The organism is Paraburkholderia ribeironis (assembly GCF_900019265.1).
Classification (GTDB): Bacteria; Pseudomonadota; Gammaproteobacteria; order Burkholderiales; family Burkholderiaceae; genus Paraburkholderia; species Paraburkholderia ribeironis.
Map to the genome: position 1 here is coordinate 1 of NZ_CYGX02000048.1, position 87,251 is coordinate 87,251.

An 87,251-nucleotide genomic window follows, 5' to 3' on the forward strand; every position below is an offset into this window, starting at 1 on the left:
CCGACTATCTCACCGAAAGAATCGAATAACCAGAATCAAATCCCGAAGCGGTTTTCACGAAGCAATGTTCGCTATCACGCAACCGACCGTTCTTTTCGTGTGTTCATTCGCACATAAGCGAATAACTGCGGCAGCGGAGTGAGGGCAACCCCACAGTCAGGCCACGCGCGAAGCACCTCTGCACGCCACCCTGATCTCGACTCGACGCGACTCGACGCGCGAGCCAGTCAGCAATCAACTGCGACCACGAGCTTCACTCGAAGCCCTCTCACGCATGCTTGCGCGCTTCGTGCGTTCGCCCACAGAGTGAGCAAAACGCCGGATCGGGCGACCATCGAAACATCGCAACGTCATCGACAACGGCAAAGCCCCAGCCCGGAGCGGAACCCGCACGCACGCTCGCAGGCAACGTGCAAAGTGTCGCTGCGCAACCACCAGTGCCGCGCGCAACCAACACTTCGCCGCACGCTCTTTTCCCGAAGCATTTCCACCATCCTCGGCGCCGGCACGGTTTATCGCCGCCGATGCGCCCACGGACGCCTGTCGGGCGAGCATTTGCGCGGCATCGACCGCGAGCGCGGGTTTACCTGTGTTTGACTTGCGGAAACAGCTCCGTTTACTGGACGCAACCCAACCTCTCAATACGCTTTCGATTTACTTCGGTTAGCTGATTAGCGTTCCGGGAGGACCCTCCACTTCCCCATGAGGTAAGCCATGGCAACTGTGTCCAGCAGCGCAATCGACGAATTGAAATCCGGTATCCGAGGCCAGCTCCTGCTACCTGGCGAGACGGGCTTCGATCAGGCGCGCAGTATCTGGAACGCGATGATCGACCGCCATCCGGCGATGATCCTGCGTTGCGCCGGCGTGGCCGACGTGCGCCGCGGCGTCACGTTCGCACGCGACCACGATCTGCCTCTGGCGGTGCGTGGCGGCGGTCACAACATCGGCGGCAGCGCGCTATGCGACGACGGTCTCGTGCTCGACCTGTCGTCGATGAAATCGGTGCGGATCGACCCGGCTGCGCGGCGCGCGTACGTCGAACCTGGCGCGACGCTGCGCGACTTCGACCACGAGGCGCAGGCGTTCGGACTCGCCACGCCGCTCGGCATCAATTCGACCACGGGCGTCGCGGGCCTGACGCTCGGCGGCGGCTTCGGCTGGATCAGCCGCAAATTCGGCATGACGGTGGACAGCCTGATTTCGGCCGACGTCGTCACCGCCGAAGGCGAATTGCTGCACGCCAGCGCCAATTCGCACGACGATCTGTTCTGGGCAATTCGCGGCGGCGGCGGCAACTTCGGCGTCGTCACCTGCTTCGAGTTCCAACTGCATCCGCTCGGCCCGCTCGTGTACGGCGGCCTCGTCGTGCTGCCGATCGAGCAGGCGAAGGACGCGCTCGTCAAGTACCGCGCCGCGACTGCCGGCATGCCGGACGAGCTCAGCGTCTGGGCGGTCCTGCGGCTCGCGCCGCCGCTGCCGTTCCTGCCGCCCGAAGTGCACGGCACACCAGTGGTCGTATTCGCGATGTGTTATTGCGGAGCGCCCGAAAGCGGGCCGTCCGCGGTGGAGGCCGTGCGCGGTTTCGGCACGCCGGTCGGCGAACATCTCGGCCCGATGCCGTTCGCAATGTGGCAACAGGCATTCGATCCGCTGCTCACGCCGGGCGCGCGCAACTACTGGAAGTCGCACAATCTCGCCGGCATCGAGGACGGCCTGATCGACGCGCTGCTCGCCGCGATCGGCAACCTGCCGTCCCCGCAATGCGAGATCTTCCTCGGGCAGATCGGCGCGCAGACGCAGCGCGTGCCGGTCGCGGCCACGGCCTATCCGAGCCGCGACACGCAGTACGCGATGAACGTGCATGGCCGCTGGGATGATGCGGCCGACGACGAACGCTGCATCGCCTGGTCGCGTGCGTTCTTCGACGCAGCCGCGCCGTTTGCGCTCGGCAGCGTGTACGTCAACTTCATGACGCAAGAGGAAGGCGGCCGCATCGCCGATGCTTATGGGCCGAACTATGAACGGCTCGTCGCGGTAAAAGGCCGCTACGATCCGCACAATCTTTTCCGGCACAACCAGAACATTCGTCCGGCAGTCTAGATGGCAATCGCGAGGGAATCAGCCGACACCCCCGCTGATTCCCCGCCCATGCGGGACACCGCGCCGTCCATGCGCAGGCGGCGTGCCCGGGTACGTTATCTGCTATTTTGAAGATCGAGTTCGGGGCAATGTCGGTGTCATGGCACACTGCCCGCTACAGATCAGAAGCAGACGAGCAACCCCTTCCGCAATTTTCATCACGCAAAAGGAAAATCAACATGCGCAGACGACAATTCATCCTGACCGGCAGCGCTGCTTTGGCCGCAACGGGCCTCAGCCTCGCCGGTTGCACGACGACTTCGCCGTCCTCGGGTGCATCGGCTTCAGCCAACGCCGGCAAGCGCGATACGATCAACGCAGGGGTCGACTCGACGCTCGCGCGCCTCTACGAAAACGTGGGTGGCTCGCGCGATCTGGTCGCCAAGGCGCGCGGCGTTCTGGTGTTCCCGTCCGTGATCTCGGCGGGCTTCTGGTTCGGCGGACAATACGGCGAAGGCGCAATGCGCGTGGACGGCCGCACCACGGGTTACTACAGCACGGTCGCGGGCTCGTTCGGTTTGCAGATCGGCGCGCAATCCAAGGCACTTATCTTCCTGTTCATGACGCAGGAAGCGTTCGACGGATTCCTGCACAGCCAGGGCTGGGCGGCCGGCGCGGATGCCACGGTGGCTGTGCTGAAGGTCGGCGCGAACGGCACGGTCGATACGTCCACCGCCACCAGCCCGGTCGAAGCCTTCGTGCTGACGAACGGCGGCCTGATGGCCGGCATCTCGCTCGAAGGCACCAAGGTGTCGCGTCTGATCATCTGAGTCCCCCGCTCATCGTCACGCGGCCGCGAGGCCTCGCAGACTGCCCTTGCCCCGCCTGAGCAGCGCGTGCTTCAGCGCTGCGACGCGACGGTTCATGTCGATTCAGGGCTAACGGCGCAATGGCGGAAAACTTCAGGTGCTGGCGTTCAGTGCGTTGAGGTGGAGCGGTCGCGGCGGCGGCGTGAACCCTCACTCGACCGGCAACGTCAGCGCGGCGACTTCGCATCGCGGCCACTGCCGCAGCACGTCAGGCGCGAGCAGCAGCTTGGCGGCACGCACCCCGGCGCCCATCACGATCTGCACGCGCTCCATCACCGCGGCATCGACCAGGATGCGCCAGTCGGCCGGCAAGCCGAACGCGGTAATCCCGCCGAACTCCATCGCGCTGTGCTCCACCGCCGCCTCGCGTTTGGCGAACGAGAGCCGTTGCGCGCCCAGCGCCGCCTTCACCGCGCCGTTGATGTCGAGCCGCCGTGAACCGAGCGAGACCAGCGCCGCGTAATGCTCGGCGCCCTCTCGCTTGTAGCGGACCACGATCGTGTTCGCGCAGTCTTCGAGACCGAAGCCATAACGCGCGCTGAATTCGGCGGTGTCCGATGCGTCGTCGCTGACTGCAAAAACCGTCACGCCATGAGCCGGCAACTGCTCGACGACATGCGCGGGCAAGTGCGCGCCCAACTGTTCCGCTGCAATGACGTCCAACTGCTTTACGAGTTCGTGCGAGTGCATAGTGAGCAAGGTGTGGAAGGATCAGTGCGCATTCTAACGGCACACCTGGCTCGCGGCGTGCCGCGCAACAACCGCGGGCATGCGCCGCGAGTTCGGCACGCATTGGCCGCACCCGTTAGCTTGTATAGTGACAGGCACAAGATCTGCGCAAGACATCGATGCGCAGACCGCGCCGGCATCATCTCGAGGGTTCGCACACGGCGGTATCGCGCGTCAGCAACCGATGGAGATACACGACCATGGACACCGACACCCTGTCCGCCGAGAACCTCCAGCGTGCGGCCCGCAAGCAGGCCAACTGGGCGATCGGCGCATTCAGGCAGTTCGCGGACGACCGTTGCACCGAGATGGCCGCCAGCATCGCGTTCTATGCGGCCTTCTCGCTCGCGCCCACGCTGGTCATGGTGATCGCCGTGGCCGGCTGGGTCTTCGGTGCCGCAGCCGCACGCGGCGAGCTGTATTACCACATTCGCGGACTGCTCGGCGACCAGGCCGCCGCGGGTGTCCAGACCATTGTCGAGAACGCGCATCACCACGGCGGCGCCGGCGGCATCGCGGCGATCATTTCGTTTTCGGCGCTGGCAATCGGCGCATCGGCCACGTTCTCTTCACTCAATAGCGCGCTCAATCAGGTGTGGCCTTATACCGGACCGCGCACGTCGAGCGTGATCGCGCTGGTGCGGGTGCGCCTGATCTCGTTTGGCCTCGTGCTGGGCGTCGCGTTCCTGTTGATCGTCTCGCTGGTGCTCGATACGGTCATCACCTTCATCGGCAAATGGCTGTGGGCTGAGTCGCCGTATGTGGTGATCGGCAATCTGCTGCAACTCGGCGTCGGCCTGGTGGTGCTGGCGTTCGCGTTCGCCGGCCTGCTCAAGTTTCTGCCGGACGCCAGGGTGCGCTGGCGCGACGCGCTGGTCGGCGGAATCGTCGCGGCCGTGCTGTTTTCAGCCGGCCGGAAACTGTTCGCGCTTTATCTGGCTCACGCCGGGATGGTCACGTCGTTCGGCGCGGCGGGTTCGCTCGCCGTCCTGTTGATGTGGCTGTACTTCTCGGCCGCCGTGCTGCTGCTCGGCGCGGAGTTTTCGGCGGCGCGCGGACGCATGCACGATCCGCGTGGCGGCTGGGGCATCCAGCAAGGCGCGCCGCCGGGCAGCCGCGCGAAGCTCGCTTCTGTGCTGGCGGCATCGACGGTCGCGGCGAACCCGCTGCCGCGCACCGACGACCGCGTGATCCGCGATGCCGGGTGCGCGGCGGGCGACGGGCTGTCTGCCGCGGCGCCGGCGGTGGCATTGCCGGGGCAAGCGCACAGCAAGGCCGCTACCGCGCACTCGACCGCGGTCAACGTGGCGCGCAGCGTCGTATCGGCCGAAGCGCAGGTCACCCGTATCGCGGCCGACGCGCTGATCGAGGCCGGCCGTCAGGCCGTGGCGGCGGATCGTTATGTGAAGCGCAATCCGTGGACTTCGGTAGCGCTCGCCGCCGTGGCTGGGCTAGCCACGGCAACCGTGGCGCGCCGGATCATCGGTGAGCGTTGATCGCCGGTGTCTGCTCTCTGCTGATAGCGTCGGCTGCCGCCGCGATGGTCGACCAAACGCCTCGGGCCACGGTTGCACTCCTGCGCCCCGCGTGGTTGCGCCTGCACACACCACGTCGATTCTGTCTAGCCAGCCGGTTGGGCTGGACGTCTCATCGCCTTGACGCGTCCTTGGCGCAATAGTCCAGACGATCAGACGACCAGATTACAGATACCCTGCAAATCAGTGTTGAAACTGCTGATGCTCAAACGGTCAATATCAACGAAACAACAATAATGCACGTCGACGAATCAATATTGCCAAAACAGAAACAATCCATAACCAGCTTTAAATACAAGGCTTTGCGCCGATTGTCGGTTTTTAGAGACACTCTTTTTTTTCCTGTTCTAACGGATAGACACGGTGAGCTATTCTGCTTTCCGCAACAACGAAACCAATCATCGCGTGGAGAAATGATGAAACGAATCGCACTGTCTACCCTCTCGCTGGCGCTGCTCGGCGCGACCGGCGTGGCCCATGCTCAAAGCAGCGTCACCCTGTATGGCCTGGTCGATGAATCGATCCAGTACGTGAACAATGCAACCCCCCATGGCGGTAGCCTTGTGCAGATGTTCGGCGGCAACCTCCAGGGTAACCGTTTCGGCCTGAAGGGCACGGAAGACCTGGGTGGCGGCCTGAAGGCAATCTTCCAGTTGGAAAACGGCTTTGACATCAACACCGGCAAGCTGCAGCAAGGTGGTTCGATGTTCGGTCGCCAGGCTTACGTCGGTATGACCGGCGATGCCTGGGGTACGCTGACGGCTGGCCGCCAGTACGACCCGCTGGTCGACATGATCCAGCCGCTGACGGGCGACAACTACTTCGGCAGCACGTTCGCTACGCCGGGCGACGTCGACAACAACGACAACAGCTTCCGCGTCATCAACTCCATCAAGTATGTCTCGCCGGTGTGGAGCGGCTTCCAGTTCGAAGGTCTGTACGCACTGGGCGGCGTCGCAGGCGCGGCGGGTTCGGGCCAGACGTGGGCGGGCGCGGCAACGTATGCAACGGGTCCGTTCAGCGTCGCTGCTGGCTACCTGCACGCAAGCAACGCCAATTCGGTGGCTACGCGTACGACCGCAGGCGGCTGGGCTGGTACCGCAGCGCCGTTCGGCACGTTTGACACCAACTTCCCGACGTTCGCCGGCATCAACTCCGCTTACGTCGCGTCGAAGTCGATCGGCATCGCTTCGGTGGCGGCCCAGTACGTGACGGGTCCGTTCACGGGTAACCTGAGCTACAGCAACGCGCAATACCGGCCGGACGCAAATTCGGGCTTCGCGACGACGCAGAAGTACAACGTCGGCCGTGCATACCTCGGCTACCAGGTCACGCCGGCAGCGCTGGTGGGTATCGGCTACGCATACACGCACGGCTCGGGCGACGCAACGGCGACGTACAACCAGGTGTCGCTGGGTGCGGATTACTCGCTGTCCAAGCGCACGGATTTCTACGCAGTTAGCGCATGGCAGCACGCCAGCGGCAGCCAGCGTACTCCGGGCGGTGGCCTCGTGCCCTCTACGGCTTCGATCGGTTCGTACGGCAACCAGTCGGGCACCAACAACCAGGTCATGGTCAGCGTTGGTATCCGTCACAAGTTCTGATCAGGACTTGATACGTAGCTGAAGCAGACGTAGTAGAAAGCCAGCCAGAGGCGATGCCGATGGCTGGCTTTTTTTCGTCTCGAGGTTTTTGCCGTGTGGTGGGGGGTCGCTGCGGGTCGCCGCCGTGCTTACTGCTGCGCAGAACCCTTGGGTAGTCGGCGGCTACGCCAAAAAACAAGGGCCGCCGACGAGCCCGTTGTCGGACTCGCGACGACCCTGGTTTTGAGATCCGCGGATTAGCGCCAATACTGCGACCCACTACGGCCCGCTACAGCGCATAGGCACGCGCGTCGCGTTACCACCAGCGGCGTTGAACCGCCGGCACGCTGATCTAACGCCGCTGCGTCTTGCCCTTATCCGCCTGCGCGAGCGTCTGCGCGGGCTTCGCATCGAGTTCGTGCTCGATGCCGTCGGCACCCACCGGCGCACGATGCAGCACCAGCGCGCACTCGCGCTGCAACAGCGGCACGTCCGCCGAATCCTGCCAGTCCGGATCGGGAATCGCGCCGAACACCCGACGCAGCTGCTCGCCCCAGGTCCGGTGAATCATCCCGAAGTACGCGTTGTCATGGTCGATCGACACGAAGCGCGTGACGCGCAGCGCATCCTTCTCGTACACCAGCAAATCGAGCGGCAGACCCACCGACAGGTTCGAGCGCAGCGTGGAATCCATCGAGATCAGCGCGCACTTGGCAGCCTCGTCGAGCGGCGTGGATGGCGTCAGCACGCGATCGATGATGGGCTTGCCATACTTCGCCTCGCCGATCTGGAAATACGGATTCACCGCCGACGCTTCGATAAAGTTGCCCGCCGCGTAGATCATGAACAGGCGCGGCCGGTTGCCCGCGATCTGACCGCCGAGAATGAAGCTGCAATTGAAGTCGACACCGAATTCCTGCAACGCGTGCGCCTCGCGCTGATGCACGCTGCGCACCGCGTGGCCGACCACGCGAGCCGCATCGGCCAAGGTCGGCGCGCTCCACAGCGTGGGCAGCGTGGGATCAGCGGGCTCGGACAACTCGTGCAGCACCGCTTGCGTGAGCGACAGATTGCCGGCGCCCAGCAGCACGAGCAAGCGTTCGCCCGGCTGCTCGAACACCGACATCTTGCGCGCGGTGCTGATGTGATCGACGCCCGCATTGGTGCGCGTATCCGACAGGAACACGAGTCCGTCGTCGACGGACATCGCTACGCAGTAGGTCATAGGGTTCCCGCAAAAAACATCTGAACGGCGCTATTGTAATGCGGCCAGCATGCGCCTCTGTTCCGTATGACGGCCTTTGCGGGCTCGATCTGAAGATAAATGACGGTTGGCGCTCGCTGAAATCCGGCAATCCGCTCGACCAGCCGTTCGCGAAGCGCGCTTGGCCGCCTTTAACGGCCCTTGGCGGCCCCTTGGCGGCCCCTACTGCGACAGCTGCGCGCTGACCGTCACGGACACTTTCAACTGCTCCTCCAGCCCGCCGATGCGCCGGCCGCGCACCGGCGCGGCGGCTTCATAGTCGCGGGCGACCGCGAGCCGGCAGTAGATCTCGCTGGCGAACGCCGCATGCGTGACGTCGATCGAAATCCAGCCCTTGCCGTCGAGCCACACGTCGACCCAGGCATGGCTCGCGCCGTGCGGCGCCTCGCTGGAAGTCTGCGTGGGGGGCACGTCGCCTGGTTCGATATAGCCGCTCACGTAGCGCGCCGGAATGCCCCGCGCACGGCAGCACGCCAGCATCAGATGCGCATGGTCCTGGCACACGCCGTTGCCGAGCGCGAGCGCGTGCGCGGCCGTGCTGGTGACTTCGGTGACGCCGGGGTTGTACTTCACGCGCTGCACGATCTGTTCGGACAGCGCGATCAGACTCGCCGAGCTCGCAAGACTCGGCACCGACTCGGCCAGCTCGCGGATCGCCGCGTCGGCCTCGGTCAGCCGCGTCGCGCAGGTGAAATGTTCGAGCGGAATCGGCCCGGCCGCGTCGCGCAGCAGACCATCGGCCAGCGGTATCGTGTCCACCTCGCCGGACACATGCAAACGGATCTCGCTATGCGGCTTGTTGATGACCAGCGTATGCAGGATGTTGCCGTACGCGTCGAAGGTCACATCGAGCTTGCCCGGCGCATCGATGCTCCAGCGGCGTACCACCTGCGCGGCGCCGCTCGCCGGCGTCAGACGCAACTGCTGGATCGAATAGTGGACCGTCGCTTCGTAGCGATAGGACGTGTCGTGGCGGATCGTCAGGTACATAAAAACTCCGTCAGGCGACTGGCAGCATCAGATAGGTGCGCGCAATCAGATTGCCCAGCTCGAACACGCGGGCGAGGAACTGGGTCAGATAGGCGTGCAGGCCGGCTTCGAAAATCTGCCGGATGTCGGAATAGACCAGCTCGGCGCGCAGCTTGCCGGCGAAGCGTTCGCACTGATTCGAGCCCGGCGTGCGCAGCATCGCGAGATTCGTGCAGACGCCGTCGAGCGATGCGAGCAGCGAACGCGGCATCTGCTGGTTCAGGATCATCAATTCAACCACGCGCGCCGGCGTGACAACGTCGCGATAGACCTTGCGATAGATTTCGAGCGCCGACACCGAACTCAGAATCGACGTCCAGTAATAGAAATCTTCGAGCTGACGCGCGGCGTCGCGTGAATTCGGTTCGACGTCCGCGAAGCGCACGTCGAGAATCCGCGCGGTGTTGTCGGCCCGTTCGAGGTACGTGCCGAGCTGCGTGAAGAAGAACGCGTCGTCCTGCAGCGCGGTGCCGATCGTCACGCCACGCGACAGATGCGAGCGGAACTTCACCCATTCGAACAGCGCGCCCGGGTTGTTGGCCGCCTGGCCGGACGAGCTGCGCTCGTTGAATTCGAGCCAGGTGTCGTTGATGGTTTCCCACCACTCGGTCGTCAATGTGCCGCGCACGGCGCGGGCGTTTTCGCGGGCGGCCTGCAGGCACGAATGAATGCTCGACGGATTGGTCGCGTCCGCGACCATGAAATCGAGCACGTGTTCGCGGGTCGGTTCGTCGTAGCGCTGCGCGAAGGCGCTCTCGAGCTCGGAGATACGCAACACCGAACGTTGTGCGCGCGCCTCCTGGTCGGGCGTCTGCGGCAACAGCAGCGCCTTCAGGTTGATGTCGAGCATGCGGGCGGTATTCTCCGCGCGCTCCATGTAGCGGGCCATCCAGAAAAGGTGATCGGCGGTGCGGCTTAGCATGACGGCGTTCCGTATCTGATGACGCGAGGCTCTGATCGACGTAGCAGGCCCGCGCTGGTTATCCGTATGCGCCGGCGGCGTGCAGCGTGCCGCCCCGGCGCGGTGGGTTACGCACGCGCTGGCCGGGTGACGCGATGAGCGGCATCGGCGAGCGCATTGGCAACCGCGTCAGTCGACCATCCACGTATCCTTGGTCCCGCCTCCCTGCGATGAATTGACGACTAGCGAACCTTCCTGCAATGCCACGCGCGTGAGGCCGCCCGCCACCATCGTGACGGTCTTGCCGGACAGCACGAACGGGCGCAGGTCGATATGGCGCGGCGCGATGCCCGACTCGACGAAAGTCGGACACGCGGAGAGCGCCAGCGTGGGCTGCGCGATATAACCGGCCGGACGCGCGATCAGGCGTGCGCGGAACGCTTCGATTTCGGCTTGCGTCGAAGCCGGCCCCACCAGCATCCCGTAGCCGCCCGCGCCATGCACTTCCTTGACCACCAGCTCCGGCAGATGCGCGAGCGTGTAGGCCAGATCGTCGGGCTTGCGGCACTGGAACGTGGGCACGTTGTTGAGGATCGGCTTTTCGCCCAGGTAGAACTCGATCATCTCCGGCACGTACGGATAGATCGATTTGTCGTCGGCGATGCCGGTGCCCATCGCGTTCGCGAGTGCCACGCGCCCGGCGCGATACGCGGTCAGCAAACCCGGCACGCCGAGCGCCGAGTCGTTGCGAAACGCCAGCGGATCGAGAAAGTCGTCGTCGACGCGGCGGTAGATCACGTCGACCCGTTTCGGTCCCTGCGTGGTGCGCATGAACACATAGTTGTCGTCGACGAACAGGTCCTTGCCTTCCACCAGTTCCACGCCCATCTGCTGCGCGAGGAAGGTGTGCTCGAAATACGCGGAGTTGTACATGCCCGGCGTGAGCACCACCACGACCGGATCGTCGACGCCTTCGGGCGCGACCGAGCGCAGCGTATCGAGCAGCAGATCGGGATAGTGCGCGACCGGCGCGATGCGGTTCTGCACGAACAACTCGGGAAAGAGCCGCATCATCATCTTGCGGTTTTCCAGCATATAGGACACGCCCGACGGCACACGCAGATTGTCTTCGAGCACGTAGAACTCGCCCTCGTCGCCCGCGCGAACCACATCGACTCCGGCGATATGCGCGTAAACACCGAGCGGCACATCCACGCCCTGCATCTCCGGCCGGTATTGCGCATTGGTATAGACCTGCTCGGCCGGCACGATGCCGGCGCGCACGATGTTGCGATCGTGATAGACGTCATGGATGAACAGATTGAGCGCCTGCACGCGCTGACGCAAACCGGCTTCGAGCGTCTGCCATTCACTGCGCGGAATGATGCGCGGGATCAGATCGAAAGGGATCAGCCGTTCGGTGCCGGACAGATCGCCGTTCACCGCGAACGTGATGCCGACCCGGCGAAACAGCAGGTCGGCTTCCGCACGCTTGCGTGCGATCGCCTCGTTGCCCTGCTTGACCAACCATCGCTCGAAGCGCGCGTAGTGTGGCCGCACGGCATCGTCATGATGACGCATCTCGTCATAGCATCGCATGTCACGCCCCGCTCTTGTTGTCGGATAGAAGGCGAATGCGCTGCGCATTCGGTGTTCGACAATCGATCAAGCAAGCGCTATGCCATTGAAGCCCGCACGCGCGAACCACGTTGCATGCACGCTAGCAGCGCATCCCGACTGGCATGCGTCGCTGTCATCGTACTGCTGCGGCCCATGATGCGCTAGTACGGTGCATCGCGGCACCGTGGTGCACGTTACGCATGTGCAAAAAAATCCCCGTGGATTCACACCCACGGGGATTCGGACTACTCGCACAACGAATCAACTCAAACGTCAACCATGGTTAGCCGCATTCGCGGCCCACCACAGCGACGCATGCCTGGTCGATCAGCTTGCTGCAGCGTCTTTCAGCTTCTTCAGCGCACGTGCCTTGATGCGCACGCTAGCCGGCTTGGCCGGGAACCAACGCTCTTCACCCGAGAACGGGTCCTTGCCGAAGCGCTTCTTCTTCGCCGGCACAGCTTGCACGACGATCTTCAGAAGACCCGACAGCGTGAATTCGCCAGCGCCCTTCTTGTGCACGGCGCCGAGGATCGTGTCTTCGAGCGCGGCCAGCACGGCCTTGGCGGTTTTCGGTTCCACAGCGGCGCGCTCAGCAACGTGAGCAGCCAACGAGGCCTTCGTGAAGGTGTCCTTGATCGGCGACGGTGCGCCGGACGCCTTCACGGCGACCTTCTTGGCTGCGACGGCCTTCTTCGCAGGAACTTTCTTTGCAGCAACCTTCTTGGTCGGTACCGGGGCAGCAGCCTTCTTGGCCACCTTTTTTGCGGAAGTCGGCATGTTTCTCCTACCTGTTGTGGTCAGTGAATTGCACGAAGCACACACGCCATGTGCATGCTTCAACGCCGGATTCTACAAGCGCTCATGTGATTTGCGCGACTCTTTTATCGCTAACAACCCAGGTTTGTTGCGCGGCGCAGACTGCGCCAACCATTTTGATGCTTGTTTTAGCGGGTAAACCTGTGTTCCGATGCCGGCAACACGAACACGTAACGAAGGTTTCAGTTCGTTTCGATGCCTGAATACAGGCACTTTTCGTTCGCGTCAGCGCCCGACACGCGGCAGGATGCCAGCGAGTTTCGTGAGCGCCGCGTCGATATGTTCGACCGCGATGCTGCCGTAGCCGAAAATCAGCCCGGGCTGAGGCCGCGCACGCCGGTGGAACGGCGCGAGTCCATACAAGCCGATCGAGGCTGCGCGCGCCGCGCCGACCAGCGCCTGTTCCGTCAGTGGCGCGCGCAGACGCGCCGCCAAGTGGATGCCCGCGGTCGGCACGATCGGCTCGAACCAGCGCGCGAGCTCGCCATGCAGATGGTCGAGCAGCATCGCGCGGCGCGCCGCGTAGATCCCGTGCATGCGTCGCAGATGCTTGGCGAAATCGCCGTTGAGCATGAACGCCGCGAGCGCGCTTTGCGTGAGCGTGCAGCCGTGGCAGTCGGTAATCCGGCGCGCCTTGAGGAGCGGACCATGAAGCGATGCCGGCGGCACCACGTAGCCGACCCGCAGCTCCGGGAAGATCGTCTTCGAAAACGTGCCCACGTAGGCGACGAGGCCGGCACGATCGAGGCTTTTCAGCGGCTCCATCGGCCGGCCTTCGAAGCGGTACTCGCAGTCGTAGTCGTCCTCGATGATCACCGCGCCGCGCTTTTGCGCCCATTCGAGCAATTCGACGCGACGCTCGAGACTCATCGGCATGCCGAGCGGAAACTGATGCGACGGCGTCACGTAGACGAGCCGAGCCTTGTCCGGCAGCTTGCTGACGATCAAGCCTTGCCCGTCCACCGGCACCGGCACGACGCGCGCCCCGGTCGCAGTGAAGCAGGCATGCGCCGGTGGATAGCCGGGATCTTCGAGCGCGGCGACTTCGCCTGGCCGCAACGTAATGCGCGCCATCAGATCCAGCGCGTGCTGCGCGCCTTGCGTGACGATCACGTCGTCCCAGTTGCTCGACACCGCACGGTTGAAGGCAAGGTAGCGCGAGATCGCGAGGCGCAGCTCCTGTTCGCCGGCGACATCGCGATACATGCCCGGACTGCGCGCTTGCGCACGCAGCGCGTGATTCACGCAGCGGCGCCAGACGTCGAACGGGAACAGCGACTTGTCGGTCGCGCCGCCCATGAAGTCGAGCGGCGGCGGCACCGAAGGCCGCGACAGCGGCAAGCTGTCGGGCATCTGCTCCCACAGCGGCTGGGGCGCGTGCGGCGGCTAGCGGCGAAAGCACCAGCGGGCCCGGCACATGTGCAAGCCGGCATGAGTCTGCTGCCGCGCGCTGGAATCGGCAGATGGCGCGATAACGCGTGCGGCGTGTCAGAAGATCACCGAAATCGCCACCGCGAACCAGATCGCGAAAACGCCGGCGAGAAACAGATGGCGCGCAACGCGAATGCGGGCGTCGCTGGTTTCCGGCTCGACGGGGCTCGTCGCCATCCACGGCACGAGCCCGAGACAGGCGAAGCCGCTCAGCGCGGACACGAAAACCACGACGTCGACGGCGCGCCATCTGGTCGGCTCATACAAGCCCCAGTAGCCGAGAAAGACGATCCCGATCGAGAAGATCGTTGCCGAAGCAGCACTGAGCGCGGGCACCGATCCGGTTGGACTCGGCATGCTTCACCTCCGATCGACAGGTTGCGATGGTGGTCCTTCCCGATACCTTGCGTTTCCCGGAGCGGCCCCGGCAACCATTCACGAGGTGTGGGCCTGCCTCGCTTCATACGTCTTCAGATGACTATAGGCGATACGCAGCAGCGATAAGCCATGCTCGCCATGTTGCGCGTCACCGCCACGCGCGATCAGATCGCCGAGAATATGATCCGCCTCGGTATGCGAGTGGTTTTCCACGTCGCGCAGCATCGACGCGGTCAGCGGTGTCGGCGTCAACAGCGTCTGGGTGGCGCGGGCGTCGAAGTCCGGGCCCATCGTAAAGCCGTTGTGCTCGGCCACCGCCCGGCACTCGCCCAACAGATTCTCGACCACGCGCTTGCCGTCAGGCGCAGCCAGAATATCGCCGACCGACCCACGCATCAAGCACGTGCTGCCCGCCAGGGTGGCGAGGAACACCCACTTCTCCCACATGCGCAGCAGAATGCTCTCGCTGACCGCCACGTCGAAATTCGCGCCGGCCATCGCGTCCGCGATTTGCTGGACGCGCTCCGACGTACCGCCGCCCGCCAGTTCACCAAACGTGATTGCGTGCAAGTCGTTCAGATGCACGACGTGCTGCGCGGCGTCGAGCGTTGCCGCGATCACGCATTGACCGCCCAGTACGCGGGCCGCGCCGAATTTCTCGACCAGCACGTCGATATGGCGCATGCCGTTGAGCATCGGCAGAATCAGCGTCGACTCGCCGACCAGCGGTGCGAACGAATCGATCGCGTCGTCGAGGCTATAGGCTTTGCAACTGAGCAGCACCAGATCGAATGGTTCGGCGCTGACGCCCGCGAGTATCGTCTTGACGTCGCGCAGCGTGAGATCGCCGCGCGGGCTGCTGATGACGAGTCCGTCACGCTGCAGCTTTTCCGCCCGACCCGCACGCACGAGGAAGGTCACGTCCTGGCCCGCCGCCGCGAGACGGCCGCCGAAGTAACCGCCCACCGCGCCCGCCCCTACTACTAGAATTCGCATCGTTGGCCTCTCGATAGATTTCGGTCATGCACGCCGCGTCCGTCGGCGAAGCGTTGCGGGCCGCGTACGCAGTGCGTGCAGAAATGTAGCAAAGATTGATATTCTGCACCGGCCTCGATTGGCTGGCCCGCCTGTGCTGCAATGCACCGTGGGCTGGCTCAATTCTGGTCAGCCCGGCTCACCTCACCTCTGCTCATCCCGGTTCGTCTCGTTCAGATTACGCGCTGCGGCCCGTGCAATGCAACCTGGCTCCGCCAGTTCGCGCGACGCCCTTCGCACATGCAAGCATGCGCCGGCCCCTTGCTGAAACGTTCGCTAGAGCGTGCCGCAAATGGTGCGCTCATAAAGCGCCAGCATGCCGGGCACATCCACGTCGATACAGACCTCGCATGCGGGCCGGCTATCCCAATCAGGCGCGAGCACCGGCATCGTCGAAGGCTTCTGGATGGTCTGGCCCACCGCGATGCCGTCGGTGACGACCCGCACGGGACCGCTGCGGGTGGTGTAAAGATGCGGCGCCAGCACGTACGCGACCGCCGACGGATCGTGCACGTAGACGCCCTGCAGTTGCGCGCTTTGCCAATGAAACGCCTCGTAGTGCCGCGACACGTCCCACAGGAACTGTCCCGCTGCGCCGCCGCGATCACGCAGCGACGCCAGGTAGTCGCGGCTCATGATGGTCGGCTGCGTCACGTCGAGTCCGACGATCGTCACCGGCCACGCCGCACCGAGCACGCTGTCGGCCGCCTCGGGGTCGCCCAGGATGTTGGCTTCCGCCGCCGGCGTCACGTTGCCGAGCACGCCGTGCGTACCGAACGCGCCGCCCATGATCACTAGCTGTTTGACGAGCGACGCGATCCGCGGATCGTCGGCGAGCGCCAACGCGAGGTTCGTGAGCGGCCCCACCGCGAGCAGCGTGACTTCGCCGGGATGCGCGCGCACCGTGTCGATGATGAAGCGGTGTGCGGGACGCGCGTCGAGCGCAGCCAGGCCGGTCGTGTCGAACGCAATGTTGCCGAGCCCGTTGTCGCCGTGAATCGACGCCAGCGGCTCGGGCGCGGCGCGCCTGAGCGGCGCCGCCGCGCCCCGCGCGACCGGCACGCCGGGGGTGAAGCGCCCGGCCAGGAAGCGCGCATTGCAGGTAGTCGTCTCGATCGACGCGTTGCCGAATACGCTCGTCAAACCGAGCAGCTCGATGTCTGGATGCAGCGCCTGAAACACGAGCGCCATCGCGTCGTCGACACCCGGGTCGGTGTCGTAGATGATCTTGTGGCGGCTCATAGGTAGAACGCGTCCGGCAATTGCTCGCGAGCGGTGGTGTCGCGCGTCGCGCCGCGCAGGTTGCCGAGGCGAATCGGCAATTCGGGGCCGCCCAGTTCGATGATCACCTGGCGGCATGCGCCGCATGGCGCGATCGGGCCGTCCGTATCGCCGATCACTGCAAGCGCCGCGAACTGGCCGCGCCGATAGCCCGCCGCGATCGCGCTGAAAAACGCGGTGCGTTCCGCGCAATTGCATAGGCCATACGCTGAATTCTCGACGTTGCAGCCGTCGAACACCTGGCCGTCTCTGGTCAGCAGCGCGGCGCCGACCTTGAACTTCGAATAAGGCGCATAGGCCTTTTCTCGCGCGACAGCCGCGCGTTCCAGCAGTTGTTGCATATCCATGCGGCGATCCTCGATTCAATTCAGCGTGACGCAGCGCGCGCCATCGTGGCGCTCATCGGGTTCGTGCGCGGCGTTCAGGCGTAACGGCGCTAGAGCCGCACGACGCGCACGACACGCACGACACGCGCGACACGCACGACACGCACGACACGCACGTCAGGATAGCAATGGTACGCGGATCGGGCGCTTGCCGGCCGGCGGCGCTCATGCTCGCGGTGTCCGCGGTGTCCGCGGTGTCCGCGGTGTCCGCGGTGTCCCGCGGTGTCCTTCAGGAAGCGATGGGCAGCACAGCAGCGATCGGCATGCGGTTACATACGATCCCCCCTCATCGGTCACCGATCCGCCGCTACCGCTGCCACCGCGTCCTGCACATCCCACCCGCCGCCAAGCGACCGATACAACGCGACCGCTGAGAGCGCATGCTCGCGCCTCGCCTGGTTCAGCGATTCCGAATCGCGCAGATACGCCTCCTGTGCAGTGAGCACATCGAGAAAACTCGACGCGCCGCCCTTGTACAGTTCGGTCGACAGCCGCAGCGCGTGACTGGATGCATCGAGCGCCCCGCCGAGCCGTTGCACCTGTGCCGCACCACTCACCAGATCGCTGCGGTTGTCCTCGATTTCCTTGAGCGCCTGCAGCATGGTCTGCTGCAAGCCGAGTTGCGATTCGCGCATGCGGCTCTCGCTCGCGTCGATATTCGCGGTGATACGGCCCGCGTTGAAGATCGGGCTCGTCGCGTTCAACGCGGCGCTAAAGAGGTTGTCGGTCAGCGTCGGCAAACCGAGGTACGACGAAGCGAGCAGACCGTCCGCGAGATTGATTTTGAATTGCGGATAGCGCTGCGCCTTCGACACCCCCACTTCCGCCGCGCGCTGTTCGACGGTCGCATACGCGGTGCGCACGTCGGGTCGTTGCAGGAGCGCGTCCGACGGCAGCATGCGCGGCGCGCTTTGCGCGGGCACCGGAATCTCGCGGGCATCGCCGAGCAGCAAACCATCGACACTCTCCGGCGTGCGGCCCGAATACACCGCAATCAGACTCAATTGATGCTGCACGGTGGACTGCACGCGCGGAATCTGCGCCTGCAAATCCTCCAGCTGGTTCTGCGCCCGCGCGACGTCGAGTTGCGTCGACAGTCCGTAACGCAAACGCTCCTGCGTAAGCTTCAGTGCGCGAGCGCGAATCTGTTCGTTGTCGCTGAGAATTTGCAGTTGCGCCTGCGCCCAACGCAGATCGATATACGCCGCTGCCGTGTTCGCGGCGAGCGCGAGCCGCAGCTCGTTCAATGCCGCCGTGCGCCCCGACACCTGCGCCTGCGCCGCCAGCACCGCGAGACGTTCACCGCCGAACACATCGGGCGTCCAGCTCGCCGACAGGCCGAACCCGGCTTGACGCACGTAGCCGAGCGGGGGCGGCGTGTTCTGGCGCTCGGTGGAAGCGGTCGCGTTGGCGCTCAACTCGGGCAGCAACGCCGCGCGATTTTGCGTCACCAGATCCTGCGCCTGCTTGATGCGCTCCACTGCGGCCTGCAGGTCGAGATTGCCGGTCAGCACCGACTCGACGAGTCGATGCATCACCGGGTCGCCGAATTGCGCCCACCACGCGCCGGCGCTCACGCTGTCTTGCGGGGCGTCGACACTCCATGCGTCCGGAGCGACGGTCTTGACCGTCTGCGGCAGATCCGCGTGCGTGGCCGGTTGCACCGCGCATGCCGCGAGTGCGAGCACTGCCGCGCTCGTCAATACCTTGATAACGAAAGCCTTCATGTTGGATTCCTCAATGGGCGTCAGGCGGCGGCGCGGCGTTGCCGAATGGGTGCGAAAACAGCACGCTCAGCAACCCGACCACGAAACAGAGCGACACGGCGAAAAACGTGTCGGAGAAAGTGAGCACGAGTGCTTCGCGCATCAGCAACGCGTGCAACTCGGCGAGCCCCGCATTAGCCGCATTCAACAGATCTCCGCCGACCGCCGCGAAATAGTCGGCCTGCTTTTGCAGGATCGCTTCGACGACCGGCCTGCCCGCGTTGAGATGCTCGTCGAGCCGCTCGAAGTGGAGGTTCAAACGGTCGTTGAGCATCGTGCTGCTCACCGCGATGCCGATCGCGCCGCCGAGGTTGCGCATCAGGTTGAAGAGTCCGCTCGCGGAGCGCAGCCTCGATGGCGGCAACGCCCCGAGCGCCATCGTGACGATAGGCGGAATGCAGAACTGCTGGCCGATGCCGCGCAGCGCCTGCGGGATCAGCAATTGCTGCCAGCCCCATTGACTCGTGAGCGGCACATACAGGTAGCAGCCGATGCCGAACAGCGCGAGCCCGAACACCATCAACAAGCGCATATCGACAAAGCGCGCCAGCGTCGAATACGCGCCCAGTGCGAGCAATTGAAAACAGCCGACCGACAGCAATGCCAGACCGATCTGCAATGAGTCGAAGCCACGCACGCGTGATAAAAACACCGGTGTCAGAAACACCGTGCAGAAGATCCCGATCCCGGTGATAAACGACAGCAAGCTGCCGATCCCGAAGTTGCGCACCGCAAGCGCGCGCAGATCGACGATCGGCTCTTTCGCCGTGAACGCATGCACGAGAAAAAGAAACCCGCAGATCGCCGCTACCCACGTGCATAGCACGATCACGTCGTCCCCGAACCAGTTCTTGCGCGGGCCTTCTTCGAGCACGTATTCGAGGCAGCCGAGAAAGCCCGACACCAGCACAATGCCGACGTAGTCGCCTTTTTTCAGCAACGACAGATCGACCTTGTCGATGTGCACGAACCTCGGCACCATCAGCGTGACGATGACGCCCGGCACCAGGTTCAGGTAGAACAGCCAGTGCCACGACCATTGGGATGTGATCCAGCCGCCGATCACGGGGCCGATGGTCGGCGCGAGCGACGCCAATGCGCCGATCGTGGTGGAGGCGATCAGCCGCTGCTTGCCGGGAAACAGGACGAACGCGGTGGTGAACACGGTCGGAATCATCGCCGCGCCGAGCGCGCCCTGCAAACCGCGAAACAGGATCATCGAGTTGATGTCCCATGCGAGTCCGCACAGCATGCTGGTGACGGTAAAGCCGAGCGCGGAGAACGTGAAGAGCCAGCGCGTCGAGAACACGCGGGTGAGCCAGCCGGACATCGGGATCACGATGATTTCGGCAATCAGATACGAGGTCTGCACCCACGAGAGTTCATCCTGGCTCGCGGATAGTCCGCCGCCAATGTCTCTGAGCGAAGACGCCACGATCTGGATATCGAGCGTCGCCATGAAGAAGCCAACGCACATCAGCGTGAACGCGAAAACCTTGGTGCGGGTCGGCTGGTCGGCGGGATTGTCGAGGACTTGAGTCATGATCGGCTTATCCGCGCACCGGTTCGCCGCCGGCATTCACATGTACCTTCACGGTGGCCGACAGGCCGGGCCGCAGCACACCCTGCATGTCCTTCGGCACGTCGAGGCGCACGCGCACCGGTACGCGCTGCACGATCTTCGTGAAGTTGCCGGTGGCATTTTCAGCGGGCAGCACGCTGAAGGTCGCACCGGTAGCCGGCGCGAGGCTCTCCACCACGCCGTGAAGCCGCTTGCTCGACGCGTCGAGATCGACGTCGACGCCGTCGCCGACGTGCATCTTCTTCAACTGGTCTTCCTTGAAGTTCGCGTCGACCCACAGGCCGCTCGACGGCACCACGGTCAGCAGCGAAACGCCCGTGTTGGCCAGCAGCCCCACGCGCGCCGTGCGATTGCCGACATAGCCGTCGATCGGCGCGCGAATCGTGGTGTATTCCACGTTTAGCGCCGCGACGCGCTGCGCCGCTTGCGCCGTCGCGATGCGTGCCTCGGCATCGCCGATCTGCGCATCGAGCACGGCGATCTGACGCTGCGCCGCAATCAGCGCCGCACTGCTGCGATCGACGGCGGCGTGCGCTTTGGTCAGATCGGCATCGGCCCGCTCGACCACCTGGTTCGATACCGCGTCGTCCTTCACCAGTTCCCGATAGCGCGTCTGATCGGCGGCGCTGCGCGTCAGCTCGGCGCCCGAAGCGCGGACCTCGGCGGCCTGCTCGTTGATGGTGGCGAGCTGCAAGGACTTCTTCGCCTGCAACTCGATGACCGCGGCCTGCGCGCTGCGCACTTCGGCGTCGGCCTGCGCGAGACGGGCGTCGTAGTCGCGCGCATCGAGCCGCACCAGCACCTGATCGGCGTGGACGAACTGGTTGTCATGCACCAGTACATCGGTGACGAAACCGTTCACCTTCGGCGCCATCACGGTCACGTCGCCGCCCACGTAGGCATCGTCAGTCGCTTCGACGAAGCGGCCGGCAAAGAACCAGTAGGTCGCCGCGACCGCCAGCGCGACGAGCACCGACAGGATGGCGAGCAGCATCCACGGTATGCGGCGCGCCGGCTTGGCGATGTGCGCCGCACTCGGCGGGGCGATGGTCGAAGGTGTAGTGGACATGGTGTCGATATGTGCGTATGCACTCGTTGCGTTGAAAAAAACGGCGCAATGCGCCGGCCCTCATTACCGCTGCAAGCGGTCTCAGATTGAATCCTGTGTGATGGCAAACAGTTCGCCGCGCAACGCAGCCGCGCGCTGTTCGCCGAAGCGGTGCTCGAATTCAGCTTGCGCGGCATACCAGTGCTTGCGGCCCGCCGTCAGTCGCTCGTCGCCTGCCGCCGTGAGCGCAATCGTCAACGCACGCGCATCCGCGCCGAGCGCCTCGCTCGACACCAGCCCGTCGCGGCGCAGCGGCTGAAGCGTGCGGACCAGTGTGGTGCGCTGCATGCGCATGACCTCGGCGATCTGCTTCATCGTCATCGGACCGGTGCGTTTTAGCCGGCACAGCAACGAAAACTGCGTGATAGTCAGGCCGACATTCGCCAGATGCCGGTCGTAGATCTGCGACACATAGCGCGCGGCCTGGCGGATCGCAAAGCAGTCGTCGTCGAATAGGGCTTCCATCACTACGTTTCCTCGTAGGTCAGAGTGCGTGAGTGCGTATGCACATATTGGGGCGTGCCGATGGCCGCTGGAACAAGCTCGTGCGCCCTGTTTAACCGGTAATACTGAACAACTCCGCGCGCAGCGTTTTGGCGCGCGCACGGCCGAACTGCTTTTCAAACTCGTCCTGCGCGGCACGCCATGCAATCGCGGCCTGATCGAACATGGTTTCGCCCTGCTCCGTCAGACTGAACAGAAAAGTACGGCCGTCATGCTCCGCCGGTTCCGCAACCACCAGACCGTCGCGCTGCAATGGCTTCATCGCGCGAACCAGCGTGGTGCGCTCCATCACCATCGCGTCCGCCAGATCGGCCATCGGCAGATTAGGCGTGCGCGCGAGCTTGGCGAGGATCGTGAACTGCGCAGCCGTCAGCCCCACGTCGCCGAGATGGCGTTCGTAGATTTGCGTGACGTGCCGCGCGGCCTGACGCAGCGCGAAGCAGTTGCATTCTTCGTAAGTAAGAGGACGGGTCATGTTGGGCAGTGTATATGTGCATACGCACAGAGTCAAGTTTTTTCGGGTATCCGTGTTCCGCGGTTGATTTGTCATTGTGCGGCGCAGTGAAAGCGGCGGGATGCCAGTGGCTACAGAGGTGTCGCCGAACGGGCCATGAGCGGCCAGTCGACAGCGTGGCACAGATCGTTGACAATCCGCTCGCAGTATCACCCGCCTGGTAATGGCCACTCGCAGATGATCTAAATGGCCGGGCCTTCGGCCCATGCTGCCGGCGGCGAAAGCAGGCCAAGAAGCGGGGTCCGAGTGCCCGATACAATTTGGTACTCCCATCAAGCCCGTGACAGTGAGCCCAAATGGCAAATCGCAGAATAATTGAGTTGGTACAGGAGGCGCTCGCGGTTCGTGCAAGAGCTTACGGCCCGAACAGTGATTCCACGTGGGTAGAGGTTAAAAAGCGAATGCACGAACTTAGGACGCTCGCAGCGACAGTCGAGAGCAACGAAGTTCGTCGGCACGTGATTGTCGCGTCGATCGCAACGCTTCAGACGTTCGTTCGCTTTTCAATCTCCGAAATCGTCAATTCCGGAGCGCAATATCGCCTACGCGCGGCGGAAAGGATTCCGGAGAAGTATTCGGTGAAGGACGTCCTCATGCTCTTGGACGATCAGACCATCAGCTTTGGCGAACTAGTGGCGCATATCGCTTCGTACAATTCGGTTACGGATGTGACCTCTTGGCTCGGTGCGATACTTGGACTTGATCTGAAGAGTGCGCTATCTGACGCCCGTAGTCATTACATGCTGCGCAGAGGTTCAAAGGGGGCACCTCTTCTGGTTGCCGACGTGGATCAGTTGTTAGCTGATGTAGAAAACACCTTCCGGCTCCGGCATATATTGGCCCACGAGATGGCCTATGGACTTTCTATCGAATCCGAAGAGTGCCGACGCTTGGTAGGAGCGGTGGACCGATTTATCGCGGCTCTCAACGCAGTTATCTGGAACACCGCTTACACGGAAGCGCCATTATCGCCGGAGGAATTCTACGCGCGGGTAAGCGAAGCGCGACGCGCTGCTAGAAGCGAGCTTGCTATGAGCCTATTTCGAGCAAGGGAGGTGGCTCGGATACTGGGATCTTCAGCGTGGCTCCGCAAAAGTCACCTTCACTGGGTGCGGTTCGGGCGAGCGTGGGTGGGAGGAGGACTAAAAGACGAGCTCGTGGGACCCATGCCAGAAGTTCTTCGATTTGGAGAGACAGACATGATACTTCGACGAGCTGCGCAGGTAGCAGAATGGCTCGCCTTTTGGGGAGACCCACTTACCCTTAAGGATCGCTGGCGAAAATAGCATCACAGGAACTAGGGCGCGCTCTGCAACCGTGCGTTTACGCGACAAGCCACTGTACTGGGGATGAGAGCATCCATCCCGATGCATGTCGGGGTTAGATATCCGCCGCTCGTGCGAGTGCGTCACACTGAAAGGAAAGCCTTGAATACTTCAAAAACGTATTCGCGGGAAATTGGTCTGTTACGCACCCTCGCGATCCACCTTGAGAGACGGCCCCTGCCATTTGAACGGCTCACGCAGGCGGCGCTACGACGAGAAGGTCTTGGGCATGTACGTGAGACTGCGGCTGGTGTCATTGCCATTCGCATGCCTGGACATCACGCGCTCACCGAACTCACTGACTGCGTTTTAGACCAAATCCCCGGTCTGGAGCGGGGCGCAATATATGCAGATATCGAGGCGGAGCTGTTCAACTTCATCGAGAGCTACGTCGATCGTGAACCATCGAGCATTGGAACCGTCGACGCAGAGGCCCTCTTGGCGCGCTTAACGAACTGGTTTACTGCGAGAGCGACGCCGCGACGTGTTTTTGTGCCTTGTCTAATCAGTCGCACGCCTGCGCCGCGCTTCGAAATCGGCCCAGTTACGTTTGAATTTTCCGACCGCATCACTACGAGTGACTTTTATCCGCAGGGTCGCGGGGATGGGATATTCGATCGGCGTGGATTTGACGATCTCGTGCGATGGATGCGCGACGAAAAAGCTGATTGGCTGGCGCGCGTTGACGTCGCTGGTTGTGAGCAAAAGCGCGCTGAAGAAATAGCGGAACTTGCGGTCGATCTTGTAATCGTTGGATTGCAGCTCGCGGCGCCTTATCTCGACACGCGCACTATGGCACGGCTCGGTGCGAGGCGAGGAACATCGCAAAAGCGCACTCTGTCGGAAGCAAATGGCTACTTTAGTAGTGGCTGGGCGCGCAAAGAGCCGGGAATGACAATTGGCCAAGGAACTCTACCTGAGATCATGAGACAGGCCGCGCCCATTTTTACTGCAGTCGGGAACGTAGTACGTTCGTTCGCTACTGGGTCCCTTCGTCTGGCGGTGCTTGAGCAGGCCTGGTGCGACGCTGCATATTGGTTTCATCAAGGATTGACAGAGTCGATAGACTCCATCGCGATAACAAAGCTCGAGACGGCGTTGGAGGTGTTGGTGCGCGCAGAAAGCAGTAAGGGAAGCGAGCGGCGTATGTTTGAGATATTAGGCGCGTTTTTTGGTTTGGAGCCGGATGATCCGATTGCGCCCGGGTCCACGCTAACCGCAAGGCAATTTGCGCGGAATGTGGTTCGTGACCGTTCTCGTATTCTGCATGGGACATGGTCCACTTTGAACATGCGCGGCATAGACAGAGCAGGCATGGAAGGCTTCGTAAGTACAGTCCTCCGAACGGCCGTCATTGAGCTTGAGGCTTACACGCATCTCGCACAGCGGCCTGATGACATCGACCATTTTCTCGACTGGGTTGGGCGCCGGAGAGCGACATCTTTGTGATTGTAAGTTCGTGAGGCCATCATCGAAGGCTGGCGATCCAGGAGCGGTGGGGGGGCCGGAGAGAGCGTATGTCTGCTGGGCCTTAGAAGCAGTCGCTGAGGTTTCGAAGTCCCCAACGGCTGCAACGGGTCCGAAATGCGTCCGCCGTCCGCCGGACGGTTGGCGCCCCCGATTTTTGCGATGCAGCAGAGAACGCCTGTATCAACCCCAAAATACGGATACCCGTTTTTTCGCTGACCAGAAGATTTGCCGAAAGGATTTGCCGAAAGCGCTAAAGCGCCAGCACCGTCACACCCACTTCCACACGATGCGCGCCGCCGCCGAGAATCATGCCGCGCAGCAACGACACATCGCTGTAGTCGCGGCCGATCGCGAGCGTCACGTGATCCACGTCGGCCAGCATGTCATTGGTCGGATCGAGGTCGATCCAGCCGCTGCCCGGACAATGCACCGACACCCACGCATGCGACGCGTCCGCACCGATCAAACGCGGCTGCCCCGGCGGTGGATCGTTGCGCAGATAACCGCTGACATAACGCGCCGGCAAACCCAGCGAGCGCAAGCAGCCGATCATCACCTGCGCGAAATCCTGGCACACGCCGCTCTTCAATTCGAACGCGCGTTCGGCGGGCGTATCGAACATCGTCGCCGACGCCTTGTACGCGAAATCCGCGTGAATCCGGTGCATCAGATCGATCGCTCCGGCCGCGATGGGCCGATGACTTGGAAAGCTCGGCAACGCATACTCGCGCAGCGCCGGCCACAGCACGATATTCGGCGACGCGAAACAGAATTCGACTTCGGCCCGGAACTGGCCGCCGACCCGAAACTGCAACGCATCGGCCACGTCATCCCATGCGGGCGTCGTGTCGGGATCGAGGTCGGTCCAGCGCGGCGTCAGCGACACCATGGTTTCGCTGACGAGTTGCAGGCGCTCGTGCGGCGCATCCAGCGCGAAGTACAGTACATCGTTGCCGAACGCATCGATACGGCTGTTCAGATACGACGGCGCCGGCTCGATCCGCTCTTCGTGCGAGATCACCCGCTGCCACGAGCAGGCGATCGGCCGTATCGTCGCGAGATGCTGCGCGGTCTCCACGTAGGTTGAATAATGGTAAGTGGTCCGATGCGATACGGACAACACGGTCGGCGCGTGCTTCATGACCACACCTGCGAGGCCACGGTGCTCGCGTGACTGAAATAGCGCGCGCTGATTTCGTGCGCCGCCGCGCCGACAAACCCGCCAATCTGATCGCAGACCGTGATCAGCTGAGCGTACGCGCCCTGCTCATCGACTTCGCAGAGCAATTCCAGCATCGGCAGCGATGCGGCGGGCGGCATCAACTCCGCGAACGGACGATGCCGGCGGCTGCCCGCGGCCACGGCAATCTCGTCGAGCTTGTTGCACAAACGCTCGTACACGCCGTAAATGCCGCGCGGGTTGGTCGGCTCGATCACCAGCAGGTCGAGCAGGGCCGGCACTTCGAAGCGCCCCGGATAGAGCGAACGGTACGTCAGCGTACAGTCGAACAGTTGCAGCAGCAGATCGAAACCGGCGGGCCTCGCGAGCTGGCCGTTATTGGCGACCACGCGCACGAATGACGTCATCGCCTGCACGCGTTCGATATGACGCCCCGCGAACAGCAAACGCCACGCTTCGTCACGCGTCATGCGGTCGCCTTGCGCACCGCTGATCGCCGACAGTTGCACCGACAGCCGTTCGAGTGCGCTCATCAAGGTCACGCGGTCGTAACGGTCGTGGTGGTCCTGGTATTCGCCACGGCCGTTCGCACTGCCGTTGCCGTTGCCATTACCGCTTCCCTGCAATGAACCACCGCCCGAACCCGCGCCCGGCATCAGCGTTTGCAACGCATCGCGGAAGTCGTTGCGCGCCGCGAGAATCGTGCGCCAGTGATCGTTCGACAGCCGGCCACGCACTTCGCCATTTGAGCTCGCCTGGCAACTGAGGTTCTGACCGATGCCCGTGATCCCCGTGCTCTCGCTCAGGTTGGCAACCAGCGCGCGTTCGAACGCTTGCGGCGAATACGGCGCGAACAGGTCGCCGGATTGCACCAGACCGCAGTACATCGCGAGGTCGACCAGGGTCGGAAACATCGCGTCGGCGTCATTGCCTTCGAGCGAGTCGAGGATCAGCCGCAACAGCCGCACGTTGTTTTCGGCGCGCTCACCATAACGGCCAGCCCAGAAGAGATTTTCCGCCGCGCGGCTCGATACCATGCGACGCTTGCGCGCGAGGTCGGCGGGTTGCATCGGCGAAGGCAGCAGCGTGAACGTCGAACTCGGCTGGCTCGACAGCACCCAGGTGTCGACGCTGCTGCCGCCGTATTGCATCGACACCGTCGCCTTGCGTTCGGCTGCCATTCGCGTGAAGCCGCCCGGCATCACATGCCAGCCGCCGTTGACATCGGCGATCGCATAGACGCGCAGCACCGACGGACGCCCGCCGATGGTGCCGTCCTCGTAGCGCGGCGTGCAGGAAAAGCGCGGCACCTGCTGGATCGTATACGTATCGGGCATCGCTTCGATGCGTTCGCGCCACGCCAGCAGCTTCTGCGTGCCCTGCTCGGCGCCGGGCGGCGCGTCGCGCCCGGTCACCGGCCACGTCGGCACGATGAAGGCCTCGTCAAGCCGCGTGAACGCCTGCTCGCGCGCCGCCTGTTCACCGCACCACCAGCTCGCGACCCCCGGCAATACGAGCTCTTCTTCGAGCAGCGCCTGGGCGATGCGCGGCAGAAAACCATGCAAAGCCGGCGACTCGACAAAGCCCGAGCCCGGCACGTTCGACACGATCACATTGCCCGCGCGCATCACCTGCAACAGGCCCGGCACGCCGATGCTCGAATCGGCGCGCAACTCGACCGGATCGCAGAACGCATCGTCGAGACGGCGCAGCACGACGTGCACGCGTTCGAGGCCGGCGAGCGTCTTCAGATAGAGCATGTCGTCGCGCACGGTCAGGTCTTTGCCTTCGACCAGCGTGACGCCGAGATAGCGCGCGAGGAACACGTGCTCGAAGTAGGTTTCGCTGAACGGTCCCGGCGTGAGCAGCGCGATGTGCGGCGATGTTTCGGCGCTCGCGTCGTGCCGCATGGTCGCCTGACCTGCCCGCACGAGCGTCGCGATCAGTTGCGAATAGGTCGGCGCGAGACGACTCACGCGCATCGAACGGAATGGATCGGCGAACAGCGTCGACACGATCAGGCGGTTTTCCAGCGCGTAACCGAGACCCGACGGCGCCTCGGTGCGATGTGCGATCACGGTCCAGTCGCCGCCCGGGGCGCGTGCGAGGTCGACCGCGACCACTTGCAGAAACTGGCCGCCGGGCGGCGCGTAGCCCTTCACCGAACGCAGATAGCCGGGATGCCCGAACACCAGCGCGGGCGGCAGTTGGCCGCGCTCGAGCAAGGCCTGCGGCCCGTAGATATCGGCGACGATCGCATTGAGCAGATGCGCGCGCTGCATCACGCCGCGCTCGATGTGCGCCCACTCGTGCTCGCTGATCAGGAACGGCAGCAGATCGAGCGCCCACGGCCGGGACTCGCCTTTGTCCGCGTAGACGTTGTAGCTGATGTCGTTATCGCGGATCTGCTGGGCGACCGACGCGCAGTGATCCTCCAGCCGCGCGACGCCGTCCTCGCCGAGCCGCTCGAAGAATTGCCGCCACGGCTCGCGCAGCGCGCCCGCTGCGTCGCGCAACTCGTCCCAATGCCCCTCGTGACCCGGCAATAGCCGCAACAGAGACGAAGCGTCCGCGTGGACCGCGGACGCTTCGAACGGAAAAGTCGATTGAAAGGCCAAGATCGTGTCGTTTCAGGAGTGAGCGGGCTTCACCAGTAACGCAGATCGAGCGTGAACGGAAACTCGAGACCGCGCTGCGGCACATCGACCGTGAGCGGCCCCGGCGTATGACCCGACGCGAAGAAGCGTGCGCGCCGCCGGCTTTCCGCCTCGTAGGCGTTGACCGGGAAGGTCTGGTAGTTGCGCCCGCCCGGATGAGCGACATGATACTGGCATCCGCCCAGCGAGCGGCCAGTCCATGTATCGACCAGGTCGAACGTGAGCGGCGCGTCGACGCCGATGGTGGGATGCAGCGCCGACGGTTGCGACCATGCGCGAAAGCGCACGCCGGCCACGTATTCGCTGACCCGGCCGGTCGGCTGCAACGGCACCGGCACGCCGTTGACGGTCAGCACATGGCGGTTGTCGTTCAGGCCCAGCGCGAGCACTTCGAGCCGCTCCACCGATGAATCCACGTAACGCACCGTGCCGCCCGCCGAGCCCTCCTCGCCCATCACGTGCCAAGGTTCGAGCGCGTTGCGGATCGTCAGCGAGACGCCGTTCACCGTGGTCTCGCCGACCAGCGGGAAGCGGAACTCGAAGTGCGGCGCGAACCAGCTGCTGTCGAACGCGAAGCCGGCGCGGTTCAGTTCGCCGAGCACGTCGTCGAAATCCATCTTCACGAAGGTGCCGAGCAGGAAGCGGTCATGCAGTTCGGTGCCCCAGCGCGTCAGGCGCTGCGTGTACGGCGTGTGCCAGAAGCGCGCCACCAGCGCGCGCAGCAACAACTGCTGCACGAGACTCATGCGCGCGTGCGGCGGCATTTCGAAGCCGCGCAATTCGAGCAGGCCGAGGCGTCCGGTGGGGCCATCGGGCGAATAGAGTTTGTCGATGCAGAACTCGGCGCGGTGCGTATTGCCCGTCACGTCGATCAGGATATTGCGCAGCGAGCGGTCGATCATCCACGCCGGCAGATTCGCGCTGTCGCGAGCGCCGAGCAGATCGATCTGCCGCTGCAACTCGCGCAACGCAATCTCGAGTTCATAGACCTGGTCGTTGCGCGCTTCGTCGACCCGCGGCGCCTGGCTGGTCGGTCCGATGAAGAGCCCCGAGAACAGATACGACAGCGACGGATGGTTATGCCAGTACGCCAGCAGACTCGCGAGCAGATCGGGGCGGCGCAGGAACGGACTGTCGGCGGCTGTCGCGCCGCCGAGCACGAAGTGATTGCCGCCGCCCGTGCCCGTGTGGCGGCCGTCGGTCATGAACTTCTCGCTGCTGAGATAGCTCTCGGCCGCCGACTGATACAGGTATTCGGTGTGATCGACCAGTTGGTCCCAGTTGGCGGCCGGATGAATGTTCACCTCGATCACGCCCGGGTCCGGCGTCACCTGCAGCATTTTCAGGCGTGCATCGCGCGGCGGCGGATAGCCTTCGAGCATCACCTGCATCTTCAGCTCGCCCGCCGTCGCTTCGACAGCGGCGAGCAGCTCGAGATAATCGTCGAGTTCGGTGAGCGGCGGCATGAACACATGCAGCAGCGTGCGGCCGCTGCCGAAAGTCTCCGTCTCGGCTTTCGGACCCGCCGCGCGTTTCGGGTCGCGTGCCTCGACGCAGATCGCCGTGCGCAGCGTGTCCTTCGACGACTGGCCGCGCGCCGGTGGCGACTCGCCAGGCTGACTCGCATAGGCCAGCACGCCGCGGTCCGCCGCGCCACTCAACAAGTCCGCCGCCGACAGCGACCGCGCGGCCGCCTGCCGCGCATCGGCCGGGGTCGGCGCGCGCCGTGCGGCGTCGCTGGTCTGGCCGCCGCGCAACGGCTCATCATATTGCCGGCGCAACTGCGCGGCGGTGCGCAACGGCACCGGCGGTGCGAACGGATCGTGCGCGTGCTGATACGGATAGTCGGTTCTCGACACCCAAGGCAACGAGTCGAGCGGCAGCCGGTAACCCATCGGCGAGTCACCCGGAATCAGGTACATGCGCTCGTCGCGGAAGAACCAGCGGCCGCTCACCCACTTCGGCGCCGCGTTCGGCACGTCGCGTTCGCGCGCTAGCGGCAACACGTAGCCGCTAGCGCCACCGAGACCCGCATCGAACACGCGACGCAGGCGCACGCGCTCCAGCTCATCGTCCAGACGCGCGTCGAATGGATCGACGTTGACCGGCAAGCGCCGCTCGCGCCACAGGTAGTACCAGACGTCTTCGTAGCCGGGCTGGATGCAATCCGTGTCGAGCGACAGCCTGGTCGCGAGATGCGTGATGAACCTTTGCGCATCTCCCGCGCTGTAATTGCCCGGCTCCCGTTCGTCGGCGAACAGCGCCGGGTTCTGCCAGCATGGCTCGCCGTCGGCGCGCCAGTAAAGCGACATCGCCCAGCGCGGCAACTGCTCGCCCGGATACCACTTGCCCTGGCCGATATGCAGGAAGCCGTTCGCGCCATAGCGCGTGCGCAGCTTGTCCATCAGCGCGACCGCGTAGCCGCGTTTGGTCGGGCCGAGCGCATCGGTGTTCCACTCGGCGGCGTCGCGATCGCGCACCGACACGAAAGTCGGCTCGCCGCCCATGGTCAGGCGCACGTCCATCGCGGCGAGACGTTCGTCGACCTGCGCGCCCATCTTCAGCACGTCGCCCCACACCGCTTCACTGTACGGCTTGGTGACACGCGGCGTCTCCAGCACCCGCGCGATCGACATCGTGTGGTCGAACTCGACTTCGGATTCATCGACCGCGCCGGAAATCGGCGCGGCGCTACCCGGCTCGGGCGTGCAGGCGACCGGGATATGACCTTCGCCCGCGAGCAGACCGGAAGTCGGGTCGAGACCGATCCACCCGGCGCCCGGAAGGTACACCTCGCACCATGCATGCAGATCGGTGAAGTCGACTTCGGTGCCGCTTGGGCCGTCGATGGATTTGACGTCGGGCGCGAGTTGCAGCAGGTAGCCGGACACGAAGCGCGCGGCCAGCCCCAGTTGCCGCAAGGTTTCCACCAGCAGCCAGCCCGAGTCACGGCACGAGCCCGCAGCGCGCTCGAGCGTTTCATCAGGCATCTGCACGCCCGGCTCCATGCGGATGAGGTAGCGGATCTCGTGTTGCAGCCGTTGGTTCAGCGCGACGAGGAAGTCGGCGGTGCCGGTCGGCGTGCGGTCGATGCTCGCGACGAACTCGGCGAAGCGCGGCGTCATCGGCCGCCTGGTCCGATACGGCGCGAGTTCGAGCGCGAGGCCCGGTGCGTAGTCGAACGGGAACTGCTCGGCCGACGGTTCGAGAAAGAAGTCGAATGGGTTATAGACGGCCATCTCGGCGACCAGATCCACGGTCACCTTGAATTCTTGCGTCTTCTCGGGAAACACGAGGCGCGCCTGATAGTTGGCGAACGCGTCCTGCTGCCAGTTGATGAAGTGTTCGGCCGGCTCGACCCGCATCGAATACGACAGGATCGGGGTCCGGCAATGCGGCGCGGGCCTGAGCCGCACGACCTGGGGCGACAGCGCGACCAGCCTGTCGTAGCGGTAATGTGTGACGTGATGCAACGCGACGCGTATGGACACACCGGACTCCTGGACGAAGGATGGCAGCCCGCCAAAAAGCAAGCTTCATGCCGTTGCTGGAAAAACCGCGTGTACTGCCTGTTGCGGACCCGGATCGCTACGTGCCGCGAAGTGTGCCGCGCTCACGCCGATCATCCGGACCATCGAATCGCGCGCCGTTCGCCTCGCACCAAAGCGGCGCAGCGCCGATCCACGATCATGCATGTAATGTGCGTTAAGCCAGTGACGACTGGCAAATGCGGCATGAAGATTGCGGCGGGTTGTCGCTCACGCATGCCACCTCGACATCAGGTTCGACCGATGAAAACCTTCCACTGCAATCGTTGCTCGCAGCTCGTGTTCTTTGAAAACGTCCGCTGCGAACGGTGCGAATCGCTGCTCGGCTACGTGCCCGAACTCGCGGAAATCAGCGCCTTCGAAGACGCCGGCGAAGGACGCTGGCGCAGCCTGCATCCCGGCGCAAACAGCGCGCTGTTTCGGCAGTGCCACAACTATGCGGTCGAAAATGTCTGCAACTGGATGATTGCCGCCGACTCACCTGACACATTGTGCCGCGCCTGCCAGCTGACCCGCACGATTCCGAATCTGGCCACGCCGGACAATCGGTTTTACTGGTATCGGCTGGAAACGGCCAAGCGGCGCCTGCTCTACACACTGGCCGCACTCGGCCTCGACGTGCCGTCGCGTCAGGCGGACCCCGAACATGGCCTCGCGTTCGAATTCCTCGAGGACGGCGGCGACGGTTCGCGCGTGGTGACAGGCCACGACAACGGACTGATCACGCTGAACATCGCGGAAGCCGACGACGCGCATCGCGAGAAGGTCCGCACCGCGATGGGCGAACCCTATCGCACGCTGCTCGGCCACTTCCGCCACGAGACCGGCCACTACTACTTCAGCCAGCTGGTGGAGAATAACCCGCGCTGGCTCGAGCCGTACCGCGAGCTGTTCGGCGACGAACGCGCCGACTACGGCGAGGCGCTCGATGCGTACTATCGCGACGGCGCGCCGGCCGACTGGCAGGCGTCATCCATCAGCGCGTATGCAACGACCCATCCGTGGGAGGACTGGGCGGAGACATGGGCGCACTACATGCTGATCGTCGACGTGCTGGATACGGCGACGTCGTACGGCCTCGCGCTGCTGCCTGACGATCCGACCGAGCCGACGCTCACCGACCGTACGCCGGTCGAAGACGCCAGCTTCGAGAATCTGATGAAGCGCTGGTTTCCGCTCACCTATGCGTTGAACAGCCTGAACCGCAGTCTCGGGATCGCGGACGGCTATCCGTTCACGCTGGCCCCACGGGTGGTGGACAAGTTGCGCTTCGTGCATCGGGTGATCGCGGCGGCGAGCGACAGGTCGCAGCCGCTTCAGGGGTCGGCGGCGGTGGCCCCGCCGCCGGCTGACGCGCACACCGCGCGCCTTCGCTAGCCGGGCGGCTGCGCGACGACGGTCCACGACGCGGATATCAACGCAAAAAAATGCCGCGGCAGGCTCGACGACCAACCGCGGCATACAGCGCTTGAACGAGACGCGTCGCAAGCGGATCGAGTGATTCGACGCGTTCGCGCCCGCTACTTCTTCTGCTGCAAGAGCGACTTCAGCTCCTGCACATTTTCTTCCACGCGCTTCGCGATCACCGCATAAGACTCGGCTTGCGTCTGATACGCGGCTTGCGCGAGTTGCTGCATATCGGCGAGCGCCTTGTGCAAACTCTGCTGGATCAGCTCGGCGGTTTTCGCCGAAGGCGCGACCCCGCTGGCCGACAACTGGCCCGTGAGCGACTGCAATTCGCCCAACGTCGTGCGCAGCATCTCGGTCTGCTTCTGCGCAAGAGACTGCATTCCCTGGAAGGCAGTCTGATTCGCCTGAACCAGTGCTTCCATGTCCTTGCGTCGCGCTTCCATGATGGCGGGCACGTCGAAGCCTGGGAGCTTGAACTGCTCCAGCATTTTTGTGAATTCGCCAAACGGATTGGTGGCGTCAGGTTGGGCCATGCGAAATCCTCCTTAACGGTTGACTACTCGCCGACGCTGCATCGCCGCGACCTGTTGCTCGCAACGTCTGCACCGGCGGCGCCGTGTGCCGCATATCCCGCCAGGTCATGCCGGTTCTGGGGTCGGACGGCACATTAGAACAATCATGCGCCATCCGCCGACATTGCGCCAGCGGGCTCACCCTGGCTCGCGGCGCGCGCCTGCGGCTCGCTCGGGTGGCGTCGGCCGGTGGCATGCAAGGCTTGGTAAGTTACACAACGGCTTCAGTAACGCTTCAGTAACCCTACGAAGCGGCAGCTCGACTATCGTTGTTGATGTGCCGGCGCATGGTGGCGCCGGCGTTGTCTCAATGGGAGCGAGCTCATGAAAAAAACAATCTTCAGCGCGGCCGTGACCGCGATTCTGACCGTAGCCGCGACGGCTGCGGTAGCCCAGGAAGTGTCGGCGCCGCCGTCGCCAGGTGCGATGCATGGCGAGTCGCAGCGCTTTGACGGTCCGCCCCCGCCGCATGGGGCGATGGGGCCGATGATGGGTGCGCGGGGCCCGAGCTTTGCGGTGATCAACGATCTCGAACAGTTGCGTCGTCTGTACGCGATGAGCGGACATCCGGGCGAGATCATCGCCGTGTATCACGACGTGCTGAACAAGACCCAGGACCCGATGCTGAGGCACTACATCTACGATTCGCTGGCGCGCGAGCAATTGAAGCCTGCCAATCCCGAGCAGGCGATCGCGACGCTGCGCACGAGTCTGACGGAGGACCTGGCCGCGGCGAACAAAGCATCGCAGGTTGGCGCGGCTGGGACGCCGGCGCCGGGGCAAGCGCAATGAGTTACGCCGGTCTGTCGGGGGCGCGAAAGCACGCATCACGCTAACGAGTGCCGCTAACTGCAAACCATTCGCGCCGCTGGAAGCGCTCCCTGCAAGATGCGGCGCGCAGGTTCTGATCGCTACGTGGGCTTGCCCACATTGCCGCTTCACTGTCACTTTCTATCTTCCATCAGGTGATTAGGATAGGAGCACTGAATCGCTAGTGCAGGGTGAAGCATGCGCTATCCGCTGAATCTGGCCGTCGCCGCTGTTCTGCTGGTTTTCGTCCTGTGCTGCATCGTCAGGCTCGCCCTGAGCTGAGGACCGATTCACAAGGCGCACTTCGCGCCGTTTCACGACTTCACGCCTTCACGACTTCACCACTTCACGACACGCGCAAATGAAGTCCGTGCTGGCCAGCACACCGACTCTTCACTGACATCCGCTCAGTTATCCGCCCATTTCTGAAGCCACGCGGTAACCGCCCGCCAACATGGCGCGCGTCGCAGCGTTTTGCCGTGACTTTTCGCCGTGATGTTTTGCCGTGATGTTTTGCCGTGATGTTTTGCCGTGATGTTTTGCCGTGACTTTTCGCCGTGACTTTTCGCCGTGATGTTTCGTCGTGATGTTTCGCCGTGATGTTTTGCCGTGACATCGGGCGAAATAATTGTTGAATGGAGTTCGACGGGCGACTCGCCCATACTTCGTCTCGCTGCCGGTGCGTACGAAACAAAGACGCATGAGATCAAGGGTGCTCCACGTGCGAATACACGTGCGAATACGTTCGCCGATGATCGACGATCCCACGGTTGCACGATCATCGGCTGAGACGTTTGAACTCACCGGCACCGCGTGCCGACGACAGGATGAAGATGTTGAACTCCGTGAATTTCCTCCGCAAGAATGCCGGCCGTTTCCTCTGCGCGGCGATGGTCTGTTGCAGCGCGTTGCTGACCGGTTGCGCCGGCAGCAGCATCAGAAACGCCAGCGAAGCTAGCGCGCAACCGCAGGTGCGACCAGACACCATCTATGTGTACACGTTTGACGCCAATCCGCAGCAAGTCAAAGTCGACGGCGGCATGCTGCAGAAATTGAAAACGCAACTCAGCGGTTCGTCCGACGCACAAAAACAGGTCGCCGATGCGGACCAGGTACGCGAGCAGGTGGCCAATGAAATCGGCCGTCAACTGCAATCGATGGGACTCCACGCGATTCGCTCGGACGTCCCCGCGCCCGCCGATCAGAACGCGCTACTGGTGCAGGGCAGCTTCAATACGATCGACTCGGGTAACCGCCGCCGCCGCATGCTGATCGGCCTCGGCGCGGGCGAGAGCGAGGTGGGAAGCTCGGTGCAGATTCTGTATAAGCCTGCAGGCGGCACGCCGCGTCTGGTGCAAAGCTTCAACGCCGACGCGGACAGCGGCAAGGCGCCTGGCATGGTCGAGACCGCCGGCGTAGGCGCGGCGGCCGGCAGCATTGCGACGGCGGCGGCAGTGGGCGGCGGCGTGCACGTCGTATCCGAAACCAAACGAGCCGGTGTGTCTGAAGACGCGAAGCGCCTCGCCGACTCGGTGGCGAAACAGATCGCGCAGATCGGCGTGGAAGGCGGATGGTTGTCGACGCAGCATACGAAGGGATAATCGCATCGCTCGTGATTGGATGGCACGGGTGAAGGCTCTTGCAGATTACGAACACCCAACATCAGCACGTCAATCAAAGCGCGCAATCACGAACGACATGTTCTCGGTCAGGCAGCCAGTCAAACAGGAATAAACGTCCCTGCCAGTCGTTTACTGGCCACGCTTCGCCCGCATTCGCGTTTGTCATCGGACGATCCACTTCCCGTTGTGCATGAAGCGCAACTCGCTCGCCGCGCATCCGCCGGCAACAGGTCTGCTTTTGCGCGGTTTACATGATTCGCCCCACCGCTGCCGACGCTGCGCGACCCGCGCTGGAGTCGCAGGACTGCGGTGCTGGTGTCCGTTGCGCGGACACGGGCGAAGTTCGCTAGCGGCGGCCGGCACGCGATGCGTGCAGCGAGAACAGACGCGCCCGCCCCGCAACTTTCATGGAGGGCTCTGTCATGAATCTCGTCATACCTGGCCTCACTCCGACAATCAGCCGACAACCGCACCAGCGTGTTACCCATGGCAAAGGCCGCCGGCTAAAGCGCTTGCTGTTCGCAATGCTCTACGGCACCGGTCTCGCGCTGTGCGCAACGGGCGCCGCCGTTGCCGGCGAGCTCACGCCGCTGCTTCCGCCCGCATTCGTCACATCGCCGACGGTGCCCACCAACGGCGACGTCAATCCGTACGGCGTGGCCTTCGTGCCTGATGGCTTTCCTCGCTTTGGCACCATCGCCCCGGGCGATCTGCTCGTGTCCAATTTCAACAACGCGAAGAATCTGCAAGGTACCGGCACGACCGTCGTCAAGATCGTACCGAACGACAATCCGGTCACGTTCTTTCAGGGCGGACCCGGACTCGGCCTAAGCACCGCGCTCGGGGTGCTCAGGGGCGGTTTCGTGGTGGTCGGCAGCGTACCCACCACCGACGGCAGCTTCGGCACGATCAAGCCCGGTTCGCTGCTGGTGCTCAACCGAACCGGCGGCCTCGTTGCGCAATGGACGCCTGCGATGGCAAAGATCGACGGTCCATGGGATCTGACGATCTTCGATCAGGGCGGCCAAGCGAAGATCTTTGTGTCGAACGTGCTGAACGGGACGGTCGTGCGTCTGGACGTGAGCATCGACGACGACGGCGTGCATCTGAATCGCAGCACGCAGATCGCCTCCGGCTATCCGTTCCGCGGCGATCAGGCAGCGCTGGTCGTCGGACCGACCGGACTCGCTTACGATCCGCAACTCGACATACTCTATGTCGCGTCGACCGTGGATAACGCGATCTTCGCCGTCTCCGGTGCGGGCAGCTCGCAGCACGATGGCGGCAAAGGCGTGGTGATCTACGCGGACAACGCGCATCTGCACGGCCCGATTGCAATGACCTTGGGACCGAATGGCCATCTGTTCGTCTCGAACGGCGACGCGATCAACGCCGATCCGAACCAGCCGAGCACAATCGTCGAATTCACGCCGCAAGGCCGCTTCGTCGCGCAGTTCTCCGTCGACCCAACGCCAGCCAGTGCATTCGGACTTGCGTTCGCAAATCCGAGCCAGCAGTTCGTGCGCTTTGCCGCAGTCGACGACGCCACCAACACCATAACCGTCTGGAAGTTGCCTTTCGAGAATAATGGGCAATAACGCCTGAATCTGCACGCCGGCCGCTCAGTCTCATGCGTTGTGCGCCGGATGCCACCTACGCTACGGGAATCCCGGCGTCGCATCCGGTGTATGGGTGAATCGACATGCACCGGATGCGACGCCGGCTATGGTGCCATCGCGGATATCGTCGCGCGGTGGCCCGCTCAATGCCGCTCCCGCCGATGAGCGGTCCGCAGTGTGCCCCTCTGTCTATCTACGGCTGGCTACAGCGAGTCGAAACGCCAGTCCGGCGAACACCGATCCAAGCACATACTGTGGAAGCCGCGATGGTCGACGACGTGCCATCAGTCGGCGGCTAAGCTGACTCGCGCACAGGATCACCACGCCATTGACGACCAAACCGATCAGGTTAAGGACGCTTGCCAGAATCAGTATCTGGAGAGCGACGGCCCCGTCTTGCGGGCGCACGAACTGCGGAAAGAGCGCGAGCACGAACAAGGCCATCTTTGGATTGAGAAGGTTAGTGAGTAGCCCCTGGCGAAAAATCCTTCCGATCGGATGACGAGCTTGAAACTCTACCCCTGCCACGACTGTTGAATCTGCACGAAAGGTCTTCCAGGCAAGGTACAGCAGGTACGCGGCGCCAGCGAAGCGGACCACGTCGTAGGCCACCGGAACGGCCAGAAACAGCCGGGACAGACCAAACGCCGCCGCCATGGCGTGGCAGTAGGTTCCCATCTGAATCCCGGCAAGCGATGCAAAGCCGGCGGACCGTCCCTGGCTGACGCTTCTCGACGCTATCAGCAACATGTCCGGACCGGGGGTCATCGTAAGAGCCAGACAGGCTCCAGAAAAAAGAGCGAGTGTGGAGAGGCTGACCATGGAGATTCCTTTTGTCGACAGGACCACAAAAGGGATCTCAGTCTATTCGACAGACCGGAGAAGATCAAATCGCCAGACGGGCGCACCACTTGCGCACGCCATCGCCAATTTCTGCATCCGGCAGGAATACGGCTCCATCATCATTCGTGGCATCGGCTGCGAACAAAAGCGATAGAATGCCCGCTACAAAAGACAATCTTGACGGGGTAGTCGGCATGAGGCGGCCTGGCGCGCGGCGTTGGCATGAGCAAACGTTTCTAGGGGTCTTTCGCGGACAACCCGAGAAGGAGCAGGCGCTCCTCCGGATAGGCCTGGGCACTGTCGTGTTGCTCGGCTATCTCGCCGTCGCCGCGCTCCAACGCACGGCTGCCGCGTACGCCACTCTCGGCGTGGTTTTCGCATATGTCATATTCGGCGTGGCCACCTATGTCGCCGCGACCGCCGCGACCGTCTGGCCGCGCCTTCGGTTGACACTCGCCACCATTGCCGATCAGACATTCGTCATGCTGGCTCTCGCGCTCGGCGGGCGCGTGGCGCTGCCGTTGCTGTGGGTCGTGTTCTGGTTCCTTGTCGGGGCCGGTTGTCGCTACGGCAAGCGGCCGTTGCTGCTTTCATGCATGGTTGCGCTTGCAGGCGTCGTGATTTTGATGCACGTGGAACCGTGGTGGAAAGAAAACTTCGCGGTGGGATTGGGCGTCATGCTGAGCATCGCGGCGACTTCCGTGTACTTGATGGCTCTCGTGCATCGGCTCGAACAACAAGCGGCAACCGACCCTCTCACAGGGCTCAGCAACCGCACCCGCCTCGAGCAGGCGATCGCCAAAGCGAAGACGGCGCGAGACGACGATAAAGGACAGTCGGTCTTGCTGTTCATCGATCTCGATGGCTTCAAATACGTCAATGACGCTTACGGGCATGCGGTGGGTGATGAACTGTTGCAGCACTTCGCCAACGGACTGCAGACACGCATTCGCCGCGGCGATACGGTCGCCCGCCTCGGAGGCGACGAGTTCGTAGTGCTCGCCCGCCATGTGCATGGCAAGGCCGGCGCACGCGCGATTGCCGACGGTATTCACGACATACTTCATGGGCTTCGGGAGATCAGCGGTCATCCCATCGCCGTATCGGCCAGCATTGGCGTGCGCATGCTCGATACCCATCGCGCGGGCGACCACATCGATGTGCACGCATTGATGCGTGAAGCCGATAGCGCGATGTATCGCGCCAAAGCGAACGGGACGGACAAAACCTCATTCTTCGATGAGGCGCGTGCCGGCGCGTAAGCGGACGGCTGTCCGTAACAAAACGACCGTTCACCCTCCTCTTCATTGCATGGCCGGGCCGCTGCTGATTGGCTCTGCAACCATCGCGTCACTCGCGACGTTCATCGCCGTCATCTCCTCAGCTCGCCGGCCACGCAGTGACATGCCCCGCGCATCGATCGCCGAAGCATCGCAAATGCGCTACACATTGCAGTAGCGGGACGCGAATGACTGACTACAATAGGTGAGTGCAAGCGAAGCAGCAAAGGCAATCTCTTCAGACGCGATCAGTCTGGACATAACGATAATAGTGTGACGTTTCAATTCCTTCATTGGAGGCATGGTCATGACGTGCCTGAAAGAAAGGATTGTCGGCGCAATATTTTTTATGCTGAGCGGATTTGCATTCGCAGGCGGCCTTGACAACGATTTGCCCGAAGCGATGACGGTTGCGAACGTCGCGCCTCCGCCCATGGTGGTTGCTGCGCCCATTCCGGAACCGAAACGCTATGTGTACCGCTATGCAATGGAATATCAGTCGAATCAGGGTGGACAGTCTCATACGCAAATCGAGAACATCTATAGCGCGCAGGTAACCCATGAGTTCCTGGGTGGCACCGGCAAAGCCACTCCACCGCCCGCGGCGGCGCCTCAGCCCGCATCGCACTCTCTGCATCTGGGTCCGTCGACGGCACCGCAGCTCGCGCTCATCGACGTGGCGAATACGACTTTGACGCTCGGTGCGCAACCGCAGAGAAGGCTGTCGTTGACCGTCGACAATTGGGTCTTTTCTGCGACGGCACGCATTGCGATTCTGCATTCACACAGTACCGGGGCGACGCTGAATGTCCGGCACCGCTTTTGATCGAAGCATGCGGGATACGTGGATAACGCTCGATAGCCAACCTCGGGATGCGCGAAGTCCTGCCGCGTCGGGATGAGACCGACGCGGTATCGCCTACGTCGAAGTCATAAAAGCAACGTCGCGCTATCCGATCGATGTCGCGAACCGTGGCTCAATGGTAGTTACATCCTTCTTTCGCACTTTCAATCTGTTCGTCACCGCCCTGACTCCGAGCACTGATCTCGCTGCGTTGCCAGCGCGCGAGATCTGCCAGGTCTCCGGTACCCACCCGGTGAGTGTGACGACGCCGTGGCTCGCCCGGATGTGAATCTCTGAATCATCCATCTCCGGTACGCGCCTCAACGCACGGCGAACGTCGCGAATGATCGAAGTATCCGGCTTGGTTCCTGGCGGCGACGTCGAGACCGCCTCCATTTGCCCGGCTGCATCGGCCGGCGCACTCACACCTGTTTGCGCGTTCGCATAGGTCGCACAACTCGCGATGGCCGCGACTAACATTGCGTCGATTATTCTGTTCGCACTGTTTTTGTTCATGCTGCCTCCTTTGAGTTCTGTCAACCTGGCAGTGTAAAGACGGACGAGTTGGGCGTGGCTCTATCGTTCATAACGCAGTTGACAGATTGTGTGTCACTTTCGTGAACTTGTCCCACACAGCATGGTTGTTGACGCACAGCCGCCTTGACGATCAATTGATTTGCGCCGTCCAGCTTCGAGATGTGTGATTTCATCGCGAGATGGAAGCGAGTCCGTCCTCCTTATCCCCGCGTCTTATACAACTCCGTCAACGTGATAATACGCGGCGGCACAAGCGACGAATTATTTTTCACGCCTGATCCTTAACGAACGCACGTTCGACACCCCGACCACAATCGTGGCCGGCCGCAGTCATCAGTTCGCATTCGGCGCGAGCAGCCTCGACGTTGTTTCATCGCAGAGCACTACAACTGCTTACAAATCTCACAGTAAACCGGTGCACCGGTTGGTCGGATGCGACGTTCTTGGTGACACACATCAACGGAGCACGACATGAGCACCAATCTGACTTCAAGTTCGCCGCAGCGTGGTCGTATTCATCCCCTGCTTGCGGGTGCGGCCGTGGCCGTCATAGTGGCCAGCGCCACGGGTATCGCGGCGATGACCGGCATTCTGCCAACGTCCCGAGCTGTCACAGCGCCTCCAACGCAAGTTGTACCTGCCGCCGCTCAGGTTGCGAGCGCGCCTGCAACGTCGTTGCAACCGAACGCCGAGCAACGCGTTGCACGGGACGAAGCGCCAGCCCAGCCGCGCGTCCATCATCACCGTAGCGCTCCTGTCGAGCAGGCTCCGAGGTACGGGAGCAACGGCGCATATCAGGACCCGGCGCAACCTGCGCCGAGACAGGTCGCCGCTGACCCGAACGCGGGCGAAGTGGTCGCAGTCAACACGGTCCAGGCACCCGAGCCGACGACGGGTCTCGGCGCGGTCGGCGGGGCGGTCGCAGGCGGGTTGCTGGGCAATCAGGTCGGTGGCGGACGGGGTCGCGTTCTGGCGACGATTGCTGGCGCGGTCGGCGGCGGCATTGCGGGCAACGGCATCGAACACGCGGTGCGTAAGGCAACGACGTACGAGGTGCAGGTCAAAATGCAGGATGGCAGCTACCGCAATTTCAACTACTCGACGCAGCCGCAAGTCCAGGTCGGTCAGCGCGTCCATGTCTCCGGCGACTCATTGAGCGCGTCGTAATCCTGGTCGGAACCGGCAGTACCCACAGCGAGTGCTGCCGGTTACGGAATAGATGGGGAGTCGCTTGACGAGATGCCCTCTCTGGTGCGCGCCGCGCTCTGTGGTCTAGTCGGGCCAGAAAAGGCGAACACCTGGCGTAGCGCCGCTACCCGCTCGACGACCTGGTACTGCCTGAAACAAATGGACATGTCGTTTCAATGGCTTGCCACCTGAACAGGCGCTCTCGCGAGCCCGTTGCAAAAGGCTGCCCCATGATCTTCTTTCAAGCTTCCCGATAGTTAAGCCAGACTTTCATGGGCCCACTTTCCCGGTTGTGCCATGCGAAGTACGGAATGGCGATCAGGGACACCGGCTGCGTCTGCGCCGCGCGAGCGCCATGCATGAGCCCGAACGGCCGATACGACGCGCCGGACCATGACGAATCGATTGCGAGCCGTTGAGCCGGGCCCGTCAGGACCACCACGCCGTTCAGCAACGTCGGATCCCACGAGGCTTGCACGTTCGACGGATCAATAAAAACTTCGTCCAGGTCAACGCCCTGTATATCGGCTTGCTCCGCGCAGTACAACACCGGACCTCGGCTCAGCGCAACCCGGCCACGGTTGTCCGGCACCTTCGGATGGCTTTGCCACACGCGAACATACATCGGAAGATCGAGACGTAGCGTGTCGCCGCGCCGCCAGTTCCGGCGAATCTCGACATAGCCGTCGGAGCTGATCGCCGCCTCGACGCGCTCTCCATTAACGGCAACATCGAAAGATGGGTCTTTCGTCGTTCCGGAAGACAGGTCTGCGGCCGCGTTAACCCACCCGGGAATCCGCAACTTCAGCGTGAACGCTGCATCCGTGTCCAGGTGGATCGTGATCACGCCGTCCCAGGGGTAACGCGTACGTTGGCTAACCCGGACAGTTTTTCCGGCCACGTCGATCGTCGCATCGCTGTCGATGTACAAATTGACGTATAGAGACTGCTCGTCTGTTCCATAAACGTAACCTGGCAATGAGGCAATCGTACGCGCGACGTTCGGTGGGCAACACGAGCATTCGTACCATGACTTGCGCCGATGCGCACCGTCGTTTTCAAGAGGATTGACGTAATAGTAGGATTGTCCATCCAGCGACCAGCCAGGAAGCATGCCGTTGTACAGCGTCCACTCGAACAGGTCGACATAGCGCGCGTTGCCGGTTGCGGCAAACAACCGATGGCACCACATCATATTGCCGATTGCCGCGCAGGTTTCCGTGTATGCCTGGCCGTTGGGAAGCTCGTAATCGTTACCAATGGACTCGCCGTCATGACGCGAACCCACACCACCGGTGATGTACATGCGGTGGGCAGTCAGCCTGTCCCAGAGCATCTCCAGGCGCCGCAGCAGACTTGTATCGCCGGTTTCCAGATACAGGTCGGTAATGCCGCAGGCCATATACAGCGCCCGCACTGCGTGCCCCGAAAGCGATTCCAGGCGCTCGAATGGAACATCGTCCTGGAAATACGCGTCTCCGAAACGCCCGCCCTTCAGCAAGCCATGGCCGCGAGCTTCGATGAAGTACCGTGCCAGATCGAGGTAGCGTGACCGGCCTGTCGTGCGGGCCAGCTCGATCAACGCCATTTCGACCTCTTCGTGACCGTCGATCCCTTCCACCTTGTTTTCGGACGCCGGCCCGAAGCGCTGGCAGAGCATATCGGCGAATCGCGTAGCGACGTGCAGCAGGCGCGCGTTGCCTGTCGCGCGGTGGTGTGCAATTGCCGCCTGAATGAGATGTCCGCCGACATACATTTCGTGCAAATCGCGCAGGTTCGTCCACTTTTCCCGCGGTCGATCAACTGTGAAGTACGTGTCGATGTAGCCGTCATCCTCCTGGGCGCGCTCTATCAGACTGATACCTTCATCGATGCGCCTTTCGAGCTCGGCGTCGGGCCCCTTCGCAATGGCCCATGAAGCGGCTTCAATCCATTTGTACAGATCGGAGTCGTTGAAGAACAGACCGGAGAACGTCCCTTCGTACTCCCCAAAAACCCGGCGGAAATTGTTCAATCGCCCAGTGGACTCCAGCAAATCCCATTGACCTAACAAGGTGTGCTTACTATTCAGTTCGCAACGATGCCCCCAGAAGGGTCCGCGCAAATCGACAGAAGCGACAGGAACCGGCCTGACTCTCGCGAAAGTGGACACGGAAAGGTCTACGACTACCGGACGGAGGGTAGGAGATTCGTTCATGGTTTTCCGATGATTTACGCCTTGATCGCTCCCGCGATCATGCCATGGATGTAAAAGCGCTGAAGCAGCAGGAACAGCACCGCGCAGGGAAGAATCGAAATCGTTATGCCGGCTTGCATGAGCCCCCAGTCGATGGCGCCCAACTGTCCACTCTGCGCATTGAGCAGCATGACCGGCAGCGTATAGTTTGTGGAATCGTTGATGAGGATAAGGGCTGCGAGCAGCTCGTTCCATGATCCAAAGAATGCGAACAATCCCGCTGTGACGAGCCCCGGCAATACGAGTGGCAGCATGACCATGCGCAGCGACTGGAGCGAGTTGCATCCGTCGATGCGCGCCGCCTCTTCGATTTCACGCGGAACGGCATCAAACGAGTTTCGCATCATAAAAACGGCAAACGGCAACTGGAACGTCGTATACACCAGCGAAAGGCCGAACAGCGTGCCCTGGATATGCATCCAGCGCAGCAACACAAACAGCGGGTTCAGGATCGACTGAAAGGGAATCATCAATGTCGCAAGGATGATGACAAAGATCAGGTTGCGCCCTCGAAACCGGAAGCGGGAAAAGCCGTAACCACCAAGCGTCGACAAGACCAGCGTCATCGTGACCGTCATACCACTGACAGACGCACTATTGCCCAGGTATCGCCAGATCCCTACGCCATAAGCGGCGAGGTTAAGGTAGTTTTCAAAGGACAGGTGTGACGGCAGATATTTCGGCGGAGATGCATTGGCGTCCGCCGATGGGTAAAGCGACGTGAAAGCCGCCCATGCGATCGGAAACAGAAACACAAACATCAGTACGCTGCACGCCAGGTAATGAAGTGACGTCGCCACGCGCTTCCTGTGCTTCGCATAGACTTCGTTCTTATGCGCTTGCCGTTGCCCGATCACGACAGACGCCGGGTCGCCTGTTCCCAGATCCGTGCCACTGGAATTCAGCACGTCATTCATTGTCGTCTCGCAAGAGGAACATCTGAACCACGCTGAGGACCAACAGCACGATCAACAGCACGACAGACATGGCCGACCCGTACCCCAGCTTGAAGTAGGTGAATGACGCACGGTAGATCCAGTGAACTACCGTGATCGTGCTGTTCATCGGACCGCCATGCGTCATTACGTAGAACTGCTCGAACGCGAGGTACGAGCCGATGACGCTCATGATGAGGGCCAGCGCAAAGGTACGCCGCATCAAGGGCACGGTGATGTACCGGTGCTGGGCGAACCATCCGGCGCCATCGATGCAGGCGGCGTCGTACAGATCTTCAGGAATGGCCTGCATTCCTACCAGCAGGATCACCATCGTGAAGCCCGATGCCTTCCAGAGCACCATGACGGTGATCGACGCCAGCGCGGAGTTCGCATCTCCCAACCATTGAACCGGCTGGTCAACAATCCCCAGCTGGATGAGTACTGCACTGAGGATGCCGACCTGGTCGTTGAACATCCACAGCCACAGCAAGCTGGCCGTGGTCATTCCGATTACGACGGGCAGGAAGTACGCGGTGCGAAATATACCGACCAGGCGACCGGCTCGATTCACAAGCAACGCAAGAAAAAAAGCGAGGGCGAAAATCGACGGCGTGACGATCAGCGTGTATTTGGTGGTGAACCACAACGCGCTCCAGAACGATTCGTCTCGCAGGAGATCGACATAATTCGTCATCCCGGCGAATGTCGCCTTGCCCATCAGTGGCCATCGGTAAAGCGACATTCCCAGCGTCATCGCCAGAGGGACAATGAAGAACACAGTCGTGAAGATCACGCACGGCAACACGTACCAATAGCCCTGCCACGCGCGATCGGAGCCGCCACGTTGCATGCGTGCCCGGCGTGGCGGCAGCTCAGGTTGGCCGTGCGCTGGTGACTGAGTCAGGACCCTCATTGCGAATTGCCCCTCGGTAGCGTTACTGACCAGAGAGAATCTGCGTGAAGCGCTGCTGAGCCGTGGCCACCGCCGCGTCAACCCCCTTGCCTTGCACCGCCTCCTGGATCATTGCCAGCCACGGGCCGTTTGGATCGTTGATCAACTGATTGAAATTCGCGCTGTATGGCGTGCGCCCTTTGGCCATCGCCGTGGAGGCGATTTCGTAGCGGGCGTCGAGCTTGCTGTAGTCGTTCGATGCAAGATCGGTGCGTACCGGAATGCTTCCGTTCCTAGCAAACTGGTCGATCTGCACCTGCTCGCTGAGGCACCATTTGATGAATTCCATCGCCTCTTTCTTGTGCTGCGAGCTGACGGGAATCGCAATCACGTCGCCGCCAGCGAAGCTGGACCAGTTGCCATCCTTGCCGGGCAGGTACGCGAGGCCAAAATCGAGCTCCGGATGTTGCTTCTTCAGAAGGCCAATCGAAAACGCCCCGGACCCGACCATGCCGATCTTTCCTCCCATAAAGGCGCTAATGAAGTTCTCGCCGCCGTCCGTCTTTGCCCCGGTGGGCATGTAACCCGCTTGCCACATCCTCCGGTACATCGCCAGCGTCTCTTTCAGGGCTGCGTTGTCCAACGTTGCGCGCTTGCCGTCTTCAGACAGGACATCGCCTCCAGAAGCCCAGACGTACGGCATCAGCGTAAATATGTTGCAGCCGCCACAACTTCCGGAAAAATAAAAGCCTTTTACGCCGCCACCGAGAGCCGTGATTTTCCGCGCGTCTTCCTCGAGTTGAGCCCAGTTTTTCGGCGGCTGATCAGGATTCAGTCCAGCCTTTCGGAAAAGGTTTTTGTTGTAGAGCAGCACAGAACTTTCCGCGCTGAAAGGCAGCGCGTAAATCTTGTTCTGGTATGTAGCCAGACGCATGTGCGACGGACTCAGGCTTTGGTAAAACGGAAGCTTCTTTGCCTCGTCGGTAATGTCGGTGAGTTGACCAGCCTGTGAAAATGCCGGTGTGAAGATCAGGTCGATGGCAACGACGTCTGGCGCTGCGCCGGCGGCAGATGCCGTGCCGAACTTCGTCACGAAATCGTCGGCCGGTATGATCGTCAAGTTCACCTTGGTCTGGTGATTGGCGTTCCAGGCCTTGACGACGGGCGTAACAAATCCGCTGTCGGGCGCGCGCACCCAGAACGAGATATCGTCCGCGTGCGCCTGATTTGCCACGAGTGCTGCCGCGCTCCCCAATGCAACGAACCAGCGCTTGTATCGAACCATGTTGTCTCCTCTGATCCAAAGCACGTTGCCAGGCGTCCGCACCGCTTCGTGAAGACGGTTCCGCGTCGTGGCACATGTAGATGTTCGTTAAGCAACATTGCTTCTTCTCTTTGTCCGTGAAGAGCATTCGAACAACGCGCTCAATGCACGGCAGCCAAAGATTGACATGTGGCGACGCCTGCCACAAGATGAAGAAACCCCATCAATACGTGCTAATTCCGACTTTTCATGGACCCTTCTACATTTGAATGGTCGAGCCGGCTCGGACTCGAGGCAAGCAACGGCGGGCTCTTCGTCTCGCGTGGGGCGGGTGGCCATCCGTCACGGATCATCCCCTCGTATGAGCTGATTTACGTGAAGCACGGCACACTCCATCTTCATGAACGCGGCGTCCCTTTCGAAGTGTCAGCGGGCGAAACACTGCTGCTTTGGCCCGGGCGCCAGCACGGAGGAACGGCTCCCTTCGCCCCTGGCCTTCAGTTCTATTGGGTACATTTCACGACGACCGAGCCTGAACGTCGTTTCGGTTCCGTTACGCAACGGCAACAAGAAGCGCCGCTGGAACCCGTGCTACGCGTTTCCCAACACGCGCGGATCGAACGGCCGGATCACCTCACGGGCCTTTTCCAGAGGCTACTGAACGACCAGGAAATATATGGCATTCAGCCGTGTCCGGACGCACTCACGATCCTTTTGATGCTGTGGGAAATTACCCGCTCTCATGATGCTAACGCCGGGGCGGACGGCGCGCCGCAACGTCTGGCAGCCAGTGCGGATCGCCTGATTCGCACGCATTTTCATCAAGCCGTTAGCGCCTCGTCCATTGCCCATCAACTTGGCTGCAATGCTGACTACCTGGGCCGGATTTTCCGGTCGGTTTACGGCAAAACCTTGACTGATGCCGTTCACGAACGGCGGATACTGTACGCCGCCACATTGATGGCGGACGGACATCTCACCATCGATCAGGTCGCGCGACAATCCGGCTTCGAAGACAGCGGCTATTTCCGACGCATCTTCAAGCGCAGCAAAGGCATGACGCCAAACGCTTTTCGGCGTCTGCATCTGCGCTTACATGTGAATACGGCGTGATGTCTGCTACGCAGTCAACGCCAATTGCTATGGACGTCGCACGCCATAGTTAAGGAGTCGGGCAGCTGGGCTGTGGCGAAATATTGTGGTCAGCCGCCTGCCCGTCGCGTGCGAATGCGCGCGACGGGCAACCACTCCCGCGCCGTCAGAGCGGCGCCGCGTCGTTCAGATAGACGCCCTCCGACAGCCCCGCCTTCACCTGCCGCGTGAACTCGTCGGTGGACACTTCCTCCGCGCCGGCCTCGATCGCGTCGTACGCCTCGCGCACGACGTCGGCCGGCGTCGCCTTCGGTACTTCCAGTCCGCGCGTCAGATCCGTGTCGATAAAGCCGGCATGTAGCCCGACGACCTGCGTGCGCTGCTCGCGCAGCGAATGGCGCAGGCCGTTGGTCAGCGCCCACGCGGCCGACTTCGACACGCCATAGGCCGACAGGATCGGCCGGTTCACCCAGCTCGCGACGGACAGCACGTTCAGGATCGCACCGCCCCCGTTGCCGGCGAGACTCCCCGCGAACGCCCGCGACATCGCCAGCATGCCGAACACGTTGGTTTCGAAGTGATCGCGCAACGCGTCGAGCGCGCCGTCGTCCGTCAGGCTGCCGAGCCGCGCGATGCCCGCGTTGTTGATCAGCAGCGTGACGTCGCGCGCCGCGTCGGCGGCTGCGGCGACGGCCGCCGGATCGGTCACGTCGAGCTTCACGGGCACGACGCCCGGCAGCGTCACGCTGGCCGGATCACGTGCGCCCGCATAAACTTTCCGCGCCCCTCTTGCTAGCGCCTGCTTCGCGAACTCGAGGCCAAGCCCGCGGTTCGCGCCCGTCACAAAAACGACAGCACCTTCAATCTTCATGATCCTTCCTTTCGCAAATTGAATCGCATGCGCGCGGCTCGCCGCACGCGTGAGATCCGGTGGAAACAAGGCTGCAATTGCGTATCGAACCGTTGCGCCGCCGAACGGCCGGCAACGGCCGGCAACATCGGGCGCCCGCCGGCGCCAAGAGCGCGGCGGACTGCCATCCGTGCCGCGCCGACGTTGCTTCGCGTTGTGCGCAAAGTCGGCTACACTCGATGTCAATGTCGGTCACCATTGTCTTTCGACGCATTGTGTCAGCGCGATTCAGGCACGTCAATGGTGATGGCCATTATGTTTTTTAATCGACGCGATCGTCAGAATCAAGGAGGAATCGATGGGCGTCTCGAGACAGCAGGCCGCCGAGAACCGGAACGCGATCGTCGCTGCCGCCGAGCGGCTGTTCCGGCTGCGCGGCGTCGACGCCGTGGGGCTAACGGAACTGATGAAGGAAGCCGGCTTCACGCAAGGCGGCTTCTACAACCACTTCAAGTCGAAGGACGCGCTGGTCGCCGCGGTGATGGAAAAGGCGATGCAGGACCGCGCGGATTCGCCGAACGCCGGCAGCATGGCGAAGCAGGCGGCGCTCTACCTGTCGGCCGCGCACCGCGACAACGTCGAGGCGGGGTGCCCGCTGTCCGGCTTCGCGGGCGACGCGCCGCGGATGACCGATGCGGCACGCGCGTCCTATGCGCGCGGCGTTGCCGCGTATCTCGACCGGCTGGAAAGCATGATCGCCACGCAAGGCGCGACGGCGAAACAAACCCGTCGCGACGCGATCGCGGTGTTCAGTCAGATGGTCGGAACGCTCGTGCTGTCGCGTGCGATCGCCGGCGTCGATCCAGCCTTCGCCGATGAAATCCTCACCGCGGGGCGGCGCACGCTCGTCGACGCGCTCGACGACCCGGCTGCGTAGGTGTAACGTCCCGCCCGGCGCTCGGCGCGCGCTACGCCACCGCACGCGCAGAGCGCCGCATGTTTTGCTCGCACATCAGTTCGCGGTTCTACATACAGCAAGGGGTTCTGGGAACGATCGAGCCGATCATTGGTTCCGCGTGCTGGACTGCGCACTTACGATCGTCGCGAACCGTACCCACGTAGAATCATCGAAGGTTTCAACCTGTTTCAAACGGGATGCAGCCCCAGCCTTGCGTCACTGGGGTCACCAGATGCGTTCGGGGCGGCGACCCGACCGGCTTGCCTCGCCTTGACTGGCTGCGGATGCAGCAACACGGCGCAATGGGTGAGGCGCCAACTCGATGACGGAGCAACCCACTATGCGAAAAATCAAGTGGACTCTGTGGTTAACGCTGGCCGTCGTCACGCTGGCATGGCTCGCGTCGGACCATCCCTTCCCGCGTCCGGTCACGGTGTTCTCGCTGCGACCGGTCTGGACGCAATACACCGGACTGATGGCGATCGCGGCAATGAGCGTCGCGCTAGTGCTCGCGAACCGTCCGCGCTGGCTGGAGAAACCGCTCGGCGGCCTCGACAAGATGTACCGTCTGCACAAGTGGCTCGGCATCGCCGGGCTGACGTTCGCGGTGCTGCACTGGCTGCTCATCAAGGGCGTCGAGTGGGCGGTCGGCTGGGGCTGGCTTGCGCGCCCGCAGCGCGGACCGAGGCCTCCAGTCACTTCGGCCGTGCAGCAGTTCCTGCGCGAATATCGGGGGCTCGCCGAAACCGTCGGCGAATATGCGTTCTATGCAGCGGTCGTGCTGATCGTGCTCGCGCTGATCCGGCAGTTCCCGTATCGGTGGTTCGCGAAGACCCACAACTGGCTCGCCGTGCTGTATCTAGCCCTTGCGTTCCACACGGTCGTGCTGCTGCGCTTCGGCTACTGGCGCGCGCCAATCGGCGTCGTGGTCGTGGTGCTGCTCGCGGCCGGTATCGTGTCGGCCGTGCGTGTGCTAGTCGGGCATGTCGGTAGCCAGCGTAAGGTCGAAGGGCGGATCGCGTCGCTCACCTGGTATCCGGAGCTGCGCGTGCTCCAGACGGCAATCGATCTGCGGTCCGGCTGGCCGGGGCATGCGTCGGGGCAGTTCGCGTTCGTCACGTCGGACCGCAACGAAGGCGCACATCCTTATACGATCGCGTCCGCGTGGAACCCTCGCGCACCGCAGGTGGTGTTCTTCACGAAGGAGCTCGGCGACCACACGAGCAGGCTAAAGGATCGCCTGAAGGGCGGCATGCCGGTGATGGTGGAAGGGCCTTATGGCTGTTTCACGTTCGCAGACCAGCGCACGCACCAGATCTGGATCGGCGCGGGCATCGGCATTACGCCTTTCATTGCGCGGATGAAGGAGCTGGCGCAGCATCCGGACCGGCGTCATCGGATCGATCTGTTCCATACGACCGCCGACTTCTCGCAGAAGGCGATCGATCAGCTCGTAGCTGACGCGAAGGCAGCTGAAGTGCAGCTACACCTGCTGGTGGATGCGAAGCACGGCAGGCTGAACGGCGCGCGCATCCGCACGGCGATTCCCGACTGGGCGAGTGCAAGCGTGTGGTTTTGCGGGCCGCCGGCATTCGGCGAAGCCGTGCGCAACGATCTCGTCGCACACGGTCTCGATAGGGCCGACTTTCATCAGGAGCTGTTCCAGATGCGCTAGGTCGTCGTGGCGCCTTATTGACCGACGGGCCTCACGATCAGCAGATTCCTTACCGAGGTCACACCCGCCACGCCACTCGTCACCTGTTCCGCAAGCGTACTCTGCGATTGCTCCGGCACCCAACCTTGCAGCGTCACCGCGCCGTTCATTGCGCGAACGGAAATGCCGGAGGCGTTGAGCCCCTTCGTATGCGCCAACGCGTAGCGGACCTTCTTTTGCAGGGCACGGTTTGCCGCGCGCATTTCCTTCGCGCTGGAAGCGGTCGTGGCGCCCGCTGGCGCCGAAGTCTCGCTGCCGCCTTGTGCCAACGCGCCGCACGCAGCGATTGCCAGCGCAATGCCACTGATCCAGCGTACTGCTTTCGATGATTTCATGAGTTCGTCTCCTGCCGTTGTGTGTTCTGTTGTGCGTTCTGCTGCGTGTTCTGCTGCGTGTACTGGTACGGCCCATCGGCTACGCGCGGCTCACGCAGTCATGCCGCCATCGACCGACAAGGCCGCGCCGGTGACATAGGCTGCCTGACCGGAAAGCAGCCACACCACTGCGTCCGCCACTTCGTTTGGCTGGCCGATCCGGCGCATTGGAATCATTTCGTCGAGCAAATGAATGTCGCCATTCGTCGAGCGCATGTAATTCGGCGTCTGCGTAGCACCCGGACACACGGCGTTAATGCGGATATTTTTAGCCGCATACTCCTTCGCGACCGCGCGTGTCAAACCCACGACCGCATGCTTGCTTGCCACGTAGTGCGCAATGCCTTCCATGCCGCGCAGCCCGAAGATCGACGCATTGTTGACGATCGCCCCGCCGCCGCTGCGCAACATGGCTTCGATCTGATACTTGACGCCGTAATAGACGCCCTTGAAGTTCAGGTCGATCACCCATTCCGATTCCTCGACCGGCGTCGCGTCGATCGGCTTGAAGTCCGCATGGCCTCCTGCGTTATTGAACGCAAAGTCGAGGCGCCCGAAGCGCGATTCCGTGAACGCCACGAGTGCTTCGTTATCCTGACGACGCGATACGTCCGCGACGTGAAGCTCCGCTCGCCCGCCTGCGCTCACGATTTCGTCGCGCACGCCGCTCAGCTTCGCCTCGTCACGACCCGCGAGCACGACACACGCGCCCTCGCGCGCCAGCGCGAGCGCAGCCGCGCGGCCCATGCCGGAGCCGCCACCGGTTACGAGTCCCACTTTGTCTTTCATTTGCATTGGTTGTTCCATCGAAATATGGCCCGCGATGTGTTGCCCGCCATCCGTTGCCCGCTAAACCGCCTGCGCCTCTTCCGGCACGCGGCTCTCGTGGATCGCCAGATCGCGCCGCAGCACGACGGGCGCGCCGCCGTGCGTCTTCTTGTTGATCCACGCCGAAAGCGCCGAATCCATATAGTCGGCGTGGCCTGGAAACCAGTCGCTCAAGGCCTTCGCGAGACGCTTCACATCGCTCAATCCCACGGCGGCGCTCGCGGCGAGCGTCGTCACCTTCTGCACAGCGTCCAGTACGCGCTGATGTTCGTCGAGGTGACAGTCGGCAGCCGGAAAGTCCGTTTTCTCCATCCACTGCCGCTCGACCTCGAAGTGAGAAAGCAGATGCTTTTCCACCGCCCGCAGGCAATCCAGCGCGGTATGCTGGGTGGAGTGCGCGAGAGCGGTCACGACCTCCACGAACTCTTCGTGCGCGGCGTCGATCGGCCCGTGGCCGAGCAGCATCGCGTCGGACCACGTCAACCCGCCGTCGTCGCCGGCCATCTTCGCCGGAGCGCCGTCCGGACTACCCTGTCGATCAGTCATCTGCTTCCTCTCCTGCATCAAGTCTTCAGCCAGCGCGACTTACTTCGCCGCCGCGCCGATCAGCACCGCCATCATCACCGCCGGCGCGTCGCTGCGGTTGCGCCAGGCGTGACGGGTTCCGTTCTGCACCACGATGTCGCCCGCCTTCAGGTGGCGAATCTCGCCATCGTCGAGTTCGAGCCACAGTTCGCCCGACACGATGATGTCGTAATCGACCGTCTGCGTGCGATGCATGCCCGAGCCGTCTGGCTCGAACGCCTCTGCAAGGCCCGGCAGATGCGCGGCGTATTCCTGCGCCGCCGCGGCTCCGTCGAATTGCGGCGAAGTCATCACGCTGTCGGGCGGGAACTGCACGACGATCAGGCGCGTTCCGTGCGGAGCGGGCACCACCGACTCGATCGACACGACCGGATCGCGGCCATCGTCGGGCAGCGGCGGGACCGCCTGCGAAGTCGCCCACGCGAGCGTGGTCTGAAAACCGGGCACCGCAGCGTAATCGTGCGTATTGGCCACCGGCCCATCGGACAAAATCACTGCCCGGCCATCGCGCTCGCCGGTCACGACACGTCTAACCATGATCATTTCCTCCTGTGATTGAGTTTGTTTTTCACACGCCGCCGGTCACTGCAAGATGACGACGTTGACGAAGCCGCCCGCGCGCTTCTCCGCGTCGGCGAGCGCCTCGTTTGCCTGCTCGAGCGTGTAGTGGTGATGTTCGAATACGCTCAGGTCAAGCGTGCCGCCCGCGGCCATCTCCGCGAGATCCTGGCCCTCGGCGACCGAGAACCAGAGCGAGCCCAACACGCTCACCTGCGCGCACATCAGCTCATGGAGATTCAGCGGCAGCGGATCCGACATCGCTCCCACCTCCACGAGCTTGCCGCCGCGCCGCAGCGACGAGATGCAATCGAGCGTGACCTGATGCGAGGCGCCGGGCCCGATCGCATCGATGACCGCGTCCACGCCAAGCCCATCGGTCTGGGCATGCGCCCAGTCGGCAAGCGACCCGCTTCCGTAGGAGAACGTACGAATGCGCTGCGGGTCGAGCGCGCGCACGCGGGCGAGCAGCGCCTCGTTGCGGGCGACGCAAAGAATGCGCGTGGCGCCCATTGCCCGTGCGATCTGCACCGCGCCGAGTCCGAGCGTGCCGGTCGCGCCGCTGATCAGCACCGTGCGCCCAGCGCCCACGCCCGCCTTGCGCAGGCCCGAATAGGCAGTGCCGAGGTAGCCGAAACGCGCGGCCTGCTCGAAGCTGACGGCGTCGGGCAGCTTGACGAGACCATCCGCGGGCGCGCTGGCGAATTCGCTGAAGCCGCCATACGGGTACTGCTCGTAGATCCGTTTCGATTTTGGGCCGAAGCCGAAGTAGCCCTGGAAGGTGAACGCCTCACAGTTGATCGGCTCGCCGATACGACATGCCTGGCACGAGCCGCACGATCGGCCGGGATTGATATAGACGCGATCGCCGACGGCCACGCCGGTCACCGCGCTGCCCACTTCGGCCACGACGCCTGCCGCATCGAGCCCATAAATCGCGGGCAGGTCGGGCACCGTGAGATAGGCGCGGTCGCCATAGTTGCTCATGACGTTCCGCAGGTTCGGCACGACGCCGGAAGCTTTGACATCGACGAGCACGTCCGTCGGTCGAAGCAGCGTCGGGCGCGCGATCTCGTCCAGCACGAAGCGTCCGGCGGGTTCATGAACGCGCATGACGCGCATGGTGTTCGGTACAGTCATGTTGTCTCTCCAGTTTGCGTTTTTTGATTGACAGTGACGAAGCGTGCGCTCGGGCACGCGTCAAAACACATGCAGCAGGCCGATGTTGCCGGTGACCTGACTGCCGCCCGATGCCGGACCGGGCACGAGCGAGATCCACGCGGGACCGCCCGATGCCTGCTGCAACGCGATACCGCTGTAAATGCTGGTGCGCTTCGACAGCGAATACATCACCGACAGCGTTTCCTGATGGGCTTTCTGGTTCTTCAGCGTCTCATTGCCCTTCATGAATTGATACGCAAGATTCGCGTGGACGAAGGGCGAGAAAGTCCACGTGACGTCGGCTTCGTACACGGCCACGCGTGCGCCGTTCTCCGTGTTCTCCGTGTTGGTGTACAGGGCCGCCAGTTCCGCCGGTCCCACGACCCACGATGCGCCAGCCCCCATGTTGCGGATGCCGTCGTTACCGTGGTTCAACTCGGGATACTTCACATAGGTGTAGGCACCGTTGAGCGCAACCGTGCCGATGTGATAGTTGACGCCGAAGCTCTGCCCGCTGTTCTGGCCGAACGATCCCGCCTGGCCGCCGAAGCTGTATTGCGCGCCCACCTGCAGTCCGGCGATCGTCGGGCTCAGGTACTTGACCGAGTTCGGGATCGGCGCGCCCAGCGTGCGGTCGAAGTCGAATGAGCCGTTGCCGGGCGGGCCGTTCGGGATATTCAGCCCCGCAAACGAGCCTTGCCGCAGGCTCAGCGAACTCACGAAGGGAAATGCCGGACCCCAGCGATCGACCACCAGCGAATAGAACATGAAGTCGATCTGGTTGCCCGCTGTCAGCGTGCCCCAGCGGTCGTCGCGCAACCCCACGTAGGTCTCGTGGCCAAACAGGCCGTTGACCGACGCGCCGTTGTTCAGGCTGAACATGCCTTCCAGCTTGAAGACGGCCTTCAGTCCGCCGCCCAGATCCTCGGTGCCGCGCAAGCCGAACAGGTTCGGCGCTGCGGTGCCCGGATCGGCGAGCCAGTTGCTGTGACCGCCGACGTTCGAAACGTACATCACGCCCGTATCGATGATGCCGTACAGCTCGACGCTACTCTGGGCATGCGCTGCGCCCGACAGCATCAAAGCGCCGAGCACTGCCAGTTTTTGCATTCTTCTCACCACACTCTCCTCCGTTTAACTGCCTTTGATTCACTCGCCAGCGCTTGCCCGCACGGCTTTGAAAGGCCCTGCGCCCGGGTTGCTGAAAGCATGTACAAACGCCTGATTTATTTAGTATTTCTAATTTTTTGACGATGCTGGGTCGCTTGCCGCTGCACTTGCCCAGGGAAACCCCTGGAGCCGGTACACGCGCCGTATGCGGTGGCAATCGTCACTCGCTGCGCAGCGGCTCCAGACGGGCTCCAATCGTCTTTGTCGTGACAATGATCAAGAGATGTCACGTTGATAACTGAGCGAAGATTGATTGAAAATAAATTGACTGTCAATTTAAGTTTTCGTAGTCTTCGCTCACAGCGTCGGATCCGATGGTCCCGGTGAGCGGGCCGGGCCGGGTCAACCTGTGGAGCAAAAGCGCTCGCGAAGCCTCGCGCAGCGCACGCGAGACCATCAAAAACCAGGAGATACCCTATGAGCGATACGCCCATCGTCCGCCGGCGAAGCAGCGGCGCCCGACTGAACAACATCAGCGATGCACGCGTCAACGACGCGAAGGTTCAAAGCCAGTACCAGCCGTACAAGGATGCGGCGTGGGGTTTCATCAACCACTGGTATCCGGCGCTGTTCAGCAACGAGCTGCCGGAAGATGCCGTCGAGGGCATCCAGATCTGCGGGATTCCGATCGTGCTGCGCCGCGTGGACGGCAAGATCTATGCGCTGAAGGACCAGTGCATTCACCGCGGCGTGCGCATGTCGGCCAAGCCGATGTGCCTGACGAAGGACACCATCAGCTGCTGGTATCACGGCTTCACGTTCGAGCTGGAGACCGGCAAGCTCGCCACCATCGCCGGCAACCCTGACGACAAGCTGGTCGGCACAACCGGCGTGACGACCTATCCGGTCGAGGAAGTCGCGGGCATGATCTTCGTGTTCGTGCGCGAGGACGATTTCCCGGACGAAGACGTGCCGCCGCTCGCCCACGATCTGCCGATCCGCTTTCCGGAGAACGACGAGCGCTTCCCGCATCCGCTGTGGCCCTCGGCGCCGAGCCTGCTCGACAAGGACGTCGTCGCCTACGGCATGCATCGCACGGGCTACGCGAACTGGCGCATCGCCTGCGAAAACGGCTTCGACAACGCGCACATCCTCGTGCACAAGGACAACGCGATCATTCACGCGAAGGACTGGGTGCTGCCGCTCGGCATCGTGCCGACCTCGGACGATTGCATTGCGGCCGTGGAGGACGAAAACGGCCCGAAGGGTCTCGTGCAATGGCTCTTCACCGAGAAGTGGAATCCGGTTCTCGAGAACCCGAAGGTCGATCTCAAGGTCGAGAACCTGAACGCTCGCCCCTACCGGACTTCGGTGTTCATGCCCGGTGTGCTCATGGTGGAAAACTGGCCTGAAGAGCACGTCGTCCAGTTCGAGTGGTACGTGCCGATCACCGACGACACCTACGAGTACTGGGAAGTGCTCGCCAAGGTCTGCAAGACCGACAAGGAACGCAAGGACTATCGCTACCGCTACGAATACATGTTCAAGCCGCTGTGCCTGCACGGCTTCAACAACTGTGACCTGTACGCACGCGAAGCGATGCAGGACTTCTACGCCGACGGCACCGGCTGGGACAACGAGCAACTCGTGTCAACCGACGTTTCGCCCATCACGTGGCGCAAGATCGCCTCGCGCTGGAACCGCGGCATTGCGAAGCCCGGCCGCGGCGTGGACGGCGCGATCAAGGCTTCGAGCATCCGCATGAAGAAGACCGCGGAAGGCAAGCAGCCCGCCTACTTCGTCGACAAGATCGAAGCAGAGAATTGATCAACGCAGCACAAGGGTATCCGTATGTCTTCCGTTAGAAACGTCACTTTCAATTTCCGCGACGGGAAAGCGACATCGGTTGCCGTGCAGCAGGGCGAGAGCGTGCTCGATGCCGCGCTCGCCGCCGGCATTCCGGTCCTTCACCAGTGCCGCTCCGGCTCGTGTTCGAGCTGCATGGGCCGGCTGGTGGAGGGCCGGGCCGGCATGCGCGCCGGCGCGAGCTCGACGCTGCTGCGCAGCGAGTTCGACGCCGGCGACCGCCTGCTGTGCCTGACCGAACCCGAAACCGACTGCACCTTCACGCTCAACTACGAAAGCGACGCGGGCGCGGCGGGCGCCGTGAAGGCGCATGCCTTCGTCGACAGCGTCGAGAAGGTCGCGTCGAACGTCGTGCGCGTGACGCTCGAACTCGCCGAGGGGTCGTGGTTCGATTTCCGTCCCGGCCAGTTCATCCAGGTGCGCGTGCCCGGCACGGACATCACGCGCAGCTACTCGCCCTCGAGCACCGCCGCCGACCTGCCGAAGATCGAGCTGCTCGTGCGCCTGCTCGAGGATGGCGTCATGTCGTCGTGGCTGGAGCACGCCGCCAAACCCGACGACGTGCTCGAAATCGAGGGGCCGTTCGGCAACTTCTTCCTGCGCGAGAAAGTGCCGGCGCCGCACATCATGATCGCGGGCGGCACCGGTCTCGCACCGATTCTCTCGATGATCGACACGATCCGCCGCAAGCCGGGCCGCAAGCCGCCCGTGCTGCTCAGCTTTGGCTGCGCGACGCCCGAGCAGTTGTTCTGTCTCGGCGACATCGCGTTGCGCCAGCACTGGCTGCCAGGCCTCGCCACCCGCATTTCGGTGGATCAGGGCGCGAGCGGCGACCTGCTGAGCGGCAACCCCGTCGACGCGATCCGTCACGACGACGTGGGGCACGCCGACGCCGTTGCCTACCTGTGCGGCCCGCCGCGCATGATCGAAGCGGCCACGCAACGGCTCGCCAATTTCGGGCTGCGCCCGGAGAACATTTACGCCGAACAGTTCACACCGTCGAACTGAGCCGTACGGCAAACATCCGGAGAGAGCCCCGTGATTTCAACGACACCTTTACCGTTTTCCACCGAGCAGCAGGCGTGGTACGAGCGCGCCTGCGCGAAACTCGACACGCGGCGCCTGCAAAAACTGCTGTTCGAACTGACGGGCATCCACAGTCCGACTGGCGCCGCACGCGAGGCGAGCCAGTTCATGGCGGATTACCTGGCGCGCGCCGGCCTCACCGCCAGCTATCGGCGGATGAACGATCAGACCGGCAACGTCGTGGCCGAACGGCGCGGCAGCGGCGGCGGCGCGTCGCTGATGCTGTACTCGCCGATCGACACGCACCTCGAAGGCGACGAAACCGATCAGCCGTGGATCGGCGAGCCCGATTATGTCGACCTGAAGCCCAAGCCCCGCATGGACGGCGACTGGGTCTTCGGGCTCGGCGCATCGAACCCGAAAGGCATGATCGCCACGCTGACCGAAGTCGCCACGGCGCTGATCGAAGCGGGCGTGCCGCTCAAGGGCGACCTGATCGTCGCGATGGCCGACGGCGGTATGCCGGTGGACCTCGCGGCGCGCGACCAGGCGGGCATGTCCGCGGGCGTCACGCATCTGCTGAGCCGCGGCGTGGCGCCCGACTTTGCCATCGTCATGAAGCCGTGGAACTGGGTCTATCACGAAGAGCCGGGCATGGGCTGGTTCAAGCTCAAGGTCAAGGGCTCGCTCGGTTACGCGGGCGTGCCGCGCGGCACGCCGGGCTTTCGCAGTTCCGTGGTTCCCGCCGCGCACGTGATCCTCGAACTCGAACAATGGCTGGTCGACTATGCCGAGCGCAACACGTCGGGCGTCGTCAAGCCGCACGGCTGGATTTCGGGCGTTCGCGCCGGATGGCCCGAGCGCCCCGCGTTTCCTTCCGCGGTCACCGAAATATTCTTCGATGTCCGAATCAATCCACGGACCACTCCCGGCGAGGTGAAAGCGCAGTTCGCGCAATTCGTGGCGGACCTGCGCGCACGGCATCCCGACTTCGATCTAGATTGGGAAATGTACGGCTCCGTTCCGGGCGGCACGACGTCGCCCGAGAACTGGATCGTGCAATCGGCGCGCCGCGGCTGGGAGCACATCGAGCAGCGCGCCCACCCGACGCCCGACTATCTCGGCGGACAGACCGACGGCGCCGCGCTGCGCCGCTTTGGCATCCCGACCGCGCGCATCGGCTGGCCGTGGCCCGCCGCGGGCTCGCCGGAGCCGCTCGCGGAAGGTCTGGGCGGCATGGGCGCCACCTATATCCCCGACCTCATGCCGTGCGCGCACAAGATCATGTATGCGGTGATCGACACGCTCACGCGCACGCGCGAAGAAGTCGGCCTGTGACCGCGCAATCTCACCAACCACGAAAGCCACGATGACACACTCAGACCTGCATTATCTGGACGCCGGTGCGATTGCGCATCGGATCCGCACGCGCGAAGTCTCGCCGGTCGAGCTCACGCGCATGATCCTCGAGCGGATCGATCGACTCGACACCACGCTGCACAGCTACGCACGCGTCATGCGCGAAGAAGCGCTGGCACAGGCCGCCGCAGCTGAGCGGCAAGTGCTGTCCGGCGAGCCGCTTGGGGCCCTGCATGGCGTGCCGATTGCGATCAAGGACCTCTATTGGGTGGAAGGCGCGCCAACGGCGGCCGGCACGACCGTCCACCGCGACTTCGTGCCCCGCGAAGATGCCACGGCGGTCAAGCGGCTGCGCGAAGCCGGCGCGATCGTGCTCGGCAAGCTCCAGCTCACCGAAGGTGCGTTCGCGACGCATCATCCGTCGGTAACGCCGCCCGTCAATCCGTGGCACGCGAACCATTGGGCGGGCGCCTCGTCGAGCGGCTCCGGCGTGGCGACCGCCGCGGGCTTGTGCTACGCCTCGCTCGGCACCGACACCGGCGGCTCCATCCGCTTCCCTTGCGCCGCGAACGGGCTCACGGGCATCAAGCCAACATGGGGACGCGTGAGCCGCCACGGCGTTTTCCAACTTGGCGCGAGTCTCGATCACGCGGGCCCGATGGCACGCAGCGCCGCCGACGCGACGCTGCTTCTCGGCATCATCGCGGGCCACGATCCGCTGGATCCGACTTCGCTGCCCGAAGCGCAACTGTCGTTGCCCGATACGGCGCACGACCTGCGCGGACTCACGATCGGCATCGACTACGCGTGGAGCACCACCGGCGCCGACGCGGTCATCGTCGAAGCGCTCGATCGCGCGCTCAGGACGCTTACCGACCTCGGCGCCACGCTACGCGAAGTCAAGTTTCCCCATGTGCGCACGGTCGTCGACGAATGGGAGACCAACTGCGGCGTCGAGGTTGCCGTCGCGCACGCACAAACGTACCCGCGACTTGCAGCTGAATACGGTCCCGCGCTCACGCGCCTGATTGAAATCGGCCGGGAAACCAGTGCGATGCGCTATCAGGAGGTCCTGCTCAACCGCGCGGCGTTCCGCGGACAAGTGAACAAGCTGATGAGCGGCATCGATCTTCTGATCGCGCCCGTTCAGCCGTTCGCCGCGCCGACGCACGAACAGCTCGGCGCACTCGCGCAAGACCCCGAGCTCAACGCACAGCTGATCCAGTTCACCGCGCCGTTCAACTCGAGCGGGCACCCGAGTATCGCGCTGCCCGGCGGATTCACGGCGGGCGGAATGCCGATCGGCTTGCAGTTCGTGGCGGCGCACGGCGCAGAGGCAGTATTGTGCCGCGCCGGCATGGCCTACCAGCACGCGACGGACTGGCACCGCGCACGGCCGCTGGACTGACGTCCGCTCGCGCTCAGGGCCGCAGGAGGCGACGCCGCAGAAGACGGGCGTCAGCTCTCCTCTGCCTTGCGTGGCGTCTTGCGAGCCGGCTTGGGCTTGGGTTTGGGCTCCACCTCTACGGTCTGCGGCGTGATGGTCGCGGAATCGCGCGCCGCCTCTTCGTAGATGCCCGTGAGGAGCGACATGAAGCGCGCGCCCTTTTCGAACTTGTCCTGGACGTCGGTGATTTCCTCGAGGCGCTTGACGAGGATCTCCTGCCGGACCTTGTAATACTCGTCGGTGAGCTTCACGCCCAGCTCGCTCGCCACGTAGGAGTAGGTCTTGCTGTTCTTGTCCTTGCACTTCTCGATCAAGCCGGCCGATTCGAGCTTTCTGAGGCTGTATTGAATGTTGGGAATGTCGTCCCGGTTCATCAACCGCGCGATCGTCGCGCTGTTCTTGGGCCGGTCCTGCATGCGAATCACATGCAGGATGACGTGCTCCTGATACTTGATATCGACGCCCGCCGCGATGGTGATCATGCCGGTGGTCAGCACGAAGCGCGAAAACGCCTCGTAAAAGCGTATCAGCGACCATTCGAATTCGGTTGCCTGGTACTCCATGTCCGACTTTGCGAGGTGCCACCCGCGATAGAATTTTGCTTCCATTCCTCGACCCGAATAACTGTACGTTCCACCTGCCGGTCCCCTTCCGTTTGTCGGATATGGCGTTCGCGCACCTCGACAAGGTTTGTGCAAACGGGAACCGCCCGGCAATATAAATCGATCGTCCACTGATTAACGATCGATAGTTTAACAATCATTTCAGGCGCGGGCGCGGTTTCAGGAACCGTCGCGTGTCACGCTCCGGCTCGCATTGTTCCGGGCTCGTCCACTTGCATGGCGTAGCTAGAGCTCACTGCGCCTGAGCAGATAATCGAGGCCGCCAACCCGATACCATCGGTATCCGTAGGGTTCGAGCACCACCGCATGATGACCGTCAGCGCCCGCCTGGCTGTGGTGGTCGGACAGTAGATTGATCAGCCGCTCTGCGCCGGTTCGTTGCAGCCCGAGCGGAAAGGCCAATTTGAGACATTCGACATGGATGCCTGATTCGTCCACAATCCGACGAAACCGCGTCTCACTTCTATCGAATTTAAGGAGCTGGTCGGTGACTTACGTCCTCTACTATTCACCGGGTGCCGCAAGCATGGCAGTCCATTGGATGCTGATTGAGACAGGGCTTCCGTTTGAGGCTCGGCTAGTCGACATCGACAAAGGCGCACAGCACACCGCTGAATACCGACGTTTGAGTCCCACCGGGCGGGTTCCGACGCTTGTGGTCGACGGTGTGCCTCGCAGCGAATCAGCTTCCTTACTCATGTTGCTGGCTGAGCGCCATCCCGCCACTGCCTTGGCGCCATCCCCTGGCTGCGCCGATCGTCCAGAGTGGATGGAGTTGATGATCTATCTTGCTAACACGCTGCTACCCGCGATGCGCGACTGGTTCTACGCTGGAATCGACGGTGACCCAGTCGGGGCCGATGCAGTCAAAGCTCTTGCCCAGAAACGGATCGAACAAGCATGGGACAGGCTGGAGGCACTTCTCAGCGACGGCCGAGCTTACTTTGTGGGGAACGCGCTCAGCACGGTCGACTTTTTGGCCTTGGTGCTCATGCGCTGGTCCCGTAATATGCCGCGCCCGGCGACAACCTGGGAACATCTTTCGATGTACATCCAGCGACTTCGTGCTCTACCGTCGTTTATCGAGGTAAATGCACGCGAAGGCCTCACGGACTGGTCCAATTCGACTGCATAACGCAACCATGAATTGCCTCGTGCAAGTCATCCGGCAACGTTCGTTGCGGTATCCCGTGGGGGAAGTCGAATGGCAGTTATCGCGAACACCGATCGTCTGGAGGATCGCCTCATGCCTTTTGCATGGAATGCGCCCCCGAGACGATCGTGGCGTTCGGTCGTGAGACGAAGTGCGCCATCAAGATCAGTGGTTAGCCCACCACTCAGTCGCTTTTTGCTTGTCCCAAGCGGGAAGGACGTCACGCTCGATCGACGCATTACTCAGCGCGGGGAAGTCTTTTTTGAACGCCGTAACGTCGTTGTCGAACCGGTCTGACACACTGATGTCCCACGTCCCGCCGCTAAAGCCAGTCGCCGCCTGATCAATCAGCGGAATGACCGGCCCTGCACGCAACTCACCGTCTTTGCGTTCGACGACCGTGGCGTCGATATGTCCAAGATATACGATCGAATTCGGCTTGACTTCGACGACCTCGTGAAGCGGTGCGAAGAACATGCCGTGGAACGGGAATATACCGCTTTGACCCGTGATTCCGCGCATCACATATTTTCCTGGGGCCAGCGGAAGTCGAATGAAATAGTGGTTGCCGGAGTCGCCTGCAGTTGCTGCCTGGTCGTCAAACTTGAAATTCAATCGGTCTGCGCGACTGTCTGCTGCTCCGCGTTCCAGGTTCACCACGATAGGGCTCGGCTGATAGCTGGTGTGATACGCGTTCTTTAATGTCACCGTCATCAAGGCGTACGAGTTTTTCGTCGTATCAACGGAACTCGTTGTCGTCGTCGGTGACATTGTAGAAACGGTCGCGCAGCCGGAAGTCAAAAGCGTGCCTACGGTGGCGAAAATCGCGATGTACTTTTTCATTACAGATCGGATGGAGAGTAGTGGTTAAGGTTTTGTTCTAGTCAAAATTTCGATTTGCCTGGCACGGGAATCGTCCGTGTCGATTATGCTGCGTGAATGATGTGGCACACGACGCATGCCAGGTAAACGACAGAAAGGCAAAAAACTTGAGTGTTTCGTTGATTTAGGTATCTGAAGATACGGATGACTAATCCAATATGGAGTGCTCAGCACAGTGGTGTTCATCTCGGCTTTCTTATTCGACTAGTAGGTTGAACGACCGCTTTTCGCAAACCTGAAGGTCCGCTGCGGATCGAGACTTCCCATCCACATGCAGCGGCACCCGACGTTCGCACTGGCGAGTGTCAACACCAGGAAAACGACCTGCAACGACCTCACGGGAACCAACGTCTGAGTATCGGCAAAGCGGCAAAGGGGCAAAGGCCGAATTCAAGTCATCCGCCACCCGTACCGGACACCATCTCACAAACCGTACAGGTACTGTACTGGCCAGCGTCGCTAGAATGTGCTCCACTGCCCTTTCGCCGACACCGGAGCCGACCATGTCTTTCCTCAGTCTCAGCGCGCTGCCCGCCGGCATGCTGTTCGCGCTCGTCACCACCATCACGCCCGGTCCGAACAACACGATGTTGCTGGCCTCCGGCGTCAACTTCGGTTTTCGCCGCACGCTGCCGCATGTTTCCGGCATCAGCGCCGGCGTCGTGCTGTTGATGCTGTCGGTCGGCATCGGTCTCGGCGAAGCGTTCGTCCATTTCCCCGCGCTATACACGGTGCTCGAAGTCGCGAGCGTCGCCTACCTGCTGTATCTCGCGTGGAAAATCGGCACGTCGGGCGAGTTGAAGGTGAAGAACGGCGAGCGCCGGCCCATGCGGTTTCATGAGGCGATCGCGTTCCAGTGGGTCAATCCGAAGGCATGGATGATGGTGTTGACCGCCGCCACCACGATCCATCTGAGCGAAAGCTACAGCATGAACGCCGTCGCGATGGCGGTGATCTTCTACGTGATCGGCTTTCCGTGCATCTGTTTGTGGGCGGGCTTCGGCACGGCGATGCGCGAGGTGCTGTCGGACCCGAAGCGGCTGCGCATCTTCAACGTGGCGATGGCATTACTGCTGGTGTTTTCGCTCTATCCGATCGTGCTGAAGCTGCTCGGCCACCCGGGCTGAGCGAGCCTGCAACGTCTCCTAAAGCTTGCCCTGCCCGACTCGCTCGATGAAGCGCCACAGCGCGTCATCGGTCGAGTACGGTACGTTGAAGCGGAACCACGCGCTCGGCGCATCGTCCGGGCGGAAGTACGAGCCCGGAGCGAGCCAGATGCCGTGCTCGAGCGCGGCCGTCGCCACTTCGCTGGCCCGCTGTGCGTCGATCGGCAGACGCACCCATAGAAAGAGACCTGCCCGCGGCCGGTAAAACACGTCGAGGCCGAGCGCGTCGAGCCGCTCCTCGACCGTCGCGTGCGCGAGCTTGAGCCGCTCATTGACCGCCTCGACATGACGCGCGTAGCGCCCCTCGACCAACACCTTGTCGACGATCCGCTCGATCGCTTCCGACGACGTCAAGCCCACCGCCATTTTCGTGCGCGCCAGTTCGCGCAGCACCGCCCGCTCGGCGACCACGTAGCCGCAGCGTAGCGCCGGCGTCACCGTCTTCGAAAAACCGCCGACGTAGAGCACGCGCTGCAAACCTTCCATCGCGGCGAAAAGCGGCGCGCCCGCCGGTGCAAGTTCGCGGCTGACATCGTCTTCGATCACCCACGTGCGCTGACGCTCGGCGATCTGCAGCAACCTGAACGCCGCCGACATGCCGAAGGTCGCGCCGGTCGGATTCTGCAGCGTGGTGTTGACGAAGATGGCCTTCGGCTTGTGCTGTTCGACCAGTGCTTCGAGCATGTCCGTATCGACCCCCGCCGTCGTGCGCGGCACGCCATGCACGACGAGTCCCGCCAGCTTGAGGATCTGCAGCAGATTGCAATAGCCGGGGTCCTCGACGATCACGGCATCGCCCGGGCGCAGCAGCGTGCGCACGATCAGATCCAGTCCCTGGGTCGCGCCCTGCGTGAGCAGCACATTCGAGACGTCGACCGGCAGGCCGCGCCGGTCGAGCTGCTCGGCGATCCGCTCGCGCAGCGGCGCGAACCCGTACGGATGGCCGTAGTCGCCGAGCCGCGCCGCCGGCACCCGGCTCGTGGCGCGCAACGCGTGTTGCAGGCCGGTCTCGTTGATCCACTCGTTCGGCAGCCAGCCGCCGCCCGCCTTGATCGGCACCGAATGGTCGGCGAACACGTCGGACAGCAGCCAGGTCGCGGTGAGGCTCGGCGGCTGCCAGTCGGTGGCGGCGACGCGCGTGGCCGGCGAGCGTGCGGCGACGCGGTAGCCGGAGCCGCGCCGCGCAACCACGAGGCCCATCGACACCAGCCGGTTGTACGCCTCGGTGACGGTGAAGGTGCTCAGCTCATGGCTCTGCGCGAGCTGCCGTACCGACGGCAACAGCGCGCCCGCGCGCAGCGATTGCGCCTCGATGGCGCGCGCAAAGCCTTGCACCACCTGCTCGACGAGCGTCGGGGCGGCGCGGCGGTCGCGTTCGAGTTCCAGTTCGATCATGGTCGTGACGAAGAAGCAATCCGCTGCGCGCGGCCGGGTTGTAAATACGTACGGCACTGCGTAATGCCGCAGTGCGGCAGCACGTGGGCAGCACTGCGGCAGCACCGCAGCAGCACTGCGCGGTCCAGCACTGCGCGGTCCAGCACAGCGCAGAACGCACCGCCGCGCCGGTCAGCACGCCGATCAGACAGCGCGTTCATCGACACAGTTGGCGCGAATCCACCATTACAGTTAGCACCACACTACGTCAACTGTTTATGCCGCCATTAAACCGCGAACGCTACAGTTTCGCTACGCCACTTCGAGGAGATACCCATGACTTCGCGCCCCGTCATCGACGACCTGTCGTCTTTCTGGATGCCCTTCACGGCCAACCGACAATTCAAGGCCGCGCCACGCCTGCTCGAATCGGCCAAGGGCATGTACTACCGCAGCACGGACGGGCGCGAGGTGCTCGACGGCTGCGCGGGTCTGTGGTGCGTGAACGCGGGCCACGGCCGTGACGAGATCGTCGCGGCGATCACCCAGCAACTGTCTACGCTCGACTTCGCGCCGACCTTCCAGATGGGCCACCCGCTCGCCTTCGAAGCGGCCACCAAAGTCGCCGGGCTGATGCCGGCCGGCCTCGACCGGATCTTCTTCACGAACTCAGGGTCCGAATCGGTCGACACCGCACTGAAAATCGCGCTCGCGTACCACCGTTCGCGCGGCGAAGCGCAGCGCACGCGCCTGATCGGCCGCGAGCGCGGCTATCACGGCGTGGGCTTCGGCGGCATCTCGGTCGGCGGCATCGCGGCGAATCGCAAAACCTTCTCCGGCGCACTGCTGCCGGCCGTCGATCATCTGCCGCACACGCATAGCCTCGAACACAACGCGTTTTCGAAGGGTCAGCCCGCTTGGGGCGCGCATCTGGCGGAAGATCTGGAGCGCATCGTCGCGCTGCACGACGCGTCGACCATCGCCGCGGTGATCGTCGAACCGGTGGCCGGCTCGACGGGTGTGCTGATTCCGCCGCAAGGCTATCTGCAAAAGCTGCGCGAAATCTGCACGAAGCACGGCATCCTGCTGATTTTCGACGAAGTGATCACCGGTTTCGGCCGCATCGGCAAGGCCACGGCGAGCGAGTATTTCGGCGTGACGCCGGATCTGATCACGATGGCGAAGGCGATCAACAACGCGTCGATCCCGATGGGCGCGGTGGCGGCCAGCCGCACGATCCACGACACGATCGTCAACAGCGGCGCGCAAGGCGCGATCGAGCTATTCCACGGCTACACGTATTCGGCCCACCCGGCCGCGGCCGCCGCCGCTATCGCGACGCTCGATCTGTATCGCCGCGAAGGGCTGTTCGAGCGCGCAGCCACGCTGGCCCCGGCCTTCGAAGCCGCTGCCCACTCGCTGCGGGGCGCGAAGCACGTGAAAGACGTGCGCAATCTCGGCTTGATCGCGGGCGTGGAACTCGAATCGCGCGACGGCGCGCCGGGCGCGCGGGCCTACGAAGCGTTCGTCAAATGCTTCGAGGCTGGCGTGCTGATGCGCTTCACGGGCGACATCCTGGCGTTTTCGCCGCCGCTCATCATCAATGAAGAGCAGATCGCGCATATCTTCAAGACCGTGGGCGACGTGCTGGCGACCGTGCAGTAACGACGCGGCGACACGCCGGCGAGAAGGCGGCGGCACGCGTTGGCGTGCCGCCGCCTTCTTCTTTCTGTCAACGCGTGCGGCTTTCCTTGAACACGAGCATTCCGCCCAATCCGCACGTCAGACACGCTCCGCTCGCTCGATACACCCAGCACGCACCCAACTTCAGTGATGCGCGCGTGTGCGCGCTCCCTTCTTGGCCGCCGCAGAACGCCCCGCAGCGCCCTTCGTCGCGGCAGCCTTCTTCGCCGCCGCAGAACGGCTCGCCGCCGGGCGTTTGGCCGCCGCCGACTTCGCCTGCGTCGACATGGCCGCAGCCGATGCGCCCGCGCGGCTCTCGCGTTTCAGTGCGTTGGTGGATGCGCGTGAGCGCTTCGCAGTCGACTCCTTGCTCGCGGTTTTCTTCGCCGTGCCGCCGCGTTGGCCGGCAGCGATGTCCTTCTCCGCTTTCTTGCGGGTCGCTTCGCTGGTGGTGCCTTTTTTGGGCGCCTTCACGGCGACGCCCGCGCGTCGCGCTTCCGACAGGCCGATGGCGATCGCCTGCTTGGCCGACCTGACGCCGTGCTTGCCGGCGCGCACCTTGTCGACCTGTTCCTTGACGAATTCTCCCGCCTGCGTACTGGGTGCCTTGCCGGCGCGTTTGTCGGCCTCGGCACGCTTGAGGGTTTTCTGTTCAGGCATGATCGTCCTCCAGTTTTGGCTGTGGCCTATGTCATGCAGCAACGTCCGTGCCGGGGTGGCCGGGCGCATCGGCATCCGGTCGCGCAGCGCCATCGGCCGGCCGCTGCACGCTTGCGCATCGCTCGCACGCAATGGCGCGGCCCGCGCGGATCGCCGGCGTAAATTCGGCTATTGCCCGCATCGCCGCGCCGCTTCGGCAAATCGGTCAGCGGGGCTCGCGCCCGTCAGCCGGACGGCGTATGGTGTTGGCAAGGGTCGGCGTCGTAGTCCGACCTGACGGGAGACGTCCATGAAGATACCGACCGTTCGCGCAGGAGCGCATATCGAAGGCGTGCACTGGGTCGCCGAATACGTCGAAGACGTTCACGAGATTCGCATCTTTCGCGAAGGCCAGGAAGTGGATGTGCACAACGCGCCCTCCACCCTGTTCGGCGACGAGGAGAACGCGGGCTCCAAGAGCACCGCGGATCATCGTGCGATCGAAGCCGCCGTGCTGGCTTATCTGAAGCGTTTCGTCATCGAGCACGACGCTGAGGAGTAGCGGGTCGCGGCGCCGGTGCGGTGGCCGTGGCGAGTAAGGCGGCATCGTGCGCGCCAGGGTTCGTTTCCCGCGCGCCTGCGGCGCCGGCCGCCGCAGGCATGCTACCCGCACCATGACACGGACTCCGCGCCGCTAGCGCGAAGCTGGCAGAGCGAGCAAGGCGCTCAGTCCGCAGGCCGCAGCTTCCTGACCTCGGCGTCCGTTGGCTGCACGCTGGCGCCGTCGATATACCGGTACGACGTCATCACGCCCTTGCCGTCCTTCAACCCCGTCACGCCGACGTACGCGCCCATGGTCGACTGATTGTCCTGCGCCCGATAGGTGATCGGCCCAAATGGCGTCTGCACATTGAGGCCCTTGAACGCGGCGGCGAGTTTGTCCGGGTCGACCGAACCGGCCTTCCTGATCCCGTCCGCGATCGACATCAGCGCCGAGTAGCCCACCACCGAGCCGAGCCGCGGATAGTCGTGATATTTGGCCTGATACGCGTCGACAAACTTCCTGTTAGCCGCCGTATCGATCGAATACCACGGGTAGCCCGTCACGATCCAGCCGGTCGGCGCTTCCGCGCCCAGCGGATCGAGATAGTCCGGCTCACCGGTCAGCAACGACACCACGCTGCGGTCCTTGAAGAGCCCGCGCGTATTGCCCTCACGCACGAACTTGCCCAGATCCGCGCTGAACAGCACGTTGAAAATCGCATCCGGTTTCGCATCGGCGATCGCCTGGGTCACGGCGCCCGCGTCGAGGTTGCCGAGCGGTGTCGCCTGTTCGACGACGAACTGCACATCCGGCTGCGCTGCCGTCAGCAGCTTCTTGAAGGTCGCCACCGCGGATTGCCCGTACTCGTAGTTCGGATAGACCAGCGCCCAGCGCTTCTTCTTCAGTTTGGCCGCTTCCGGCACCAGCATCGCGACCTGCATGTAGGTCGACGGACGCAGACGGTACGTGTATTTATTGCCGTCGGCCCAGACGATCTTGTCGGTCAACGGTTCGGCGGCGAGGAAGAAGATCTTCTTCTGCTTCGCGAAGTCGGCCAGCGCGAGGCCGGTGTTCGACAGGAAGCCGCCGAACAGCAACTGCACCTGCTCTCGCGCGATCAGCTCCTGCGCGACGCGAATCGTGTCGCCGGGGTTGCCGTTGTCGTCGCGCGAGACCACTTCGAGCGGCTTGCCGAGCACGCCGCCGGCGGCATTCACCTGCTCGAGCGCGAGATTCCAACCGTTCTTGTAAGGCCCGAGAAAGGCGGGCTGCGCCTTGTAGCTATTGATCTCACCGATCTTGATGGTCTGCTGCGCGCTCGCGCCGAAGGCGGCAAGCGTGCATACCATCGACACCGTGAGGCGAGAGATCCATCCTGCGCGCGTGGTCATGCGTTTCTCCGTTATAAGAAGGATTGTGTGAATGCTGATTTTTTTGGGGTGTGCGGGCGGGCGCTCACACGCTCAGATAAGCGCGCCTGACTGTTTCGTTTTGCGCGAGTTCGCCAATCGTGCCGCTAAAGCGGATCTGCCCTTTTTCGAGCACATACGCGCGGTCGCTGACCAGCCCGGCGAAGTGCAGATTCTGTTCGGACAACAGAATAGATAGCCCTTCGCGCTTGAGTTCGAGAATCATGTTGGCCATCTGTTCGACGATCACCGGCGCGACGCCTTCCGATGGTTCATCGAGCAGCACCAGATACGGATTGCCCATCAACGTGCGCGAGACGGTCAGCATCTGCTGCTCGCCGCCGCTCATCTGGCCGCCTGGACGACGCGGCATTTCACCGAGGTTCGGAAAGAGGCGGAACAGTTTATCCGGCGTCCATTGCGGCGCGCCTTCGCGCGGCGGCTGACGACCGGTGTCGAGGTTCTCCATCACCGTCAGGTCCGCGAACACGCGCCGGTCTTCGGGCACGAAGCCCATGCCCATGCGCGCGACCCGGTACGGTGCCAACGCACTGATGTTCTGCCCGCGAAACGTCACTTCACCGTGACGGCGCGGCAGCAGCCCCATCACCGCTTTCATCGTCGTCGATTTGCCCGCGCCGTTGCGGCCCATCAGCGCAACGACTTCGCCCCGGCCGACTTCGAGATCGACGTCGAACAGGATCTGCGCGCGGCCGTAGAACGCGTTGAGGCCGCAGACTTTCAGCAGCGGCTCACTCATTGCCGCGCTCCTCGCGCGGGCACGCGGCCAGTCGTGTCATCCAGCGATGCATGCGGCCGGAAGGTCTTGCCGGTGCCGAAATAGACTTCCTGCACGCGCGGGTCGTTGCGGATCGTTTCGGCGTCGCCCTCGGCGATCAGCTTGCCGCGCGCCAGCACGATCATGCGATCGGCGTACGCGAATACGACGTCCATGCTGTGCTCGGTAAACAGCACGCCGATCTGTTGCTCGGTGACGAGACGTTTGGTCAGGGCCATCAACTCGTTGCGCTCCTGCGGGGCCATGCCGGCGGTGGGCTCGTCCATCAGCAGCAGCTTCGGCCGGTTGGCCAACGCTATGGCCAACTCGACGCGCTTCACGTCGCCATAGGCGAGCACGCCGCACGCGCGGTTCGCATGCGCGCTCATGCCGACCTGTTCGAGCAAGGTGAACGCTTCATCGGCGTAGCGCGATCCTGTGGACTTCCACAGGCCGAAGGTTTTGCGTTCGCGCGAGACCAGCGCCATCTGCACGTTTTCAAGCACGGTCATCGAGTTGAAGGTCGCGGCGATCTGGAACGTGCGGCCCACACCGAGCCGCCAGATGTCGCGCGCACGCATGCCGACCAGCTCGTGACCGTCGAGACGAATGGAACCGGCCGACGGCTGCAACTGCCCGTTGACCATGTTGAAGCAAGTCGATTTGCCAGCGCCGTTCGGCCCGAGCAGCGCCAGCAGCTGACCGGCTTCGAGATTGAACGACACATCGTCCAGCGCCTTCAGCCCGCCGAACGAGCGCGACAGACCGGCTACGCGCAGCAGGCTCATAGACCCTCCTTGACCGAGGCGGCGCGTTGCGACGACGACACCGCGCTGCCGTCCGCATGGTCGGCTTTATCGGCGGAGTCGTCGCCGAAACGCTCGCGCATGAAACCCACGATGCCTTGCGGAAACGCCATCACCAGCAGCAGAATCGCGAAGCCCAGCAGCGCTTGCCAATAATCGGTTTGCCGCGCGACGGTGTCCTGCAGCCACGTGAACACGGCGGCGCCCACGATCGGGCCGCTCAGTGTCTGGAGGCCGCCTAGCAGCACCATCACGAGGCCGTCCACGGAACGGCTCACGCTGATGACTTCCGGCGAAATGGTTCCCTTCGAGAACGCGTACAGCGAGCCGGCCAGCCCGCAGAACAACGACGCAATCACGAACGCCGCCCACTGCACGCGCTTCACGTCGATGCCGATCGCCTCGGCACGCAACGCGGAATCGCGCGCCGCGCGCATCGCGTAGCCCAGCGGCGAAAACAGCATCTTGCGCAACAGCCACACACCGAGCACCGCACACACCAGCGTCAGGTAGTAAAACGCCACCGGCGACGACAACCAGCTCGACGGCCACAAGCCGAGCACGCCGTTGCTACCGCCCGTCACGTCGTCCCACTGGAACACGACCGACCAGACGATCTGCGCGAACGCGAGTGTCAGCATCGCGAGGTAGACGCCTGAAAGGCGCACGCAGAACCAGCCGAACACCAGCGCGCCACCCACTGCGAGCAGCGGTCCGAGCAGCAGCGCGGCTTCCATCGGCAGGTTCAGCACCTTGAGGAACAGCGCGGCGCCGTATGCGCCCAGCCCGAAGTACGCGGCGTGGCCAAACGAATGCATGCCGCCCGGTCCCATGATGAAATGCAGGCTGGTCGCGAACAGCACGGCGATCAGGATTTCGACCAACAGCACCGGCATGTACGGAAACGCGTTGGCCGCGAGCGGCGCGAGCACGAGGACCAGCAACGCGAGCGCGGCGAGCCATTTCAGGCGCTTGCCCGCCGGACGCAACGGCGTCTCCGGCGCCGCCATGCCACGCACCGCGACGCTCGCGCGGCCAAGCAGACCCCACGGCCGCACCACCAGCACGACCGCCATCACGACGAATTCGGCCACCAGCGTGAAGCGGCTCAACGACAGGCCCACGCCGAAGATCGCTACATGGCCGATGCCGATGCACAGCGCCTTGATCTCCGCGATGATCAGCGCGGCGATGAACGCGCCCGGAATCGACCCCATGCCGCCGACCACCACCACGACGAACGCATTGCCGATCGTCTCCAGATCCAGCGACAGATTCGCCGACATGCGCGGCCCCTGCAACGCGCCGCCGAGTCCGGCGAGAAACGCGCCGACGAAAAACACCCCGGTAAACAGCCACGCCTGATTGATGCCCAGCGCGCCGAGCATCTCGCGATCCTGGGTCGCGGCGCGCACCAGCGTGCCCCAGCGCGTGCGCGTCAACGCGTACCAGAGCAGCAGCAACACCACCGGGCCGATCACGATCAACGCGACGTCGTAGGTTGGCAGCGGATAACCGAGAAAATCGACCGCGCCTGCCAGGTGTGGCGCACGCGGTCCGAACAGGTCCTCGGGGCCCCACAGCCACAACGCGGCGTCGCGAAAGATCAGCACCAGGGCGAAGGTGGCGAGCAGGTGGAACAATTCGGGGGCCCGATAGATGCGTCGCAGGACGATCATTTCGACCAGCGCGCCCAGCACCGCGACCACCAGCGCGGCTGCCAGCACCGACAGCCAGAAGCCGCCCACGGTATGGCCGAAGCGGCTCGCGATGCTGTACGCGACGTAGATGCCGAACATATAGAACGAGCCGTGCGCAAAGTTGACGATGCGCGTCACGCCGAAGATCAGCGACAAACCGGCGGCGACCAGAAACAGCGTCGACGCGTCGGCGAGTCCGTTGACCAGTTGTACCAGCAAATTCGAAAACATCACGACCCTCAGCAGCTTGCCGGGCGGCACATGCGCGGCACGCGCAGCGCTCCCCTGCAAACGTTGCAGCGCGTGCGGCACCATGCGCGCACGCGTCAACGGCAGGACACTACCAGCGAAACGAGCGGATGCAAAACCCAGCGCAACCCGTCTTCGCCCTCGATCCCACTCACCTGCAAGCCGCCGACGCGCGCCAGCGCGGGCAATAGCGCAAGCGACGGCGGGCACGGCTGCGGTCGTGGCGACCCGCAGCGCAAGCGAACACGAGCACGGCAGCGCATAAAAAAACGCGCGCCGGGGTTTGCCGGCGCGCGCTTTGCATCGCGGGACCGCGGATAGTATTACGCCTTCGCTGCGGCTGCCGCTGCGTCGTCTTCGCGGAACAGTTTGTCGGCCAGATGGAACGCTGAATTGGCGGCCGGCACGCCGCAATAGATCGCGGTTTGCAGTAGCACTTCCTTGATCTGCTCGCGCGTCACGCCATTGTTCTTCGCGGCGCGCAGGTGCAGCGCAAGTTCTTCGCTGCGATTGAGCGCGACCATCATCGCGATGGTCAGCAGGCTGCGCGTATGACGCGGCAAGCCATCACGCGTCCAGATTTCGCCCCACGCATAGCGGGTGATCAGGTTCTGGAATTCTTCCGTCAGCTCGGTGCGGTTCGCGAGCGAACGGTCGACGTGCGCGTTGCCCAGCACCGCGCGGCGCACACCGAGTCCGGCTTCGTAGCGGTCTTCGTCGTTCATTTGGTCTCCGTCAGGAAGTCGAGCACGGTCTTCGTGAAAGCGTCCGCCTTCTCGACGTTGGAGATGTGCGCCGCGTCCAGTTCGACGTAGCGCGCGCCGGGAATCGCCTGCGCGAGTTCGCGGCCTTGCTCGGGCGTCGCGGCCAGATCGTGCGTGCCGCTGATCACCAGCGCCGGCACCTTGATGCCAGGCAGTTCCGGGCGCAGATCGGTCGCGTCGATCGCGTCGCAATTCGATGCGTAGCCTTCCTTGTCGGTGTGCACGAACACGTCGCGGATCATCGCCAGCACCACCGGTTCGCGTTCGAAGTACTCGGCCGTGAACCAGCGCGGCAGCACCGCATCGGCGAGCGCGAGCATGCCTTCGCTGCGGGCCTTCGCGGCGCGCGGCACCCACACTTCCGGCGAACCGATGCGCGCCGCCGTGTTGGACAGCACGACGCGCTCCAGACGATCGGCATGGCGCGCAGCCAACGCGATGCCGGTCAGGCCGCCCATCGACACCCCGCAAAAATTCGCGCGGGCGATCTTCAGCGTGTCCATCAGGCCGAGCACGTCGCCGGTCAGCTGTTCGATCGTGTAGGGACCCTTCGGCGCTTCCGAGTGGCCGTGGCCGCGCGTGTCGTAGCGCAGCACGCGGAAGTGCTTCGACAACGCCGCGACTTGCGGCGTCCACATGGACAGATCGCTGCCGAGCGAATTCGACAACACGATCCACGGCGCGTTGCCGTGACGGTCACCGTCGATTCGATAGTGAAGCTCGGTGCCGTTGACTGCGGCGTAGGGCATGCCGGTTACTCCTTGGAATGGGCGCGCGTTGCGCGCGTGGTGTGAAGGGTCAGCGCGGCGTCCACATAAGCGTGGGCCTGGCCGACGTATTGAGCGGGGTCGAGCAACTGCTGCAAACGCTCGAGCGGAAGATGTTCGGTGACGGCGGGGTCGGCGGCGAGCACATCGTAGAGCGTCTGCCCATCGCGGATCGCGGCTTTCGATGCGCGTTCGACCAGATGATGCGCGTCGAGCCGGCCGATGCTGTCGCCAAGCGCGAGCATCACCGCTTCGCCGAGAATCAGGCCGTGTGTGACGTCGAGATTCGCGGCGAGACGCGCCACGTTGACGTTCAACCCGGCGGCGATCTGTTCGATATTGGCGAGCGCGCCGCCCGCCAGACGCGCGAGGTCCGGCAGCGCGTCCCACTCGGCCTGCCAGCCGCCGAGCGCGCGCTCGTGCTCCTGCACCATGCCGGCGAACACCGTGGCGACCAGTCCGGGCGCCCGCGTCGCGGCGGTCAGCACGGCGGCGCAGCCGACCGGGTTGCGCTTGTGCGGCATGGTCGACGAACCGCCCTTGCCGGCCGCGGCGGGCTCGGCGAGTTCATCGATTTCGGTTTGCATCTGCAACGAGATGTCGCGCGCAATTTTGCCCAGTGTGCCGATCAGCATGCCGAACAGCGACGCCGTTTCAGCGATGCGGTCACGCTGCGTGTGCCACGGCAACGTGGGCAGGGCGAGGCCGAGCTCTTGCGCGAGCGACTGCGTGACCTGCGGCGCGGCATCGCGCAGACTCGCGAGCGTGCCGGCCGCGCCGCCGAATTGCAGCACCAGCACGCGCTCGCGCAGCGCATCGAGCCGCTCGCGATGCCGCAGCAGCGCGTCGAGCCATTGCGCGAACTTCAGGCCGAGCGTGATGGGCAGCGCCTGCTGCAACCAGGTGCGGCCGATCATCGGCGTCGCGCGATGGGCTGCCGCGAGTTTAGCCACCGCGTCACAGGTGGACTGCAGACCGCTGTCGAGCAGATCGAAGCTGTCGCGCAACTGCAGCACCGTCGCGGTATCGATGATGTCCTGACTCGTTGCGCCCCAATGCACGTACTTGCTCGCCTCGGCGTCGGCGGCCTTGACGCGCGCCGTGAGTTGCTTGACGAGCGGAATCGCGAGGTTGCCGCCGAGCGCGGCGTCACGCGCGAGCGCGTCCGCGTCCAGTTGATCGGCGTGGCAGGCCGCTTCGATCGCGGGCACGGCGGACTCGGGAATCACGCGATGCGCGGCCGAAGCGCGAGCGAGCGCCGCTTCCACGTCGAGCATCCGTTGCAGCGTCGCACGCGGCGCCCAGATGTCGTTCATCGGCTGTGTGCCGCAAAGAAGGCCGGTCAGACGGGCACTGGAGTCGAGCATGATGACGTCGATGTTCGCGGGAATCAGAGGTGAAGGTTGAGGGCGGCGTGCAATGTGCGTCGTACGGCGTGCGTGGCGCGTGATGCAAGCGTCAACGCGCTGGCCGGCACTGCATGCACCGCGGGTCGCGTACCGCACGCGGCATTGCGCGCGTATTGGCACGTACTGCACGTATCGCGCGTACCGCACGTGTTGCGCGTATTGTGCGCCAAACGCGGCCGACACGGCGCGCAGCCGGGCAGCTCTGCGCGCCTCAGGTTTGCCGGGGGCGCGCCGGCGCATCCATGACACGTTGCGCGCCGCCTCGCCTCGAGCTGTCCTCAGCCACCCTCAGCCGCCAGCGGATCGGCGCTTGCCGAAGCGCGCCGACGGTCTCGCCGGCGCGCTGCGCATCAGGCCGCGCGAGCCGCCTGCGTGCCGTCGATCAGCGGCACGCCAGTCAGCTTGTGCAGCGCGTCGAAATCGATGTCCGAGAAGATCTCACGCACCACGAGTCCCTGCTCGGTGACGTCGATCATCGCAAGGTCGGTATAGATGCGATCGACGCAGCCCACACCCGTCACCGGATACGTGCACTCGGCGGTGATCTTGCTTTCGCCCTGCTTGGTCAGATGCTCCATCATCACGTAGACCTGCTTGGCGCCGATCGCCAGATCCATCGCGCCGCCCACGGCCGGAATCGCGTCGGGCGCGCCAGTGTGCCAGTTGGCCAGATCGCCGGTAGCCGACACCTGGAACGCGCCGAGCACACAGAAATCCAGATGGCCGCCGCGCATCATCGCGAACGAATCCGCGTGATGGAAGTAAGCGCCGCCCGTCAGCAGCGTGACGTGCTGCTTGCCGGCGTTGATCAGTTCGTCGTCTTCCTCGCCTTTGGCGGGCGCGGGGCCCATGCCGAGCAGGCCGTTTTCGCTGTGCAGGAAGATTTCCTTGTCGGCGCCGAGGTGATTGGCCACCAGCGTCGGCACGCCGATGCCGAGGTTCACGTAAGCACCTTCGGGGATGTCCAGCGCAACGCGCTTGGCCATTTCATCGCGGGTCAGTTTTTTCATGTCGGGTCTCCGGGTCAGGCAGCGGCGTCGTGAGGATTGGGCGTCGGGGCATGCGCCGCTTGCGGCACTTCGATCACGCGCTGCACGAAGATGCCGGGCGTGACGATCACTTCCGGATCGAGTGCGCCGAGCGGCACCACTTCCGACACCTGCACGATCGCCGTTTTTGCCGCGCTTGCCATGATCGGACCGAAGTTGCGGGCCGTCTTGCGATAGATCAGGTTGCCCCAGCGATCGCCCTTGTACGCCTTGATCAGCGCGAAGTCCGCATGCAGCGGCGACTCCAGCACGTAGTGCCGGCCGTCGATCAGACGGGTTTCCTTGCCCTCGGCGAGCTTCGTGCCGTAGCCGGTCGGCGTGAAGAAACCGCCGATGCCCGCGCCCGCCGCGCGAATGCGTTCCGCCAGGTTGCCTTGCGGCACCAGTTCCAGTTCGATTTCGCCGGCGCGATAGAGCGCGTCGAACACGTAGGAGTCGGTCTGGCGCGGAAACGAGCAGATGATCTTGCGCACGCGTTTGGCTTTGAGCAGCGCCGCGAGGCCGATGTCGCCGTTACCCGCATTGTTGTTGACGATGGTGAGATCGCACGCGCCCTGCTCGATGAGCGCGTCGATCAGCTCGGACGGCATGCCGGCCGTGCCGAAGCCGCCGATCATGACAGTCGCGCCGTCGTGGACATCGGCGACCGCCGACTGAAGTGACTCGAAAATCTTGTTGATCATGTCGAATTTCCTTGTGGGGCGCTGCGTGCCGCTGCGCCGGACTGCCGCTGGCCGACAGGGCTTCTGCGGGACGCTCTCCGGGCCAATGCTGGCGACGGCTCGCCGGTGGAGATGCGGGCTGGCGCCTTCGGTGGGTTCGCCGATTTGTTCGATATGTGAACATCGATTCGTTTAGCGAACGATCAGGCGATTATGGTTGTGCTACGGGCGGGTGTCAAGGCCGGGAAATCCCCTTAATCATAGGTTCTCGCCAGCCATCGCAGCACGTTCGTTGTCCTGCGGCGCTGCGTCGGGCGGGCAATGTACAAGCTCCGGCCGAAACGCATCGGCACGCGCGCCGGGGTGCGCCAAAGGAAACCCCACTATCCGCGAAGATGATTTTTCATCTACCCTTTATATCCATAGCAGATAGCCGTACCCGTCGTTCCCACCCCAGTCCAGTCCACCCGAGCATGTCCAACACCCATCTGGATCTGAACCTGATCCCCTACCTCGTCGCGATGGAAGACACCCGCAATGTCAGCCGCGCCGCCGAACAACTCGGCGTGAGCCAGCCGCGCGTGAGCACTGCGTTGGGCCGTCTGCGCGAATACTTCGACGACCCGTTGTTCGTGCGCACGTCCAAAGGCATGGAGCCCACGCCCCGCGCGCTCGCGATCCTGCCCGCCGCCCGCGACGCGCTGCTGCGCATCGAGAAAGGCATGCTCGACGTGCAGGACTTCGACCCCGCCACCAGCACCCATACGTTTTCGATCGCACTCTCCGACGTCGGCGAAATCGTGTTCCTGCCGCGGCTGCTGCAACTGTTCGCCGAACGCGCGCCGTTCGCGAATCTGCGGTCGGTGTCGCTGCCGCCGTCGCACGTGGAACGCGGGCTCGAATCGGGCGACGTCGACCTGGCGGTCGGCTACTTTCCGGACCTGTCGGGCAATAACTTTTTCCAGCAGCGGCTCTTCACGCACCGCTTCATCTGCCTGATGCGCAGCGGCCATCCGCTGTCGAAGGCGCCGCTCACGCTGGCCCAGTACGTCGCGTCGGGCCATGCGGTGGTACGCGCCGAGGGACGCAGCCAGGAGATCCTCGAGCAATTCCTGGAAAAGAAGCGCATCAAGCGCCGCGCGGTGCTCGAGACACCGCACTTCATGAGCCTGCCGTTCATCCTCGCGCGCAGCGACCTGCTCGCGACGGTGCCGCACGCGATCGGCTTCGCCTATGTGTCCGAGCACGCGTCGATCACGCTGGTCGAGCCGCCGCTGCCGTTGCCGCGCTTCGATCTGCGTCAGCACTGGCATCGCAAGTTTCATAACGACCCGCGTGCGAGCTGGCTGCGCGGCGTGGTCGCCGAACTCTTCAACGACGCCATGGACGAGTGGCCGAAATGACCGGCCAGGCGCGGCGCCCCGACGCTGACAAGGACATCGGCACGATGGCACGCAAAACATGGAACAATGGCCCCACTCATTGAACCCGCGCGGCGCTTAGCGCCGACGCGCGACCCCGGAGGAGCAACGCATGACCAGCAGCAAGGCAAAGAAAACCAAACCCGCAGCCGCGGCGCAACGCCCGAGCCGCGACGAAGCCGAAGCAGCCGTTCGCGTGCTGTTGCGCTGGGCCGGCGACGATCCGCAGCGTGAGGGCCTGCTCGACACGCCCGGACGCGTGGTGCGCTCCTATGAGGAGTTCTACGCGGGCTATCAGGTCGACCCGCGTGAGATCCTTGCCCGCACCTTTTCCGAAGTGGACGGCTACGACGAAATGATCGTGCTGAAAGACATCCGCTTCGAAAGCTACTGCGAACATCATATGGTGCCGATCATCGGGCGCGCGCACGTCGCGTATCTGCCCGCGCATCGGGTGGTCGGCATCTCGAAGCTGGCGCGTCTGGTCGATGCGTTCGCCAAGCGGCTGCAGATCCAGGAAAAGATGACGGTGCAGATCGCCGACACGTTGAACGATGTGCTGCAGCCGGTCGGCGTCGGCGTGATTCTCGAAGCCGCGCATCAATGCATGTCGACCCGTGGCGTGCACAAGACCGGCGTCACGATGGTGACGTCGCGCATGCTCGGCACGTTTCGCTCCGATCCGTCGACGCGTCGCGAGTTTCTGGCGATCGTCGGCAATCCGGGCGTGGTGTCCGTTGCCAATACTTGAGTACGCCTGACCAGCTCTGACCGCGTCTGGGCGGGCGCGTCTTGGCGCGGTCTGGGCGCGGCGGGTCCTGGGTCCGGCCGCTCACGCCGCGCTGCGCGATGCGCGGCCGCGGCCCAAGGTGGCCAGCAACACTGCACCCAGCACACATGCAACGCCGGCCAGCTGCGCTGCCCCGACTGGCTCGCGCAAGCCCAGCGCCGCGAACGCCACCGCGCTCACTGGCACGAGCGCGGTCGTCAGCCCGGCTTCCGCGCCGCTGATGCGCGCGGCGCCCGCATACCAGAGCACGAAGCCCAACAGGGTCGGCACGAGCGCGTAGTACAGCACGCCGCCCAACGCGCTCGCATCGACGGGCAAGCTCCACGGCTTTTCGAAGCACGCCGGCACGAGCGCCACCGCGAGGCCGATCCCGCACATCAACGCCGACAGCGGCAGCGGCGCAACCGGTGTGCGCAGCTTGCGATTGAGCAGGATGAAGAGCGCCTCGCAGAGCACCGCCGCGAACACGAGCGCGTTGCCGGCGAGCGAGCCGGCCGCATGCGGCGCGGTGATAGCGTCGATACGGACCGTGCACACCAGCACGCCGGCCGTCGCAAGCACGATCGCGCCGAGCAGCGCCGGCGCGGGGCGCTCGCCGAGCGCGAGCATCGCGACGCCCGCCGATACCGCGGGCAAGGTGCCGGCTATCACACCGGCGTCGGCGGCTGAGGCGAGTCTCATCCCGCTGATCAGCAACACCGTATAACCGACGCTGCCCGCCCCCGCCTGGGCGATCACGAGCAAGGTATCGCGCCGGTCCAGACGCGGCCAGCGCACACCACGCCAGCGCATCGCCAGCACGAACAATGGAAACGCGATCGCGAAGCGCAGCGCGGTCGCGCTGAATGGCGGCAGTCCGGCCGCGATTGCCTTGCTGACGACTACTGTGCTGCCGACTCCGAGCATCGCCAGCGCGCAAAACAGGTATCCCGCATATCGCGAGTTCATTGGTGCTGTCCGGTTGTTGGAACGAGCACGCAGGTTAGGTGGATGAACACCGACGGTCTTGAACGAAATTGCAGACCGACACCGCAACGCGTGCGGCGATGCGCGCTGCGCAATCGGTCGGGTATCCTGACTAAACTGTCCCGCATGTGAATCACGCACTAACCGGCTTGCATATCGGGAACACACTTTGCGTGCGCGCAATGTAGTCGTTGCAGTCGTTGCAGTCGTTGCAGTCGTTGCAGTCGTTGCAGTCGTTGCAGTCGTTGCAGTCGTTGCAGTTCCGCAGCACGCCAGCCCGGCCGCAGTCACAGGAGCGCCTGAATTGCTACAGTTTCCGTCTTCGGCGGTTGCAACCTGGGGCAGCGCGGTCGTCTTCGGCAACGTCCTGTTGACGCGCCTCGGCGTGCCGATCCCCGCCGTGCCGATGCTGCTGTTCGCGGGCTCGGCAATCGCCGCCGGCACCCTGTCGTTCTGGCCAATCTTTGGCGCGGCGGTGCTCGGCGCGGTCGTCGGCGACGGCACGTGGTTCACGGCCGGCCGTCTGTATGGCCGCAAGCTGCTCGCCGCGCTCGGCCGTCTGTCGCCTGCGGTGGATTCCAGAGTCGAGGTGGCGCGCTCGCTGTTCGAGCGCTTCGGCATGCCGCTCGTGTCAGTCTCGAAGTTCGTCCCCGGCCTCGGACTGATCACGCCGCCGCTGATGGGCACCACCGCCGTCGACGCTCGCATCTACGCGGGCTGGGAGCTCGCCAGCGTCGTCGCGTGGGCGACCTTCTGGCTGCTTGGCGGCGCCGCCGCGGAGCGGGAACTGCATATGCTGCGCGCCTTCGTGCAATCGCGCGGCGGCACGGTCGCCGACATCCTGGTGGCGGTGGCGCTGGTCTATCTGCTGTACCGCCTGCAGGCACGAAGCCGCGCACGGCGCCGGTTCGCACGCGGGGCATCGGCAACGAACGCGTCGCCAGCGGCGACGCGCGGCCGGCCGCATATCGCGCCGTCCAGAGTGCTCGACGCGCGCCCCGACACGCCGGCATACGACGCGCAGTGCCGCATTCCCGGCGCGCTATCGCTCGACGCTGATTCGCCCGAACAGATCGACGGCGCACTGCGCGCGCATGACATGGTGATCTACTGCATCTGCCCGGACAGCGCCACCGCCGCCGACATCACGCAACGCATGCGCCGCCACGGCTATACACGGATTCGCGCGCTGCGCGGCGGTCTCGACGCCTGGCAGCGGCGCGGCTTTCCAGTCGAGCCACTCGGGCCGGCAGGCGAACCGCTTGCCGGTCGACGTGCGCCCGCATCGCGTGACGACGCGCGCAACGCGATCACGCTACGCGGCTTTGCGCCGCGTGGCAGCGGGGGGACGTGAGTCTTGCGGCCATGCGCGCCGCGTTTGGCGCGCGACTCCCCGCTCACGCCGATGGATCGAGCGCGGCTTTGGCTGTCGTGTCCCGCAACAGCATGTCGACACCCTCGCTGCCATAGCGTGAGCATGTCGAGCGGGCGCGACATCGTTGCCGGGATGCATTCGGCCGCCGCGATCAATGCCTGGTCGCCGCTCGCATAGCCGGACGCGTCGTTGAATTGCCTGGAGTGGTCAATGCCGGTGAACAGGGCCGACAGCGGTTGTCGTGTGCGGGGGCGTGCGTCGTGTGCGTCGCCGCGTGATACCCGCTCATGCCGAGGCTCGCACCACGCGCCCTGTCATGTCACGTCACGGCTAGCGCAGCAGTTTGGCCGCCGCGCGGATACGACGTTTGCGCTCCTTGTGCAGCCACTGAAGCGCCGCGTCGGTATCGCCGGCGCCGGCAAACAACGCTGCATTCTCGTGCAGCAGCTCCTCACTCGCGACGACATCGTTCAGCGCCCCGAAACGTTTCTGAATCTCTACCAATCGCTTGAGCGTGCGTTTGCAACCGCCTTCCAACGCCGGTTCGAAAAACTCGACCAGATAGCGCAGCTTCTTGCCGGCCTTTCTGACATCGTGAAAGGCGGCGTAGTCCGAGCGCTTCGCGTGGCGCGCACGCTTCATGCACTTCTTCAACGATCGCGCTGACGCGTCCACGCGTTGCGTAGCGAATTTGCGCAGCGGCACACGCTCGTGCGCGGTATTCAATTCTCTGGACGTATTCGCCAACACGTCGCGCAGCAGATGTTTGACGTCGGCGTTCGACAGCGTTTCGCGGCTGGTCGCCAACGCAATGCCTCGGGCTTCCTGGAGTTTGGGCACGATGTCGCTCGCGCCGCTGTCCTGCTGGGTCAGCAATTCGATCGCGATGTCCCAGTCGCGCGTCTTGCCGGCCGCATTCGCAAGGTACTGGAAGAGCGCCCGTTGACGGGCATTCTCGTTCTTCTCGAGCAAGGGTTCGAAGGCCCACCACAACGACCGCAGCCGTCTTAGCGAAACGCGGAGCTGGTGCAAGGCTTCGGGGGACGCGTCTTCGCGCGCCGCAGCCGCAAGTTCGGTCGCATGACCGACGAGCGGCGCCGCATACGACGCGAAGGCCTCCTGCGCCAGGCGCGCTTCGCTGGCTGGATCACTGGCGGCGGACTGCTCATCCACCATCCCGCTGTCTCGGTTCATCGTCGCTCCCCGAACCCGCTTTACTAACAGCGTAGCAAAGATAGTTCCCTGAAGGTATGCGTACAAGCTGCCCACTCCGCGCTGGTCGGGTTGCAGCAGGAAAGATCTTCCCCGGCATGCGCTAGATCGCCGCGGCTCGGGCATTTTTACCAAAGTTCGATGGCGCCGGGCCGTGCCAGCGACTATCTTGATTGAACATGCGCGTGGGCTCGCGGCATCGACTCGCGGACCTATCGCTGTGCGTCAGGCAGCAGGTTCGCGATCATTCT

78 protein-coding genes and 1 pseudogene are annotated in these 87,251 nt (G+C 63.5%); 28 read left to right on the forward strand and 51 right to left on the reverse strand.

The window, feature by feature from the left end; translation table 11 throughout:
* Positions 1 to 417 precede the first annotated feature (417 nt).
* The 3 genes from BN2475_RS33755 to BN2475_RS21870 all read left to right on the forward strand — a co-directional run bounded on the left by BN2475_RS33755 (position 418) and on the right by BN2475_RS21870 (position 2,912).
* Entirely contained in the window at positions 418 to 597 is a 180-nt protein-coding gene (locus tag BN2475_RS33755; RefSeq protein ID WP_143325837.1) for a hypothetical protein, read from the forward strand.
* A gap of 117 nt (positions 598 to 714) precedes the next feature.
* Positions 715 to 2,103: an FAD-binding oxidoreductase gene (locus BN2475_RS21865; RefSeq protein ID WP_094781592.1), complete on the forward strand. Its 1,389-nt coding sequence runs from the start codon at positions 715 to 717 to the stop codon at positions 2,101 to 2,103.
* A 218-nt stretch (positions 2,104 to 2,321) separates the two neighbouring features.
* Complete coding sequence (locus BN2475_RS21870; RefSeq protein WP_094781593.1) at positions 2,322 to 2,912, forward strand: BPSL1445 family SYLF domain-containing lipoprotein; 591 nt, start codon at positions 2,322 to 2,324, stop codon at positions 2,910 to 2,912.
* A 189-nt stretch (positions 2,913 to 3,101) separates the two neighbouring features.
* Here the strand turns inward: BN2475_RS21870 and BN2475_RS21875 are convergent, their stop codons facing one another.
* On the reverse strand, positions 3,102 to 3,641 hold the full coding sequence (locus BN2475_RS21875; protein WP_094781594.1) for a YbaK/EbsC family protein: 540 nt from the start codon (positions 3,639 to 3,641) through the stop codon (positions 3,102 to 3,104).
* A 239-nt stretch (positions 3,642 to 3,880) separates the two neighbouring features.
* Between BN2475_RS21875 and BN2475_RS21880 the strand changes: the two genes are divergently transcribed.
* Both BN2475_RS21880 and BN2475_RS21885 read left to right on the forward strand, forming a co-directional pair.
* A complete protein-coding gene (locus BN2475_RS21880; RefSeq protein WP_094781595.1) occupies positions 3,881 to 5,176 on the forward strand; it encodes a YihY/virulence factor BrkB family protein in 1,296 nt (431 codons plus the stop codon).
* Between the two features lie 455 nt (positions 5,177 to 5,631).
* A complete protein-coding gene (locus BN2475_RS21885) occupies positions 5,632 to 6,819 on the forward strand; it encodes a porin (RefSeq protein ID WP_094781652.1) in 1,188 nt (395 codons plus the stop codon).
* 331 nt (positions 6,820 to 7,150) lie between these two features.
* Here BN2475_RS21885 and BN2475_RS21890 read toward each other — a convergent pair whose 3' ends face one another.
* From BN2475_RS21890 to BN2475_RS21965, 15 genes and pseudogenes are all read right to left on the reverse strand, one after another.
* Entirely contained in the window at positions 7,151 to 8,023 is an 873-nt protein-coding gene (locus tag BN2475_RS21890; protein ID WP_094781596.1) for a proteasome-type protease, read from the reverse strand.
* A 201-nt stretch (positions 8,024 to 8,224) separates the two neighbouring features.
* Positions 8,225 to 9,052 carry a transglutaminase family protein gene (locus BN2475_RS21895; RefSeq protein WP_094781597.1) on the reverse strand — a complete coding sequence of 276 codons (828 nt, stop codon included), beginning with the start codon at positions 9,050 to 9,052 and terminating at the stop codon, positions 8,225 to 8,227.
* Positions 9,053 to 9,062: 10 nt separating this feature from the next.
* A complete protein-coding gene (locus BN2475_RS21900) occupies positions 9,063 to 10,013 on the reverse strand; it encodes an alpha-E domain-containing protein (protein WP_094781598.1) in 951 nt (316 codons plus the stop codon).
* A gap of 168 nt (positions 10,014 to 10,181) precedes the next feature.
* Positions 10,182 to 11,591, reverse strand: a complete 1,410-nt coding sequence (locus BN2475_RS21905) for a circularly permuted type 2 ATP-grasp protein (protein ID WP_094781599.1) — start codon at positions 11,589 to 11,591, stop codon at positions 10,182 to 10,184.
* Between the two features lie 348 nt (positions 11,592 to 11,939).
* Positions 11,940 to 12,392 (reverse strand): HU family DNA-binding protein, encoded by a 453-nt coding sequence (locus BN2475_RS34865; RefSeq protein WP_094781600.1) that lies wholly within the window; start codon positions 12,390 to 12,392, stop codon positions 11,940 to 11,942.
* 264 nt (positions 12,393 to 12,656) lie between these two features.
* Positions 12,657 to 13,802, reverse strand: a pseudogene (gene pdxR, locus BN2475_RS21920) (MocR-like pyridoxine biosynthesis transcription factor PdxR); the annotation flags it as partial.
* Positions 13,803 to 13,919: 117 nt separating this feature from the next.
* Positions 13,920 to 14,219 carry a hypothetical protein gene (locus BN2475_RS21925; protein WP_094781601.1) on the reverse strand — a complete coding sequence of 100 codons (300 nt, stop codon included), beginning with the start codon at positions 14,217 to 14,219 and terminating at the stop codon, positions 13,920 to 13,922.
* A 78-nt stretch (positions 14,220 to 14,297) separates the two neighbouring features.
* Entirely contained in the window at positions 14,298 to 15,236 is a 939-nt protein-coding gene (gene panE, locus BN2475_RS21930) for a 2-dehydropantoate 2-reductase (RefSeq protein WP_094781602.1), read from the reverse strand.
* Positions 15,237 to 15,551: 315 nt separating this feature from the next.
* Positions 15,552 to 16,517: a nucleoside hydrolase gene (locus BN2475_RS21935; protein WP_094781603.1), complete on the reverse strand. Its 966-nt coding sequence runs from the start codon at positions 16,515 to 16,517 to the stop codon at positions 15,552 to 15,554.
* Complete coding sequence (locus BN2475_RS21940; protein ID WP_094781604.1) at positions 16,514 to 16,903, reverse strand: cytidine deaminase; 390 nt, start codon at positions 16,901 to 16,903, stop codon at positions 16,514 to 16,516. The genes BN2475_RS21935 and BN2475_RS21940 overlap by 4 nt, the downstream gene beginning before the upstream one ends.
* A 332-nt stretch (positions 16,904 to 17,235) precedes the next feature.
* Positions 17,236 to 18,669, reverse strand: coding sequence for an efflux transporter outer membrane subunit (locus BN2475_RS21945; protein ID WP_094781605.1), 1,434 nt, complete (start codon positions 18,667 to 18,669; stop codon positions 17,236 to 17,238).
* Between the two features lie 10 nt (positions 18,670 to 18,679).
* Complete coding sequence (locus BN2475_RS21950) at positions 18,680 to 20,251, reverse strand: DHA2 family efflux MFS transporter permease subunit (protein WP_094781653.1); 1,572 nt, start codon at positions 20,249 to 20,251, stop codon at positions 18,680 to 18,682.
* 7 nt (positions 20,252 to 20,258) lie between these two features.
* Complete coding sequence (locus BN2475_RS21955; RefSeq protein ID WP_162844492.1) at positions 20,259 to 21,359, reverse strand: HlyD family secretion protein; 1,101 nt, start codon at positions 21,357 to 21,359, stop codon at positions 20,259 to 20,261.
* An 81-nt stretch (positions 21,360 to 21,440) separates the two neighbouring features.
* On the reverse strand, positions 21,441 to 21,863 hold the full coding sequence (locus BN2475_RS21960) for a MarR family winged helix-turn-helix transcriptional regulator (RefSeq protein WP_094781606.1): 423 nt from the start codon (positions 21,861 to 21,863) through the stop codon (positions 21,441 to 21,443).
* A gap of 91 nt (positions 21,864 to 21,954) precedes the next feature.
* Positions 21,955 to 22,377 carry a MarR family winged helix-turn-helix transcriptional regulator gene (locus BN2475_RS21965; RefSeq protein ID WP_094781607.1) on the reverse strand — a complete coding sequence of 141 codons (423 nt, stop codon included), beginning with the start codon at positions 22,375 to 22,377 and terminating at the stop codon, positions 21,955 to 21,957.
* A gap of 335 nt (positions 22,378 to 22,712) precedes the next feature.
* On the opposite strand from BN2475_RS21965, the gene BN2475_RS21970 reads away from it, so the two are divergent.
* Positions 22,713 to 23,702, forward strand: coding sequence for a hypothetical protein (locus BN2475_RS21970; protein WP_094781608.1), 990 nt, complete (start codon positions 22,713 to 22,715; stop codon positions 23,700 to 23,702).
* A 141-nt stretch (positions 23,703 to 23,843) separates the two neighbouring features.
* The gene (locus BN2475_RS21975) at positions 23,844 to 25,190 is read left to right on the forward strand and encodes a hypothetical protein (protein ID WP_143325838.1); all 1,347 of its coding nucleotides are present in this window, start codon (positions 23,844 to 23,846) and stop codon (positions 25,188 to 25,190) included.
* Between the two features lie 271 nt (positions 25,191 to 25,461).
* Here BN2475_RS21975 and BN2475_RS21980 read toward each other — a convergent pair whose 3' ends face one another.
* From BN2475_RS21980 to BN2475_RS21990, 3 genes are read right to left on the reverse strand one after another with little or no spacing between them, the layout of a single operon-like run.
* Positions 25,462 to 26,352, reverse strand: coding sequence for a transglutaminase family protein (locus BN2475_RS21980; RefSeq protein WP_094781610.1), 891 nt, complete (start codon positions 26,350 to 26,352; stop codon positions 25,462 to 25,464).
* Entirely contained in the window at positions 26,349 to 29,009 is a 2,661-nt protein-coding gene (locus BN2475_RS21985) for a circularly permuted type 2 ATP-grasp protein (RefSeq protein WP_094781611.1), read from the reverse strand. Before BN2475_RS21985 ends, BN2475_RS21980 begins: the two co-directional genes overlap by 4 nt.
* Before the next feature lie 29 nt (positions 29,010 to 29,038).
* Positions 29,039 to 32,539, reverse strand: coding sequence for a transglutaminase family protein (locus BN2475_RS21990; protein WP_094781612.1), 3,501 nt, complete (start codon positions 32,537 to 32,539; stop codon positions 29,039 to 29,041).
* A 300-nt stretch (positions 32,540 to 32,839) separates the two neighbouring features.
* Here BN2475_RS21990 and BN2475_RS21995 point away from each other — a divergent pair, with 300 nt between their 5' ends.
* Positions 32,840 to 33,973: a zinc-binding metallopeptidase family protein gene (locus BN2475_RS21995; RefSeq protein ID WP_245841461.1), complete on the forward strand. Its 1,134-nt coding sequence runs from the start codon at positions 32,840 to 32,842 to the stop codon at positions 33,971 to 33,973.
* Between the two features lie 143 nt (positions 33,974 to 34,116).
* Here the strand turns inward: BN2475_RS21995 and BN2475_RS22000 are convergent, their stop codons facing one another.
* On the reverse strand, positions 34,117 to 34,539 hold the full coding sequence (locus tag BN2475_RS22000; RefSeq protein WP_094781613.1) for a phasin family protein: 423 nt from the start codon (positions 34,537 to 34,539) through the stop codon (positions 34,117 to 34,119).
* 363 nt (positions 34,540 to 34,902) lie between these two features.
* On the opposite strand from BN2475_RS22000, the gene BN2475_RS22005 reads away from it, so the two are divergent.
* Positions 34,903 to 35,370 (forward strand): hypothetical protein, encoded by a 468-nt coding sequence (locus BN2475_RS22005; RefSeq protein WP_094781614.1) that lies wholly within the window; start codon positions 34,903 to 34,905, stop codon positions 35,368 to 35,370.
* A 425-nt stretch (positions 35,371 to 35,795) separates the two neighbouring features.
* Here BN2475_RS22005 and BN2475_RS33760 read toward each other — a convergent pair whose 3' ends face one another.
* Both BN2475_RS33760 and BN2475_RS35685 read right to left on the reverse strand, forming a co-directional pair.
* Positions 35,796 to 36,050, reverse strand: coding sequence for a hypothetical protein (locus tag BN2475_RS33760; protein WP_143325840.1), 255 nt, complete (start codon positions 36,048 to 36,050; stop codon positions 35,796 to 35,798).
* Positions 36,051 to 36,166: 116 nt separating this feature from the next.
* Entirely contained in the window at positions 36,167 to 36,325 is a 159-nt protein-coding gene (locus BN2475_RS35685; RefSeq protein ID WP_245841474.1) for a hypothetical protein, read from the reverse strand.
* Between BN2475_RS35685 and BN2475_RS22010 the strand changes: the two genes are divergently transcribed.
* Positions 36,279 to 36,989 carry a DUF4410 domain-containing protein gene (locus BN2475_RS22010; RefSeq protein ID WP_245841471.1) on the forward strand — a complete coding sequence of 237 codons (711 nt, stop codon included), beginning with the start codon at positions 36,279 to 36,281 and terminating at the stop codon, positions 36,987 to 36,989. The two genes, BN2475_RS35685 and BN2475_RS22010, sit on opposite strands and share 47 nt — an antisense overlap.
* Positions 36,990 to 37,432: 443 nt before the next feature.
* Positions 37,433 to 38,608 (forward strand): NHL repeat-containing protein, encoded by a 1,176-nt coding sequence (locus tag BN2475_RS22015; RefSeq protein WP_245841463.1) that lies wholly within the window; start codon positions 37,433 to 37,435, stop codon positions 38,606 to 38,608.
* 210 nt (positions 38,609 to 38,818) lie between these two features.
* Here BN2475_RS22015 and BN2475_RS22020 read toward each other — a convergent pair whose 3' ends face one another.
* Positions 38,819 to 39,451: a LysE family translocator gene (locus BN2475_RS22020; RefSeq protein WP_094781615.1), complete on the reverse strand. Its 633-nt coding sequence runs from the start codon at positions 39,449 to 39,451 to the stop codon at positions 38,819 to 38,821.
* Positions 39,452 to 39,540: 89 nt separating this feature from the next.
* Between BN2475_RS22020 and BN2475_RS22025 the strand changes: the two genes are divergently transcribed.
* Both BN2475_RS22025 and BN2475_RS22030 read left to right on the forward strand, forming a co-directional pair.
* Positions 39,541 to 40,734, forward strand: a complete 1,194-nt coding sequence (locus tag BN2475_RS22025) for a GGDEF domain-containing protein (RefSeq protein WP_245841466.1) — start codon at positions 39,541 to 39,543, stop codon at positions 40,732 to 40,734.
* Between the two features lie 325 nt (positions 40,735 to 41,059).
* Positions 41,060 to 41,578: a hypothetical protein gene (locus tag BN2475_RS22030; RefSeq protein ID WP_094781658.1), complete on the forward strand. Its 519-nt coding sequence runs from the start codon at positions 41,060 to 41,062 to the stop codon at positions 41,576 to 41,578.
* Between the two features lie 123 nt (positions 41,579 to 41,701).
* Here the strand turns inward: BN2475_RS22030 and BN2475_RS22035 are convergent, their stop codons facing one another.
* Positions 41,702 to 42,112: a BON domain-containing protein gene (locus BN2475_RS22035; RefSeq protein WP_094781616.1), complete on the reverse strand. Its 411-nt coding sequence runs from the start codon at positions 42,110 to 42,112 to the stop codon at positions 41,702 to 41,704.
* Between the two features lie 492 nt (positions 42,113 to 42,604).
* Here BN2475_RS22035 and BN2475_RS22040 point away from each other — a divergent pair, with 492 nt between their 5' ends.
* Entirely contained in the window at positions 42,605 to 43,300 is a 696-nt protein-coding gene (locus BN2475_RS22040) for a glycine zipper 2TM domain-containing protein (protein ID WP_094781617.1), read from the forward strand.
* A 262-nt stretch (positions 43,301 to 43,562) separates the two neighbouring features.
* On the opposite strand, the gene BN2475_RS22045 is transcribed toward BN2475_RS22040, so the two are convergent.
* Genes BN2475_RS22045 through BN2475_RS22060 form a run of 4 tightly spaced genes read right to left on the reverse strand, consistent with a single transcriptional unit; the run spans position 43,563 to position 48,672 of the window.
* Complete coding sequence (locus BN2475_RS22045; protein WP_094781618.1) at positions 43,563 to 45,518, reverse strand: glycoside hydrolase family 127 protein; 1,956 nt, start codon at positions 45,516 to 45,518, stop codon at positions 43,563 to 43,565.
* Between the two features lie 14 nt (positions 45,519 to 45,532).
* Positions 45,533 to 46,474 (reverse strand): carbohydrate ABC transporter permease, encoded by a 942-nt coding sequence (locus tag BN2475_RS22050; RefSeq protein WP_218023711.1) that lies wholly within the window; start codon positions 46,472 to 46,474, stop codon positions 45,533 to 45,535.
* The gene (locus BN2475_RS22055) at positions 46,467 to 47,408 is read right to left on the reverse strand and encodes a carbohydrate ABC transporter permease (RefSeq protein WP_162844493.1); all 942 of its coding nucleotides are present in this window, start codon (positions 47,406 to 47,408) and stop codon (positions 46,467 to 46,469) included. Before BN2475_RS22055 ends, BN2475_RS22050 begins: the two co-directional genes overlap by 8 nt.
* Before the next feature lie 22 nt (positions 47,409 to 47,430).
* Positions 47,431 to 48,672: an ABC transporter substrate-binding protein gene (locus BN2475_RS22060; protein ID WP_094781620.1), complete on the reverse strand. Its 1,242-nt coding sequence runs from the start codon at positions 48,670 to 48,672 to the stop codon at positions 47,431 to 47,433.
* 228 nt (positions 48,673 to 48,900) lie between these two features.
* Here BN2475_RS22060 and BN2475_RS22065 point away from each other — a divergent pair, with 228 nt between their 5' ends.
* On the forward strand, positions 48,901 to 49,764 hold the full coding sequence (locus BN2475_RS22065; protein ID WP_094781621.1) for a helix-turn-helix domain-containing protein: 864 nt from the start codon (positions 48,901 to 48,903) through the stop codon (positions 49,762 to 49,764).
* Between the two features lie 145 nt (positions 49,765 to 49,909).
* Here the strand turns inward: BN2475_RS22065 and BN2475_RS22070 are convergent, their stop codons facing one another.
* Positions 49,910 to 50,614, reverse strand: a complete 705-nt coding sequence (locus tag BN2475_RS22070; protein WP_094781660.1) for an SDR family oxidoreductase — start codon at positions 50,612 to 50,614, stop codon at positions 49,910 to 49,912.
* A 337-nt stretch (positions 50,615 to 50,951) separates the two neighbouring features.
* Between BN2475_RS22070 and BN2475_RS22075 the strand changes: the two genes are divergently transcribed.
* Positions 50,952 to 51,530, forward strand: a complete 579-nt coding sequence (locus BN2475_RS22075) for a TetR/AcrR family transcriptional regulator (protein WP_094781622.1) — start codon at positions 50,952 to 50,954, stop codon at positions 51,528 to 51,530.
* A 361-nt stretch (positions 51,531 to 51,891) separates the two neighbouring features.
* Positions 51,892 to 53,226, forward strand: a complete 1,335-nt coding sequence (locus BN2475_RS22080) for a ferredoxin reductase family protein (protein ID WP_094781623.1) — start codon at positions 51,892 to 51,894, stop codon at positions 53,224 to 53,226.
* Positions 53,227 to 53,240: 14 nt separating this feature from the next.
* Here BN2475_RS22080 and BN2475_RS22085 read toward each other — a convergent pair whose 3' ends face one another.
* From BN2475_RS22085 to BN2475_RS22110, 6 genes are all read right to left on the reverse strand, one after another.
* Positions 53,241 to 53,600 (reverse strand): BON domain-containing protein, encoded by a 360-nt coding sequence (locus BN2475_RS22085; RefSeq protein ID WP_094781624.1) that lies wholly within the window; start codon positions 53,598 to 53,600, stop codon positions 53,241 to 53,243.
* 90 nt (positions 53,601 to 53,690) lie between these two features.
* Positions 53,691 to 54,434: an SDR family NAD(P)-dependent oxidoreductase gene (locus tag BN2475_RS22090; protein WP_094781625.1), complete on the reverse strand. Its 744-nt coding sequence runs from the start codon at positions 54,432 to 54,434 to the stop codon at positions 53,691 to 53,693.
* 54 nt (positions 54,435 to 54,488) lie between these two features.
* Entirely contained in the window at positions 54,489 to 55,013 is a 525-nt protein-coding gene (locus tag BN2475_RS22095; RefSeq protein WP_245841468.1) for a bacteriohemerythrin, read from the reverse strand.
* Between the two features lie 39 nt (positions 55,014 to 55,052).
* The gene (locus BN2475_RS22100; RefSeq protein ID WP_094781662.1) at positions 55,053 to 55,589 is read right to left on the reverse strand and encodes a cupin domain-containing protein; all 537 of its coding nucleotides are present in this window, start codon (positions 55,587 to 55,589) and stop codon (positions 55,053 to 55,055) included.
* A 45-nt stretch (positions 55,590 to 55,634) separates the two neighbouring features.
* Complete coding sequence (locus BN2475_RS22105) at positions 55,635 to 56,750, reverse strand: alcohol dehydrogenase catalytic domain-containing protein (protein ID WP_218023712.1); 1,116 nt, start codon at positions 56,748 to 56,750, stop codon at positions 55,635 to 55,637.
* 60 nt (positions 56,751 to 56,810) lie between these two features.
* Positions 56,811 to 57,881, reverse strand: a complete 1,071-nt coding sequence (locus tag BN2475_RS22110; protein ID WP_094781626.1) for a porin — start codon at positions 57,879 to 57,881, stop codon at positions 56,811 to 56,813.
* 477 nt (positions 57,882 to 58,358) lie between these two features.
* Between BN2475_RS22110 and BN2475_RS22115 the strand changes: the two genes are divergently transcribed.
* From BN2475_RS22115 to BN2475_RS22130, 4 genes are read left to right on the forward strand one after another with little or no spacing between them, the layout of a single operon-like run.
* Complete coding sequence (locus BN2475_RS22115; protein ID WP_094781627.1) at positions 58,359 to 59,708, forward strand: aromatic ring-hydroxylating dioxygenase subunit alpha; 1,350 nt, start codon at positions 58,359 to 58,361, stop codon at positions 59,706 to 59,708.
* A gap of 24 nt (positions 59,709 to 59,732) precedes the next feature.
* Positions 59,733 to 60,755: an FAD-binding oxidoreductase gene (locus BN2475_RS22120; protein WP_094781628.1), complete on the forward strand. Its 1,023-nt coding sequence runs from the start codon at positions 59,733 to 59,735 to the stop codon at positions 60,753 to 60,755.
* A gap of 30 nt (positions 60,756 to 60,785) precedes the next feature.
* Entirely contained in the window at positions 60,786 to 62,111 is a 1,326-nt protein-coding gene (locus BN2475_RS22125) for a M20 family metallopeptidase (RefSeq protein ID WP_094781629.1), read from the forward strand.
* 31 nt (positions 62,112 to 62,142) lie between these two features.
* Positions 62,143 to 63,540: an amidase gene (locus tag BN2475_RS22130; protein ID WP_094781630.1), complete on the forward strand. Its 1,398-nt coding sequence runs from the start codon at positions 62,143 to 62,145 to the stop codon at positions 63,538 to 63,540.
* A gap of 50 nt (positions 63,541 to 63,590) precedes the next feature.
* Here the strand turns inward: BN2475_RS22130 and BN2475_RS22135 are convergent, their stop codons facing one another.
* Positions 63,591 to 64,187 carry a winged helix DNA-binding protein gene (locus tag BN2475_RS22135; RefSeq protein ID WP_094781631.1) on the reverse strand — a complete coding sequence of 199 codons (597 nt, stop codon included), beginning with the start codon at positions 64,185 to 64,187 and terminating at the stop codon, positions 63,591 to 63,593.
* A gap of 240 nt (positions 64,188 to 64,427) precedes the next feature.
* A complete protein-coding gene (locus BN2475_RS36570) occupies positions 64,428 to 64,640 on the reverse strand; it encodes a hypothetical protein (protein WP_425435555.1) in 213 nt (70 codons plus the stop codon).
* A 49-nt stretch (positions 64,641 to 64,689) separates the two neighbouring features.
* Between BN2475_RS36570 and BN2475_RS22145 the strand changes: the two genes are divergently transcribed.
* Positions 64,690 to 65,337, forward strand: coding sequence for a glutathione S-transferase family protein (locus tag BN2475_RS22145; RefSeq protein ID WP_094781632.1), 648 nt, complete (start codon positions 64,690 to 64,692; stop codon positions 65,335 to 65,337).
* Between the two features lie 183 nt (positions 65,338 to 65,520).
* Here the strand turns inward: BN2475_RS22145 and BN2475_RS22150 are convergent, their stop codons facing one another.
* Positions 65,521 to 66,198, reverse strand: a complete 678-nt coding sequence (locus BN2475_RS22150; protein ID WP_094781633.1) for a hypothetical protein — start codon at positions 66,196 to 66,198, stop codon at positions 65,521 to 65,523.
* A gap of 542 nt (positions 66,199 to 66,740) precedes the next feature.
* Between BN2475_RS22150 and BN2475_RS22155 the strand changes: the two genes are divergently transcribed.
* Positions 66,741 to 67,364, forward strand: coding sequence for a LysE family translocator (locus BN2475_RS22155; protein ID WP_094781634.1), 624 nt, complete (start codon positions 66,741 to 66,743; stop codon positions 67,362 to 67,364).
* 18 nt (positions 67,365 to 67,382) lie between these two features.
* On the opposite strand, the gene BN2475_RS22160 is transcribed toward BN2475_RS22155, so the two are convergent.
* Positions 67,383 to 68,798, reverse strand: coding sequence for an aminotransferase-like domain-containing protein (locus BN2475_RS22160; protein ID WP_094781635.1), 1,416 nt, complete (start codon positions 68,796 to 68,798; stop codon positions 67,383 to 67,385).
* Between the two features lie 315 nt (positions 68,799 to 69,113).
* Between BN2475_RS22160 and aptA the strand changes: the two genes are divergently transcribed.
* The gene (aptA, locus tag BN2475_RS22165) at positions 69,114 to 70,442 is read left to right on the forward strand and encodes an omega-aminotransferase AptA (RefSeq protein WP_094781636.1); all 1,329 of its coding nucleotides are present in this window, start codon (positions 69,114 to 69,116) and stop codon (positions 70,440 to 70,442) included.
* A 162-nt stretch (positions 70,443 to 70,604) separates the two neighbouring features.
* Here the strand turns inward: aptA and BN2475_RS22170 are convergent, their stop codons facing one another.
* Complete coding sequence (locus tag BN2475_RS22170; RefSeq protein ID WP_094781665.1) at positions 70,605 to 71,120, reverse strand: DUF6496 domain-containing protein; 516 nt, start codon at positions 71,118 to 71,120, stop codon at positions 70,605 to 70,607.
* Between the two features lie 289 nt (positions 71,121 to 71,409).
* On the opposite strand from BN2475_RS22170, the gene BN2475_RS22175 reads away from it, so the two are divergent.
* Positions 71,410 to 71,661, forward strand: a complete 252-nt coding sequence (locus BN2475_RS22175; RefSeq protein WP_094781637.1) for a hypothetical protein — start codon at positions 71,410 to 71,412, stop codon at positions 71,659 to 71,661.
* A 164-nt stretch (positions 71,662 to 71,825) separates the two neighbouring features.
* Here BN2475_RS22175 and BN2475_RS22180 read toward each other — a convergent pair whose 3' ends face one another.
* The 9 genes from BN2475_RS22180 to BN2475_RS22225 form a co-directional block, all read right to left on the reverse strand.
* Complete coding sequence (locus BN2475_RS22180; RefSeq protein ID WP_094781638.1) at positions 71,826 to 73,034, reverse strand: ABC transporter substrate-binding protein; 1,209 nt, start codon at positions 73,032 to 73,034, stop codon at positions 71,826 to 71,828.
* 64 nt (positions 73,035 to 73,098) lie between these two features.
* Complete coding sequence (locus BN2475_RS22185; protein ID WP_094781639.1) at positions 73,099 to 73,812, reverse strand: ABC transporter ATP-binding protein; 714 nt, start codon at positions 73,810 to 73,812, stop codon at positions 73,099 to 73,101.
* On the reverse strand, positions 73,809 to 74,618 hold the full coding sequence (locus BN2475_RS22190; RefSeq protein ID WP_094781640.1) for an ABC transporter ATP-binding protein: 810 nt from the start codon (positions 74,616 to 74,618) through the stop codon (positions 73,809 to 73,811). The genes BN2475_RS22185 and BN2475_RS22190 overlap by 4 nt, the downstream gene beginning before the upstream one ends.
* Complete coding sequence (locus tag BN2475_RS22195; RefSeq protein ID WP_094781666.1) at positions 74,615 to 76,567, reverse strand: ABC transporter permease; 1,953 nt, start codon at positions 76,565 to 76,567, stop codon at positions 74,615 to 74,617. The genes BN2475_RS22190 and BN2475_RS22195 overlap by 4 nt, the downstream gene beginning before the upstream one ends.
* Before the next feature lie 341 nt (positions 76,568 to 76,908).
* Positions 76,909 to 77,310, reverse strand: a complete 402-nt coding sequence (gene pcaC, locus BN2475_RS22200) for a 4-carboxymuconolactone decarboxylase (RefSeq protein ID WP_094781641.1) — start codon at positions 77,308 to 77,310, stop codon at positions 76,909 to 76,911.
* Entirely contained in the window at positions 77,307 to 78,098 is a 792-nt protein-coding gene (gene pcaD / locus BN2475_RS22205) for a 3-oxoadipate enol-lactonase (RefSeq protein WP_094781642.1), read from the reverse strand. Before pcaD ends, pcaC begins: the two co-directional genes overlap by 4 nt.
* A 5-nt stretch (positions 78,099 to 78,103) precedes the next feature.
* On the reverse strand, positions 78,104 to 79,483 hold the full coding sequence (locus BN2475_RS22210) for a 3-carboxy-cis,cis-muconate cycloisomerase (RefSeq protein WP_094781643.1): 1,380 nt from the start codon (positions 79,481 to 79,483) through the stop codon (positions 78,104 to 78,106).
* 392 nt (positions 79,484 to 79,875) lie between these two features.
* A complete protein-coding gene (locus tag BN2475_RS22220; RefSeq protein WP_094781645.1) occupies positions 79,876 to 80,535 on the reverse strand; it encodes a 3-oxoacid CoA-transferase subunit B in 660 nt (219 codons plus the stop codon).
* Between the two features lie 14 nt (positions 80,536 to 80,549).
* Positions 80,550 to 81,257 carry a 3-oxoacid CoA-transferase subunit A gene (locus tag BN2475_RS22225; protein ID WP_094781646.1) on the reverse strand — a complete coding sequence of 236 codons (708 nt, stop codon included), beginning with the start codon at positions 81,255 to 81,257 and terminating at the stop codon, positions 80,550 to 80,552.
* 452 nt (positions 81,258 to 81,709) lie between these two features.
* Between BN2475_RS22225 and BN2475_RS22230 the strand changes: the two genes are divergently transcribed.
* Positions 81,710 to 82,639: a LysR family transcriptional regulator gene (locus BN2475_RS22230; RefSeq protein WP_094781647.1), complete on the forward strand. Its 930-nt coding sequence runs from the start codon at positions 81,710 to 81,712 to the stop codon at positions 82,637 to 82,639.
* A 130-nt stretch (positions 82,640 to 82,769) separates the two neighbouring features.
* Complete coding sequence (gene folE, locus BN2475_RS22235) at positions 82,770 to 83,408, forward strand: GTP cyclohydrolase I FolE (protein WP_094781648.1); 639 nt, start codon at positions 82,770 to 82,772, stop codon at positions 83,406 to 83,408.
* Positions 83,409 to 83,489: 81 nt separating this feature from the next.
* Here folE and BN2475_RS22240 read toward each other — a convergent pair whose 3' ends face one another.
* On the reverse strand, positions 83,490 to 84,395 hold the full coding sequence (locus BN2475_RS22240; RefSeq protein ID WP_094781649.1) for a DMT family transporter: 906 nt from the start codon (positions 84,393 to 84,395) through the stop codon (positions 83,490 to 83,492).
* Between the two features lie 322 nt (positions 84,396 to 84,717).
* Between BN2475_RS22240 and BN2475_RS22245 the strand changes: the two genes are divergently transcribed.
* Positions 84,718 to 85,767, forward strand: coding sequence for a VTT domain-containing protein (locus tag BN2475_RS22245; RefSeq protein WP_094781650.1), 1,050 nt, complete (start codon positions 84,718 to 84,720; stop codon positions 85,765 to 85,767).
* Positions 85,768 to 86,118: 351 nt separating this feature from the next.
* Here BN2475_RS22245 and BN2475_RS22250 read toward each other — a convergent pair whose 3' ends face one another.
* Complete coding sequence (locus BN2475_RS22250; protein ID WP_245841473.1) at positions 86,119 to 86,964, reverse strand: CHAD domain-containing protein; 846 nt, start codon at positions 86,962 to 86,964, stop codon at positions 86,119 to 86,121.
* Between the last annotated feature and the right edge of the window lie 287 nt (positions 86,965 to 87,251).

Excerpts from the sequence above, each read along its gene's own strand:
- BN2475_RS22040 (WP_094781617.1), top strand. The coding sequence starts at position 42,605 with ATGAGCACCAATCTGACTTCAAGTTCGCCGCAGCGTGGTCGTATTCAT.
- BN2475_RS22115 (WP_094781627.1), top strand. The coding sequence starts at position 58,359 with ATGAGCGATACGCCCATCGTCCGCCGGCGAAGCAGCGGCGCCCGACTG.
- folE (WP_094781648.1), top strand. The coding sequence starts at position 82,770 with ATGACCAGCAGCAAGGCAAAGAAAACCAAACCCGCAGCCGCGGCGCAA.
- BN2475_RS22230 (WP_094781647.1), top strand. The coding sequence starts at position 81,710 with ATGTCCAACACCCATCTGGATCTGAACCTGATCCCCTACCTCGTCGCG.
- BN2475_RS22050 (WP_218023711.1), bottom strand. The coding sequence starts at position 46,474 with ATGAATGACGTGCTGAATTCCAGTGGCACGGATCTGGGAACAGGCGAC.
- BN2475_RS33760 (WP_143325840.1), bottom strand. The coding sequence starts at position 36,050 with ATGGGCGAGTCGCCCGTCGAACTCCATTCAACAATTATTTCGCCCGAT.
- pcaC (WP_094781641.1), bottom strand. The coding sequence starts at position 77,310 with ATGAACGACGAAGACCGCTACGAAGCCGGACTCGGTGTGCGCCGCGCG.
- BN2475_RS22080 (WP_094781623.1), top strand. The coding sequence starts at position 51,892 with ATGCGAAAAATCAAGTGGACTCTGTGGTTAACGCTGGCCGTCGTCACG.
- BN2475_RS22060 (WP_094781620.1), bottom strand. The coding sequence starts at position 48,672 with ATGGTTCGATACAAGCGCTGGTTCGTTGCATTGGGGAGCGCGGCAGCA.
- BN2475_RS22070 (WP_094781660.1), bottom strand. The coding sequence starts at position 50,614 with ATGAAGATTGAAGGTGCTGTCGTTTTTGTGACGGGCGCGAACCGCGGG.
- BN2475_RS22120 (WP_094781628.1), top strand. The coding sequence starts at position 59,733 with ATGTCTTCCGTTAGAAACGTCACTTTCAATTTCCGCGACGGGAAAGCG.
- BN2475_RS22045 (WP_094781618.1), bottom strand. The coding sequence starts at position 45,518 with ATGAACGAATCTCCTACCCTCCGTCCGGTAGTCGTAGACCTTTCCGTG.
- BN2475_RS22095 (WP_245841468.1), bottom strand. The coding sequence starts at position 55,013 with ATGACTGATCGACAGGGTAGTCCGGACGGCGCTCCGGCGAAGATGGCC.
- BN2475_RS21970 (WP_094781608.1), top strand. The coding sequence starts at position 22,713 with ATGGCAAATCGCAGAATAATTGAGTTGGTACAGGAGGCGCTCGCGGTT.
- BN2475_RS22010 (WP_245841471.1), top strand. The coding sequence starts at position 36,279 with ATGGTCTGTTGCAGCGCGTTGCTGACCGGTTGCGCCGGCAGCAGCATC.
- BN2475_RS22000 (WP_094781613.1), bottom strand. The coding sequence starts at position 34,539 with ATGGCCCAACCTGACGCCACCAATCCGTTTGGCGAATTCACAAAAATG.
- BN2475_RS22240 (WP_094781649.1), bottom strand. The coding sequence starts at position 84,395 with ATGAACTCGCGATATGCGGGATACCTGTTTTGCGCGCTGGCGATGCTC.
- BN2475_RS35685 (WP_245841474.1), bottom strand. The coding sequence starts at position 36,325 with ATGCTGCTGCCGGCGCAACCGGTCAGCAACGCGCTGCAACAGACCATC.
- BN2475_RS21905 (WP_094781599.1), bottom strand. The coding sequence starts at position 11,591 with ATGCGATGCTATGACGAGATGCGTCATCATGACGATGCCGTGCGGCCA.
- aptA (WP_094781636.1), top strand. The coding sequence starts at position 69,114 with ATGACTTCGCGCCCCGTCATCGACGACCTGTCGTCTTTCTGGATGCCC.
- BN2475_RS21940 (WP_094781604.1), bottom strand. The coding sequence starts at position 16,903 with ATGGATATGCAACAACTGCTGGAACGCGCGGCTGTCGCGCGAGAAAAG.
- BN2475_RS22150 (WP_094781633.1), bottom strand. The coding sequence starts at position 66,198 with ATGAAAAAGTACATCGCGATTTTCGCCACCGTAGGCACGCTTTTGACT.
- BN2475_RS21950 (WP_094781653.1), bottom strand. The coding sequence starts at position 20,251 with ATGACTCAAGTCCTCGACAATCCCGCCGACCAGCCGACCCGCACCAAG.
- BN2475_RS21880 (WP_094781595.1), top strand. The coding sequence starts at position 3,881 with ATGGACACCGACACCCTGTCCGCCGAGAACCTCCAGCGTGCGGCCCGC.
- BN2475_RS22170 (WP_094781665.1), bottom strand. The coding sequence starts at position 71,120 with ATGCCTGAACAGAAAACCCTCAAGCGTGCCGAGGCCGACAAACGCGCC.
- BN2475_RS22065 (WP_094781621.1), top strand. The coding sequence starts at position 48,901 with ATGGACCCTTCTACATTTGAATGGTCGAGCCGGCTCGGACTCGAGGCA.
- BN2475_RS21995 (WP_245841461.1), top strand. The coding sequence starts at position 32,840 with ATGAAAACCTTCCACTGCAATCGTTGCTCGCAGCTCGTGTTCTTTGAA.
- BN2475_RS21925 (WP_094781601.1), bottom strand. The coding sequence starts at position 14,219 with ATGCCGAGTCCAACCGGATCGGTGCCCGCGCTCAGTGCTGCTTCGGCA.
- BN2475_RS22110 (WP_094781626.1), bottom strand. The coding sequence starts at position 57,881 with ATGCAAAAACTGGCAGTGCTCGGCGCTTTGATGCTGTCGGGCGCAGCG.
- BN2475_RS21865 (WP_094781592.1), top strand. The coding sequence starts at position 715 with ATGGCAACTGTGTCCAGCAGCGCAATCGACGAATTGAAATCCGGTATC.
- BN2475_RS22250 (WP_245841473.1), bottom strand. The coding sequence starts at position 86,964 with ATGGTGGATGAGCAGTCCGCCGCCAGTGATCCAGCCAGCGAAGCGCGC.
- pcaD (WP_094781642.1), bottom strand. The coding sequence starts at position 78,098 with ATGCCCTACGCCGCAGTCAACGGCACCGAGCTTCACTATCGAATCGAC.
- BN2475_RS22015 (WP_245841463.1), top strand. The coding sequence starts at position 37,433 with ATGAATCTCGTCATACCTGGCCTCACTCCGACAATCAGCCGACAACCG.
- panE (WP_094781602.1), bottom strand. The coding sequence starts at position 15,236 with ATGCGAATTCTAGTAGTAGGGGCGGGCGCGGTGGGCGGTTACTTCGGC.
- BN2475_RS21945 (WP_094781605.1), bottom strand. The coding sequence starts at position 18,669 with ATGAAGGCTTTCGTTATCAAGGTATTGACGAGCGCGGCAGTGCTCGCA.
- BN2475_RS21955 (WP_162844492.1), bottom strand. The coding sequence starts at position 21,359 with ATGTCCACTACACCTTCGACCATCGCCCCGCCGAGTGCGGCGCACATC.
- BN2475_RS22055 (WP_162844493.1), bottom strand. The coding sequence starts at position 47,408 with ATGAGGGTCCTGACTCAGTCACCAGCGCACGGCCAACCTGAGCTGCCG.
- BN2475_RS22090 (WP_094781625.1), bottom strand. The coding sequence starts at position 54,434 with ATGCAAATGAAAGACAAAGTGGGACTCGTAACCGGTGGCGGCTCCGGC.
- BN2475_RS22085 (WP_094781624.1), bottom strand. The coding sequence starts at position 53,600 with ATGAAATCATCGAAAGCAGTACGCTGGATCAGTGGCATTGCGCTGGCA.
- BN2475_RS22005 (WP_094781614.1), top strand. The coding sequence starts at position 34,903 with ATGAAAAAAACAATCTTCAGCGCGGCCGTGACCGCGATTCTGACCGTA.
- BN2475_RS22100 (WP_094781662.1), bottom strand. The coding sequence starts at position 55,589 with ATGGTTAGACGTGTCGTGACCGGCGAGCGCGATGGCCGGGCAGTGATT.
- BN2475_RS21965 (WP_094781607.1), bottom strand. The coding sequence starts at position 22,377 with ATGACCCGTCCTCTTACTTACGAAGAATGCAACTGCTTCGCGCTGCGT.
- BN2475_RS21885 (WP_094781652.1), top strand. The coding sequence starts at position 5,632 with ATGAAACGAATCGCACTGTCTACCCTCTCGCTGGCGCTGCTCGGCGCG.
- BN2475_RS21935 (WP_094781603.1), bottom strand. The coding sequence starts at position 16,517 with ATGAGCCGCCACAAGATCATCTACGACACCGACCCGGGTGTCGACGAC.
- BN2475_RS22210 (WP_094781643.1), bottom strand. The coding sequence starts at position 79,483 with ATGCTCGACTCCAGTGCCCGTCTGACCGGCCTTCTTTGCGGCACACAG.
- BN2475_RS22180 (WP_094781638.1), bottom strand. The coding sequence starts at position 73,034 with ATGACCACGCGCGCAGGATGGATCTCTCGCCTCACGGTGTCGATGGTA.
- BN2475_RS22075 (WP_094781622.1), top strand. The coding sequence starts at position 50,952 with ATGGGCGTCTCGAGACAGCAGGCCGCCGAGAACCGGAACGCGATCGTC.
- BN2475_RS21900 (WP_094781598.1), bottom strand. The coding sequence starts at position 10,013 with ATGCTAAGCCGCACCGCCGATCACCTTTTCTGGATGGCCCGCTACATG.
- BN2475_RS22030 (WP_094781658.1), top strand. The coding sequence starts at position 41,060 with ATGACGTGCCTGAAAGAAAGGATTGTCGGCGCAATATTTTTTATGCTG.
- BN2475_RS21875 (WP_094781594.1), bottom strand. The coding sequence starts at position 3,641 with ATGCACTCGCACGAACTCGTAAAGCAGTTGGACGTCATTGCAGCGGAA.
- BN2475_RS22195 (WP_094781666.1), bottom strand. The coding sequence starts at position 76,567 with ATGTTTTCGAATTTGCTGGTACAACTGGTCAACGGACTCGCCGACGCG.
- BN2475_RS22020 (WP_094781615.1), bottom strand. The coding sequence starts at position 39,451 with ATGGTCAGCCTCTCCACACTCGCTCTTTTTTCTGGAGCCTGTCTGGCT.
- BN2475_RS34865 (WP_094781600.1), bottom strand. The coding sequence starts at position 12,392 with ATGCCGACTTCCGCAAAAAAGGTGGCCAAGAAGGCTGCTGCCCCGGTA.
- BN2475_RS21890 (WP_094781596.1), bottom strand. The coding sequence starts at position 8,023 with ATGACCTACTGCGTAGCGATGTCCGTCGACGACGGACTCGTGTTCCTG.
- BN2475_RS22135 (WP_094781631.1), bottom strand. The coding sequence starts at position 64,187 with ATGGAAGCAAAATTCTATCGCGGGTGGCACCTCGCAAAGTCGGACATG.
- BN2475_RS22225 (WP_094781646.1), bottom strand. The coding sequence starts at position 81,257 with ATGATCAACAAGATTTTCGAGTCACTTCAGTCGGCGGTCGCCGATGTC.
- BN2475_RS21870 (WP_094781593.1), top strand. The coding sequence starts at position 2,322 with ATGCGCAGACGACAATTCATCCTGACCGGCAGCGCTGCTTTGGCCGCA.
- BN2475_RS22190 (WP_094781640.1), bottom strand. The coding sequence starts at position 74,618 with ATGAGCCTGCTGCGCGTAGCCGGTCTGTCGCGCTCGTTCGGCGGGCTG.
- BN2475_RS21960 (WP_094781606.1), bottom strand. The coding sequence starts at position 21,863 with ATGGAAGCCCTATTCGACGACGACTGCTTTGCGATCCGCCAGGCCGCG.
- BN2475_RS22175 (WP_094781637.1), top strand. The coding sequence starts at position 71,410 with ATGAAGATACCGACCGTTCGCGCAGGAGCGCATATCGAAGGCGTGCAC.
- BN2475_RS22130 (WP_094781630.1), top strand. The coding sequence starts at position 62,143 with ATGACACACTCAGACCTGCATTATCTGGACGCCGGTGCGATTGCGCAT.
- BN2475_RS22220 (WP_094781645.1), bottom strand. The coding sequence starts at position 80,535 with ATGAAAAAACTGACCCGCGATGAAATGGCCAAGCGCGTTGCGCTGGAC.
- BN2475_RS21895 (WP_094781597.1), bottom strand. The coding sequence starts at position 9,052 with ATGTACCTGACGATCCGCCACGACACGTCCTATCGCTACGAAGCGACG.
- BN2475_RS22035 (WP_094781616.1), bottom strand. The coding sequence starts at position 42,112 with ATGAACAAAAACAGTGCGAACAGAATAATCGACGCAATGTTAGTCGCG.
- BN2475_RS22160 (WP_094781635.1), bottom strand. The coding sequence starts at position 68,798 with ATGATCGAACTGGAACTCGAACGCGACCGCCGCGCCGCCCCGACGCTC.
- BN2475_RS22155 (WP_094781634.1), top strand. The coding sequence starts at position 66,741 with ATGTCTTTCCTCAGTCTCAGCGCGCTGCCCGCCGGCATGCTGTTCGCG.
- BN2475_RS21980 (WP_094781610.1), bottom strand. The coding sequence starts at position 26,352 with ATGAAGCACGCGCCGACCGTGTTGTCCGTATCGCATCGGACCACTTAC.
- BN2475_RS22105 (WP_218023712.1), bottom strand. The coding sequence starts at position 56,750 with ATGACTGTACCGAACACCATGCGCGTCATGCGCGTTCATGAACCCGCC.
- BN2475_RS22185 (WP_094781639.1), bottom strand. The coding sequence starts at position 73,812 with ATGAGTGAGCCGCTGCTGAAAGTCTGCGGCCTCAACGCGTTCTACGGC.